Here is a 113,763-nt window from a genome sequence, read left to right as displayed (position 1 = left end):
ATCAGCCACAGGTGGTGGGTGGGTTCGAAGGTGAAGTGGTCTTGGCGCATGAACCGTGCGGTGAGCGCGTCGCCGCCGGTGAGGAGCTTCATCTTGGCCTCGTCGAAGCGCGCGTCCTGGTTGACCTCGGAGACGACGACGAGGCGGAGGCCCTGGAGGCGGGCGACTTCGGTCTCGTGCTGCTGCTGCCCGGCCATGAGGAATGTGTTCGGCGCGGTGGCCGCGTAGTCCCCGAGGAGCATGCGCAGGAGGTCGAGGAACACGGACTTGCCGTTGCCGCCGGGCCCGTTGAGGAACGGGAGGATGTGGAAGCGGGTGTCGCCGCTGGCGGAGTATCCGGCGAGGCGCTGCACGAAGGCGGCGATGTCGGAGTGTTCGCCGAAGGTGTCGGCGAGGAACTGTGCGAAGCGGGGTGTGGGCAGGGTTGCGTCGGGGGCGACGCTGGTGGTGCGGGTGTGCATGGCGGCCGGGTCTGGGGGGCTGATCTGCCCGGTGGTGAGGTCGACGGTGCCGGCGGGGGTGTTCAGGTGGAGGGGGTGCGCGTCGAGGGTTTCCATGAGGGCGACGGCGCGGGGGTCGGTCTGGGCCATGGTGACCATGGCGCTGATGCCGGATTGGGAGAGGCTGCGGGCGCGGTGTTTGGCTTCGCCTTCCCCGTTGGGCAGTGCGCGGGCGATGGTGCGGGCCATTTCGCGGACGAGGCCTGCGTCGTCCCACTCCCAGCGGTGTCCGTTCCAGTGGAGCCACTTGCCGCGCTGGGGGACGTAGCGGATTTCGGCTTCGTGTTCGTCGATGAGGCGGAGGGCGTTCCCGTCGTCGGTGCGGGTGTAGGTGCCCGGCCCGGTGTCGGCGGTGGGGTGGGGGTGGACGTTGAGGGCGGCTGTCCCGTCGGTGGGCGCGGCGGGGCTGCTCGGCACCGCGGTGAGGTGCCGGACGGGCTCGGGCGCGGGCTGGCCGAAGCCTTGGCGGCGCAGGGCGCTCGCGGCCGCGGAGTGGTTTCCCCCGTGGTTGAGAAGGGCGTAGGCACCGGCCTTGGTGTAGGGGACTTCGGGGGTGAATTCGGTGCTGGTGGTGAAGACGTAAAGGCGGTCGCGGTCCGCGGCTCGGCCGGTGGTGGCGGAGGGCTCGCGGCCGTCTTTCCCGGGGCGCTGCCAGTAGGAGGTCTGTCCGGAGACGAACATCAGCTTCCACCCGTGCGGGGTGAGGATGTCGGCCCATGAGGTCTTCGCGTCGAAGTCGTCCAGCGGGGTGATTCCGCCCTCGCCGATTTCGCCGCCACCCGAGGAGAAGAGGAACGCTGCGGCCTCGTCGAGGGGCTCGGCCATCACTTTCGAGGCGCCTGGAAAGTGATCGGGCGTCTCGTCCGAGGGGACGGCGTCGATCATGCGGCAGATCGCGTGGACTGACTGGTGTTCCTCCGCGGTGAGGACGGGCATGGTGTCGGGGCCGCCGGCGAGGAGTTCGTAGGGCTGGCCGGAGGGGTGGACGGGCCCGTGCGAGGGTGCGGTGACGACGAAGCCGCCTTCGCCGCGGGTTTCGATGAGGCCGCGGAGGATCTTCTTGTTCGGGTGCTTCTTCTTCAGCTCGATCTCGTCCGCGGTGTACTCGTCTTCGCGGGCGAGCCGGGAGGCAAGCTTCGTGTTTCCGGGGACGGGCATCCCGTGGACGCGGTAGTGGAAGTGGAGTCCGCCGGAGGGGCTGCGGTCGAGCCATCCGGTGGCGATGCGCTGCCAGAGTTCGCCGAGCCCGGATCCGAGGAAGATTTCGGCGAGTTGGTTGAGGACGCCTTCGTCCACGGCGCGGCCTTCGAGTTCGAGCATTTCGAGTCCGCCGGAGACGGCGCCGCAGATGATGCCGATCCCGGGGTGCCCGTTGGCGAACCAGGCGTGCAGCTGCTCTTCGCTGACCCGCTCGGACTGGAAGGTCTTCCATGAACCCCGCGGGTGTTTGCTTCCGTCCGCTCGGACGGCGACCACCGAGCAGCCGGCCGCGTGCAGCTGCAGCGCTGCGGCCAGGGTGTCGGGTGTGGTGTCGCTCAACGGGGGGCTCCTTGGTCGTGTGGTGCTGGCAAGGCCCGTTGCCTGGCGTTGCACCAGGGCCGTCGGCGTGGGCACCGAGACGGGCGGAAAGAGAGGAGAGGGGTCAGACCGGGGTGCCGTTGAGGATCGGCGTGTCGACGCCCTCACCGATGGCCGTCAGGACGTCGGCGAACGCGGCCTTGGCGCGCTCCTCGGGCTGCTCCAACTTGAATCCGAGGGCGAGTTGGCCACGGTCGATGCGGTACTTGAAGCGCGCGGTCATCGAGTAGGCGTCGGCGCCCTCGAACGGCGGTACAGCGATCTTGAATGTCTCGGGGATCTGCAGCTCGCCCTTCGCGCCGGCGGTGCCCTTGGTCTCCTCGACGTAGGAGAACTTCCGCTCGCCAGACTGGAGTCGGCTGCTCGACTGGAACTCGGCCTTCGTCGTCGCCTTGATGGACTGCGCGATCTCCAGCATGGTCGCGGCGTCGGGCTCGACGAGGTATGGCAGTTGGTCCTCGAGGAAGTTCGCGAAGGCGTCCTGGTCGACGAACTTGTCGTCGAGGGCGAGCCACTGCTGCCAGGCCTTGGTGCGGCGCAGGCCGAGAACGAGACGGTGGTCGCCGAAGTCAGGCTCGTCGGCGGAGTGGGCGTTGAGGACGGCGGTGACAGACAGGGCCTCGACGTCGCTGTAGACCTCGGTGGCGTCGCCCTTGTGCTTGGCGTAGTAGACGAGGAAGGACGCGGCGTCTCGGACGGTTGTGATGCCGGTCTTCCTCGCGAGGGCCCCGGTGTACTCGGGCCCGGTGAGGTCGAACTTTTTGACGTCGCCGTTGGCGGTGGCGACGAGGTAAATGCCGCCGGGCTCGACGTCTTGCGCCTTGAGTGCCTGCTGCGCAAGGGCGGCGACGGCCTGGACGCTGGTGTCGGTGTCGGTCACTTCTGGATGTCCTTGATCTCGTTGCGGGTGGTGGGCAGGTCGCGGACGTCAAACGCAGACGTCTGGCGCGGGTCATTGCGGGTGGCGTGACCGTGGCCATCGACGAAGTAGATGGAGGGCGGTGCGGTCGCCTTCGGGGCCTTGAGGACGCTGTCGATGGAGATCGCGACCGGTGCCCCGTCCATGCCCCCCTTGGGGGGTTCGACGGTCACGGTGAGGGTGAGCGTGCCCTTCTTGCCGTGCTCCTGTACGGCGGCGAGGAGCTGGTGGAACTCCTCGCTGGCCTGCTCGTGGGCTTCGCCGCGGGAGTGCTGGACGAAGAAGGCGGCGAACTCCGCGGGCTGGGCTTCAGTGCTCATGTGCAGTTCCTGTCTCGGTGGGTTGGCCCCGCCCGCGGCCACTGCCAGGGGGGAAGTAGCGAATGGCCGCGAGCGGGTGCTGGTGGGGTGGCGGCTAGAACGCGGGCACGTCACCCGGGTTGGCGGGCGCGGGAGCCATGGCCTGCTGGCCCGCGGCCTGCTGCTGTGCGAGGAGCGCCGCAGTGGCCGGGTTGGCCATGGCCGCCTGCAGCTGCTCCGGAGTGAGCCCGGGCACCGAGGCGGCCGGCGCCGGGGCGGGTACCGCGTACTGCTGCTGCGGGGCGGCCTGGGGCGCGGCCTGGGGCGCGGTACCCGGGTCCGGGGTGTGCAGCGCGTTCGTCGCCGCGGGCACGTACTGCGCGATGTACTGCTTCGGCGGGCTCATGCCCGCGCCCTTGGACTGCCCGTCGTGGGTGTACTTGACGGTGAGGGTGCCGCCGATTTCGAGGCCGCGTGCTCCGGACTGCGTGACCGCGTCGGCGATCACGTTCTTCATCTGGCCCTTGACGAAGATCCGGCGGCGCCCGTCGTCCTCCTCGATGGCGGGGTCGCGCTCCTCGGTCTGCACGGTGACGACGAGCTGGAGCATCGGGTTGCCGTCGCTCCAGAACTTGAGGGACTGGTCCTTGATGTCGCGCTGCTGCTCGACCTTCGGCTTCTCGGTGATTCGTCCGCTGACGGTGGTGCCCGCGGTGGGGAACTTCGCGGTCGGCGCGCCGCCACCGCCCATGAGGAAGGCGTCGGCGTCGGGGAAGGCCTGCGGCTGCTGCTGAGTTGTCATCTGCTTCTGCTCCTGCTGTGTGTTGAGTTACGCCGACTGCTTGTGAGTGGCGGGTCTGTGGGTGTGGTCAGGCGATGAGGGCTTGAAGGGAGGCCCCCGGGTTCGAGGACTGCACTCCGGGGCATCCCTGGGAGAGGTCGCTGCTGCCCGGCTTGAGGTAGGCGCAGAAGCGGCAGTTGGGCTTCTCGGGGATGGCGAACTGCTGCCAGCGCTCCGGGTGCGATTCCGGGTCGAGAGCCATGACCTGGTCGCGGATGCGGTCCAGACGAGCCAGCGCGTCCAGCGCGATCTGGCGGTTGTACGCCTCGCTCCACACGTGGACTTTGAGCTCGTGGTATCGGGCGATGAAGACGATGACGACGCGGTCGACGTGCTCGCCGGCGTTCTCCTGGCCGAGCCCGTACAGGTGGGCCTGGATGCGGTACTTCTCGCCGGGGCCCTGGCGCCGGTACTTGTCGTGCGAGCTGGCGCCGACGAGTTTCCAGTCGAGGTTGGCGCGGATCAGTCGGTCGTACAGGTCTGCACTCCCTGTGAGACGCGCGGTCTCGATGGGGCTGTCGCGGACCGTGACGCGGGTCTCGACCTTGTAGCGGGTGCCGCCGAGGGCCTCGTTGCGGGCTTCGAAGCGCTCGCCGATCCACAGGTGGAATCCGGTGCCGATGATCGCGGCGATCGGGTCGCGGGCGTCGTTGCTTTCGGGCCAGTCGAGGATCTTGTAGGCGAGTTGGCGTTCGCACGGTTCGCCGACCTCGGACGGGCCGATGGCTTTCTGCATGGTCCGTGCGCTGTTGGCGTCCGCGTCGATGATGAACTGGCCGATGCGTTCGGCGAGGGTTTGGCTGAACTCGTCGTTCCCGGTGGCGATCACGCGGGGTCTCCGTTCTGTTGTTCGTCGCGGATGGCCTGCCGGAACCTGTCGAGGCTGGCGTCCAGGTCTGAGCCCTCGTAGGCGGGCGCCTCGAACAGGAGCCGGAGTTCGCGGATCTCAGCGACCTCGTCTTCCGGGAGCTGGCCCGGTGCCAGTGATGTCCCGGGCGGCAGTTCGACCCACTCCGCGGCGTCCGAGTCCCAGACACGCTGTCCGGGCTGGCGTGCACCCCAGAGGAGCCGGTCGCGCTCGGACTCCGTGCGCCGAGCTCGCCGCACCTGCAGATAGGTAGCGGGGATACCAACGGCGATGACGAGGATGACGACGAGGACGAGTTCCGTGGTGGTGGTCATCAGACCTGCACCTCCGTCATGACGTGGCGCTCCCACAAACTGGCGAACACGTCGTCGCGGAACTTGTCCGGCGTGACCATGCCGAGGGGCTTGCCGCACTGGCACCAGCCGTAGAACTCGCAGTCGCCGTACTCGACGATCAGGGCGTGTCCGCCAGTGAGGAGGGTTGGGAACTCGGGGTCGCCCAATCCGGTGGGGGTGCGGGGTTCCTTGTCTGCCTGTTCGACGAGGTGGCGGGCTCCGGCGTCGTCGTAGCCGGCGGCGCGGAGGGCGGTGAGGATGTCGTCTCGTGCGGTCACTGGTTGTCCCCCGTGGTGGTGTCGGTGATGTCGGTCCAGCCGTCGGCGTACTCCGCAGGCGAGTAGTCGCCGGAGCTCCAGCCCGCCCCGTGGTAGCGGACCCAGCCGACGGCCGATGGTTCGCCCGTCACGGGGTGGGCGCCGACGGCGTCGCAGCGGAAGAGGAGGTGCAGGGGCGCGTACTCGTAGGTGCGCCCGGCCTCGAAGAACGTGGCGGGCAGCATCCGCAGGTTGTCTGGGCGGATCGCGCCGCGTTCGACCTTCGAGGCGAGCAGCCACACCGGCGTCTCCTCGCGGGCCTTCTTCACCAGCCAGGCGACGACGTCCGCCTTGGGCAGCAAGTCGGCCTCGGCAAGGACCTCAGCCCGGTGGGCGTCGCCGGGGCTCGGCCGCTCCACGGAGGCCAGCTCGTACGTCTCGGCGAGGACGTCCTCCGCGATCGGGTAAAACTCGCCAAGCACCCCGCACACCACGCGCTGGCCGGTCTTCACGAGCACCCACGTGGAGTGCAGTGCGTCGAAGACCTTGCCCGTGAACTCCGAGGTGAGGCCCTTGCCCGGGTCGACGGGGACGAACAGGCCACCGGTGAAGGCGGTCAGCTCGTCGAGGTTGTCGCCGGTCCACTCGATGGTGTCGACCTCGACGGGGAGCTTGCGGTAGCGGACGATGCTCATACCGCACCGCCCGGGGCCTGCTCGCCGCTGGTGATGTTGCGGATCGTGCGGATGTCCGCCTCGTGTGCCGACAGTTGCAGCGTCCAACGCCCGTCGACCTCAGCGTGGAACTTGATGCGGGCGCCCTCGGAGTCCGAGGCGAACTGGCCGTCGCCGATGGCCGCGACCCGCATGCGCAGGGTGTCGTGGGAGACCTGGTGGGCGATGACCTTCTCGATGTGTCCGGACTGCCAGGTGATCTCGTAGACCTGGTGCGGGACGTTCTCGTAGCGGCTCATGCGGCGGCACCGCCCTCACGCTGAGCCGGGATGACGATCTGAGGCCGCAGCACCGCAGCCCCCAGCCGGTCCGCCAGCGCAGCCAGCGCACGACCCCGGATCGGAATCTCGTGACCCACCCGCTCCGCGAGTTTCTCCACGAGGAGCTGCTCCGGCTCCCACCCGTCGTGGTCGCGGGCCATGGCCCGGTCCTCGACGATCTCCATGAGGAGGTCGAGGAGTTCGGGGTCGTCGGCGATCGTCTCGATCACGTAGACGAAGTAGTCCTCGAAGTCGAGGAGCAGGCCGTCGGGGATTCGGCGGGTGCCGATCCGCATGGGCTCGGTGATCGCGGGGCGACGGAACAGGCGGTGGATCGCGAGTCGGATGCGGTTCATCGGGTGGCTCCGTTCGGCCGGGTGGCGAGGAGGATGAGGAGAGCGGCCAGATCCCGGCCGGTTTCGCGGGCGAGGTACGCCGTATGCCGCACGACGTGCACGACGGGGGCCAGCTCGTGACGAGCGGAACCGACAGCCCGGTTGAGGTCGTGGCCCGCGTTCACGGCGGCCTGCCACAGCGGGGACTCGGAACGGGCCAGCTTCGGACGCGGGTCGAAGTCGGCGAGGTCCGCGTCGACGAACACGAAGTACGGGACCGACAGGCCGCCGTACACGGCCACCGCGAGGGACACCATCTCCGCCCACTCGGCGGGGCTATGGGCTTGGTAGCTCACTGGGCACCCGCCTCAGGCAGATCCCGGCCCACCCGGTACGCGTGATGCGTAACCGCGTAGTGCTCGCCCTCCACCGACTTCGGGATCAGCCCCGCCTCGCCAGCCAGCCGGTGGGCCGTCCGCCGCCACGCCGCGCGCTCCGACTCCAACTCCGCGACCCGGGCCCGCAAACGGTCCACCTCGGCCAGCAGCACCACATCGGTGGCCTCCGGGTCCTCCGCCCACTCCCGCGACAGAGTGCACCGCTGGCACATCTCACGCTTCGGGTACTGCGACGGCCCCCACACGTGCAGCGGCCGGTCGTCCTCCGACTCGAACTGAGCGGCCTCACAGTGGGTCCGCTCCCGCCGGATCAGCTCGATTCGGGGGTCAACGCTCAGGGGCTGCGGCGCCGTGCCCACCGGCACCGGCAACACACGCGCCGACCCGACAATCCCGTGCTCCGCCAACTCCGCCAACGTCGCCATCACGAACTCCGGGCACTTACACGAACCCTCGACCGCGTACAAGCCGCGACCGTCCGACGTCACCGCGCGCCGCTCCCAGCACACGCCATCCCTCGTGTTCACGACCAGCGGGTCGTGCGACACCGGGGCGCTCACAGCGACACCGCCACAGCAGCAGGCAGGACCACGGCCACCTCGACCGGAACGTCACGCCACACCGTCTTCAGCACGTGCCGGCGCACCCGCTGCCCACGCAACTCGAAGGTGTCCGCCGCCGCCCGCACGCTGCCGCCGAGGACCTCGGCGTACGCCGACAGCGACTCCATGCCGCCGTAGAGGCTCCCGTGCAAGTCCGGGATGATCGAGCCGATCGACCAACCGGCCTCAGGCAGGTCGGGGTGCTCCTGGAGGAGCTGCACCAGCGCGGTTGCCGCGCTGAGCTGGGTAGAGTTACTGGTCACGGGGACCTCTCTTTCGTTCTGGTGATGGGGTCGCCGAGTCGGGGGCTGCTCGGGCCTGGCAGTCGGAGCGGCCCTTCGGCGTGGATTTGGATCAGGCGGCGTCGGCCGCAGGCCGGACGTCAGGAGCCGGCCGGGGCGCCGGAATCTCGCCCGCGGGATTCGTCATGATTCGGCGGAGCTCTTCGACGAGTTCGTCGCTCGGCTCGGGGGCTGCTTTCACCCGGGCGTGGATCTCGGCGACGGTCTCGGGGCCGAGGATCGCGAGGCGTTCTTCGCGGGTCATGCGACCGCCTCGGCGGTCTGTTCTTCCTCGTCAGGCACCCGGTCCATGAGGGTGCGAATGTCGAGGTCGTACGCATCTGCGATCCGAAGCGCAGAGATCAAGTCAAGTTGCGACTCTTCACGGAAGATGCGGTACGCGCTACTGACGGCGATGCCGGTGGTCGTAGCGACGCTGTAGGGGGTTTTGTCGCCGTGCTGCGCGGCGATGGCGCGGAGCCGGGTGACGTTGAGTCGGTACACGTGTGTAGGCCTCCCTTCGCAGGTGGCGAGGCAAGTTTCCCTGTCGAGGGAAACTCTCCCACACGCATTCCCTCCCTAGCAAGGGAATGCCCTGTTGAGGGAAGGATGATTTTTCGTGCGAACATGCGTTCGAGTACGCATGTGGCCTGCGTTAATGCAGGTCAGTGGCCGAATGGCGACTTTCCCTGGAGAGGGAAGCAGTGACTATTCCCTCCCCAGGGAAGTAAAGTTTCAGGACATGACGGATGCCCCCACCACGCGGGAAGAGAAGTTCTTCGCGCTCGTCTACCCGGCCCTCGTAGAGCATGGGTACACGGCCTACCGCGGCCAGCAGCGCCTGGTCGCCGACACAGGCATGAACAAGAGCACGGCCTCGCGGCTCATCAACCGCGAGGGGATTCCCCATGTCCAGTTCTTCGCTTCGCTCGCAAACGTGCTCCGTCTCGACCTGCTTGACCTCCTTGAGGCAGCAGAAATTCTGCCCCCCGGCTACCGGCAGTCTCAACAGACACTGTCCGAAACTAAACAGTCACAGGTAGGGTCTGGATCTATCACTCCGGAGGAGGCGGCGGACCAACTGGGCTTTGAAGGCCTGGACCGGTTCATGTTCCTCGCCATGGTGGACAAGCTCAAGAATCCTCAGGCTGAAGACGAGGACGCCAACCCCGGAGGCACGGCAGCACAGATGTAAACCCCGGGGGTGTGCACATGAGGTCCACGGCCAACAGCAGGACGGCCACCGCACAAGCCACAGGCGTCCTGATCGCAGGAATCGCCTCGACCGCCTACAGCGCATACCACAACCACTTGGCAGGCTCCATCACAGGAGCCTGCCTCGTCATTTCAGCACTCACCTGGGTCTCCCTCATCCGCATAAAGCAGTGGGTCACCAACACCAGCAACGAGCGCCGAACCCTCGCCGAGGCCACCCGCGCCGCCGACGAGGAACGCAACCGCTACGTCGCCGCGCAGGCCGCGGCAGAGATCGAGCACAGCCGGCGCCAGCAGGACCTCGCCGCGGAGAGGGCCAGCATCGAGGCCCGCCTCACCGCCGAACGCGCAAAGATGCGCCGAGACTTCGAAGACGAGCGGGCACAGATCATGAGGGACGCCTTCCGTACCGGCGTCGAGATGGAACGTGCCGGCATGCTCAAGCCCGACGCGCCTCAGATCGGCAATCTCATTCAGTTCCCGAAGGACCTTCCGACCCAACAGCGGGAGCGTTCGCGGGAGCACGGAGTGGTCGGTCCCTGAAACCCGGCTCCCCCACAAACGACAGCGTGATCCGTCCCGGCTCCAGACGTTGAATCCCTGGCCTGGACGCCTTCCACAAGCGCACGGTCACCACCTTCCTGATGACCTCCCGCTTCTGTTCCATCGTCAAGCCCGCGACACCTGGCCGCCCCTCCCCCTCCGGCACCCCGTTCCACACCACGTCCGGGTCGGGCGCGCCGATGAGTGCCAGCAGCACAGGAGGAACCCCGGTCACTGTCCGGAGCGTCTTCCGCTCCGCCTCCAGCTTGGGCGACAGGCTCCGCTCCATAGACGCGAACGCTGACGAGGACAGCTTGAAGCGGCCCGTCTCCTCGTCGAACTCCTCGGACAACGCCTTCGCCTCGGCCAGCTGCTCCTCGTAGGCGTTGATGCGGCGCTGCGCAGCCGACACCTTCTCCTGGACGTTGTCCCCGCTGGGCACGAGAGCGGAAGTGGCCCGGCCCTTGTCCGTGAACCAGGCGATGACCGCCTCCTCGACGTAGGAGTCGATGACGTCCTCACGGATGACGGTGTCGCGCTTCTCCGAACAGTGCAGCGCCGACCGCCCCTTCGTGCTGCTTGGCCGCGCCTTCAGCAGAGCATGATCACCGCAGGGCCCGCAGAGCCCGATGAGCGACAGGAGATGCACAGGCGCCGACCCGCGCTGCGTACGCCGGCCCGAGTCGGTCAGCCGGGCCGTGACCCGGTTGAACATGGCACGGCCCTCCGGGGTCTCCAGGCCGCGGATCGGGGGCCAGGTCGCCTTTTTCCAGTTGCCTCGGTTCTTCCGCTCCCCCAGGTAGGCGCGGTTGAGGAGCATGAGCCGGACGTTCTGTGCCGTCCACGGGTAGCCGAACGGGCGGGCTGCATCCTCTTCGCTGTTGAGCCACTTGACCAGAGAGCCCACCGAGCGGCCCTGGTCGATGTGCACCAGCGCGCGGTAGACGTACTGCCCCGTCTTCGGGTGCTCGTACTGCCGGACGCACCGCAGCTGCCCGTTGACCGTCTCGTAGTCGCGGGTGTAGCCGAAGAGCAGCCGCCCGTGCGGGTCACCGGCATCCGCGGTGCGGGCGGCAGTGCGTAGGTTTCGGTCGCGGATGTCGTCAGCTTCAGCCTCCGCGTCGATGGCGTGCTGGGCAGTGGCCTTCCGGTCGTCGCTGCGGCTGAGGTCGTAGACGGTGCCCTTGTAGCAGAGCAGCACTCCGGAGCTCATGCAGGCGGCGCGGAGGCGTACGTAGGCTTCGAGGTCTCTGTAGTAGCGGGAGGCTTCGTAGGCGACGACGATGCGAATGACTCCTTGGGTGGGGGGTGTGTCTTCGATGGTTTCGAGGAGTTCCTCGAAGTCGTCGCGGGCCTGCTTGGCGTGACGGGAGGCGGACAGGCCGGTGTCTTTGAACTCCTCGGCGACGTGCCAGTTGTACTCGCGGCAGAGGGTGCGGCCCCATCCGAGCTGGTCTGCGACGCTGTCTCCGCGTTTGTTGGGGTCGCGGGAGGCCCGACCGTAGAGCAGTGCCTCGAACCGTGTGTTCGGGAAGACGAGGTGCAGGTACGAGGGGTCAAAGGCCATGGGTGGAGCCTACTCCTGGCCGGGTACCCTTAACTGCAATATCGGGGGAGGGAGACGTACTTCCGGCCACACGGCGTTCAGCGGGAGTCCCCGGTGAAAGAGTGGGGGCATGCTGATCGTCATCGGTGGCCTCCCCGCCACCGGCAAGACCACCCTTTCCCGGCTCCTGGCGTCCAGGACGAACGGCGTTCATCTGCGGGTCGACACCATCGAGCAGGCGATCGTCCGCTCCGGATTGGCGCGGCATCCCGTGGGCCCGGTGGGCTATGTCGTGGGGTACGCCCTCGCCGAGGAGCACCTGCGGCAGGGGCTCACCGTGATCGCCGAGTCGGTCAATCCGCTGGCCGTGACGCGCGACGCCTGGCGCGACGCCGCCGTACGGGCCGGTGCGCCCGTCCTGGAGGTGGAGGTCGTCTGCTCCGACCCGGACGAGCACCGGCGCCGCGCGCGTTCACGTTCGGTGGACATCCCCGACCTGCCGCTGCCCGACTGGGTGCAGATCGCCGGGCGGGACTACGAGCCGTGGAACCGGGATCGCCTGGTCGTCGACACCGCCGGTCAGGAGCCGGAGAACTCGCTGGCCCCGCTGATCGACGCGGTCCTCACAGCTCGCGCGTGAAGACGACGCGGTCGTGGCCGGGGCCGTCGTAGTCCTCCACCACTCGGTCGCAGAAGCCGAGGCTGCGGTGGAAGGCGATGGAGCCCTCGTTGGTGACCGAGGTGATCGCCTTGAGGCGGGCCGCTCCCTGACGGCGGGCGGTCTCGGTGAAGGCCTCGTAGAGGGTACGGCCGAGACCGGTGCCGCGGGTGTCGTCGCGGGTGGCGATCAGGTGGACATATCCGGTGCGGTCGGGGGTGACGAATCCCAGGAGGTAGCCACGGATGCCGTCCTCGGCTCTGGCGACCAGGCAAGTAACGGGCGTGGTCCTCCAACACCTGGTGGAGGACGGTACGGACCGACACCTCCAGCTCCGCCGCTAGGTGACGAGCCGTCATCTGCCTGCGGGACTGGAGGCGGAGCAGGAGGGACAGCAGCCGGTCCGCACGCATCGGGCGATCACCTCATCGGCGTATGCCTGACGGCCGTATACCTGACAAAGGATGTCAGCCATACGGTCGTAGCGTCACCTGTGAAGCCCCCGATCAGCAAGGAGACAGCACGTGATCACCGGATACGTCATCGGCGAGAGCCTTCGGCCCGGCGCGGCGTTCGGGCCGCGCGGACTGCGGTTGCGGAAGGTCAGCAGGGTCGAGATCGACGGGGCGAGTGACGCGCAGCCGCCGGTGTGGACGCTCGTCGAGTGGGAGACCGACAGCGAGGACGTCGGTGCGCTCGCGGACACGCTGGCCTCGGCGCTGGAGCCGGAGAACGGCTGGTACGCCGACTTCACGGCCGGGGACGAGCGCGTGGTCGTCTTCGCGGGCAAGGTGTTCCGCTATCGGCGCGGCGACGAGACGGGCCGCGCCGAAGCGGTGGCGTACGGGCGGTCGGTGGGGACGCCCGGGCATCAGCTGGACTGGGAGGAGTGACCTCGTTTCACGACGCCACCCGCTGCTCGTCCTGGACGTCGTCGGGGTGGGCGAGGCCCAGGTGGTGGCGGAGGGTCGGGCCCTCGTAGTCGGTGCGGAAGACGCCCTGTTCCTGGAGGAGCGGGACGACCTTGTCGGCGAAGGCGTCGAGGCCGGTCGGGGTGATGTGCGGGACGAGGATGAAGCCGTCGCTCGCGTCGGCCTGCACAAACTCGTTGATGGTGCGGGCGATCGTCTCCGGTGAGCCGATGAAGTTCTGCCGGTTGCCCGTGTGGATGACCAGGTCGCGGATCGACCAGTTGTTGGCGGCGGCCAGCTCGCGCCATTCACGGGCGGTGGCCAGCGGGTCCCGGTACATGCGGACCTGGGCGCGCCCCTTGGAGATGTGGTCGTCGCTGACGTCCGGGTCGATGTCGGGGAGCGGACCTTCGGGGTCGTAGGAGGACAGGTCCCGGTTCCAGACGAACTCCAGGTGCTTGAGGGCGGTGGCCCCGCTGACCTGCTGGCGTCGGACGATCCGCGCCAGCTCCTCGGCCTCGGCGTCGGTGTCCGCGAGCGCGAAGGAGGCGGCGGGCAGGATCAGCAACTGGTCATGCCTGCGGCCGTACCTGGCGAGGCGGTTCTTGACGTCGGTGTAGAAGGCCTGGCCCTCGGTGAGGGTGGCGTACCGGCTGAAGATGGCGTCGGCGGAGGAGGCGGCGAACTCGCGGCCCTCCTCGGAGTCGCCGGCCTGGAAGATCACCGGGCGGCCCTGCGGGGAGCGCGGGACGTTGAACTGGCCGTGGATGTCGAAGTGTTGACCGGTGTGCACGAAGGAGCCGGCCTTCGCGTCCCGCAGGAACACACCCGAGGCCTGGTCGGCGAGGATCTCGTCGCCGTGCCAGGAGTCGAAGAGCTCCTGGGTGGTGGCGAGGAACTCCTTGGCGCGTGAGTAGCGCTCCGCCTGCGGCAGGAAGCCGCCGCGGCGGAAGTTCTCACCGGTGAAGGCGTCCCAGGAGGTGACCACGTTCCAGGCGGAGCGGCCCCCGGAGAGGTGGTCGAGACTGGCGAACTGGCGGGCCACCTCGTACGGCTCGTTGAACGTGGAGTTGATGGTGCCGGTCAGGCCGAGGTGTTCGGTGACGGCGGCGAGCGCGGCGAGGATCGTGAAGGTGTCGGGGCGGCCGACGACGTCCAAGTCGTAAATCTTTCCGCCCTGTTCACGGAGCCTGAGTCCCTCGGCGAGGAACAGGAAGTCGAACTTGGCGCGTTCGGCGGTCCGCGCGAAGTGCGCGAAGGAGCTGAACTCGATATGGCTGCCGGCCTCGGGGGCGCTCCACACGGTGGTGTTGTTGACGCCCGGGAAATGCGCGGCCAGGTGGATCTGCTTCAGCGGCTTGCTGCTCATGTCGGTGCGGGTCCTTCCGGCTTCAGACGGCGGCGTAGCGGTTGGCGGGGCGGGCGAGACCCAGCAGGCCGCGCAGGGTGTCGGCCTCGTAGGCGGTGCGGAAGGCGCCCCGGCGCTGGAGTTCGGGGACCAGGCCGCGGGTGATCGCCGGGAGGTCGTGGCCGAGGACGGCGGGCCGCAGCCGGAAGCCGGTGATCCCGGCCACCTGGAACTCGCCCAGCAGATCGGCGAGTTGGGTCGGAGAGCCGGTGAAGACGCGGGCATCGCTCGTGTACGGCTCGCCCGCGAGCGCGTCGAGACGGTCCCGGCGGGCGGCGGCCGCCGCCGGGTCGTCGTCGAGGAAGACGACCAGGTCGCCGAAGACATGGAGGAGGGCGTCGGCCCGCCCGGCCGTCTCCTGCTCGGCGCGGATCTCGGCGACGATCGCGCGGGCCTGGTCGACGTCGTGCGGGGTGACGTAACCGACGTCCGCCTGACGGGCGATGAGCCGGTAGGGGACGGTCTGGTGGCCGAGTGCGGTGACGAGGGGCTGGCCTTGCGGCGGGCGCGGGGTGATGGAGGGGCCCTTGACGCTGAAGTGCTGTCCCTCGAAGTCGATGTAGTGCAGCTTGTCCCGGTCGATGAAGCGGCCGGTGGCGGCGTGGCGGATCTCGGCGTCGTCCTCCCAGCTGTCCCAGAGCCGGCGGACGGCCTCCACATGGTCGGCGGCCTCGTCGAACAGGTCGGTGACGAGTTCCTGGGCCTCGGGGCTGTCGTATGCCTCGATCGGGGAGATGGTGCGGCGGCCGAAGTGCGCGGCCTCGTTGGGGCGTGCGGTGATCTGGACGCGCAGGCCCGCCCGGCCGGTGCTGACGTAGTCGAGGGTCGCGATGGCCTTGGAGATGTGGAACGGCTCCGTGTGGGTGGCCACCACGGTCGGGACCAGGCCTATGTGCCGGGTGAGCGGGGCGATGCGCGAGGCGATGAGAACGGCGTCGAGCCGGCCGCGGACCTGGTCGGTGCGCTCGTCCGGGTCCAGGAAGTGGCTGGACTGCGGGCCGAGTCCGTCCTCGATGGTGACGAAGTCGAGCAGGCCGCGCTCCGCCTCGGCGACCAGGTCGGCCCAGTATCCGGCGGTGAACAGCTCACGGGGCCGGGCGGCCGGCTCGCGCCAGGAGGCGGGGTGCCAGCCGGTGCCGTCGAGGGCGACGGCAAGATGCAGCGAAGACGAAGGGGACACGGGTAAGTGCCTTCCTGGAGATCCGTACGAGAGGGCCGGCCCGCAAAGGCGCGGGACGCGGCGGCTGGGGCAGCAGACGGGTCAGGAACAACAGAGCGCGGTGGACACGCGCTGGAGATCGATGTGCGCCCGGGAGTGGAGGTGGGCGGAGCGGAGTGTGCGGATCACGCCCGTCACCTCCTCCTTCTGGGTGCGCGAGGGCACCCGGCAGATCTCGTCGTGAGTCACAACGCGGTGGCTTCGCGGGTTGTTCCTGGACTGCGGACCAGCAGGATGGGCGAGCGGCGGCGCAGGGTGAAGCCGATCGACTCGTAGAGCCGGATCGCCTGCGTGTTGTCCGATGCCGCGTGCAGGAACGGGGTGTCGCCGCGCTCCCGGATCCCGGCGGCGACCGCGCGGACCAGCCGGGTGGCCAGGCCCCGGCCCCGGTGGGCCGGGTCGGTGCAGACCGCGCTGATCTCGGTCCAGCCGGGCGGGCGCAGCCGCTCGCCGGCGAGGGCGATCAGGCGTCCCCGATCCCGGATGCCGAGGTAGGTGCCGAGGTCCATGGTCCGCTTGAGGAAGGGGCCCGGCCTGGTGCGGGCGACGAGGTCCAGGATCTCGGGCACGTCGTCGGGGCCGAGCCGTACCGTCTCAGGGGCGGGCTCGGCCCGTAGAGCGGTGTCGACGAGTTGGACGCCGACTCCCCCGCCGACGATCTCCCACCCGTCCGGGACGTGCTCGACGGGCTTGATCCGTACGGTGGTTCCGGGGCCGACGAGGGTGTGCAGGTCGTCCCAGGCCGCCGGATCGCCGGGATCGGCGAGGGCGGCGAAGGCGTAGACGTCCGCCGGGTAGCGGGCGGCACGGCCGACGCGTTCGGCGAGGTGGGCGTGGGGGCCGGTGAGGGCGGCCCATACGGCGTTGTCGAGGACGGAGATGTCGGGTGCGCTGGGTCTCAGGCAGGCTCCGCCTCCGCGGAGTTCGGTCTGCTGGGCCATGGAGGCGGAGTCCTTTCCCAAGTCAACGGATGTGCGTGCCAGGCTTTCTGATCAGTGATCAGGAGTTGTCGAGCGGCAGCCCGGGCGGGTTGACCTCCGACTTGGAGACGGCGTCGTTGGAGAGGTTCCACGCGGCGAGCCACTTGGCGTACTGGCCGTTGTCGATCAGGTGGTTGATCGCGTCGGCGAGGGGCTTCGCGAGGCCGCTGTCCTTCTTGGCGGTCGCGGCGATCAGGCCCTGGAGCGTCTCGCCGGCACCGGAGTACTGGCCCGCGATGCGGGTCGCGTTGGGTGTGCCCGCCGTCTGGGTGACGTGGTAGGAGGAGTTGGGGCTGGGGCCCAGGTAGGCGTCGATCTTGCCGCTGCCCAGGGCCAGGTAGATGCTGGGGCTGTCCTGGAAGTACTTGATGGTCAGCTTCTTGCCCTCCTTCTTCAGCTTGGCCTGCCACTCCAGCAGGATCCGCTCCTGGTTGGTGCCGGCGCCCACCGAGACGGTCTTGCCCGCCAGGGCCTCGTAGTCACCGTCGAAGGTCCACTTCGACGTCTTGAGCGTCTCGAAGGCGAGGTCGTCCTTGCGGTAGGAGGCGAACTCGTACTTCTGCTTGCGCTCCTCGGTGTCGGTGATGTTGGAGAAGCCGACGTTCACCTTGCCGCTGTCGATGCCGACGAAGAGGTTCTCCCAGGTGAAGCGCTTGACCTCGGGCTCGAGTCCGAGGACGGCGGCGACCAGGCGGGCCAGGTCGGTCTCGGAGCCGGTGAGGGTCTTCTGGTCGCTGCCCACGAAGCCCAGCGGCGGGGAACCGGAGGGCAGGGTGCCGGACCCGATGACGAGCTTGCCGCTCTTCTTGACGGCGTCGGGCAGTTCCGCGCTGATGGCCTTCACCTCGGCGACCTTGAGGGTGGTCTCCTTGGCGGCGCCGTTGGAGAGCCGGCCCACGGTGACGGTGCCGGCGCTGTCGGTCGTCCTGGTGGCGGCGTCGCTGTCACCACCGCAGGCGGCGAGCCCGCCGGCGAGGGCGGTGACGGTGGTCGCCGCGGTGAGGCCGCGTATCAGGCTGCGTCGGGAGAGGTGGGTGCGCATGACTGTCCTTGTCGATCGGGAGGGGCAAAAAAAGGGGCTCAGAGGACCTTGCTGAGGAAGTCCCGGGTCCGCTCGTGCCGCGGCCGGTCCAGGACCTCGGAGGGTGGGCCCTGCTCGACGACGCGTCCGCCGTCGAGGAAGACGACCCGGTCGGCGATCTCACGGGCGAAGCCGATCTCGTGGGTGACGATGACAAGCGTGGTGCCGCTGGTCGCCAAGTCCTTGATCACCGCGAGGACTTCGCCGACGAGTTCCGGGTCGAGAGCGGAGGTCGGCTCGTCGAAGAGGATGACGCCCGGACGCAGGGCGAGCGCGCGGGCGATGGCCACGCGCTGCTGCTGGCCGCCCGACAACTGCCGCGGATAGGCACCGGTCTTGTCGCCAAGTCCGACCCTGCCGAGGAGTTCACGGGCCAGCTCCTGGGCGGCCGCCTTGCCGAGCTTGCCGGTCGCCACCGGGGCGGCGGCCACGTTGTCGAGGACGGTCAGGTGCGGGAAGAGGTTGAAGTTCTGGAAGACGAACCCGATCCGGCCGCGCTGGGCCAGGATGGCGCGCTCGCTGAGCTCCTTCAGCCGGCCGCCCTGCCGGCGGACGCCGATCAGCTCGCCGTTGACGCTGACGTGGCCGATCTCCGGCTTCTCCAGGTGGTTGACGACCCTGAGCAGGGTGGACTTCCCGGACCCCGACGGGCCGAGGATGACGGTGACCTCGCCGGGGCGCACGGTCAGGTCGACGCCGTCCAGGACGCGATGGGGGCCGTACCACTTGTGCACGCCGTGCACCTCGACGGCTGCCGCGGTCATACGGCGGCCTCCCTGCGGATGCGGGCGCGCAGGTCGGTGAGACCGGCCCGAAGTTTCTGGAGCGGGGTCGGCGGCAGGGAGCGGGTGGCGCCCCGGGCGTAGTACCGCTCGACGTAGAACTGGACGACCGAGACGGCGCTGGTCAGGGTCAGGTACCAGACGGTGGCGACCAGCAGCAGGGGCACGATGTCGCCGGGGTAGGTGGCGCCCATGGACTGCACGGTGCCGAACAGGTCGAGCAGTGAGACGTAGAAGACCAGCGAGGTGCTCTTGACGAGGCCGATGAGCTGGTTGACGTAGTTCGGGGTGATGGAGCGCAGCGCCTGCGGAAAGACGATTCTGCGGAACTGGTAGCTCTTCGGGAGACCGAGGGCGGCGGCCGCCTCGTGCTGGCCCTGGTCGACGGAGAGGATGCCGCCGCGGACGACCTCGGCCGCGTAGGCGGCCTCGTTGAGGCTGAGGCCGATGACGGCGATGGCCATGTCGGTGGCGAGCCGTGACTCGTCGAAGCTGAAGAAGGCCGGCCCGAAGGGCACACCGACGCTCAACGTCTTGTACAGGGCCGAGAAGTTGTAGAGGAAGAGCAGGACGACGATCAGCGGTATGGAGCGCAGGGCCCAGACATAGGTCCAGCTCACCGCCCGGAGCACCGGGCTCTTCGAGAGCCTGGCCAGGGCGAGGAGGATCCCGCCCAGGAGCCCCAACACCGCACTGTAGGCGGTGACTTCGAGGGTGATGAGGAGCCCGTCGAGGACGGTCGGCCGCAGGAACCAGTAGCCGAAGCGGTCCCACTGGTAGAACGGGTTGGTCGCCAGACCGTGGACGAACTGGGCCGCAACGACCAGGACGACGGCGGTGGCGATCCAGCGGCCGGGCCGCCGAAGCGGCAGAACTCGCTGCGGGGCGGGTGGTACTGACGGTACGTCGGTTGGCGGCGGCGCCTCGGTGACGGAGACGGCGGCGCCTGGGGGTTCACTCATGAGGGGGCTCCGGCGGGAGTCGGGATACCCCTGGGACACGGCGGACACGGCGTACTACAGACGCGGGACGTGACGCACGGGAACCGGGGCGGGGCGGGCGACGGCACACCGCGAGCGCGGTGTTCGTCAGGAACGCGGGGGCTGCGGAGGCGGTACGTCAGCCTCGACAGCGGGCACGGCCCGGTGCGGTACACAGTGCGCTGCTCACGCGGAGCAGGTCGACGGCCCGGTCGGCGACGAGCGAGTCGCCGTACGGCCGAACGCAGCCCGGAGAACGGCGGGCGGCCGTCCTGGGAGCTGCGTACATGTCGGTCACCGTCGCTGTTCTCGGGGGTCTCGCGGGACCCTTGTGGACCTGTGGCTGCAACAGGCCCTGGTGGGACCCGTAGTTAAGGCAGTCGTCCGAACCGGTGTCAATGCCGGTCCATCAGATGGAACGCTCAGGACGTGCGGGCGGTGTGCGCGGCCCAGTCCAGAATCTGTACGGCGGCCCCGGCGGCCTCCAGACCGCGGCAGTGGGCGTGGTGCCGGCGGGCGATGCCGTCGAGGTCGAGGTGGGTGCCGAAGGCCGGGTGGGCGGTCAGGCGGCGGGCGTAGGCCCACAGGGTGGGGTGGTCGGCGATGCGCTGCACCGCGCCGGCGTCGAGGTGGTCGCGGTGCACGGTGTCGAGTTGCACCAGCGCGACCCACAACTCGACGTCGGCGGCGGTGAGGTGATCCCTGATCAGATACGAGCGTCCCACCAGCCAGCGCTCCAGTGAGCCCAGGGTGTCCAGCAGCCGTTCCAGGGCGGCGGCCCGGTCCACGTCGCCGCCGCCCGCCGAACCGGCCTGCTGCGCGGCCTCGGCGATGGCCCGGCCCATCCGCTCGGCGGCCTCGGTCTCCGACTCCGCTCCGCAGGGGTACAGCGCCGGACGGCCGCCGCCGAAGTGCCGGGCGAGGTCGCGGGTGATGTCGGCGGCGTGGGTGCTGACGATCCGTCCCGACCAGTCGTCGCTGAGCACCGGCGCGACGGCCGCGCCGGAGTACCGGTGCGCGCTGGCCTCGTACAGCGGGCGCAGCGCGGAATGCCCGCCGTCCGGACAGTCGGGGACCGGGTCCAGGAAGGTCACGGGACAGACGTCGTCGAGGCCGAGCAGACTGTGCGCGACGGCGATGCGCAGACCGTCCGCACAGGCGGCGGTCAGGTGGAGCCGGTAGCGGCGCGGCACGGCGTAGTGCCCGCTGCGCGCGTCCTGTCCGATGCGGCCCCGGAACGCGGGGACGGGGTGGGTGGCGGGGACATGGGCGAGCGATGTGACGGACATGGGTCTCCCCGGGGTGTCGGTGCGCAGACGTACGCGCGGCGGAAGCGTCGTCGGGCCGGAAGCGAGGGGCAGGACAGGAGGGGGCGGCCGTGGCCGGGCTCAGCCCAGGGGCCTGATCGCGCTGCAGACGCGCTGCAGGTCGATATGCCGGCGGGAGGTCAGAAGAGGCGAAGGCCGCGGTGTACGGCTCTCTCGGCCGACGGCCGGTTCCACGCGCCCCATGTTTCCCTACCTGTTCACTAGGATTCCCATCTGGAGTGTCGATCGCGTCCGGGCGCACGTCAAGGGGGCGTCCACGGGATGGGCAGGGCGGAGCGGGACACCGCCGCCCTGGTCAGTGCGACTCGCGGCTGACCTCCGAGCCGCTGGAACCGACGAGGAAGTCCAGGTCCGCGCCCTTGTCGGCCTGTTGGACGTGGTCCACGTACAGCCGCTCCCAGCCCCGCCTCGGGTTGGCGAAGCCCTCGACGGTGGCCGCGTTCGGGGTGCGGGCGGCGAGTTCGTCGGCGGGCACCTCCAGGTCGATGCGGCGGGCCTCGACGTCGAGGCTGATGACATCACCGGTCCGCACGAGGGCGAGCGGGCCGCCCGCCGCCGCCTCCGGTGCCACGTGCAGGACGACCGTGCCGTACGCGGTGCCGCTCATCCGGCCGTCGCAGACGCGGACCATGTCCCGCACGCCCTGCTCCAGCAGCTTGGTGGGCAGCGGCATGTTGGCGACCTCGGGCATGCCCGGATAGCCCTGCGGGCCGCAGCCGCGCAGGACCAGGACGGAGTCGGCGTCTACGTCCAGGTCCGGGTCGTCGACGCGGGCATGGAAGTCCTCGATGCTGTCGAAGACGACCGCCCGGCCCCGGTGGCGCAGCAGATGCGCCGAGGCGGCCGCGGGTTTGATCAGGGCCCCGTCGGGGGCGAGGCTGCCGCGCAGGACGGCGATGCCGCCCTCCTCGACGAGCGGGCGGGCCCGGGTCCTGATCACCTCGGCGTCCCAGATCGGGGCGTCGGCGAGGTGGTCCACCAGGGGCCTCCCCGTCACGGCGAGCGCGTCGGGGTCCAGGAGGTCGGCGACCTCGCGCAGCACGGCGAGCAGGCCGCCGGCCCGGTGGAAGTCCTCCATGAGGAAGCGTCCGGCGGGCTGCAGGTCCACCAGGACCGGCACCCGGGAGCCGATGCGGTCGAAGTCGTCCAGGGTCAGTTCGATGCCCAACCGGCCCGCGATGGCGAGGAGATGGACGACCGCGTTGGTGGAGCCGCCGATCGCGGCCAGCGCCACGATCGCGTTGTGGAAGGACCCCTTGGTCAGGAAGGTGCTCGGGCGGCGGTCGGCGGCCACCAGCTCCACCGCGAGCCGGCCGGTGCCGTGCGCGGCCTCCAGCAGCCTGCTGTCCGGCGCCGGGGTACCGGCCACCCCGGGGACGACCGTGCCCAGCGCCTCGGCGACCAGCGCCATGGTGGAGGCGGTCCCCATGGTGTTGCAGTGCCCGCGGCTGCGGATCATCGACGACTCGGAGCGGGTGAACTGCTCCTGGGACAGGGTCCCGGCGCGGACCTCCTCCGACAGCCGCCACACGTCCGTGCCGCAGCCCAGCGGGGTGCCGCGGAAGGTGCCGGTCAGCATGGGCCCGCCGGGCACGACCACGGCGGGCAGGTCCACGGAGGCGGCGGCCATCAGCAGCGAGGGGATCGTCTTGTCGCAGCCGCCCAGCAGGACCACGCCGTCCAGGGGGTTGGCGCGCAGCATCTCCTCCGTGGCCATCGCCGCCATGTTGCGCCAGAGCATCGCCGTGGGCCGCACGTTGGTCTCGCCCAGCGACACCACGGGCAGGTCGAGAGGGACGCCGCCCGCCTCGTGGACGCCGTCGCGCACGGACCTGGCCACCTCGTCCAGGTGGGCGTTGCACGGGGTGAGGTCGGAGGCGGTGTTGGCGATGGCGATCTGGGGCCGGCCGGTGAAGGCGTCGGCGGGGGCGCCCCGGCGCATCCAGGCCCGGTGGATGTAGGCGTTGCGGTCCTGTCCCGCGTACCACTGCGCGCTGCGAAGGTTCATCGCTGGGGCTCTTTCCGGTATTCGGTACGGCGGTCTACTATCCGGAACGCGATGCAGCATACGCAGCGACTCCCCACTTCGACAGCCCCCGTCACGGACCGCGCGGAGGGCGATCGTCTGGTGGGGTCGGACCGGGTGCTCGCCGTGCTCAAGGAGCTGGCCCGGCATCCGGACGGCGTGGCGCTCGACGAGCTCACCCGGACGATCGGCAGCCCCAAGCCGACCGTGCACCGGGCCCTGGCCGCCTTGCGCCGGGCCGGTCTGGCCGGTCAGGACCCGGGCGGGCGCTATCTGCTCGGCGACGAGTTCCTGCGGATGGCCTTCGCCCATCACGAGGCCCGCCCCGAACACGTGCGGGTGCGGCCGCTGTTGGAGGAGCTGGCCGCCCGGTTCGGCGAGACGGCCCACTACGCCGTCCTGGACGGCCGCGAGGTCGTCTACCGTGCCAAGGTCGACCCTCCCACCGGTGCCGTGCGGCTGACCTCCACGGTCGGCGGCCGCAACCCCGCCCACGCGACCGGCGTCGGAAAGGTGCTGCTCGCCCACGAGTTGGGCACCCTCGACGCCGTACGGCGATGGATCGGCGAGGTGCCCCCGGCCCGCCCGACGCCCCGAACCCTGTGCACGGCCGAGGAGTTGCACCGCGAGCTGCGGGCCACGCGCGAGCGGGGCTACGCCCTGGACGACCAGGAGAACGAGCCCGGCGTCAACTGCCTCGCCCTGCCCGTGTACGGGACGTCGCTCACGGCCCCGTCCGGGGCGGTGAGCGTCAGCGCCCTGGCGTACCGGACTCCCGTGCGAACGCTGGTCGAGGCCGTGGAGGAGATCCGTGACGCCCTCGGACCCCTGAAGGAGCCTCTCCGGTGAACGTCCCCTCGGCAGCGGGGCGGCGGATGCGCGCCTTCGTCCTGACCTCCCCCGGCGAGTTCGCGGTCCGGGAGGTGCCCGCGCCGGTCGCCGCTCCCGGTGAGGTCGTCGTCGACGTCGAGCGGGTCGGCGTGTGCGGCACCGATCTGGAGTTCTTCACCGGTGCCATGACCTATCTGCACCAGGGACACGCCGGCTATCCGATGCGGCTGGGCCACGAGTGGGCGGGCCGGGTGCGTGCGGTGGGTGCCGGGGTCGCACCCGGGTGGGTCGGGCGCCGGGTCATGGGTGACACGATGCTCGGCTGCGGGTCCTGCCGACGCTGCCGGCGCGGACTGCAGCATGTGTGCGAGAAGCGGGAGGAGGTGGGCATCCGGGGCGGCCGCGCGGGCGCCCTGGCCGAACAACTCGCCGTCCCGACAAGCTCGTTGCACGCGCTCCCCGACTCGGTGGACGCGGTGCTCGGCGCCCTCGTCGAGCCGGGCGGCAACGCCCTGCGGGCCGCGCGGGCCACCGGAGCGGGGCCCGGCGACCGGGTCCTGGTGCTGGGGCCGGGCACCATCGGCCTGCTGGTCGCGCTGTTCGTCCGGGCCGCCGGGGCGGAGGTCCACCTGATGGGCGCCACCGAGAACTCCCTCGCCTTCGCGCGCTCACTGGGCTTCCCGCACGCCTGGCGCGAGGACACGCTGCCTGACCTGCCGTTCGACGCGGTCGTCGACGCCACCAACGCGGTCCATCTGCCCGCGCTGGCCCAGGAACTGGTCGAACCTGGCGGGCGGCTCGTGTACATCGGGCTGGCCGGCGAGCCCAGCAGGATCGACACCCGCGCGCTCGTCCTCAAGGACGTGACGGCGGTCGGCGTCCTGTCGGCCTCCCCCGGGCTCGACGCCACCATCAAGGCGTACGCCGAGCAGGTCGTCGACCCGAGGCCGCTCGTGGCCGCGACCGTCGCGCTGGACGCGATCGGACCCGTACTCGCGGGGGAACGTCCGCCCGGGGCCGGTCCGGGGCCGAAGATCCACGTCGACCCCCGCCCGGTCTGAGACGCGGTGGTCAGACTCGGTCCGTCAGCGACACCGTGGACACGTTCGACGATCGGACATCCTCGACGCAACGAAGGGTTCAGCCCGGTGGACTTCAAGGTGCGGCCGACCGCCCAGGTCGACGGGACGGCGGCGATCGGCGCGGGGACGACGGTCTGGGATCTGGCCCAGATCCGCGAGGACGCCCGGCTGGGCAGCGGGTGCGTCGTCGGCCGGGGCGCCTACGTCGGCCCGGGAGTGCGGATCGGCGACAACGTGAAGCTCCAGAACTACGCGCTGGTCTACGAACCCGCCGTGCTCGGCGACGGGGTGTTCGTCGGCCCGGCCGCGGTCCTCACCAACGACTGCTTCCCCCGCTCGGTCGACCCGGAGGGCAGGCTCAAACGCGGCGGCGACTGGGAGGCCGTGGCGGTGGAGGTGGCCGAAGGGGCGTCCCTCGGCGCCCGTTCGGTGTGTGTGGCCCCGGTGCGGATCGGCCGCTGGGCACTGGTCGCGGCGGGCGCCGTGGTGACCGAGGACGTCCCGGACTTCGCGTTGGTGGCCGGTGTTCCCGCGCGGCGGATCGGCTGGGTCGGCCGGGTCGGCGTGCGGCTGGTCCGGCGGGACGGCGAGCCCGACGGCTGGGAGTGCCCGGAGTCGGGTGCGCTGTACGACGAGAGGGACGGTCACCTCGTCGAGCGCGCATGACGCCCAGTGGTGATGTTGCCGATGTCACGGACCGGCCACGGCTGCCCGCACCTTCCGATAACGTGTCGTCCGTGCTCACGGCGGACAAGAAAGGCATCGCAAATCGACCGAACACGGTGGGAGGGTGACCGGCCGGCCGACGACCGCGGTGCTGCCCTCGCCGCTGCGCGCGCGGCTCGGGCTGGTCGCGGTCCTCGCCGCGCTGGTGGTCGCCGGGCTCGCTGTCCTGTATGCCGGCCACAGCCGACCCGGTGCGGTGGACAGCTGGATCGTCCCGCCGACGGCGGACAGCGTACGGCCGCCGTTGCGGTACGCCGCTGAGACCCTGGACTTCCTCGGGGAACCCGCGGGATCGGCCATGGTGGTCCTAGCGGCCGTGACGGGCTGCCTGCTGCTGGGGCGTCCTCGCGCGGGCGTCCTCATGGTGGCCGGCGCCGGCCTCGCCGTGGGAACGGCGACGCTGCTCAAGCACCTGGTGGGACGCACCATCCACGGCCCCGACAACCTGTCCTACCCGAGCGGCCACACCGCCTTCTTCACGGCGCTCGCCTTCGCCGCGGCGCTGCTCGCGACCGACCGGCTCGGCCTCGGCGTCACGGCCGGCACGTCACTCGTGCTCGCCGCGGCGCTGGTCGCCGGCGCCACGATGGGATGGGCGCAGGTCGCCCTGGGCGCGCACTATCCGACCGACGTCCTCGGCGGCTGGTGCACCGCGCTGGCGGTGACACCGGCGACATCCTGGCTGGTCGACCGGATCGCCGACCGGTTGGCCGACGCCGGTCCGCGGGCGCGCCACTGACGTCTCCTCACGCCAGGCGACGGAACACGGGCTTCACCGGTCGTCCGCCCACCCAGGGCGTGGGGTCGGCGGCGTCCAGTGCCTTCCGGTACACCGCACAGGCCTGGGCCACCACGTCGACGGTGTGATCGATGTCGGCGTCGCTGAGCGCGCTGCTCACCACGAACGACGGGGCCAGCACCCCGCCCGCGAGGAGCCGGCGCAGGAACAGGGTGCGGTACTCCTGCGACGGCTGCCCGTTCTCGTCGAGGGTGGCGAAGACCAGGTTGCTGGCCCGGCCCCGGACGACGACGTGCTCGCCCACGCCCATGCCGGCCGCCGCGTCGCGGACACCGGCGGCCAGCCGCTCGCCGAGGGCGTGCAGCCGCGCGGTGACGCCCTCCTCGGTGTAGACGGTCTGCACGGCCATCGCGGCGGCCAGGGAATGCGTCTCGGCGCCGTGCGTGGTGGACAGCAGGAACACCCGTTCGCCGGAGTGGCGCAGCCCGCCCCGTTCCATCAGCTCGCGCCGCCCGGCCAGTGCGGAGACGGCGAATCCGTTGCCCAGCGCCTTGCCGAACGTGGAGAGGTCGGGGACCACGCCGTACAGCCCCTGGGCGCCCGCCTCGGACCAGCGGAAGCCGGTGATCATCTCGTCGAAGATCAGGACGCAGCCGTGCCGGTCGGCCAGTTCGCGCAGGCCGGCGAGATACCCGGGCGGCGGCTCGGTGTGGGTGGCGGGTTCGAGGATCAGACAGGCGACCTCGTCCTGGTACCGGGTGAGCAGCTCCTCCGTGGCGGCCAGATCCCCGTAGGGGAACGCCACGGTGAGCTCGTTGGTCGCCGACGGAATGCCGGCGGACATCGGTGTGGTGCCGATGAACCAGTCGTCGGTGGAGAAGAACGGATGGTCGGCGCAGAGGGCCACCCGCGGGCGCCCGGTGGCGGCGCGGGCGAGGCGTACCGCGGCGGTGGTGGCGTCGGAACCGTTCTTCGCGAACTTCACCATCTCGGCGGTCGGCACCGTGGCGAGGAATCGTTCCGCGGCTTCGGCCTCCACGATGGACGGCCGGACGAAGTTGCTGCCGCGGTCGATCTCCCGCCGCACCGCCTCCGTGACCCGTGGGTGGGCGTGTCCGAGGCTGACCGACCGCAGGCCGGAGCCGTACTCGATGTACCGGTTGCCGTCGACGTCCCACACGTGGGCTCCGCGGCCGTGGCTGATGACCGGGGCCAGGTCCTCGGGGTACTGGTCGTCACCCTTGGCGTAGGTGTGGGCGCCGCCGGGGATCAGGGCGTGCAGCCGTTCGTTGGCCGCACGCGACCGGGGCAGTTGGAATTCTTCGCTGTGCAAGCCGACTTCACCTTTCCGTGTGCTTGAGGACCTCGGCGAGGCTCGGTGCCTCCCGGTCCCGCTGGGACATCGATGTGACCGGCAGCGGCCAGGGAATGGCGAGTTCCGGGTCGTCGAAGGCGATCGTCACGTCCTCGGACGGATCGTGCTCACGGTCGATACGGTAAGAGGTATCTGCGATTTCGGTAAGAGCCTGGAAGCCGTGGGCGCATCCCGCCGGGATGTACACCGTCTTCTGCGTCTCGCCCGACAGCTCGAAGAAGGCCCGGTTCCGGTACGTCGGCGAGTCCGGCCGCAGGTCCACGACGACGTCGAAGATCTGCCCGTACGAGCACCGCACCAGCTTGGCCTCGCCGGCGCCGGAGCGCAGGTGCAGGCCGCGCAGCACGCCCCGGACCGAGCGGGACACGCTGTCCTGGACGAAGGCGTGCGGGTCGAGGCCCACCGAGCGGACCACGTCGACGTCGAAGGTGCGGCAGAAGAAGCCTCGTTCGTCGGAGTGCGGTGTCGGCTCGAACAGGTACGCGCCGGCGATCTCCGGGACTTCGGTCGCTTTCATCGGGCCTTCCGCGGGACGTGGGCGTGGGAGTTCGCCGGGAACAGGGTCGTGGTCAAGGCGGTGAACTGCTGGGCGAGTTGCTCTGCGGCGACCCGGTTTCGCTCGGCGAGAGTCCGCCGTACCTCCACCGCGTGCTTCTCCAGGTCCCGGAACTGTTGGAGCAGCCGGTCGGCGTCGACCTCGCGTGCCGGGTGGCAGTACGCGCCGAGGCCCATCCGGTGCATGAGCGCATCGCTCTTCGCCGCATAAGACAGGGCGAGCACGGGCGTTCCGGTCTTCAGCGCGCAGATCAGGTTGTGGTAGCGGACGGCCACCACGGTGTCGGCGGCCGCCATCTCGTTCATCAGGTCGGCCAGTGAGGCCGGTTCGGCCGCGGTGACCAGCGGTGAGTCCACGGCGTCGAGGATCGCGGCGACCACCGACAGATCGCACTGGTCGCCGGTGAGCAGCCGGACCGGTCTGCCCTCCTCGACCAGCGCGCGGACGAACGTGATCGTCCCGTCGAGGTAGCGCCGGTATATCTCCTCGGCCCGGGCGCGGTCGTCGTTGCCGCCGTGGAAGTCCATGACGCCGAGGCAGACGGGACCCGGTGTGCCGACGGGCGCGCCGGCCTGCGGCGCCGGCAGGGCGAACGCGAGGTCGGGGTAGATCTCGTCGCGCGAGGTGTCCACGCCCATCGCGCGCATCGCGTCGCGGGACTGCTCGTCCCGGTAGGACCGGTACGCGGCGAGCCGTGCCGACCAGCGCACCAGGGCCCGGGTCGGCCGGCTCCTGATCCCGGCGGCGCCGACGCTGACCAGCGCGACCCTGGTGCCCAGCAGCCGTCCGCTCGCGCAGAGCAGGAACAGCGAGTACGGGAAGCCCCACGGCCGCAGCGGCAGGGTGGCCTCAAGCACGCCCATGCCCGGCACGATCACCACGTCGTGCCGGCGTACCCAGGCGGCGGTGCGGTAGGCGTCGACGAGTTTGCCGAGTCCCTTCGACACGATCGCGCTCGCCCGGGACGCGGTCCGGTACTCCGCGCGGTTCCAGTGCATCCGTGTCGCGGGGATCCCGAACGTGGCCGTCACCGCCTCGGGGCCGCCGCACAGCGCGTCCACGCTCGCGTCCGGATGCTCGGCTCGGAGGTAGCCGAGGACGGCTTCCAGCGACCCGTCGTTGCCGAGGTTGCCGGAGCCGAGCAGGCCGAACACCCCGACGCGTACCGGGGTTTCGTCCGCCGATGTCATGCCCGCCTCTCCTCTCGGCCGGCGACGAGGTCGTCCACGGAGACGGTCAGCTTGGCCGGGTCGACCGGGGCGCGGTCCTCGACCCGCTCGCCGGCGCCGGGCCGGGCCCGGCTGGTCATCCAGGCGGCAAGATGGCGGTAGCACTCGCGCCGGTCGGCCGGGGACAGCGGGGCCCGGTGGATCGCCGAGACGAAGCCCCAGACGTACTCGGCGAGCAGCCGGGGCGTCGGGTGCAGCAGGCCGGCCCGGCGCGGGTCCAGGTTGACGCACCGGGACCGCTTGGACGGGTTCGCCCGCTCGGCACGGGTGGGGTGGTCGCGGCGGAAGTACAGGAGCTCCGGCACCTGGTGGAAGCGTCCGTGGAGGGCGATCTCGGCGACGTACGTGCGGTCCGCGTGGTGGTAGCTGTCCATCGGCTTCACCCGGCGCAGCGCGTCGGTCCGCATCACCCCGTAGAAGTCGTCGCCACCGGGCTCGAACAGCAGACTGCGGAAGCGGTCCGGTGCGTGCGGCGAGTCGGTGGCCAGCGTGTAGTCGTAGGGGACCTTCACCTGGCCGTCGCCGTCGATGACCGCCTGGTCGGTGTGGGCGAGGATCACGTCCGGCCGCTCGTCCAGGGCCTCGATGCAGCGCCGCAGCAGGTCGCGGCCGTAGAGGTCGTCGTGCGAGGCCCACTTGAACAATTCGCCGCGGGCCTCGTCGAGCACACGGTTGTGGTTCGGTGTGGCGCCGATGTTCCGGGGCAGCCGCAGATACCGGATGCGAGAGTCCTGCGCGAGGTACTTGCGGCAGATCTCCTCGGTCCCGTCGGTCGAGGCGTTGTCGGAGATGACCAGTTCGAAGTCCTCGTAGGTCTGGCCGAGCAGCGCGTCGAGCGACTCGGCCAGGTACTCCTCGCCGTTGTACACGGGCAGGCCGATGCTCAGCCTGGGTCGGTCGGTCATGAGGTCCTCACTTCGGGAACGGAGTCGTGGTGGCGTTCGCGCAGGGCGGACCGCAGCTGGAGCCACCACACGGCCGAGCCGCTGACGGTCGCGGCGGCGACGCCCCAGGCGGAGCCGACCGTGCCGGCCAGGGCCGCCCCACCGAGCCCGCCGCCGACATAGAAGGCGGAGGCGAACAGCTGGCAGCGCAGGCTGCGCCGGGCGGCGCCGAGAGCGCGCAGTCCGGCCGCCGCGCCGGTGCCGAGGCCCGCGCCCGCGACGCTGAAGGTGATCGGCAGGATGAGATGCGAGGAGGAGTGCCAGACGCTACCGAGCAGCAGGTCGCCGAGCCGGTTCGGCAGCAGCAGCAACGAGCCGCCCCACAGCAGGGCGGCGACGGCCTGTCCGCCGCCCAGCAGGAGACAGAACGTGCCCAGGCGGTGCGGGGACTGCCGCAGCACCCGTGCCGCCTCCGGGACGGTGACCAGCGACAGTCCCATCAGTACGGCGAGGAAGGGGCCCATCAACAGCTCCGCGCCCCGTACCGCCCCCACCGCGCCCAGACCGACGATCGCGCCGAGACCGTAGGCCCGCAGCTGACTCGCGCCGCTGAGGCTGACGTTCTCGACCAGGTACCGGTAGCCGAGGTCGCGCTGCTCACCCAGCCATCCGCGCGCCTTCGCCATCCGGGGCCGGATGCCGGACTGATAGCAGCCGTACGCGGCGGCCACCGCGGCGGACGCGCCCCAGGCCAGCACGAAGGCACCCACGGTGTCCACGTGGGCCGCCGCCACCATCGCCGGGACGAGCGCCACGCACCACACCACGTCGTTGACGAAGGCCTTGCGCCCGTTGCCCGCGGCGAAGAACGAGAACCGCCAGGCGTCCTGGAGCAGCAGCCCCGGCAGCATGACGCCCAAACAGAGGAACGCGGACCCCAACCGGCCGCCGAGACCCGCTCCGGCCACCAGGGACACCACACCCACGGCGCCACCGACCGTGAGTGCCGTACCCGTCGAACGGGCCACCGCCCCCCGCCAGGTCGCCTCCGGCACACCGCTGAAACGCACCACGAGCGGGTCGGTGGACAGGCCGCGCGAGACGTTCAGCACCACGCCGTAGGTGACCCAGGCCAGGCTGAACACGCCGAACGCGGTCACCCCCAGCGAGCGGGCCACGTAGATGCCCACCGCGAAGTTGGAGATGCTGGAGGCCGCCTGGTCGGCCAGTCCCCAGGACAGCCGGCCGAGGAGGGCCCGTTTGGCGGATCCGGCCCGTGGCGCCGCTGTCGGCGGATTCTCCCCCTCGACGGGCATCGACGTCATGTCTTGATCAGTCCTGCCTCGTGCAGTGCGCCGGCCGCGCCGGCGACGGTGTCGAAGGGCAGCCCGGACCGCTCGGCGACGTCCAGCAGATCGTGCTCTCCGTCGGAGATGTTGAGCACCCAGAGCATGGCCATCTGGGCCTGCTTGGTGTCGCTGCGGCCGCCGAGCGCGTCGTACAACCCCCGTCGGCCCAGCTGCGGTTCGCCGTAGGGGCTGAGGTTGAGGTACCGCCGGTTGCGGTCGAGGACGGCGAACGCCTCGCGGCAGACCGCGAGGGTGTCGGCCATCGCCTCCGGGGAGACGAAGTCCAGGTTGTCCGCCGAGGTGTGGTACTCGGGGTAGCCCGCGTACGGGGTCCGGGTGAGCGAGCCGACGCCGAGGTCGAAGCCGGGCGAGCAGTACTGCCGCTCGTCGTAGCCGTACGGAGTGAACTCGACGACGCCGTGCGGGCGTTCGGAATCGGTCAGCACATGCCGCATCACCCGGTCGATCTCCGCGTCGCCGCGCCTGCTCTGCTTGTACGTCAGTCGGCCCCGGTCGCCGGCGCAGGCCAGCACGACGCCGTGCTTGACCCGTTCCACCCGCTCCCTGTTGCGGGCCAGCCACGTGATCGCGCCGATGGTGCCGGGCGCGAAGATGAAGCGGTAGGTGTAGTACGGCGTCCGCTCCGCCAGCTCCCGCGCCAGGAACGTCGCCACCGCCACGCCGGCCATGTTGTCGTTGGCCAGCGAAGGGTGGCAGACGTGGCAGGAGACGATCACCTCGTCGGGGACCTGCCCGGGGACCACGTGCTCGGCGTAGGTGAGATGACCGTCGGCGAGCGTGGAGTCGATGCGCACCTCGTACTCGCCGTCCGGCATCGCGTCCAGGGTGTCCTGGGCCAGGCAGAACCCCCACTCCGGCTTGTAGTAGCTGGTGCGGTACGGCACCCAGGACGGGTGGTCCGGCAGCGTGTGCAGGTGTGCGCGCAGTTCGGCCAGCGGCATGGTCCGCGCCACCGGCACGCTGTAGCCGAGCACGTGCAGGCTGGACGCGGCGAAGTCGACGACCCGGTTGCCGGCGGGGTCGGCGATGTACGCGTCCCGGATGTTCCACTCCTGCGGCACCGTCCAGTCGAGCACCTGCGTCCCGGTCGGCACCTCGTGGACCTGAAGCGGAATGTACTCACCGACGATGTCCAGGGTGGCGCGCACCCCGTCGCCGGTGATGCTGCGGCACAACGGGTACAGCCGCTCCACCAGCGCGTGCATCTCGTCGCCGGCCGAGGTCGTCGGCTGTTCGCCGTCCGCGGTCATCCGCGCCACCGCAGGGTGTCGTCGACGGTGCCGGCGTCGGACGCCGCGCGCAGCACGGCCAGGCGGGTGAAGCGCTGGTCGAAGGCCTCCTTGGTCAGCCCGAACTTCTGGTAGGCGTCGGCGAGTTCGAGGGCGCCGCGCTTGACCGTCCACTCGATGTCGAAGCCGGGGATCGCGGCGCGGAACCGGGAGAAGTCCACGCGGTAGGACCGCGGGTCGGCCCCGTTCTCCCCGGTGATCCTCACCTTGGAGCCGGGCACCGCCTCGGCGACCTGCTCGGCGATCTCGGCGACCGTGACGTTGTTGATCTCGCTGCCGATGTTGAACGCCCGGTCGTGCACCGCTTCCCGCGGCGCGGTCAGCGCGGCGGTGAAGGCCCGCGCGATGTCGACGGCGTGCACCAGCGGGCGCCAGGGTGTGCCGTCGGACATCACCAGTACCTCGCCGGACAGCAGCGCGTGGCCCACCAGGTTGTTCAGCACGATGTCGGCGCGCAGCCGGGGCGAGAAACCGAAGGCCGTGGCGTTGCGCATGAACACCGGGGTGAAGTCGCCGTCGGCCAGCTCGTGCAGGTCGTCCTCGACCCGCACCTTGGACTCCGCGTACGGCGTCACCGGGCGCAGCGGGGCGTCCTCGCCCACCAGGTCCTCGCCGCCGGCGGCGCCGTACACCGAGCAGGTCGACGCGTACAGGAAGCGCCCCACTCCGGCGTCACGGGCCAGCCGGGCGAGGTGTACCGACGCGTGGTGGTTGATGTCGTAGGTGAGTTCCGGTGCCAGTGATCCCAGCGGGTCGTTGGAGAGCGCGGCCAGGTGGATGACGGCGTCGACCCCGGCCACGTGTTCGGCCGTGACGTCGCGCAGGTCCACCCGGTGCCCCGGCGGGTCCGCGGGTGTCTCGCCGAGGACGGAGTCGGCGAACAGGCCGGCGTCGAGGCCGACGACCTCGTGCCCGGCGGCGGCGAGGACCGGGGCCATGACGGTTCCCAGGTAGCCCTGGTGTCCGGTGAGCAGTACGCGCATGGGTTCAACCCCCCAGGTTGAGCGTGAGTTTGGTGACGGCGAACGCTTCGGCGTATCGCTCGTGGCATTCGATGCCGCGGATTCGCGCGAGGCCGAGGAAGGCCTCCCGGTCGTACCAGGGCCGGTGCCGCTGCGAGGCGTAGTGCTCCTGCAGCAGCCGCACCTTCTGTTCGGCGATCTCCGTCGACAGAGGCTGGTACGCCGCCATGCGGCCGAGGTCGCCGTCCCACTTGACGATCTCGTAGCCGAGCACGAGGTGGTCGCGGAAGGCGGTGGGTATCAGCTGCGCCAGGCCGCGGTGGTCCTGGTGGGCGTCGTCGGTGCGCGGGGCGAGGATCAGGTCCGGGTCGGTCTGCGCGCGCAGTTCCTCGACCGCGGCCTTGGCCTCGTCCCAGTGCACGGGCAGTCGGCCGTCCGGAAGCTTGTGCACGGTCAGCCGCAGGTCGGCGCCGGGGCAGAAGGCGGCGAGCGCGGCCTCCTCCTCCTGCTCCCGCTCGCCGCCACCGCCGGAGAGCACCAGTGCGTCGACGCGGATGCCCGGCCGCGCACGGCACAGCGTCAGCAGCGTGCCGCCTGCGCCGATGGCGATGTCGTCGCAGTGCGCGCCCACCGCGACGATCCGGTCCGGGCGCCCGGCCGCGAGCCGGATCACGCTCCCACCCCGGCGTTGTCGCGTTCCCACACGGCCCACGGGCGCTCGCCCCGGGCGTATGCCTCGTCGAGCGCGGCGCGCTCCTTCACGGTGTCGGTCGGCTTCCAGAAGCCGCGGTGCTGGTGGGCCACCAGGCGGCCCTGCTTCGCGAGCTGGCCGCAGCCGTCGGCCACCAGGTCACCGTTCTCCGGTATGTGGTCGAAGACCTCCTGGCGGAGCACGAAGTAGCCGCCGTTCTCCCACAGCGGCATGTCGCTCACCGCGGTGATACCCCCCACCAGGCCGTCCTCGCCCAACTCCACGCAGTGGAAGGAGGATTGGGGCGGCACCACCATCATCGACGCACCGGCGTCGCGCTGCGCGAACTTCTCGATCATCTCGGGCAGCGGGGCGTCGGTGAGCACGTCGGCGTAGTTGGCGAGGAACATCTCGTCGCCGTCCAGGTGGTGCCGGACCCGGCGCAGCCGCTCCCCGATCGGTGACTCGATGCCGGTCTGCGCGAACGTGATCGTCCAGTCGGCTATGTCGGTGGACAGCAGCTCGGTCTGTCCCTTGCGCAGCACGAAGTCGTTGGACGTCGTCTCCTCGTAGTTGAGGAAGAAGTCCTTGATGTGGTGGGCCCCGTACCCGAGGCACAGGATGAACTCCGTGTGCCCGAAGTGCGCGTAGTAGCGCATGACGTGCCAGATCAGCGGTCTGGGGCCGACCATCGCCATCGGCTTGGGCACGTCGTCGGAGGTTCCGTTGCGCATCCGCATGCCGTAACCGCCGCAGAACAGAACGACCTTCATGCTGTGACCTTTCGCGACGCGACCTCGACGATGCTCATTTCCGGGATGGGAAAGACCAGCCGGCCGCCCCAGTCGTGCACGAAGGACAGCTGCTCGACCAGCTCGGCCCGCAGGTTCCATGGGAGGACGAGCACGTAGTCCGGCTTGTCGGCGGCTATCTGTTCGGGCGCCAGGATCGGGATACGGGTGCCCGGCGTGAACCTGCCGTGCTTGTAGGGGTTGCGGTCGACCGTGTACGCGAGCAGGTCGGGCCGGATGCCGCAGTGGTTGAGCAGGGTGTTGCCCTTGCCCGGGGCGCCGTAGCCGACGACCGTCTCGCCGCGCTCGGCCGCCTCGATGAGGAACTTCAGGAGGTCCCGGCGCACCTTGGCCACCCGGGCGGAGAACTCGGCGTACCCGGACAGCTCCTGCAACCCGGCGGCCTTCTCCCGGGCCAGCACGTCGGCCACCTGCTGCGACGGCTCGCCGGCCACCTCGGCCGGCCGGGCCCACAGCCGGATGGAGCCGCCGTGCGTGGGCAGCAACTCGACGTCCACGAGCGTCAGTCCGCCGCTCGCGAGGGCCCGGATCGCGGAGGCGACCGTGTAGTACTGGAAGTGCTCGTGGTAGATCGTGTCGTACTGGTTCTCCTCGATCAGGGTCAGCAGGTGCTGCACCTCGATGGAGACCCAGCCGTCGTCGGCGACGAGGGCGCGCAGGCCCTGGGTGAAGCCGACCACGTCCGGGATGTGCGCGTACACGTTGTTGGCCACGACCAGGTTCGCCGGGCCGTGCTCGGCGCGGACGGCCGAGCCGGTGTCCGGGCTCAGGAACTCCGTGAGCGTGGGCACGCCCGCGTCGCGCGCCGCGGCGCCGACGTTCACCGAGGGCTCGATGCCGAGGCAGCGGATCCCCCGGTCCACCACGTGCTTCAGCAGGTACCCGTCGTTGCTCGCGACCTCGACCACGAAGGCGTCGGAGCCCTCGGCGCCGAGACCCACGCGCGCCACGGCGTCGGCGACGAACGTGCGCGCGTGCTCCACCCAGGAGGTCGAGAACGAGGAGAAGTACGCGTACTCCTTGAACGTCTCCTCCGGCGTGATCAGCGGTGGGATCTGCGCGAGCCAGCAGTCGGTGCAGACCCGCAGGTGCAGCGGGTACGCGGGCTCCGGCTGGTCGAGTTGGTCCGCGGCGAGAAAGCTCTCGCACGGTGGCGTCGCCCCGAGGTCGACGACGCTCGCCATCGCCTCCGAGCCGCACAGTCGGCATCGTGTCATCTGTTGTCCCCATCCCCCCTGCTCGCGCGGGTGTCCCCGCCGCGAGTCCGTGCTGACCGCCCCGCGATCACGGAGCGGTACTCGTCAACCAGACGGTCAAGGCCGACCGTCGGGCTGAAACCCTTTTCGTAACGGCGCCGGGCCGCCTCGCCCATCTCCCGGTTGCCGGCCGGCTCGCCCGCGATCCGGCGTATGCAGGACGAGAGCGAGGCGGACTCGCCCGGCTCGTGCAGCAGCCCGGTCACCCCGTCCTCGACGAGTTCGACGAAGGCGCCGTGCCCGGCCGCGACGACCGGTACCCCGGCCGCCATCGCCTCCACGACCACCAGGCCGAACGCCTCCAGCCACGTCGAGGGAGCCACCACGGCGACCGACCGCGCGATGGCCTTCTGGCACTCCGCCGTGTCGTACAGGCCGACGTACCGCACGTCGTCCCGGCCCGCCGCCCAGGCGGTGACCGCTGCCTCCAGTGGTCCCGTGCCGGCGATCACGAGCGGTACTCCCACACCGCCGCTCGCCGCGATCTCGTCCCACGCGGCCATGAGCAGCCGTACGCCCTTGGCCTCCGCGAGCCGGCCGAGATAGAGCACATGCTCGCCGGCGTCCGTTCGGCGCGCGTCCGGGTCGGGCACGAAGTTGTGCTTCACCGCCAGCCGTTCGGCCGGCATCCCGGCACCCACGAGGACGTCACGCTGCGCCGCGGAGATGCAGAAGAAGCGCTCCACGCCGGACCACCACCGCCGCCGGTTGGCCGACAGGCTGACCGCGAGCGGCACGGTCGCGAGGCGGGAGTCGCGGTAGCAGCCGTGCCGGACGGCGGGCAGTGGCGTCGACCCGACGCAGTCGGTGCACGGCCGGCCGTCCCGCTGCAGGGTGCCGGGCGGGCAGACCTGGGTGTAGTTGTGCAGCGTCGCCACGGCGGGCACGCCGGCGTCGGCGCAGGCGGCGAGCACCGCGGGCGACAGGAGCGGGAAGACGTTGTGCACGTGGACGATGTCCGGCCGCTCGGTGCGGAGCCGGGTGGCGAGTTCGGTGCGGACCGCCGGGTTCCACGGCACCCGCAGGGGCACCGCGACCTTGGCGAGGAGGGACATGGCGCCGATGTCGTCGCTGCGCCGCTCGAACGTCTCGACCCGGTGGCCGCCCTCGCGCAGCAGCTCCACCTCCTGGTCGACGACCTTGTTCTCGCCGCTCGGCTGCGCCGAGCCGTAACGGTTGTGCACCACGAGGATGTGCATGCTCACCTCACCTCCGATCTCTTGGCCCAGCGCGGGACGCGTTGTCGGGGGACGACGGGCGTCGCGAGGGGGCCGGCCGCGGCAGGTGCCGCCAACAGCGAGACGGCCAGGGCCAGATGCAGCAGATACGGCGAGGCGTCGCCGAGACCGGCCTCGGTGTACGACGCGATCGCGCAGTAGCTGATCAGGAAGATCGCGCAGGCCCGCTGCAGCGACGGTGGCCGCAGCAGCGCGACGCCGCCCAGCACGATGATGATCGCCGCGACGAGGGTGACGCCGATCAGGCCCTGCTCGTTGTAGACGGCCAGCCAGCTGTTGTCGATCGGCAGACCGCCGAACGACTTGTCGCCCAGACCCACGCCGAACCACTTCTCCCCGGTCGACCGGGGCGCGGCCAGCAGGGCGTCCCAGACCTTGGCGCGACCGGTGAGGCTGGAGAAGTTGTCCTTGCTCTGGCCGCGCAGGAACCACGCCTGCAGTGCGCCGGCGAATCCCACCGCGGCCACCGTGGCGCACACCACCGCCCAGGTGAAGAAGCGGCGGGCCGCGGCGCTGGTGAGCAGGAGCGAGCCGATCGCCAGCACCAGCCCGAGGAGCAGGCCGAGCGTAGCCGTCCGGGTATGGGTCAGGGCGAGCAGGACGAGGGACGGCACGATGACCACCGCCGCGCTGGTCCTGTCGGTCCGGCCACCCAGGAGGAGCAGCACGGTGAGCCCGATGATCACCGCGGCGTACTGGCCGATCTGCGGCGGGGTGAGCGGCCACAGCGCGCCGACCAGCCGCCCGCCGTAGAGCTCGGGCAGGGCCGCGCCCGGTGAGACGACCAGGCCGAGGGCCACCGATCCGAGCACCGCGTAGTACATCCGGATGTGGTGCCGTACGAACGTCAGGCTGCCGTCCCACCAGCGGCTGAGCAGCCACAGCGTGCCGACGAAGAGCGCCAGTCTGAAGCAGCGGAACAGCGCGCCGAACCCGGACTCCAGGTGAGCACTGGAGATCACGCTCGTCACCAGCAGCAGGGTCAGCAGGAACACGTACGCGCCGGCTCGGATGCGCAGCCGGGCATTGACCGCGAGTGCCAGCGTGAACGCGAGAACCAGCGCGCCCATGGTGACCATCTGGATGAGGGAGCGGGGCAACGGGACGATGGTCTTCGCCCCGGCGGAGCCGAGCGTGTTGAGGACCAGCAGCCCCCAGACCACCCCGACGATCTTCGGCGTGCGCTCTGCCTCCATCTCAACCACCGGCCCGGGCGACGAGGGTGCTGCCCGCGTCCTGCTGGTTCGGCATGCCCTGCCAGCGCTCGAACGCGAGCAAGCTGCTCGGGTCGTGGACGACGAACTGCCATGGTCCGACGTAGACGTTGTCGTGCCAGCGGTTGTGCTGCTTCTGCGTGATCGCGTCGGCCACCTTCTCGCCCTTGTACGGCGACCAGTCCGGATAGGTGCCGTAATTGGACAGCACCGCCATCCGGTCGCATTTCGTCGTGCACTTGAGGACGGACTTGTCCAGCACGAAGCGGTTGTCGTGGATGTCCACCCGCTGGGCCTTCCACCGGCAGTCCGCGTAGAGCGGCGCCTTGGCGATCGCCGGCTTCGCGCAGCTGCCGGCCTTCTTCACCAGCAACGTGCAGTCACCGGACGAGGTGTTGGCCGGGCTGTTGCAGAACCGGTCGGCGTTCTCCCAGAGGGTGATTCCGGACCAGTTGTTCTCCAGCAGGTTCCGATAGATCTCGATCTTGTCGGTGCGGGCCTTGATCCGAGGTTCCCCGCCCGACTCGGACAGGTAGAGGGTCGCGAACGGGAAACTGTCACCCTTGTCGGCCGCCTTGCGGCCCTCGACCCAGTTGTTCCGCCGAATCGTGTTGTTCCGGATGATCGCGTTGTAGCTGATCTCGTAGATCAGCGCGGCACCGTCGTTGGCCTCGATCACGTTGTTCTCGATAAGGAAGTCGTTGTTGTTGGTGTCCGCCCACAACCCGGTTCCCCGGTTGTCGTGCACCCAGTTCCCGCGTACGTCGGCGCCGTCGACGGCCCAGAACTTGATGCCGCCGGTGCAGCCGCAGCCCGGCTTGCGCCGCTCCCAGTCGCCGGTGTTGTTGCCCACGATCTCGTTGCCCTCGACCACCAGGCCGGTGATACGGCCGTTGCCCTTGTACGCGTTCATGCCGTACTGGCCGTTGTTCCGCAGGCAGCTGGCGCGGACCTGCTGGTGGGCACCGGCCATCAGCCCGGCACCGGAGTTGTCCTGGATCGTCGCGTCCTCGATGACCCACCCGTCGGCCGAGTCGTGGTTGACCACGCCCTCGTCCGACGGCGCCGCGAAGCGCTGCACGGTCAGGTAGCGCAGGGTGACGTCGGGAGCGCTGCCGCTGAACGCGTACTGGTTCTTCTTCCCGCCGTCGAGCACCGCGCCCGGTGCGCCGAGGTAGCGGTCCCCCTTCTTGGGAACGACCTGGGCGTAGCGGTCCGGGTCGAGCCTGTGCTTGCCCGGTCGGAGCCAGAACGTGGTGTTCGGGGGGTTGCTCTTGGTCTTGGCCGCCAGGTCACCGACCTTCGCGGGGTCGACCGTGACCGCACCCGCCGGTGCCTTGGCCGGCCCGGCCGCGGGGTTGGCGCACACCCGGGCCAGGGAATCGGACCGGGCCCCGGACGTGGTCGGCGCGGCGGTCGGTTTCGCGTCGGCTTCCGGCGTGCCGCTGTCACAGCCGGTCGCCGCCAGCAGGGCCAGCGTCAGCGGTACCGCCGCCAACGCCCAGGGCCGCCTCTTGATCCCCACGCGCCCCCCTAGCCGCGGAACCTGAGCACGGTGGTGAAACCCTCCGCGCCGTCGGTGGAGCCGGTGCCGATCAGGGTGGTGGCGGGTTCCTTGCGTCCGAATCCGGCGGAGTACCAGCCCAGCGGCGGCTCGCTCTCGCCGCGGTGCGCCTGCCAGGACAGGTGCGCGGGCAGGTCGAGTACGGCGGAGCGGTCCTCGCCGTCGCGGGTCCAGGTGAGCTGTGCCCGGTTCCCGACCAGGTCGGCGGTGATCGCCGGGCCGAGGTGGAACGCCAGGCGTGCCTCCCGGCGCGGACCGCGCACCTCGTCCACGATCCTCAACTCCCGCGTCTCGGCAGCCAGTTCCACCTGCCGTCGGTGCACATTCCCCTGGTAGCCGTCGTGTTCGGCGCTCCAGCGGGCCGTTTCCGCCGTCAGGACCCGGCTCTGCGCATGCCGGGTCCACAGGAACGGGCCGCCGGAGACGGACTGGTCACCGCCGTCCAGCTGGAGGGTGTTGTGGCCGAGGGTCGACCGGAAGTACTGCCGCCACTCGGGCTGCCCGTGGTAGCAGTACGTCCCCGGGTCGGCGAGCACGTCGACCCCGTCGTGCCGGACCTCCACGGACAGCGCGTCCGCGTGGGCGTGCGCGGCGATGGACAGGAAGCCGTGCGGACCACCGTCGCACCGGCACCAGATCTCCTCCGGACCGCGCAGGATCGTCATGCCCGCGTCGGCGAAGTGGGCCGGCCTGTGCGCCGGGCGGGACACGGCCGGTCCGGTTCCGTTTTTCGCGTACGGCTTGATGAGCGCGGCCAGCAGCGGGGTGCGCACATCGGTGGCGGTCACCTCGGGCCACCAGTCGAGCCGGCCGAACACGGCGTCCCCGGTGGCCAGCAGCGAGGCCCAGCGGTCGGTGCCCGCGCCGTCCACGATCAAACCGTGCCCGTCGTCCGCGTCCCCCTGACGCGGCGGCCGCAGCCGGTTGTCCACGACGGCCGCGAGCGCGTCGGTCATGCGCAGCAGCACCAGGCGGACGGTCGCGGGGACCGGCACCGCGGCGGCCTCCGCCTCGGCCAGCGCGGCCAGGCAGAGCTCCAGGACCAGACCGTGGTACTCGGTGGCCAGCTCGCGGTTGAGGCCGGAGCCGTAGGTGTTGCCGCGCAGTTGCCGGTCCAGCGAGCGCAGTGCGCCGGCTCGCCAGCTCGTCGAGGCGGGGAACCAGTCGAACGCGCAGGAAGCGGCGAACTGACCGGCGGTCTCGGCGATGACGTGGTTGTTCGCCGAGGAGCCCCGGCTGGGGAAGGCGGCGAGCCAGCGCTGGTGGTGCCAGATCTGGTTCCGCGCCACCGGGTTTTCCTCGAACAGGTCGGCCGCGCCCGGCCAGCCGTCGAGCAGTCGGCGGACCCACACCCAGGACAGCAGCCGGATGCCCAGCTCGATGCCGCTGAGCCAATGGACGCCGCGCAGCGGGGGGTTGGCCTCCCACCACGACCGCAGGTGCTCGGCCACGCGCTCGGCGTACCGCTCGTTCCCGGTGATCGCGTAGGCGGCCGCGAGCTGGGTGAGGTACTGGTGCCGGGACGGCTCCCAGATCTGCTTGATGTCCCCGACCGCGTCCTCGCTGCGGTACGGCACGTCGAAGGCGTAGCCGGAGGGAGCCCGGCGCCCGGTCTTGGGGTCGAACCACCAGTCCGGGGCGGCCAGGTCGTCGCGGACCACGCCGAAGAACTCGGCGTGCCCGTCCATGAGCAGGTCCGCCTCGGCGACGAGACGCTTCGCGGCGTCCGGGGGTACGGCGGCGATCGTGCCGGCGGGCAGCACCGCGGTGAACCGGGCGCCGGTCACGTTCGGGCAGTCGGGCGGCGTCGCCCGCCAGCGCCGTCTGCGCAGGGTGTCGCCCACCCGGCCCGCGACCTCCTGCGGCCCCATCCGGGACAGCCGCCGGAGGTACCAGCCCACGCTCATCGTCATCAGGGCCTCGCCAACGTCACCGGCACGCCACCGGCCAGGCCGGCCTGCACGGCGAGGGTGGCCGCCGTGGTGGCGACCAGCGACTCCAGCGGCACCGGCATCGGCCCGCCGGTGCGCACCGCCTTGATGAACGCGGCCAGTTCGGCGTTCTGGCCCTTGTCCCGGGCCTTGGGCAGCCGCGAACTGACCCACTTCTTACGGCCGTACACCGAGGCCCGTACGAAGTCGTCGAGCCGCAGCGCGCGGCCGTCCGCGACCAGGTCCAGCGTCTCCTTGGGGAAGCCGGACGGGCCGGTGGTGACGTAACCGATGGTGGCGGTGGAACCGTCCGGGTAGCGCAGCACGACCTGGAGGTCCTCGTTGCCGGACGAAGCGGTCGCGTACACCGAGACCGGGTCGGCGTCGAGCAGCCAGCTCGCCGTGTCGATGAAGTGTCCGCCCTCGCCCACGAACCGCGAGCCCTCGGAGCCCTGCTGGAGGTACCAGCTGCCGTGGTCGAGGCGTCCCGCGTTGACCAGGTAGCGCAGGTGCGCCGGACCGCTCCGGGCGCCGAAGTGGTTCCTGGCCTCCTGAAGCAGCGGCGCGAAGCGGCGGTTGAAGCCCACCTGGAGCCGGTCGTTGCCGGACTCCTGCACCGCCGCGAGCACGCCGGACAGCTCGTCCTCGGTGAGGGCCAGGGGCTTCTCCACGAACACGGTCTTGCCGGCCAGCAGTGCCTGGCGCGTCAGTTCGGCGTGCGAGCTGTGCCGGGTGACCACGAACACCGCGTCGATGGACTTGTCGCCGAGCACGGCGTCGAGGTCGGTGGTCGCCTCGGCGAAGCCGAACTTGCGCTGCGCGTTGGCGCCGGACAGCGACGTCGTGGTGACGACGGTCGACAGCTCGACGCCCTCGCGCCGGGCGAGGTGCGGCAGCAGCATCGACGTCGCGTAGTTGCCGGCGCCGATGAACGCCAGCTTCACCGGCGTTTTGGCGGCGCGGGCCGGAGCCGCCTTCACCTCCGCCGTGGGCACGGCGACCGCGGGAGCCTTCGCCTCCTCCGCTTCCCCCGCCTGTTCGGGGTACCGGAACAGCGCGGTGACGGCCTTCAGCTCGCCGTCCTTCAGACGCCGGTAGGTCTCGACGGCGTCGTCGAAGTCGGCGACGTGGGAGATCAGGGGTTCCACGTCGACCTTGCCGCGGGCGGCGAGGTCGAGGAAGCAGGCCAGGTTGCGGCGCTCGGTCCAGCGGACGTAGCCGATCGGGTAGTCACGGCCCTGAAGCTCGTACTCCGGGTCGTACCGGCCGGGGCCGTACGAGCGGGAGAACCGGACGTCGAGTTCCTTCTCGTAGTACGCGTTCCACGGCAGGTCCAGGCGGCACTTGCCGATGTCGACGACCCGTCCGCGGTCCCGGGCCAGCTTGGCGGCCAGCTCGACGGGCTGGTTGCTGCCGCCGCCGGCGGCCAGGTACACCTGGTCCACGCCGTGTCCGTCGGTGAGTTCGGCGACGGCGTTCTCCACGGCGGCGGAGGCGGGGTCGCCGCAGGCCGCGGCGCCCAGGCGCTCGGCCAGCTCGCAGCGCGCCGGGTCGGGGTCGGCGCCGACGACGCGGACTCCCGCGGCGGCCAGGAGCTGCACCACCAGCTGGCCGATCAGCCCGAGGCCGATGACCAGGGCCACTTCGCCGAGCTGCGGCTCGCCCTGGCGGACGCCCTGCATGGCGATCGACCCGACGGTGCCGAAGGCCGCGTGCTGCGGCGCGAGGCCGTCCGGCACCGGGACGTAGAGGTTCTTCGGCACCCAGTTGAGCTCGGCGTGCAACGCGTGCTCGTTGCCGGCGCAGGCCACCAGGTCGCCGACCTTCACGTCGTCGATCCCGGCGCCGACCTCCTCGACCACCCCGCACAACGAGTAGCCCAGCGGTGTGTAGGAGTCCAGCTTGCCCATCACCTTGCGGTACGTGGCGGGCACCCCGTTGGTGGCCACGCTCTGCATGACCTTGGCCACCTGGTCGGGGCGGGAGCGGGCCTTGCCCAGCATCGACATGCCGGCCTCGGACACCTTCATGAGCTCGGTCCCCGTGGAGATCAGCGAGAAGGCACTGCGGACCAGCACACCGCCCGGCTTGCACCCCGGCACCGGCACGTCGAGCACCGCCAGCTCGCCGCTCTTGTAGTTCTGTACGACCTGTTTCACCGAAGTCCCCTGATTCCTAAGCCGTTTGCCGAGTGCTCTGGCCGGACCCGGAGGTCGCGTCGCGGTACCAGTACTCGAGGGTCAGCACATGCCACAGATGCTTGGAGAAGTCCTGCTGCCCGGCGGCGTCCTCGGCGACCATCCGCGCCAGCGCGTCCCTGCGCAGGAACCCGGAACGCACGAGCTCGCCGTCGTTGACCACCTCGCGCACCAGCGGTGCCAGATCCCGGCTCATCCATGCCCGCAGCGGGGCGCTGAACAGGCCCTTGGGCCGGTAGACGATCTCCCGGGGCAGGATCGAGGTGGCCGCCTCCTTGAGGACGGCCTTGCCCTGCCGCCCGGCGATCTTGCGGTCGCCGGGCACCGCGAACGCCGCCTTGACCACCTCGACGTCCACGTACGGCACCCGCACCTCGGTAGACGCGGCCATGCTGGACCGGTCCGTGTAGGCGAGGTTGAGGCCCGGCAGGAACATCCGGGCGTCCGCCAGGCACATGCGGTTGACGAAGTCGTCGAGCTCGTTGTCCTCGTAGATGTCGGCATGCTCGGTCACCACGTCATCGACCGTCCCCGCCAGGTCCGGATCGATCAGGGCGAGCAGGTCGTCCTGGTCGTACATGGTGTAACTGCGCCGGAACGCGGTCTCCTCCGGCAGATCGGCGAAGGAGAGGAACCGCTTCGCGAAGCGAACCGACCTGAGCCCCCGGCGGGACGTGGCGACCGGCAGCCGGTCCACGGCCGCGGACAGCCCGCGCCGCAGGGGTCGCGGGACGCGCTGGTAGCGCAGTGCGAGCAGGTTGGCCAGGTGTTTGCGGTACCCGGCGAACAGCTCGTCGGCGCCCATCCCCGAGAGCATCACCTTGACGCCGGCCTCCCGGGCGGCCTGGCAGATCAGGTAGGTGTTGATCGCGGCGGGGTCGCCGATGGGCTCGTCCAGGTGGTACGTCATCTGCGGCAGCAGGTCGAGCACGTTCGGGGCGATCTCGATCTCGTGGAGGTCGACGCCGAACCGCTCGGCCACCTGCCGGGCGTAGCGCAGGTCGTCGGGCATCGCCTCGAACTTGGCGTCCTCCGCGCGGAATCCGATCGTGTAGGCGGAGATCCCGGGATGGTCGCGGGCCGCGAGCGCGGTCAGGTAGCTGGAGTCGAGCCCGCCGGACAGGAAGGTCGCCACGGGTACGTCGGAGAGCAGGTGCTGCCGGGTCGACTCCTCGATGATGGCCGCCAGGTCTGGCAGTTCGCCGCTCCGGGCCCGCTCCTGGCCCTCGGCGGCGACATCCTTCAGGTTCCAGAACCGGCCGCGCTCCACCCGGCCGTCGGGGCTGCACCGCAGCCAGCTGCCCGGCGGCAGCTTCTCCGCCTCGCGGAACGCGCACCGCGAGTCCGGTACCCAGTAGTAGAGCAGCGAGGCCACCAGTGCCGCGTGGTCCACCTCCAGCTTGCCGCCGGTCGCGCCGGCGAGCGCCTTGAGCTCGGAGGCGAACACCAGGCCCCCGCCGCGCTGGAGCAGGAACAGCGGCTTGATGCCCAACTGGTCGCGGACCAGGACCAGTTCGCCGGTGCGCTCGTCGAAGACGCCGAACGCGAACATCCCGCGCAGCCGGGGCAGACAGTCCGTGCCCCAGCGCCGCCAGGCCTCAAGGAGGACCTCGGTGTCGGAGGTACCGCGGAAGCCCACCCCGGCGGCCGCCAGCTCGGCACGCAGCTCGGGCGCGTTGTACAGCTCGCCGTTGTACGTCAGGACGAGGCCGTCCTTGGCCATCGGCTGGGCGCCGGTCTCGGACAGGTCGATGATGGACAGCCGGCGGTGCCCGAGGTGCACCTCGCCGTCACCGACGGGGTGGCTGTACCGGCCCGACCCGTCCGGGCCGCGGTGGGCGAGGGTGTCGGTGAGCCGGTCGGTCACGATCTTGCCGTCCGGCCATCGGTAAGTCCCTGCGATGCCACACATGTCCTACCGCACCTCCTGGTCGCTGTCCGGGACTCGTGCGGCCCACATCGGCTGTCGTTCCGTCTTCACCTGGCCTGTCCCGTTCTGCCGGGCCGTCCGCTCGCTGTGCCCCCGCAGCGCGACGTGCAGCCCGTCCCAGAGCGTGCCGTCGGTCCGGTCCCGCGGATCGGGGTCGATCAGCACCACACCGACCACCGCGATGCGCTGGTCCGCGAGTTGCCGCGCCACGGTGTGCAGCCATGCGGCGCTGCCGTGGCCGGCACGTACGACGAGAACAGTCTGGGTACCGAGGTACCGAAGGTCGGTCCACGCGGTGCCGGGTGCCACCGAGCCGACGCCGAGCAGGCGCCCTTGGTCCGGCAGGGTCGTGGCCTGCTGACCGCTGACCACGCTGGGATCCCCGGGCCTCGGGCGGCGGCCGGAGAGCTCCGAGCCCGGCAGACCGTCGACGACGGCCACGGGCCCGTCGGCCGCCAGTGCCCTGGCGACGTCCAGGGCGATCGCGCTCGTGCTGCGCGCACAGCCCAGTTCCAGCATCGACAGCTGTTCCGCGGAGCCGCGCGCCGTGCGGGCCAGGGACGCGGTGAGCCGTTCGCGTGCCAGCCGGGTCCGTCGGCGCTGCCACGGCCTGCCCGACCGGCGGGGCAGCTCCGAGATGACCGAGGCCCCCAGGTTCGCCGCGATGTCCCGGCGCAGCACGGGGCGGTCCGCGACCACCACACCGACCGCGGCCAGCGCGAGCCCGAGGAAGAGCCCGAGGACGAGCCCGATCACGGAGTCGGTGGCAGCGGCCTTGGGCAGGGAGTGCCGTACCGCGCTCGGGTCGTCCACGATCTGCGTGCCGGCGACTACCGCGGGCGTGCCGGTGCGGGCCTCGGCGGCGCGCTGATCGAAGTCGGAGATCCGCGAGTTGAGTTCGGCCCGGCGGGCGTAGAGCGACTCGATGCTCGCCGCCCCCGTCGTCTCGCCTGCCGTGGCGCGGTCGTTGATCTCCTGGTTGACCGTGGCGAGCTCGTCGCGCGTGCGGTCACGCTGGTCGAGCAGGGCCTTGGACTCGGCCTGAGCGGTTGCCTTCATCCGCTGCACGTGGTCCGCGACGAACGCGTCGGCCAGCGCCTTGGCCCTGGCCACCGCCTGCGCGTCGTCGTCGCCGGTCACCTCGATCTGCAGCAGGTTGTTGGTCAGGCCGGTGCCCCGGTAGTCCTTCATGAAGTCCTCAGGTTTTTCCGGGGACTTGAGGGACTTCAGGGCCGCGTCGGCGATACGCGTGGTCTGCAGCAGCGCGACGTCGGTGCGGATCAGCGTTCCGGTGTCGTTCGGCTGGTCCTCCGCGTGGGCGACCAGCACCTTGGTCGTCGCGCTCGGCGGCGGCGGCATCAGGACCGCCACTGCCGCGCCGGCCAGGAAGCCCAGGACCGCCATGGCGCACCACAGGCGGCGGCGCCTGCGCACCGCCACCACCAGCGCCTGAAGGTCCAGGAGCGGGGTGGCGGCCGACTCCGGTGAAGTCGTGTTGGTCGTCACGCCCGACCTCCCGTCGCGCGGCCGGGAACCGCGAACGTGAGAGTGGCGTCGTCCGGCGGGTCGGCGGCGGAACGCGCGGGGCCGGCCTGGACCGGGCCCGCGACGACGACGCCCACGACCTCGTGCCGGCCGTCCGCGCACGCCTCGGCGATGCCGGCGAGCTCCTCCGTGGTCCAGGTGTTCGCGCTGAGGACCACCACGGCACCGTTCTCCGTTCCTCGGTCCGGCACGATCGGCCGGTCCACCGACACCTCCACCACACGCAGCACGGGATCGTTCTTGGCCTCGGCCAGGAGCTGCCCAGCGGCCCGGCGGGCGATCTCGTCGCCGTCCGGTACGACGAGCAGCAGCCGTCGGGGAGCCGGCAGTTGCTCCTGGAGGCGGGCGCACACCCGCCGGTAACGGAGCCGTCTGCCGGCCTCGTCGCCGGACTTCTGCAGGGCCGGTACGTCCCATCGGGTGTCGGCGCCGAGGAGCCGGCGGATCCGGGCTCGCCGGCCGCCGCCTTCCGTCCCGTGCGCGGGCCATTCACCGGGCACGTCCACGGCGCCCAGCGGCGTCGAGCCCAGTGCCGCGGCGATCTCGGGTTCGGTGCGCAGCCTGCGGTTCATCCGCGCGGCGACGAGATGGCCGACGAGCGCGAGCAGGAAGAACACCAGCGCCCCGCCCACGATGAGCTGCGTCCTCGTCGGCGGCGCCTCACCAGTGGGCCTGGCGGCCTGCCCCATGACGACCATGCCTGACTTGTTGGTCGACGGGTCGGCCTCTTGCAGCTTCTTCATGGCCGCCTCCAGCGAGGTGCGCAGGTTCTCGAGCGCCGTGCGGGACTGGACGCTCTCCACGGTCTGGCCCGGATCGGCGGCCTTGGCCAGGTCGGAGATGCGCCGGTTGGTCTCCGCCACCTGCTTGCGCAGCGCCTCGGTCCGCGTGACCACTGAGGCGTCGGTGCCGCTGCCCGCGACCTCCGCGGCGAACTGCACGAACTGCTGGGCCACCCCGTCGGCGAGCTGCTGCGCGCGCTCCGGGGTGTCGGCCGTACCGGAGATCGTGATGATGTTCCCGTCACCGGCCTTGGCGCTCACGTGGTCCCGCAGCTCGGAGCGGCTGACGTCGGACCAGTGCAGAGCGTCGGCCGTACGGTCGACCACGGTCAGACTGGTGGCGATGTCGACCTGGGTGAGCAGCTCTCGCTCCTCCCACACCCCTGGCAGCAGTACCGGCGCCGACGCGCTGTATCGGGGCGGGAACACCAGCACCGAGGTGCCGTAACCGAACAGGGCGCCCACCACGGCGAGGACGGCCAGAAGCCGCCACCGCCGACGGAGTATCCGCCCGATCGTGACGAGGCGGATGGTGTCTTCGTTCAACTGCGCTGCCTCTTCTTCCTTGTGCGCACCGGACCGCTCGCCGACACCGCATCGCGGTCCCGGCACGCGGCGGCATAGGCGGCGAGCAGCGACGCCTGCGAGTTGCGCCAGGAAAGCTGCCCGCCGATTCGCTCCTGGCCGATCTTGCCCATCCGGGCCCGCTTGTCCGGATCGTCCAGCAGTTCCGTGATGAGCTCGGCGAACTGGGCCTCGTCGTTGGCCGGCGCGTAGACGGCGGCGTCACCGGCTGAGACGCGCGCCTCCTTCAGGTCGAAGGAGACGATCGGCCGGCCCATCGCCATGTACTCAAGGACCTTGTTCATGGTCGACACGTCGTTGAGCGGATTGCGCGGGTCGGGAGACAGGCACACGTCCGCGGTGGACAGGTAGCGCAGCAGGTCGGCGTCCGGGATGCGCCCGGTGAACTGCACCTGCTCGGTGAGCCCGAGCTGCCGGGACAGCTCCACCATCGCGTCGAAGGCGTCGCCGGAGCCGACGAACACCGCGTGCCAGTCGGTCCGCCCGAGCTCGTCGCGCAGCTTGGCGAGGGCGCGCAGGGCGTAGTCGACGCCGTCCTGCGGACCCATGACGCCCAGGTAGCACAGCAGGTGGGGCTTGCCGCGCTTCAACTCCGGCTCGGGCGGCACCGGTTGGAACCGCTCGATCTGGGGCGCGCTGCGCACCACGAAGACGTCCTCCGGCCGCTTGCCGCCACGGCTCACCGCGACGTCCCGGTAGCTCTCGTTCGTGGCGAGCACCACGTCCGCGGCCCGGTAGGTCCGCCGTTCCACGGCGCACACGGCGCGGTAGAGCAGGTCTTTGCCGCGGTCGAACCGGGAGAGGTACAGCTCGGGCACCAGGTCGTGCTGGTCGAAGACGAACCGTGCGCCGCGCCGCCGCAGCCAACGGGCCGACAGGAACAGCAGGTCGGGCGGGTTGCAGGCGTGCACCACGTGGACCGGGCCGACCTTGCGGGCCAGCCGGGCCGTGTGCCAGAGCGCCGATCCGTACTCCTTGAGGTAGCCGGCCGGTCCTCCGGTGGCGGCGCGCAACGGGTAGCGGTGGATGCGCACGCCGTCGATCACCACCTCCGGCTCCGTGTCCCGCTTCTCCCCCTGAGGACAGATGACGTGCACTTCCCAGCCCGCGTCGCGCAGCGTCGCGCACTCCTGCCACACCCGTCGGTCGAACGGCACCGACAGGTTCTCCACCAGGATCAGCGCGCGCCGGCCCGAGCCGTCGCCGCTGACTTCGTTACCAAGCAAGGCCCATGTATCCCGGTTCGGTCCGGCGCGTCTCGGCGTCGGGAAGGCGGATGAGGTCGACGATCACCGGGCCGCCGCCATGAGGCAGGGCCGCGAGGACGGCCGGGTCTTTGGTCCCGACCAAGCACACCTCGGCATGGTCGAGCACCTCCTCGACGGAGTCCGCGAGCAGCTGCGCGAGGTGCGGCAGCCGGGTCTCGATGTACTCGCGGTTCGCGCCGATCAGCCGGGACAGGCTCACGTTGGCGTCGTGGATCCGCAGGTCGTACCCCTTGCCGTGGAGGCGCTCCGCCAGCTCGACGAGCGGACTCTCCCGGAGGTCGTCGGTGCCGGGCTTGAAGGACAGCCCGAACAGGCCCACCCGGCGCTTGCCGGTGCGCTCCACCAGGTCCACCGCACGCTGCAGATGGTCGGAGTTGGAGGCCAGCACGTGGGAGAGGATGGGCACCGAGACGTCGGCCCGCTGCGCCGCGTGGACCAGGCTGCGCAGGTCCTTGGGCAGGCAGGAGCCGCCGAAGGCGAAGCCGGGCCGCAGGTAGGCGGGGCTGATGTTCAGCTTGCGGTCGGCCAGGAACACGTCCATCACCTGGTGCGAGTCCACCCCGAGCGCCTGGCACACCGCGCCCAGCTCGTTCGCGAAGCCGATCTTGAGGCCGTGGAACGCGTTGTCCGCGTACTTGATCGCCTCGGCCGTCGGTACCGGCACCCGGAACACCTCGCCGGGCAGGCCCTCGTACAGCGCCGCCACCACGTCGCCGCTGGCCGGGTCGAGCTCGCCGATGACCGTCTTGGGCGGGTCGAAGAAGTCCCGCACGCTGGTGCCCTCGCGCAGGAACTCCGGGTTGACCGCGACCCCGACGTCCACGCCGGCGGTGCCGCCGATGTTCTTCTCCAGGATCGGTACCAGGAGGTTCAGGCAGGTGCCCGGGAGCATGGTGCTGCGGAACACCACGGTGTGCCGCCCGCCCCGCTCGGCCAGGGCGGCGCCGATCTCCTCGGTGACCCGCTCCAAGTAGGTGGTGCACAGACTGCCGTTGGGCTCCGAGGGGGTGCCCACGCAGATCAGCGACACCTCGCTGTCCATGATCGCCTCACGGACGTCGGTGGTGGCGCGCAGCGCTCCCTTCCGCACGACCTCCGCGGTGAGTTCGCCGATCCGCTCCTCGACCACCGGGGCCTTGCCGTCGTTGACCAGGTCGACCTTCACCTGGTTGACGTCCACGCCGATGACCTCGTGCCCCATGCCGGCCAGGCACGCGGCCGACACGCAGCCCACGTAGCCGAGCCCGAACACGCTGATTCTCATGACCCGTTCCTCCCCCCAGGCAGGCCCTTGTGGCCTGCTGTCTGCCCGCCGTCCGGACGGCGCCCCCCGCACATCAGTAGGCCCCCTGGCCGTAGAGCACCGCGCGCAGCGTCTTCCACAAGATCACCGCGTCCAGGGCCAGCGACCAGTCCTCCACGTACCGCAGGTCGAGGCGGACGGCCTCCTCCCACGGCAGGTCACTGCGTCCGCTGATCTGCCACAGGCCGGTGAGGCCGGGCTTGACCAGCAGCCGCCGCCGGATGTCCGGGCCGTACGCGGCGGACTCCTCCGGCAGCGGAGGGCGCGGACCGACGAGCGACATCGATCCGGTGAGTACGTTGAACAGCTGCGGGAGTTCGTCGAGCGAGTACCGGCGCAGCACGGTGCCGACCCGGGTCACCCGCGGATCCCGGCGCATCTTGAACAGCAGCCCCGCGCCCTCGTTGCGGTCGGCCAGCTCGGCACGTGCCAGGTCGGCCCCTACGACCATGGTGCGGAACTTGAGGATGGTGAACTCCCGGCCGTCCTTGCCGACCCTGCGCTGGCGGTAGAACGCCCCGCCCCGGCTGTCCGTCACCACGAGCAGTGCGACGAAGAGCATCAGCGGCGCGAACAGGATCAGCAGGATCGCCGAGCCCAACCGGTCGGCGACCGCCTTGATCGCCCGGCGGCCCCCGGTGAACGTCGGCATGCTGACCCGCAGCAGCGGGATCCCGAGCACGGCGTCGACGTGCAGCCGCGGTCCGGCCACCTCCATCAGTACCGGGGCCACGACCATCTCGGCATCGCTGCCCTCGAGGTTCCAGGCCAGCCGCTGCAGCCGGTTCGGTGTCCAGTACGGGTCCGGTGTGATCGCGACGACCCGATAGCCGTCGTGCTCCACGTACTTGGCGACATCCGTCAGCTGGCCGAGGACCGGCACTCCGTCCAGTTCGTCTCCGTCTAGCCCGCGGCCTTCCGTCGTGCACACCCCGTCCACCCGCCATCCGAGATGCGGGAACTTGCGGGTGCGGCTGATCAGGTCGCGCACGGTGGCCGGGCTCCCGGCGGCGAGCACCGGTCTCAGACACTGCCCTTCCTTGCGCTGTTTGTGCAGCCCTAGGCGGAGCAGATACCGCGCGCTCATGGTGACGAGCGCGATCGCGGGGATCGCGACGAAGATCCAGAGTTTGATGTTGCGCGAGGTGAGGGCGATCCCGCCGAGCGCCAGCACGACGGTCGCCGCGAACAGCGAGCGCCCCAGCCGGCGGAATTCCTCGGCACCCTGGCCGAGCACGGCCGGAGCCCAGGCGCGGCTCACCGCGAACGCTCCCAGCACCAGCAGCTCGGTGCCGAATGCCAGTATTCCCCACTTCTCATGCCAGTTGGCCGCGTCCCGGGCCCCGAAGAACTCGCCGATCGCCGCCACCACGAAGGCGGTGGTCACGGTGTCGCTGGTGATCACGGTACGGCGGTACCGCTGCTCCCAGTCGTTCACCGACTGGCCGATCGCCCCGTCCGTCAGACGCTCGTGCGTCGACGGAAGGGGCCCGACTATTCCCCCCTCCCGCACAGAACCCCCCCGGTCCCCAGTGGTACGACGTGGTTGCCGGACATCGTTCCTCCCCCCGGGAGGCCCCCGCCTCCCGCCACGTTCCTCGCAGGACCCCCCGCCCTGCGCCGCGCGCTGTTCCTTTTGCGGGAGGCACTACCCCTCGCATATGACATGCCTAGGTCAACATTGTGTAAAGAACTGACCTAGGAAGCAGCAGACTTAGACGCTTCGCCAGACTTTCGAGCCGTTCAGGAACCCGCTGAAACCTCGGATGCCCCCTGCACCCGAAGCCCCCCTCGGGTTCCAAGAACCCATCACCCCCGAGCCTGGCGCCGAGACGTTTCTGCTCGATATCCGCAGCACCAGACCCATAGATCACTATTTGTCGCCCCGTGTCCCACCATGGGCAGCAAGGTCAATCTAGACCATCGAGACCCGTCTGCAAGGGGGCATGTGTGGAATATGTGCTTACGATTTGGAGATGGGGGTAGGTGAGACAGCTTCACCGTAGGTGTTTCGGCCATGAGGCGGGCCTCCTGCGCCAACGGGAGTCTCCGTGACAGGACGGCGTCCCACGGGGTGACCGCCGGTCCGGGCGGCACCCCGCGCAGGACGCCCCCGTTCAGTGCAACTCGGCCTCCACCGGGTCGTCTTCGAGGAATCCCCCCGACTGGTGGTGCCACAGCTTGGCGTACGGCCCGTCCAGCGCGAGCAGTTCCTGATGGCTGCCCTGCTCCACGATCCGCCCGCGGTCGAGGACGACGAGCTGGTCCATGCCCGCGACCGTGCTCAGCCGGTGCGCCACCACGAGCGCCGTCCGTCCCTCCATGAGCCGCCACAGCGCCTCCTGGACCAGGATCTCGCTCTCCGAGTCCAGCGCACTGGTCGCCTCGTCGAGCAGCAGGATCGGCGCGTCGCGCAGGATCGCCCGGGCGAGGGCCACGCGCTGGCGCTGTCCGCCGGACAGCTTGACGCCGCGCTCGCCCACGAGGGTGTCGAAGCCCTCCGGCAGCGCGTCGGCGAACTCCGTGACGTGGGCCGCCTCGGCCGCGCGGCGGATCTCGGCCTCGGTGGCGTCCGGCCGGGCGAAGGCGATGTTGTCCCGCAGCGTGCGGTGGAACATCGCCGGGTCCTGCGGGACGTAGGCCATCAGACTGCGCAGGTCGGTCTGGCGCAGCCGGCTGATGTCCTGTCCTCCGATCAGGATCCGGCCGCCGTCGATGTCCTGCATCCGCAGCAGCAGCCGGGTGAGGGTGGTCTTGCCGCCGCCGGACCGGCCGACGAGCCCCACCTTCGTCCCGCCGGGCACGACCAGGTCGAGCCCCTCGAAGAGCCGCTCGGCGCCCGCGTGGGCGAAGTTCACCCGCTCGAAGCGGACTTCGGCGGCTCCGGGCAGCAGCGGCTCGGGCGACGGCGGGTCGAGCACGGTCGGCGGGGTCAGCAGCAGTTCGGTGAACTGAGCGGCCTCCGTCATCGAGCTCTCCAGGCGACGGTAGATCTGGTTGAACTCGAACATGATCCGGGTCGCGTTGGAGTAGTAGGTGAAGGCGACCACGACCGCCTCGACGCCGTGCTCGCCTCCGCCGAGGGCGACCGCGAGCAGCAGCCCCAGGGCGTTGGTCAGCACGGACATCGGCGCGACGAAGGTGTCGATGCGCAGATTGCCGTAGTCCCAGGACCTGAGCATGAGCCGGCGTGAGACCGCGACGCGGGAGCGGTGCTCGGCGGCTTCGCGGGCCTCGGCGCCGAACGCCCGGACGGTGTCCATGTTCATCAGGCTGTCGGCGACGTGCCCGGACACCCGCGCGACCGCCGCCTCGCGCTCGGCGACCAGGGCCTGGCGGCGCCGGATGAGGGGCGCCGCGCACAGCGCCGTCACGACGATCATCGTCAGCAGCCCTACGACGAGCAGGGGTTCGTAGTGCCACAGCACCACCGAGCCGAACAGCAGCGGCACGACGTTGCCCACGACCTGGAACGCCAGCGTGTCGACGAACGGCTCGAAACGGGTGGCGAAGCTCAGGACGCGCTTGGTCAGTGACCCGGCGAAGTTGTCGTGGAAGAACGTGGCGTCCTTGGCGAACAGTTCGTCCATCCCGATCACGTACAGGTGCTCGATGCCGAGGGCGTCGAGACGGTTCATACAGTGCAGGGCGACCCGCCACAGCGCTTCCGCGAGCAGCAGGACACCGGCGAAACCCAGGACGTACGGCAGTGCCGACCCGGCGGTCAGTTCGGCGCCGTCGGCGATGTCGCCGGCGAGCCTGGCGACGATGAGCGGGGCGATGTAGTTGAGACCGATGCCGCCCAGCGCGAACAGCAGCATGGCGGGAGCCGTCAGCCGGCGAAGCCGGGCCAACTCCCGTCCGTAGTAACGAAGTGCGAGGAGCACCGCGCCTCGGCGCGGTGTGATTTTTTCCAGCTCAGGCGTCTGCATCCTAACCCTGTGTGTATGGGGAGTAGCGGTCCGAGTTCGGCAGTGTCCCGCGGCGGCCACCTCGCGGTCCATGCGTTTTTCGGCAGGTCACACCCATCGAGAAACGTCAAATCTCAAGTGACGCAAGGGGATTGACGTAGAAAGCGCTTGCCACCTACGGTCCCCCGAATGGGTATGCAGCGAAGATTCGGGTGGGCCTCGCTCGCCGCGGCGACCACCATGGCACTGGCGGCGGGTGTGACCGCGGCACCCGCCGCCCACTCCGCGGACGATCCCGCGCAGATCGTGGTCGACGGGAGTGACGTACGCGCCGACAACGTGAACGGCCTGACCTACAAGGGCCTCGGTCTGCTCAGCTGCAACAGCACGAGCAATCTGCTGATGGACTACAAGGCGGAGCACCCCGACCGTTACTGGCAGCTCGTCAGGGTCCTGTTCGGCGGGCGGAACCCGCTGATCAACCACGTCAAGATCGAGATGGGTTCGGACACCAACACGTCGACCGGTTCCGACCCCGCGACCATGCGCACCGCGGACGAACTCGCCGACGCGTCCCGCTCCCCCGGCTTCCAACTGGCCGCCGACGCCAAGACGGTGAATCCGCGGCTCAAGGTCTCGATCCTGCGCTGGGTCATGCCCCAGTGGGTCCAGACCGAGTGGAACAAGGGCACCGGCACCGACGAGATGTACAAGTGGTATAAGGAGACGATCCTCGACGCGTACCAGAAGTACGGGTACATGGTCGACTACGTCGATCCGGACACCAACGAGACCACGAAACCCGACCTCTCCTTCGTCAAGTGGTACAAGAACGCGCTGGCGAACGACACCGAATTCACCGACTCCCGCTACGGCCTGACGTCTCGTCAGCAACGGGCGGCCGCGAAGGCGTACCGCGCCATCAAGATCGTCGCCTCGGACGAGAACACCACGAAGAACATCGGTCCGGCGCTGCTCACGGACACCGAACTCTTCGGCGCGGTCAACGCGGTGGGCTACCACTACACCACCGAGGACCGGCTCGACGGCACCCCCGACAGCGCCACCTACCGTCCGTACTCGAAGCTGGCGACCGGTGACAACGCCCTTGGCCAGGACAAGGAGGTCTGGTACAGCGAGGGCGTCGGCTCGTTCGGCTGGACGGACTACCGCGTCAACAACACCGAGGGTCCGGGCGGCGCGAGCACCGGGATCGGCGGTGTGCAGAGCGCGCTCGACATCGCCAACCGCTCCGTGAAGAGCTACGCCAACTCCAAGCGGACGCACTACATCTTCCAGCCGGCGATCGGGGCCTTCTACGAGGGCGCCCAGTACAGCCACAAGGAGCTGGTCAGCGCCCGCGACCCGTGGTCCGGGAGCATCCACTACGACGCCGCCGTGTACGTGATGCAGCACTTCACCCAGTTCGCGAGGACCGGCTGGGAGAACGACACCAACACGGCCGGCATCTGGCGCACCGTGCCGGAGGCGAGCCACAGCGGGGTGAGCGGCACCGAGAACGTCGACGGCTCGAACGGCGCGCCCAGCTACCTGACACTCGCCGACCCGCGGAAGAAGGACTTCTCCACGATCGCCGTCAACGACAGCGACCGCACGAAGACGTACCGGATCAAGGCCGAGCACCTGGACCTGGGCGACGATCCCACCATGGAGGTCTGGGAGACCCGCGCGGCGGACCCCGGCCAGGCCTACGACGCGAACTTCAAGCACCTCGCCGCCGAACTCCGCCCCGACGGCGACGGCTTCTACACCTACACGGTCAAGCCGCGCTCGATCGTCACGTTCACCACGCTCGACCGCAGCCACGACAAGGCGACCACCCAGCGCCTGCCCCGGGCCGGGGCCCGTACGGTGCTCGACACCGACGCGACCGGCAAGAGGCACAACACCCGCGACTCCGTCCTGTACGCCGATGACTTCGGGTACGAGGAGGAGGGCCGGGTCCAGGTCGGCACCGACAACGGGGCCCGCAAGGTGTCCCGGTCGTACCTAGAGTCCCGGGGCAACCAGCCCCGTTACCTGGTCGACCAGACCGGCGCGTGGGAGGTCGGCAAGGACGCCGACGGCGGCTACGCGCTGTACCAGTACCTGGACCAGTCCATGAAGGACACCGGCGCCTGGAACCGGAACACCCCCAACACCACGGTCGGCGACTTCCGTTGGGAGAACTACCGGGCCTCGGTCGACGTCTCCTTCCCCGACCCGCAGGGCGGCCTCGCCACCCTGGGCGTACGCCAGCAGAAGGGCATGGCGGCGACCGACGCGGCGTACAGCGTCGGGATCGGCCCGGACGGGAACTGGACCTTCTACCGGTACGGCACGGCGCTGCGGACCGGAACGGTCACCGCGTCCGCCGGCTACCGTCTCGCCGTCGAGACCAAGGGCGCGACCGTGACCGCGTACGTCGACGGACAGGCCGTCGCCGGCTACCAGGACCCGGCGCCCGTGAGCGAGGGGCGCGTCAAGCTCGGCACCGACTTCCACCGGACCGCGTTCGACAACCTGAGGGTCGAGAAGGTCGCCGGATACAGCCCGTACGCCACCACGCTGACCGACAACATGGACAGTTCGGTCGCCTACGACGGCACCTGGAGCCGGAACGCCTCCCTCGGCGACGCGATGAACTGGTACCGGTCGACGTCGACCAGCACCACCGCCGGCGCGACCGTGACCGTGCCGTTCCGCGGCACGGGCATCGACGTCATCGGCGGCAACGACGCGAGTGCCGTCCTCGATGTCCTGGTGGACGGCCGGCTCGTCGCCCGGAACGCGCGGACCACCGCCACCGACAAGCGCCAGGCGACGTACTCACTGCGCGGCCTGCCCGACGGCAGGCACACGGTGACGTTCACGCTGAAGTCCGGGAAGCTCGTCCTCGACGCCTTCACCGCGATCTCGGGCGACGTGGACGGGCCGGTCGACACCACCCCGGTCCGGGCCGCTCTGGACGCGGTGGGCTCCCCGGACCGGACCGACTACACGGCCGACTCCTGGGCCCTCTTCGCCACCGCCCGCACGGCTGCCAGGGCCGCGGTGTCCGGGCAGCGGGGCCTCGACGCCCTCGGGGTCGAACAGCTCGCGAACAGGCTGGGCGACGCCCATGACGGGCTGGTGCGCAAGGAGGTCTGACCGCTGCGAGCGGCTCCCGTACGGCATCGGGCCGGGTGCGGTGCACCCGGCCCGGTCCGTCGGCCGGAACCGTCGAGCACAACGGTCAGAACGAAGCGAAGGAGTCGTCGCGCCGGACCACGCACAGGGCCCAGATGACGAATCCGGAGAACGCGATCATCACGACCGACCACACCGGGTAGTACGGCAGGTCGAGGAAGTTCTCGATGATGATGAGTCCGGCGATGGCCACCCCGGTCACCCGCGCCCAGGTCGCCGCGCGGAAGAGCCCGAGGCTCACCAGCACGCCGATCACTCCCAGGGCGAGGTGGATCCAGCCCCAGCTGGTCAGGTCGAACTGGAAGACGTAGTTGCGCGTCGTGACGAAGACGTCGTCCTCGGCGATGGCCATGATGCCCCGGAAGATGTCGAGCACTCCGGCGAGCATCAGCATGACGGCCGCGAAGACCATCGTCCCGGAGGCCCAGCCCTGCTTGGCCGTGGACCGGTGTGCGGTGTGTGTGGCGGTCATCCTTACCCCTCGTTTCGATCGGTCGGCGTGCTCAGCGCCGGGAGGTGGCGGTGACGTCGGCGGATGTCCCCGACCCGTGGCCGCTCAGGACCAGCTCCTTCGCCCGGGCGAACTCCGCGTCCGTGATGTCGCCCTTGGCCCGGATCTCCGAGAGCTTGGCGAGTTCGTCGGCGCTGCTGCCGCCGCCCTTGGCGGTCTCACGGATGTACGAGTCGAAGGCCTGCTGCTGTGACCGCGCCTGGGCGACCTCACGACGGCCCATGTGCTTGCCGCGGGCGATGACGTAGACGAAGACGCCCAGGAAGGGCAGGACGATCGTGAACACCAGCCAGCCGGCCTTGGCCCAGCCGCTCATGGCGTCGTCCCGGAAGATGTCGACGACGACCCGGAAGAGCAGGACGAACCACATGATCCACAGGAAGAACCACAGCATGGACCAGAAGACGCTCAGCAGCGGATAGTCGTACGCGAGGTACGTGGACGCACTCATGTCAGTCTCCTCCGTCCGGGGCCTTCGCCCGGCCGCCTGTCTGCCGTCCTCAGCGTGCCCACGGCAAGAAGCGGGCGCTTCACCCGGCGCGGGTGAGCGGGCACCCCGGCCGGGTCGGTTGTCGGAGCACGGCCCAGCAGAACGCGGGCTGTGCGGTGCCGGGTTCCGTCTCAGACGTCCGCCGGTGCCTCCTGGCGGTCCGTGAGGCCCGACCTGCGCAGCGCGGCCCGCCAGGCGAGGGCGAGCACGAGCTCGAACAGGCCGAGCAGGACGAGCCACAGGCCGAGCAGCCGGGTCAGCGCACGGGCCGACTCGGCCGGCAGGGCCAGCACCACGATCCCGGCGACGATGCCGATCACCGCCACGCCCACCACGAAGGCACGGTGCGGCAGGTCCTCGGTGGCGATCGCCGTGTAGAGGGTGAGGATCCCGGACACCAGCCAGACCACTCCGACGATCAGGGAGAGCGCGGCGATGGTCTGGAGCGGATTGCGCAGACACAGCACCCCGGCAAGGACGTAGAGCACGGCGATGAGCAGACCGGGGAGCCGTTCGCCGGACGTGCCCCGGGCGAAGACGGCGACGAACCGGAACGCTCCGGTCACGAGCAGGTACAGGCCGATGAGGACGGCGAGGACCTGCAGGGTCTCGTCCGGCCAGACCAGCACGAGGACGCCCGGCACGAGCGTGGCGATCGCGGACCCGAGGATCCAGGTCCAGGAACGGCCGAGCCGCCCCAGTACGTCCGCGCCGCCGGCCATGCGATCGGAGGCGCCGCCGTAGGGGTCGCGCTCCGGTGCGGTGGGCGGTGCCGATCCACGCGGCACGGTCATGGTTCCTCCTCGCCCCGTCGGATGGGTCGTCCCAGCACCGCCCGGGCGGTACGGAGGCCCTCACGCGGCCCAGCGTCCCGCGCACGGTCCACGGCCGGGTCACCCGTCACGGGTGATCCGCGCCACGGGCCGTGCCAGTGGGCCGGGAACCGAGGTGGGCGCCGGTCGTGATGCCGGTCCTCGTCATCGCTGCCGCCCGGCGAACAGGCGGCGGTCGGCACCGGCGTCCGTGCCCGTGCACCTCTTTCGGGCATCGCCCGGCCGGAGGCCATGGACCCGGGCCTGCTCGGGCTGTTGGCCCGGCTGTTCGGTTCCTCGTCGGCCGGGGCCCACGCCCGCTCCGGCGATCCCATGGCCATCGCCGCCTGCCTGGGCGCCGGTGAGCCTCGGGGCGGGCCACGCCCGCTCAGTCGTCGGGCATCCGCCGCATCTCCACCACGCGCAGGCCCAGCGACTGGCAACGGGCCAGCAGACCGAACAGCTGCGCCTCGTCGACGACGGAGCCGAACAGGACGGTCTGCCCGGACATGACCACGTGTTCCAGCTCGGGAAAGGCTTCGGTCAGGATGTCCGACATGTGTCCGTCGATGCGGATCTCGTAACGCATGGGCTGTACTCCCGCGGGCTGCCGGGAAGGCTGTCTGTGCCCTGTTCTGCGATGGTCCCCTCGGAGCCTGCCCGGCGGCCTCACCCTGCGAAGGTGATCCGCCCTCCGTCGGCTCCGCCGGCCCGGTCAGTGCTTCAGGAACACCTTGAAGGAGATGATCAGCAGGCCGAGCAGAAGGTTGACCGAGGCGGTGACGGCGACCAGCCGCCAGGTGGCGTGAGCACGACGGGCCGCGGCCACGGACCACGCCACCTGCCCGGCCACCGCGACGGAGAGCGCCAGCCACAGGGCGCCCTGCACGTCCAGGCCCAGCAGCGGGCTGACGGCCACCGCCACGGCCGGCGGTACGGCGGCCTTGACGATCGGCCACTCCTCACGGCACGCGTGGAAGACGACGTGACGGTCGAGCGGCTGCTGTGCCAGCCGCGCGCCGAACAGCTGGGCGTGCACATGGGCGATCCAGAACGCCACCCCGGTGAGCAGCAACAACACCACCAGTTCCAGGCGCGGGAACGAGCCCAGGGCGCCGGCGCCGATCACCACGGAGGCCGCGAGCATGGATCCGTAGACGCCGCCGGTGTAGTCGGCGCGGGCCCGGCGCTCGCTGTCGGTCCCGCGAACCGTCGGGTGGTCGGTCGTGGACATCGGTGCTCCCTGTGGATCAGCTCGCCGGCCCGGCCGACGGGGCCGGTGCCGCGGTCTTCCCCCGGGCTCCGGTACGGCTCTTCCCGCCGCCCGGGAGGTTCGGTGTGACGAGGAAACTGGCCAGCGTGACGCCGCCGGTGGCGAGGATCGCGGCCTTGAGACCGTCGAGCTGCGCGGAGGCGTAGGAGTCCGCGATGGCGTCGACCTCGGAGGGCGGCAGGCCGGCGTCCGCCGCCGCGGAGCGCACCTGGTCGGTGGTGACGAAGGAGATGCCGGACTCGAGGGCCACACCGGTCTGCGTGCGGGCCTCCTCGGAGAGCCGTGGATCGTCCTCGACCTGGGCGGTGAAGGCATGCGCCAGCGCACCGAGGAGGATCGACCCGATCAGTGCCGTGCCCAGCGCGGAGCCCAGGTTCTGCGCCGTGAACTGAAGACCGCCGACCTCGCTGCGCTCCTCCTCGCCGACGCTGGACTGGACGACGTTGCCCAGCTGCGAGGCGAGCAGGCCGGTGCCCACGCCCACCAGGGCCATGGCTCCGGCGAACTGCGCGTCGTCGATGACGGGGTCGATGGTGGCGAGCAGCCACACGACGGCGACCGCCAGGGTGGCGAGGGCCAGCCGGACGATCCTGCGCGGTCCGACGGCCCGTCCCAGCGAGGAGGCGAGCAGGGAGGCCACGAGCATGGTGATGGACACCGGCAGCAGACGAAGTCCCGTCTCGAACGCGTCGAAGCCCTGCACGACCTGCAGGTACAGCGGGATCACGAAGAACAGGCCCAGCAGGATGAGGTTCTGGCCCAGCAGGGTCATCAGACCGGAGCGCAGAGCCGGGCGTTCCAGCAGGGGCAGGTGCACGAGAGGGTCGGCACCCCGGGCGTCGCGCCGCCGCTCCCAGCGGACGAAGAGGGCGAGGACCGCCACTCCGGCACCGACGACGAAGAGAGTCGGGGAGAACCCCAGGACGGTGAAGGGCGGGTTGCGGGGCGAGACCCAGCCCCAGGTGCTGCTCTGCAGCACACCGAGCACACCCAGTCCCAGCCCGGCGGCCGACAGCACGGCACCGACTCCGTCGAGACGGGGATGTGGCCCGGTGGGGCGGGACTCGGTGATCACCCGTCGGCAGCACAGCACGGCCACGACGACCACGACCTCCCCCGCGAAGACCAGCCGCCATGTGAGATAGGTGGTCACCCAGCCGCCGAGAAGCGGCCCGACCGCGATCCCCGCGCCGGCGAGGCCGCCGATGACACCGTAGGCGACGGCCCGGTCCGGCCCGCGATACGACTCCGCGACCAGGGCGGCCATGGCGGGCAGCACCATGGCGGCGCCGAGCCCCTCGATGACGGACCAGCCGAGGGCGAGGACCCACACGGTGGGGGCCAGCGCGGTCAGGGCCGAACCCGTGCCGTACACCATCAGTCCGAGGAAGAAGAGGCGGCGCCGACCCAGGATGTCGCCGAGCCTGCCGCCGATGACCATGAACGCGGCCATGACCAGCGCGTACAGGGTGATGACGGCCTGGATGGTGGTGACCTCGGTGTCGAAGTCCTCGACCAGCTGGCTGATCGACACGTTCATGACCGAGGTGTCCAGGACCATCAGGAACTGAGCCGTCCCCAGGACGATCAGTGCGCGCCATCGCCTCATGGTGACCACCTCGCCAAGTCGGTTCGCGGCGGCAGTGGAGGCGGCCGCTCCTCCATGTCAGCGCAGCGGGGCGGCCGGCGCCTCACCCGCCGCGGGCGACCTGGAGTGTCCTCACAGGAGCCGCATGTCCCGTGCGCGGTGCACCGCCTCGCTGCGGCGGTTCACGGCCAGCTTCCGGTACAGGCTCTTGAGGTGGGTCTTCACCGTGTTCACCGAGAGGTACAGGTCCACGGCGATTTCCTCCGTCGACATCATCTGCGCCAGCCGTTGCAGGACGTCGCGCTCGCGCTCGCTCAGCTCCTGCACGACGATCGGCGCGGGGCGCGGGCCGGCCGCGCCCGGTCCGTTGCCGGATACGGGGCCGGGCACGAGCCATTCGGCGGCCAGTGACCGCAGGGGCGCCGTGGCCAGCAGCGGCCTGATCCAGCGCCCGGCGTCGAGGAAGGGGCGGCGCAGCCGTTCGCGCCGGGCGAGCAGAAGGGCCTGCGCGACGAACCTGCGGGCTGTCTCGGTGTCACCCGCCACCTGTGCGGCCTGAGCTCTCACCAGCGCCGCCCGCACGGTCACCGCGGGCCCCGGCCGGCTCTCGGCGGGCACGCTGTCGAGAAGGTCGATCGCGGCGCGCGTCCTGCCCGCGGCGAGCTGGATGCGCGCGGCTTCCACCGTCCAGGTCGGCTGGTCGTCCGGCAGGTGCCGGAGCACTTCGGCGGCCGTCTCGGACCGCCCCTCGGCCAGATGGACGGCGGAGGTGACCAGCCGCTCCAGGCTGTCCGCCCAGGGTGAGGCGACGGCGGTGTTCAGGGCCGGGGTCACCGACTCCATGGCCGCTCGCGCGTTGCCCCGTGCCAGGTGGAGCCGGGACGTGGCGATCGCCCGCCCGGCGGCCTTCACCGGGTCCTGGGTGTCGAGGTCGAGCTCGTCGGCCTCGTCGAGGAGGGCCTGGGCCCGGCCCAGTTCGTGGCGGTCGACCGCCACGGCGGCCAGCACCAGCCGTTCGATGCCGGAGCCGGCGGGCTGCGGAAGGCTGAACCGCTCCGTCTCGGTCATCGCCGCGAGGGCCTGGTGCTCGGCCCTGCCGGGCCAGCCGTCCAGGTAGTCGATCAACGCCAGGTGGCCCATCGACTCCTCTCGGGGCAGCACCGTCAGGATCCCGCCGGGACAGTCGGCCGCCTCGGACAGCGCGGCCCTCGCGTCCTCGTAGCGTCCGGCCCACAGACGAGTGGAGCCCAGATGGGTCAGCAGCAGGGCGGACAGTTCGGGGTGTTTGTCCAGGAGGTGCGGGGGGACATCCTGCCGTACCTCGTCGGCGGTCTCGGCGGCCTGTTCGGCCCGTGCGGGAGAACCGGTCAGCCGGGCGGCCACCGCCTCCAGGAAGGCCCAGCTCAGCTGGGCGGCCGCCGGATCTTCCGTTTCGGCCGACAGCCATGCCTCGACGTGGTGCAGGTGGGCCACACCCCGGTCGAGCTCGCTGTGGGCGAGATCGCGAGCCGCCCGGACGAGCTCGGTCGCGGGGCCCGTGGCCTCGGGCCCCATCCGGGAGAACAGCTCGTTCAGGTCGTCGGAGCGCAGACCGGTGAAGAACTGTCCGATCGCGAGGTCGTCGACGACAGCGGCGGCGGTGAAGCCCCAGTCGTCGGCGGCGGCTCCGTGGGCGAGTGCCTCCGGAAGGGCGCCGCGGCGCCGCATCCACTGGGCCGCCGACCGGTGCAGATCGGGTTCGAGACCGGGGTGGCGCACCCGGAGATGGGTCTGGAGTATCTCGCCGAACAACGGATGCAGGCGGTACCACCCCTGTCCCAGCTGTTCGACGAAGGCGTTGTCGCGGTGCAGCTCGGCCAGGATGAGTGCGGCATCGGTCCGGTGGGTCAGCCGGTTCACCAGGTCGGGACAGAAGCGGTCCAGGACGCTGACGCGCAGCAGCAGGTCCTGCGTCGCCGGCGGCTGGCGTCTGAGCACCTCCGCCAGCAGGAAGTCGGCGACCGTGCTGTGGTCTGCCTCGAACTCCTTGAGGTACCTCTCCGGGTCCGGGCTCTCCTGCGCGGCCAGGGCGCACAGCCGCAGCCCGGCGGCCCAGCCGCGGGTGCGCTCCACGAGGGAGCGCACCGCGTCGGCGGGCAGGCTGAGTCCGTGCAGTTCCAGGAGCGCCGCGGCCTCCTCGGGGTTCAGGGCGAGCTCGGCGTCACGGATCTCCGTCAGGGTTCCGGCGGCTCGGTAGCGGTGCAGGGAGAGCATCGGTTCGTTGCGGGTGACGAGGATCAGACGCAGCCCGGATCCGGCGTGCTGCAGCACGAACTCCAGCTGCTCCGCCACCTCGGACGCGCTCACCCGGTCGAACTCGTCGAGCACGACGATCGGGGCCGGGTCGCGTCCGACCAGGTCCTCGGCGATCTCCGACAGCACCTTGCGGCTCACCCGGTTCGGGTCCGCCGGGCAGTGGACCCGGTCGGACAGCGGAGTGCCACAGGCGCTGAGAGCCTGGAGGAAGTACGCCCAGAACGTGCCGGGGCGCTGTTTCTCCGCCTCGACGGTGAGCCAGGCGACAGGCCGGTCGAGGTTCGCGGTCCAGTCGGCGACCAACAGGGTCTTCCCCGCGCCGGCCGAACCGTTCACCATGGTCAGCGGCGTCCGGAGGCCCTCTGCCAGGTGCTGGGTCAGGCGTCGGCGGGGCAGGAACGTGGCGGGCCTGGACGGCACCGCGAATCGTGTACGCAAGAACGGGTCCCCGAGCGGATCCACCCGGCCTGCGGCCGGATGCGCGGTGTTCCTGTCACCTGTGACCACGGCGCTCACCACCATGTCTCGGCAGGTCATGGGCAGCGCTCCCACGCACTCAGTTTTCCACGCTTCCCGAACATTCACCCGTCGCAGGGCAGCCCGGGTGAGCTCGGGCCCACGCGAAAAAGGGCCTCGCGGGCTGTTGCCCGCGAAGCCCTTCGTACCGTCGGGACGACAGGATTTGAACCTGCGACCCCTTGACCCCCAGTCAAGTGCGCTACCAAGCTGCGCCACGTCCCGGCCGCGATCGCCACGGGTGTTCCGTGTGATCGCGCAGCTAAACCCTACCCCACGCACGCGGCCGGACCGACTGGCGGGACATCAGCCCCGGGTGGCCGCGGTCTCGCGGACCTCCGTGGTGTCCGTGACGACCCGGCGCACGGTCCGCCGTACCGGAACCAGCAGGGCGGCCAGCGCCGCCGCCAGGCACAGCACGGCCAGCAGCGAGAAGCCGTGCGTGTAGCCGGACTCGTGGGGCAGCCCGGAGGGCTGGAGGTGACCGGTGACCAGGACGCTGGTGACCGCCGCGCCGATGGAGCCGCCGATGGTGCGGATGTTGGCGTTCATGCCGGTCGCGGCGCCGGTCTGGTCGGCCGGGACGCTGCCCACGATCAGGTTGGCCATGGAGGCGAAGGCGAGCCCGATGCCCAGGCCGAACAGGCCCGCGACGACGGCGATCTGCCACTGCTCGTCGTGCCACAGGGCGAGGAACCCGCAGGCCACCGCGCCCAGCGCGGCACCGGTCACCAGCAGGGACTTGGCGCCGACGACCGGCTCCAGCCGGCCGCTGAGCACCCCGGAGAGGAACATCGCCACCAGCATCGGCAGCATGAGCAGCCCGGCCGCGGTGACGCTCGCGCCGAAGCCGTACCCGGCGGACGACGGCGTCTGCACGAAGCCCGGCAGGAAGGACCAGATCGAGTACATCCCGGCGCCGAAGAGCAGCGCGGCGGTGTTGGTGGTCCAGACGGCGGGCAGGCGCATCACCTTCAGGTCGATCAGCGGGGTGCGGGAGCGGGCCTCGGAGTACAGCCACAGCGCGAACAGCGCGACGGCCGCGGCGAACAGGCCGAGCACCCGGGCCGAGCCCCAGCCCCACTTGCCGGCCTGGCTGAGCGGCAGCAGCAGCGCGACCAGCCACGCGGACAGCAGGACCGCGCCCGGCCAGTTGACGTTCCCCTGCGCCCTGTTGGGCGACTCGGGCACATACCGTACGGCGATCAGCGTCGCGGCGATCACGATGGCGACCGGGATCCAGAACAGCCAGCGGTAGTCGAGCGCGGACACGATGGGGCCCGCGGCGACGATGCCGACGCCACCTCCGGCGGCGATCACGGCGGACAGGTTGCTGATGGAGCCGCTCACCTCGGACGCGGCGAACTCGTCCCGGATGATGCCGAAGGAGAGCGGGAACAGGGCACCGCCGACGCCCTGCACGACCCGGGCGACGATCAGCACACCGATGCTCGGCGCGAGCGCGGCCAGGAGACAGCCGACGGCCACGGTCACGAGGACGGCGACGAGTGTGCGCTTCTTGCCGATCAGGTCGCCGACCCGGCCGAGGATCGGCGTGAAGACCGAGGCGGACAGCAGATACGCGGTCATCACCCAGGTCACGGTGGACTGCGAGGTGTGCAGCGCGTGCTGGACGGTCGGCAGGGCCGGCGCGATCAGCGACTGCAGCATGGAGAACACGCCCGCACCGGCCGCGAGGACGGCGAAGGTGAGGCGGGTGGACTTGCGGGGCATGAAGAGCCTCTCCGAACGAACGGGGTGCGGCCGGGGCCTCTTGGGAAGCGGTCGCGGAAAGGAGGATGGGGCACCTCGACTGGTAAAGTGGAGGTACGCCTCCACTCTAGCGGAGGCAACCCTCCGCTTCAACCCGTACCGGAGGTGCACCTCCGTTTCAGCCCCGGGAGGCAGCCGTGACCGCCCCGTCGTTCCCCATCAGCGAGATCGTCGCGTCCCGCAGACCGCACCGGAAGGACGCCGCCCGCAACTACGACGCCCTGCTGGCCGCGGCCCGCGAGGCGTTCGCGGAGCACGGCGCGGAGGCGTCCCTGGAGGACATCGCACGGCGCGCGGGCGTGGGCATCGGCACCCTGTACCGGAACTTCCCCACCCGCCGCCATCTCTTCGAGAGCGTCTACGCGGACGAGGTGAACACCCTCGTACGCGTCGCCCAGGAGGTCGCGGAGCAGGAGCCCTGGGAGGCGCTGACAGCCTGGCTCGACCGGTTCGCCGGCTACATGGTGACCAAGCGGGCGGTCCGCGAGGCGCTCAACGACGAGTCGGAGATCTTCACGGCCTGCCGGGACTCGATGTACGCGGCGGGCGGGCCGTTGTTCGCGCGGGCGCAGGAGGCGGGCCAGGTGCGGCGGGACATGGACTTCGTGGATCTGCTGCGGATGGTCTCGGGGATCACCGCGACGGCCTTCGACGACGACGCCCAGCGCGACCGGGTGTTGTCGATCGCGCTGGACGGGGTGCGGGTGTCGCACTGAGCGGAGGGCGCCCGGGCCGACGCCACCGCAGACAAGCCTGGCGGGTCAGTGCGCCGCGACCAGCTCCCGCTCGCTGCCGCTGGGCGTCCGCTTCGCGGTGCGCAGGGCGGCGATGCCGATGAAGACCATGGACGACAGGCCGGCGACGGCGAAGGCGGTGAAGCCCCGGTCGCCGTTGCCCGACGCGAGCAGCCGGCCGCCGAGCCACGGGCCGAAGACGGCGCCGAAGCGGCCCATGCCGGAGGTCCAGCCGACGGCGGTGGCGCGGTTGTCCGCGGCGGAGCGGATCGAGACCGTGGCGTAGATCATCGTCTGGGCGCTGTTGAGGAAGACGCCGGTGAAGGAAGACGACGATCATCGTGACGGTCATCGGCATGTGGACGCCGAGCAGGAAGACGCCCGCGGCGGTGAGCCCGAACCAGAGCGCCGAGACGCGCGGGGCGCCGAAGCGGTCGGCGGCCCGGCCCGCGACCAGCATGCCCACGATGCCGCCGAGGTTGAAGACGACCACGAAGGACAGCGCGGAGCCCAGTTCGTAGCCCTCGGCGCGCATCAGGGTCGGCAGCCAGGTGGCGACGCCGTACACGAGGAGCAGGCCGCCGAAGGAGGCCGCCCAGTAGAGCAGGGTCTGGATCCACTCGTTCCCGCGGAAGAGGGCCGCCAGGCTGGTCCAGCGGTCCCCGGCGCCGCCGGTCCTCGCGGCGGGCACCTCGACGTCGTAGCGCTCGGCCAGGGCCCTGGCCTCCTCACCGCGGCCCTTGGCGACCAGGAAGCTCGGCGACTCGGGCAGCAGCTTCGCCAGCACCGGGGCGAAGAGCAGCGGGAGGACGCAGACCCAGAACGCGGCACGCCAGCCGACCGGGTCGATGAGCCACTTGGCCACATAGGCGGAGAGGATGCCGCCCGCGTGGTGGGCGGTCATCAGCAGGCCGATGACGAGGGCGCCGCGGCCGCGCGGGGCGTAGTCGGAGACCATGCTGATCGCGGTCGCCAGCAGTCCGCCGAGGCCGACGCCCGCCAGGGTCCGGCCGAGGCCGAAGACGGCCACGCTCTCCGACACCGCGCACAGGCCGGAGGCCAGGGAGAAGAGGGTCACACAGGCGACCATCAGCCGCTTGCGGCCGATCCGGTCGGCGATCGTGCCGGCGACGAGGGCGCCGACCAGCATGCCGAAGTGGCGTAGCTGCCGAGGTCACCGGCCTGGCCCGCGGTGAGACCGAAGGTCCTGGTCTCCAGCAGGTGGGGCAGCACCGAGCCGTAGATGAACATGTCGAGCCCGTCGAAGAGCACGGCCAGCCAGCACAGGCCGACGACCAGGAGGGCCAGTCTGCTGCCGCGGGCGGACAGAGCCGACCCTGGAGTGTCAACGCTTTTGTCAACAATCTCATCGACAATTCAGGGACGGCTCGGAACAGCGCGGCTCAGGCCACCGGCGGCGTCCCGTGCGTATGGAACGACTCAATGGTCTTCAGACCCCAGGCCTGCCCCTTCCTCCGCTCCTCCTCGGTCCAGGTGACGAGCGGCCAGTCGGGCGCGAGCACCAGCCGGGTGAGCGGGTTGCACAGCTCGATGCGGTTGCCGCCGGGCTCGTAGACGTACAGGAAGAACGTCTGCTGGATGGCGTGCTTGTGCGGGCCGGTCTCGATGAACACGCCCGTGTCGATGGCGAGATCGGCCGCGCGCAGGACATCCTCGCGGGTGTCGGTCGCGAAGGCGATGTGATGCAGCCGCCCCTCGCTGCCGGTCCAGTCCGAGGTGTAGACGACGTCGTACGACTTGTTCGTGTACGTCAGCCAGCGCGCCGCGATCTTCCCGCTGTCCAGCCGGATCTGCTCGGTGGGCCGGGCGCCGAGCACGTTCTGCTGGAACTCGGCATTGGCGAGCACGTCGGCCGCGAGGAAGTTGATGTGGTCCAACCGCCGTACGCCGACTCCCCTGTTGGGCTTGGCCTGCGGCTGGTTCTTCAGGGCGGGTTTCAGATCGTCGGGGGCCCGGTAGTGCTCGCTCTCCCAGTAGAGGGCGTGCTCGTGCCGGTCCGGGTCGGTGGTGACGTAGAGCTTGCCGAGACCGGGTTCGTCCTCGACCCAGGTGCCGGTGCCGCCGGACTCCTCAACTGCCTTGATACGGCGGTGAAGGGCCTCCTCGCTGGAGGTGCGCAGGGCGAGCCGGCCGAGACCGGGCTGTTCGCGGGCGGTGAGGACGAGGCTGTGGTGCTCGTAGTCGTCGTAGGTCCGCAGATAAACCGTGTCGCCGTCCTGGCCGTTGACCGTCAGGCCGAGGAAGTCGGTGAAGAAGGCGACGCTGGCGTCCAGGTCCGGGGTGAAGAGCTGGGTGTGGCCGATGTGGGCGATGTCGCCGAGCGGTGGAGTCATCGGTGACCTCCTGTGGGTCGGTGGGCGGCCCGGGGGAAGACGGTGCCGTCGAAGATCTTGCGGGCCGTGCGGACCACGGCGGTACGGCGGGCGGAGGGCAGGCCGTCGGGTGTGGTGGCCAGGCTGCTTTCGATGTCCAGGAATCCCGTGGGGTGTTCTATGCGGACGCGCTCGCTCCCGGGATCGATCATCGCGAGCTCGGCGCCCACGCTGCCGTCGATCCGCAGGCCCGCGGCCACACTCGCGGCACCGAGGACCCCGATGGAGGTGTGGCAGCGCACGGGGATGAAGGTGCGGGTGCTGACCGCGCCGCCGTCGCGCGGCGGGGCGAGCAGCGTGAGCTTGGGCACGGTGGCGTCGGACACGTCACCGAGGCCCATCAGGCGACCTGCCGCCAGGCGGATGGTGCGCAGGCGATCCGTCAGGGCGACGTCCTCCTCCAGGTCCCGGGGCAGCTCGTAGCCGGTGACCTGGAGGGAGGTCGCCGGGATGAGGACGGTCGGCATGCCGTTGTCCACGCAGGTCACCTCGACGCCGTCGATGACGTCGACGGCGCTGCCGGTGGGGAGCAGCTTCCCGGCGCCCGGCGGGAACTCGATCGCCACCGGCGCCGCCGTCCCGGGCACGCCCGAGATCTGCGCGTCCCCCGTGTAGTCCACGCGGCCCCCGGGGGTCGGGAAGGTCGCCGTGGCGCGGTCGCCGGAGTTGACCATGCGGATCCGGACGGAGGTCCGCCGCTCCCCCGCCGGGACGAGTCCGCGCTCGACGGCGAACGGGCCGACGCCGGCGAGGATGTTCCCGCAGTTCTGACGGGCGCTCACCTCGGGTCTGTCGACGACGACTTGGAGGAACAGGTAGTCGACGTCGGCCTCGGGGTGGGCGGACGGTGAGATCACGGCGACTTTGCTGGTGAGCGGGTGCGCGCCGCCCAGGCCGTCGATCTGCCGCTCGTCCGGGCTGCCCATGATGCGCAGCAACAGGTCGTCGCGCAGGGCGGGTTCGGCGGGCAGGTCGCCGGCGAGGAAGTAGGCGCCCTTGGAAGTGCCGCCCCGCATCAGCATGCAGGGCACCTCCTCGGGCAGCGGGGTCACGACCGCTGCCCCGTGTACTCCTCGTAGGACCTGTACTCGACGCCGAGGTTCTTCAGCGTCTCGCGCAACCCGTAGCGGTCCAGGCCCAGTTGGCCGTCGAGGAAGGCGGCCCGGGTGGCGGCCTCCTTGGCCTCGCGGGCCTCGGACCGCTGCACCGTCCCGGCCACGCGCTCACGCGGGACGACCACGACACCGTCGTCGTCGGCCAGGATCACGTCGCCCGGGTTGATCACCTGGCCGTCGATGGCGAGCGGCACGTTGACCGAGCCGCCGGTGGCCTTGACGGTGCCCTGCGAGGAGACCGCGCGGGACCAGGCCGCGAAGCCCATGTCACGCAGCTCCTGGGTGTCGCGGATACCGGTGTTGGTGACGACCCCGCGCACCCCGCGCCGCTTCAGAGCGGTCGCGAACAGCTCGCCGAACAGGCCGTCCGTGCACGGGGATGTGGTGGTGACGACCAGGACGTCGCCCTCGCCGCACTGCTCGACGGCCGCGTGGATCATGAGGTTGTCGCCGGGCCAGCTCAGCACGGTGACCGCGGTGCCCGCGACTCGTACGCCCTGCTGGACGGGGCGAATTCGCGGCCCCAGCAGGCCCGTTCGGCCCATCGCCTCACTTACGGTGGCCACGCCGTACCGCGCGAGCGCGTCGACGTCCTTCAGGTCCGCCTTCGGCGGGTTGGTGACGATCACGCCGCTCATGCCAGCTCCTTCGCGATCTGCGGAAAGGGGCGCATGTACGCCTCGGCCATGGTCTTGTGGGCCAGCCCCAGGTTCGGCCCCGCGTTGCGCTTGAACTGGACGCCCCGGCGTACGGCGAGGTCGGTGTAGTAGTCCCATAGATGCTGCTGGGCGCCGAGGCACTCCATGGCCTTGCGCTTGGTCTCCCAGACCTCGGTGATGTCGAGGAGGACCTCGGGCCTGAAGCCGCTCATCTCGGGCTGGTGGGGCTCGAAGTAGAAGACCGGCGGGGCGCCGATGATCTCGCCCTCGCCCGGGTAGCCGACGGCCTGCGCGAGGATCCGGGCCTCCAGCGCCATGCGGTTCGCGGCCGGGTGGTCGCCGTTGTACGGGTCCTCGACCGGGTGGGTGAGCACGACGTCGGGCTGGACGGCCCGGTAGACCACGACGAGCTGGTCGGTCAACTCGGCGGTGGCGACCAGCGGGTAGTCGCCGGCGTCGAAGAAACGGACCTCGGCGCCGAGAGTGGCGGCGGCGCGCTCGGCCTCGTCACGGCGTATCGCCTTGATCTCGTCGAGCTGCCTGCCCTCGCGCCAGGCCTTCGCGGACTCCGCGCGCTCGCCGAAGGTCAGACAGGCGACACTGACCTTCTCGCCCCGGGAGGCGGCCAGGGCGATGGCGCCGCCCGCCCGCCACACGAAGTCCCCGGCATGCGCGGTGATCACCAGTGTCGAACGTGGAGTGGCGGGCGCGCCGGACTGCGTCATTGCTGAAATCTCCTTGCAGTGGACAGGTTCGCGCCCGCCTCACGCGGCTCAGTCGCGCAACGCCTCGATCACACCGGCGAGGTGGGCGCGGACGGCCTTCTCGGCCGCCTGCGGGTCCCTGGACCTGATCGTCTCGATCATCGCCAGATGCTCGTTCAGGGAGTGCTGCGGGCGGCCCGGCCTCAGCGCCAACTGGAAGCGGTGCCGCACCAGTTGGGCGTTGAGCCGCTCCAGTAGATCCACGGCGGTCCGCTGGCCGGAGAACTCCCGCACCTTGGTGTGCAGTTCCTGGTTGAGCTCGGAGTAGGTCACCGGCTCACCGTCGGCCACGGCCTTGGTCATCGCCGTGCCCAGCTCGGTCAGCTCGGCGAGCTGCTCGTCGCTGGCCAGGGTCGCCGCCTTGGCCGCGCACAGCCCTTCGAGGACCATGCGGCACTCGGTGATGGCGACCGCCTCCTCGACGGTCACCACCCGCACCCGGGAACCCCGGTTGCGGATCCTCTCGACGAGGCCCTGGCCCTCCAGATCGATGAGTGCGGCCCGGATGCTGGCCCGTGTCACACCGAACTGCTCGGCGAGCTCGTTCTCCACCAGCCGCTGCGCCGGTGCCATCTCGCCGTGCAGGATCGCCTGCCGCAGCTGCGCGAAGGCGTGCTGCTTGGCCTGCTCCCCGGTGCTCGGACGGGCTTCCTTCGGCATCGTTGCCCTCCCTGAGTGAGTGCCTGTCGAACCTAAATCTAGCCAAACAAGATTGTCAACAATTTTGTCCGCGCTGGGTCGCGTTCAGGTGCGCGGCGCGTCGTCGGCGCCGGAGGGCGAGCGTGTGCCGGGCGGACGCCGACCAGGCGAACCCGATGCGCCGACGGCAGGCGACACCGCAGGTGCCGGTCGACGGCGGTCGGCGCCAAGGCGCGAGCCGGGGCCCAGGCACCGGCCCGAGCGGCCGTCACCCCCCACAAGGGCCGCTCGGCGTCACGGGTGGCTATCCCCGCTCGGCGCGACGGCAAGGCTCCTCCACAGCCGGACCCCCGCCCCACCGCCGTCCCACACGCCCTACTTGATCACCGCGTTCGCCACCACGACCACCACGCCCAGCATCGCGTCCCCCGCCCCGATGCCGATCGCGGCCGCCCACGAGCGGTGGGACCAGCGGGCCGTGACCAGGCCGAGGGTGAACAGGAGGGTGAGGTTGAGGGCGAAGGCCGGGTACTCGACGCCCTTCGCGGGCCACCAGCCCCAGCCGGCGCCCACCAGGACGAAGGCCGTGGGCAGGACGGCCGCGACCAGGGGCCACTCGTCGGCCAGCGTGCGCAGGGCGTCCCAGCGGCGGTGCGGGGCGCGCTCGGCGATGTAGTGGGCGTAGCCGTGCGCGAGGGCGGAGGCGAGGGCGGTGACCAGGAGCCACGCGGCGTCGTAGCGGCGGCTGTCCCGGGAGGTGTGCCCGTACTGGGTGAGAGCGGCGACCATGGAGCAGGCCAGGACCGAGCCGTAGACGCCGCCGAACAGGACGGCCTCGCGGGTGTCGTGCTGGTGCGGCCGGGCCGCGGCAGCCTCGGAGTCGGCCATGCCCTCCACCATCACCCGGGCCGCGAGGTGCCGCCAGTTCACGACGGAGTGTCCTCCCGCCTGCGCCGGCACCGCACACACTGTCGGCGGACGGGGCGGGAACGATCTCGCTAGGGTCGCCTCATGGACCACAGCTTCGTACTGCACATCCCCGACGCCGAACTCGAATCCGAGCCCCTCGCCCGGGAGCAGATCGTCTCCGGGACGCCCGAGGTGACCGGGAAGGTGGTCTGGGAGTCGCAGGACGGACGTCAGCTCCGGGGCGTCTGGCAGATCACGCCGGGCGTCGTCACCGACACGGAGGCCGACGAACTGTTCGTCGTCATCAGCGGCTCGGCGACCATCGAGGTCGAGGGCGGCCCGACGTTGACCGTGGGGCCCGGCGACATGGCCGTACTGCGCGAGGGCGACCGTACGACGTGGACGGTGCACGAGACGCTGCGCAAGGCGTACGCGATCAACCTCTGACCGCCGTCACTTCCCCTCCGGCGGGCCCGCCGTCGTCCCCCGGACCTCAAGGACCGGCGTCGCGAGATCCGTGCGCCCCGCTCCCCCGCGCCCCTCGAACCGGTCGAGCAGACAGCGGGCCGCGCGGCGGCCGACCTCGTGGCTGGCGTTGTCGACGGTGGTGAGCCAGACGTGGCGCAGCCGGGCGATGCTCGTGTTGTCGTAGCCGACGACGGACAGGTCGCGCGGGACGGTCAGACCCAGTTCCTCGGCGGCCGACACCGCGCCGATCGCGGCGATGTCGTTGAAGGCGAAGACGGCCGTCGGCCGGTCGGGGCGGCTCAGCAACCGGACCGTCGTACGGTAGCCGCCCTCCTCGGTCATGTCGCTCGGCTCGACGACCGCCTCCTCGGCGAGGCCGTGCGCCCGCATCGTCGCCTCGAAGCTGCCCCGGCGCAGCTCACCGACCGCCCCGTACCCCGCGATGTGCGCGATGCGGCGGTGACCGAGGCCGATCAGGTGCTCGGTGACCAGGCGGGCGCCGCGCTCGTCGTCGTTGGCGACCACGTCCACCCCCGGCAGCCCGGGTTCGCGGGCCCCGGCCACGACCACCGGGAGGCGTTCGGCCACCGCCCCGAGCGCGGCGGGGTCGGGCAGCGTGCCGACCACGACCAGGCCGTCCACCCCGAGGTCCAGGAAGGGGCCCGCCGGGTCCTGCCCGGTACGCCGGTTGAGGCGCGCGTCGGCCAGGAGCATGCGCAGGCCGTTGTCGTGGAGCAGGGAGTTGAGGCCGTCGAGCAGGTCGACGAACCACGGGTTGCGCAGGTCGTTCAGGAGGACGCCGACCGTGCGGGTGCGCTGCTCGCTGAGGCTGCGGGCGGCGGCGTTCGGGCGGTAGCCGAGTTCCCGCACGGCCCGCAGCACGGCCTCCCGCTTCTCGGGACGCACCTGGTCGGAGCCCCGCAGCACGAGGGAGACCAGCGACTTCGAGACACCGGCCCGGTCGGCCACATCGCGGATCGTCGGCGCTCTCATGAGTATGGACCGTTCCATGTCGCGCCGCGGGTTGTCAAAGGGTTGACAGCGGGCGAAGACGGCACCCAAGGTGACCTGGACAGATTATGGACCGGTCCAAAGAGGGGCTGTCATGGTGGACACGCTCGGCGTCGCCGTCGTCGGATTCGGCTGGATGGGGCGGGTGCACACCCAGGCGTACGCCCGTGTCCCGCACCACTACCCGCGGCTCCCCCTGCGTCCGGAGCTCGTGACGGTCGCGGAAGACGTGCCGGGGCGGGCCGAGGAGGCCGCCGCGCAGTTCGGGTTCGCCTCGTCGACCCGCGACTGGCGCGAGGTCGCCGCCGATCCCCGCGTCCAGGCGGTCAGCATCACCGCGCCCAACTTCCTGCACCGTGAGATCGGCGTGGCCATGGCCGAGGCCGGCAAGCACCTCTGGATCGAGAAGCCGGTCGGTCTCACCGCCGAGGACGCCCGGGCGGTGGCCGACGCGGCGGCCGGGGCGGGGGTGCAGAGCGCGGTCGGTTTCAACTACCGCAACGCCCCCGCCGTCGAGGCCGCCCGAGAGCTGATCGCCGCCGGGGAGATCGGCGCGGTCACCCATGTCCGCGTCCGGCTCTTCAGCGACTACGCGGCCCACCCGCAGGGCGCCCTGACGTGGCGCTTCGAACGCGAACGCGGCGGCAGCGGAGTGCTCGGCGACCTCGCCTCGCACGGCGCCGACCTGGCCCGCTTCCTCCTCGGTGACATCGCTTCCCTCACGGCCGACACCGCGGTCTTCGTGCCGGAGCGGGCCCGCCCCACCGGCGCCACCGCCGGGCACACCCTCGCCACCGGGGAGCTCGGGCCGGTCGAGAACGAGGACTACGTCAACTGCCTGCTGCGTTTCGCCTCCGGTGCCCGGGGTGTCCTGGAGGCCTGCCGGGTCTCGGTCGGCGAACAGAACAACTACGGCTTCGAGGTGCACGGCACGAAGGGCGCGGTGTTCTGGGACTTCCGCCGCATGGGCGAGCTGGGCATCAGCCGCGGCACCCGCTACCAGGACCAGCCGGTCAGCACGGTGCATGTCGGCCCGGGCGACGGCGAGTTCGGCGCCTTCCAGCCGGGTGCGGCCAACGCCATGGGCTACGACGACTTGAAGGTCGTGGAGGCGTACCGCTTCCTGCGTTCGGTCGCCGAGGGCAGGCCGTACGGGGCCACGCTGCAGGACGCCGTGCACAGCGCGGCCGTACTGGACGCGATGGCGCGGTCCGCGCAGAGCGGTTCCTGGGTGGAGCTGTAGGCGTCCCGGTCCTGTTCAGTACGGCATGTTGTAGGGCGTGACGACCTGGATCGCCGAAGGTGTCGTCGCTCCCGCCGGCGGCAACGCCCCGTGCGCCCGCATCACGATGTGGCACGCCTCCCGCATGTCCTGCCGCAGATCGTGGTGCAGTACGGCCGACAGGCGGTGTTCCCGCAGCAGCCGGTCGTTGTCGTGGTCGAGGTCGTGGGCCACGAAGACCGCGCATTCCCGGCCCAGGTCCTCGAAGGCCCTGAGCGTGGCGATGTTGCCGCCGCCGATCGAGTAGACCGCGCGGATCTCCGGGTCCCGCTCCAGCGCGGCCCTGACGAGGTCGTACTGCGTGGCGTCCAGGCCCTGGCCCTCGGCGATCTCCACCAGCGCCCGCTCGGGGTGCCGGGCGCGCATGGCGCTGCGGAACCCCATCTCGCGCTCCTCCTCGTTGCGGAAGAAGCCGCTGCTGAGGCTGGTGAGGACGTTGCCGGGGCGGTCGCCGAGCCACTGGCCCATGAGGTAGGCGGCGGTCGCTCCCGCGGCCCGGTTGTCGATGCCGACGTAGGCGAGACGTGCCGTGGAGGGCAGGTCGGTGACCAGGGTGACCACGGGGATGCCCGCCTCCGCGAGCCGGCCGACGGCCGCCGTGACCTCGGGGACGTCCGGGGCCTTCAGGATCACTCCCTGGGAGCCGCGCCGGGCTATCCGGTCGAGGGTCTTCGTCAGTTCCGCCACCGGGCCGGTCTCCCGGAAGTGGAAGCGGGAGCGCAGGACGGCGGGGTGCAGCGCGGGCAGCTCGGCCTCCAGGGCGGCGCGGACGGCCGTCGAGAAGCGTTCCGGCGTCTGCATCACTATGTCGATCATGAAGGTGCGGCCGACGAGCCGGACCTGGGTGCGCTGCCGGTCCAGGTCGGTGATGGCCTGACGGACCTCCCGGGCGGTGTTCTCCCGGACCCCTCCCCTGCCGTTCAGGACCCGGTCGACGGTGGCCTCGCTCAGTCCCGCCTGACGTGCGATTTCCCGGATCGGATAGGGGTGGCCCACGCGCCTGCTCCTTGAGGGGTTTTTGATGGCTGCCTGCTGGTTGTTCGACGCCTTTGTCATGACAAGAATGACAGCGCTGAGTCGCCCCTGTCACCGAGAGGACGCCGATGTCCTTCACCGCCGTACACCGCCGCGCCTGGCTGTCCGAGCAGGACTGCGACCTCGGCTCGTTCCGCGCTCTGGTCGAGCGGACGGCCGACCCCGCCGACTATCCTCACGCCTCGGCCGTGGAGCGGAACGTCCTGCTGTACGACACCGGGCGCGTCCTCGGCGCCAAGGACCGCCGGGAGGTGCAGGAGGAGCTGGTGCGGGCCCTGGCCGACGGCCCCGGGGTCGTGGTCTTCCAGGGGGCGTTTCCCGATCCCGCGGTCGTCGACCGGTTCACCGAGGTCTTCGACTCGCTGATCCGCGAGCAGTACGCGGCGGGCACGACCGCGGGCGACCACTTCGCGAAGCCCGGCGCCAACGAGCGGGTGTGGAACGCGCTGGAGAAGGCCGCCCTCTACGACCCGGCGGCGTTCGCCGACTACTACGCCAACCCCGTGATCGCCCTGGCGTCCGAGGCCTGGCTCGGCCCCGGCTACCAGGTCACCTCGCAGGTCAACGTGGTCAACCCGGGCGGGCTCGCGCAGACCGCGCACCGCGACTACCACCTCGGCTTCCTCTCCGACGAGGCCGCCGCGGCGTATCCGGCGCACGTCCACCGGCTCTCCCCCGTGCTCACTCTCCAGGGCGCGGTCGCGCACTGCGACATGCCCGTGGAGTCGGGCCCGACGCTGTACCTGCCGTTCTCGCAGCTGTTCGAGCCCGGGTATCTGGCGTGGCGGCGGCCGGAGTTCCAGGCGTACTTCAAGGAGCACCACGTCCAGCTGCCGCTCGCGAAGGGCGACGCCGTCTTCTTCAACCCGGCGCTGTTCCACGCGGCCGGGACCAACCGCACCACCGAGGTGCGGCGCATGGGCAACCTGCTCCAGGTGTCCTCGGCCTTCGGACGTGCCATGGAGACCGTGGACCGGGAGGCGGTGTCGAACGCCGTCTACCCCGCGCTGCTGCGGCGGAAGGCGGAGGGCGCCGACGCGGAGTGGCTGGACAACGTGATCGCCGCGAGCGCCGAGGGCTACCCCTTCCCCACCAACCTCGACAGCGACCCCCCGGTCGACGGACTCGCCCCGCCCTCCCAGGCGGACCTCGTACGCCGGGCGCTCGCCGAGGGCTGGACCCCGCGGACGCTCCGGGACGAACTACGGGCGGGCGCCGACCGGCGCACCAGCTGAATCACGACTGCTGAAAGGTACCGGCACGTTCATGGGACTTCTCGACGACAAGGTCGTCCTCGTCAACGGCGGCAGCCAGGGGGTCGGTGCCGCCATCGCCCGGGCCGCCGTGCGTGAGGGGGCGGTCGTGGCCGTCACCGGCCGCCGCCCCGAGCCCGGTGAGGCGCTGGTGGCGGAACTGGAGGCGGCCGGCGGCAAGGCGCTGTTCGTCCGCGCCGACCTCGCCGACGCCGAGCAGGCCAAGGCCTCCGTCACCCGGGTCGTGGAGGCGTACGGCCGGGTCGACTGTCTGGTGAACTCCGCCGGGCTCACCTCCCGGGGCACCCTCCTCGACACCACGCCGGAACTGTTCGACCAGCACATCGCGATCAACCTGAAGGCGCCGTTCTTCGCCATGCAGGCGGCGGTGGCGGACATGGTCGGGCGAGGGGCGCCCGGCACGGTCGTCAACATCATCACGTCTTCGGCGCACGGCGGGCAGCCGTTCCTGGCGCCCTATGTGGCCGCGAAGGCCGGCCTGATCGGTCTCACCCGCAACGCGGCGCACGCGCACCGCTGGGACCGGGTGCGGATCAACGGCCTGAACATCGGCTGGACGGCGACCGAGGGCGAGGACGCCACCCAGAAGACCTTCCACGGCGCCGGCGACGACTGGCGTGAGGAGGCCGCGGCCAGGCTGCCGATGGGCAAGCTCGGCCAGCCCGACGAGATCGCCGACTTCGTGGTCCTCCTGCTGTCCGACCGGTCGGGCGTGGTGACCGGATCGGTGATCGACTGGGACCAGAACGTCCTCGGCGGCCTCGACTAGCACCCCCGCACCAACCCTCAAGGAGCTGCACCCCCATGCGTATCGGAATCCTCGGCCTCGGCCGCATCGGCGCCTTCCACGCCGAGACCCTCTCCGGACTCGACGCGGTCGAGTCGCTCGTGCTCACCGACCCGTTCGCCGAGGCCGCCAAGTCCGCCGCGGACCGGTTCGGCGGCGAGGTCGTCGACTCGCCCGAGGCCCTGCTGGCCGCCGGTGTGGACGGCATCGTCATCGCGGCCGCGACGGACGCCCACCCCGGGCTGATCCTGGCCGGTGTCGAGGCCGGCATCCCCGTCTTCTGCGAGAAGCCCGTCGCCAAGCACATGAGCGAGGGCGTCCGCGTCCTCAACGCCGTCCAGGGCAGCGACGTACCGATCCAGATCGGCTACAACCGCCGCTTCGACACCGGTTTCGTCAACGCGCGGGCCGCTGTCCAGGCCGGTGAGCTGGGCAAGCTGCACACCGTGCGCTCGACCACCCTGGACCCGGCCCCGCCGCCGGCCGCGTACGTCGCCGCCTCGGGGGGCATCTTCCGGGACTGCTCGGTGCACGACTTCGACATCATCCGCTGGGTGACCGGCCGCGAGGTCGTCGAGGTGTACGCCGTCGGCGGCAACCGGGGCGCCGAGTACATCAAGGAGGCGGGCGACGCCGACACCACCGGCGCGATCCTCACCCTCGACGACGGCACGATCGCGGTGGTCTCCAACTCCCGTCACAACGCCCGGGGTTACGACGTCCGCATGGAGATCCACGGCTTCACGGACTCCATCGCGGTGGGCTTGGAGGACAAGCTCCCGCTGCGTTCGGTCGAGCCCGGGGTGACCTTCCCGGCGGGCACCCCGCACGACTTCTTCATGGACCGCTTCACCGCGGCCTACCGCGCCGAACTCACCGCGTTCACCGAGGTCGTGGCCGGCACCCGGCCCTCGCCGTGCACCGTCGCGGACGCCCTGGAAGCGGGCTGGATCGCCGAGGCGTGCACGCTGTCCCTGCACGAGCGCCGCCCGGTGACGATCTCCGAGGTCCGCTCCGCCTGAGCCCGCCGCCGTGTCCCGGGCCCCGTGCCCGGGACACGGCGGGGTGAACGCTCCGCCCGCGACGCCCGTTTACGGTCACGTGATCTCTCCGTACGACCATGAGAGCCTGCCACGTCCGACCGACCCAGGAGTCACGAGCATGCAGGAGTTACCCGACACCGCAGGCCCCCGAACCGTGGCCGTCGTGGGCGCGGGACCCAGCGGCCTGGTCTCCGCCGGCGAACTGGAGCGCGCCGGGCACCGGGTGACCGTGCTGGAGGAGCAGGCCACGGTGGCCGGGAAGTGCCAGAGCGTGCACGTCGACGGGCACGCCTTCGATCTCGGCGGCCACATCTGCACCAACAGGTACGAACGGGTCGCTCAGTTGCTGACCGAACTGGACGTGGCGACGGAGCGCACCAGCCGTTACCGCGTCCTCGACGCCGGGGGACGCGCCGTCCGCCAGTCGATGGCGTTCCTGCGCGACGGCTCCCTCCAGCGCTACCGGGCCCTGCGGGAGCGGGAGTTCCCCCGCATCGGCGAACCCGGGCTCGCCCACTCGGCGCGGGCGCTCGCCGCCCCCGTCGCCGACTGGCTCGCCGAGCACGGGCTCCGGTCCATGGCCGAGTCCTTCGGCACCGGATACACGGCGGCCGGGTACGGCCACCTCGACGACGACATCCCGGCGCTGTACTTCGTCAAGTACGCGGAGATGACCGGGCTGTTGGACCCCGGACCCGAACTCCTCGGCCACCCGGGCGACTTCACCGTCGTGGGCGGGTTCGCCACGCTGTGGCGCCGGGTCGCGGAGGAGCTGAAAGACGTGCGGTGCGGGGTGCGTGTGACATCGGTGGAGCGCCGCGAGGACGGGGTGCGGGTGCACACCGACTCGGGCCCGGTCGAGGCGGACGACGTGGTGCTCGCGGTCGCGCCGGACCGGGTCCTGCCGGTCCTGGACGCCACCGACGAGGAGCACGACCTGGCCGCGCGGATCCGCGGCAACGCCTACCACACCACCCTCGCCGCGGCGTCCGGCCTCCCCGAGGACGCCTTCTACTTCCTCGCCGCCCACACCGGGAGCCGCGACACGGCCGGCCACTGCGTCTCGTACCACCACCGCTACCCGGACAGCGAGGTGCGGACCTTCTACTCCTACGGCCGCCCCGACGACGTCACCGCGCTGCTGCGCGAGGACGTCGCGGCCCTCGGCGGACGGCTGGAGGAGGTGCATCTGCGGCGCGAGTGGGCGTTCATGCCGCACTTCGGCAGCGCCGACCTCGCGGCCGGGGCGCTGGACCGGCTCGACGCGCTGCAGGGCCGGCACCGCACTTACCACGTCGGCGGGCTGCCCGCCTTCGAACTCGTCGAGTGCACGGTGGCGCACGCCCAGGACCTCGTGCGCCACCACTTCCCTCCCGTGCGGGGGACACTGACCCGGCAGGGCCACGGCCCAGCCACGACCGAGGAGGAACGGCAGACATGAACGAACCGCTGCGCATCGGAGTCCTGGGAGCCGCGCGGATCAGCGGGGCCTCGCTGTTCGGCCCCGCTCGGGCGACCGGCCACCGGGTCGTGGCGGTGGCCGCGCGCGACCGGGCCCGCGCCGAGGCCTATGCGGCCGAGCACGGTGTGGAGCGAGTGGCGGGGTCGTACGCCGAACTGATCGCCGACCCCGAGGTCGAGGTCGTCTACAACCCGCTCGCCAACGGGCTGCACGGGCCGTGGAACCTCGCGGCGCTCGCCGCCGGCAAGCACGTGCTGAGCGAGAAGCCGTCGGCGAGCAACGCCGAGGAGGCCGCGGAGGTGCGGGATGCAGCCGCGAAGGCCGGGACGGTCTTCATGGAGGCCTTCCACTACCTGTTCCACCCGGTCACCCGGCGTCTGCACGAGGTTCTGGCGAGCGGGGAGATCGGGGAGCTGCGGCACGTGGAGACCATGGTCGCGATCCCGGCTCCGGCGGACTCCGATCCGCGCTGGTCGCTGCCGCTGGCCGGCGGGGCGGTGATGGACCTCGGCTGCTACAGCCTGCACGCACTGCGCGTGCTGGCCCCCTGGGCGGGCGGCGCGCCGCGGCTGGTCTCCGCGCGGGGCGGGGAGCGGGCGGGAGCTCCGGGCGTCGACGAGTGGCTGGACGCGGACCTGGCCTTCCCGGGCGGTGCGACCGGGTCGGCGCGCTGCCACATGGCGTACGACCGGCTGGAGATGAGCTGCCGGATCATCGGTTCGCACGGGGAGGCCTGCGCGCCGAACTTCGTGCTGCCGCACACGGACGACCGTGTCGTGGTGCGCACGGCGGCCGGCGAGCGCACCGAGCGGCTCGGCACCCGCTCGTCGTACACCTACCAGCTGGAGGCCTTCGCGGACCGGGTGCGCGGGGGCGCCCCGCTGCCGCTGGACCCGGACGACGCGGTGGCGACGATGACACTGATCGACACCGCGTACCGGGCGGCCGGATTCGAGCCGAGGCCGCGGTACGTCATGTCCTGAGACCGGTCGAAGGGGCCGGGCCTTGGCGCGGGGTGGAGTCCGGCCGCGGCCTCGTGATACCGGGTGATCCGACAGCAGCTCAGGAAGACCGGAGAGCCGCCCGACCGCCGGGACTGTCCGACCGGTCCGCAGCGGTGGGCCCACGCGTCCGGCGGCCCTTCGGCAACGCTGATCCGGTGGCCGGGCCGTCTCCTGCGGTCGGCACCGGGCCGGAGTCCCGCCGCAGCCTCCGGGTGGGCCGGCAGCGACGTCCGGAGGCCACCTGTCCCTGGGCGTCCGTCCGACCGGCCCGGACCTTGGCCCCGAGCGGACGTCCCGCCGCGCCTCCGTGCGGACCCGCAACACCTCCGGAGGACCACCCCAACCCCCAGCTCCACTCAGCCGGTCCGCCCTAGCCCCCGGCCCGGTCCGCCGTGAAGTCGGGGTCCAGTTCCCCGAGTTCGCGGCGGATGTCCGACTCCCTGTCCTGTTCGCCGAGTTCTCCGAGGACGTCGGCGAGGCAGGTCAACGCCGCGGGCAGGGCGCTCGCGCCGAGTGGCTTGCGGGCCTCGGCCACCGCCTCCACGGCGCAGGCGCGGGCCTCGACCGGGGCGCCGGTGGCGCTGTGGCAGCGGGCGAGGTCCACCAGGAGCCGTACCCGCAGGGGCAGGACGATCTCGGGGACGGCCCACGCGACGGGGCCGCGCAGCGCCTCCCTGGCCTCGGGGCCCACGCCCAGCGCGTCCTTGTAACGCCCCGACGCCCGCAGCCCGCCGACCAGTTCGGCCAGTACGCGCGGCCGCACCAGCTCGACGTGGGACAGCTCCCTGAGCGACATGGCGGCGAGCAGCGCCGCGCACTCCTCGTACACGGCCACGGACTCCTCGGTCCGGCCGACCGCGGCGAGCAGCATCCCGTAGGTGCGCAGCGCGCCGGGCAGACTGCCGAGCGCCCGCTCCCGGCGTTCGGGGCCGGACAGCCCGCGGTACGCCTCCACGCACGCGCGTGCCACGGACACGGCCTCCTCGGTACGGTCGGCTCCCGCGAGGGCCTGTGCCCGCACATCGCCGGCGAACGCGGTCAGCGCCGGGGACGCCTGCGCCCCGGGAACGGCGACCGCGTCGGCCACGCCCGCGCACGCCTCCTCGTACCGGCCGGACAGCAGCAACGCGTGGGCGCGCAGCGCCAGGGCGCGGCCGAGCCCGTCCGCGTCGTCCGTCGCGCGGTAGACCGCGACCGCCTCGTCGGCCCAGGCCAGCCGTCGCGCGGGCGAAGGCGACCGCAGGCCCGCCCAGGAGGGCGTGAGGCAGTACGACAGTGCCGCCCCGAGCAGCGGTCCGCCCCTCTCCGGCGCCAGCCGGGCCGCCGCGCGCGGCAACGGCAGCAGTATCCGTGCGAGTCCCATGACCACCCCCTCGCCGCCCCGCCGAGGACAGCCGCGCCATGGTCGCACAGGGGGTCACGCCGATACCGCGATTCACCGAGTACGTAGCGAGCACGGGGGAACTTCGCCGAACTCGCCCCGTACAGCACGGAATCAGCCGTACAGCGCGGGTCGCTCCGCGAGTTCCACCGGCACCCGGCCGCCCTCGTCCAGCGACCGTACGCCCGCCTCGCACACCGCGGCCGCCGCGTAGCCGTCCCACACGCTGGGGCCGGTGACCTCGCCGCGGCGGGTGGCGTCGACCCAGGCCTGCACCTCGCGGTCGTAGGCGTCGGCGAAGCGTTCGACGAAGTCCTGGGCGATGGTGCCGCCCCAACGTCCCGCCATGTTGGTGACCATGGCGTGGCCGTCGCCGATGCGGGCGGTGCCGCGTTCGCAGACCACCTCGGCCCGGACCTGGTAGCCGAAGCCGCAGTTGACGAAGATCTCCACGTCGGACAGGGCGCCGCCGTCGGTCTCGAAGACGACGAACTGGGGGTCCTGGAGGTCGTCGGGGGCGTTCGCCGACGGGGTCGGGCGCCACACCGTGACCGCCGTGATCTCGTGTCCGAGCAGCCAGCGGGTCACGTCGGTCTCGTGGGCCACGGAGTCGCTGATCAGCATGGAGCTGGTGAAGAAGGGCGGGCTCGCGGCGTTGCGGTGCCGGTTGTGCAGCATGAGCGGCCGCCCCAACTGGCCCGTCCCCAGCAGGGACTTGAGCTTCATGTACTCGGCGTCGTAGCGCCGCATGAAGCCCACCTGGGCACGCCGGTGGCCCAGTTTCTGCTCGGCCTCCACGACCCGCAGCGCGGAGGCCGCGTCGGGGGTGAGCGGCTTCTCGCACAGCACGGGCAGGTCGTGCTCGAAGGCCTGCAGGAGCGCCGCCTCGTGGGCGGGGCCGGGTGAGGCGATCAGGACGGCGTCCACGTCGGCCGCCGCCATCGCGGAGGCGGGATCGGTGTAGGCGGTGCAACCCTCGACGCGGACCGCGATCCGCTTGGCGCGTTCCGCGTCGAGGTCCACGACGGCGCTCACCCGGGCACCGCTGACGACCTCGTGGATACGGCGGACATGGTCGGCGCCCATCTTGCCGGTGCCGATGACGGCGACGCCCAGCGTGGCTCGCTCGGTCATGGTGATCCCTTCAGGCTCCGCAGGACCTCAGGAACTTGCGGGTGCGCACCGCGATCGGCAGCGGCTTGTCCGGCTCGCACGGGTACATGTCCTGCTCGACGATGGCGAACAGCTCCACGCCGAGTTTCTGCGCGGCCACCAGCACCGGCTCCAACTCGGGTACACCGGACGGCGGTTCGCACATCACTCCGCGCCGGACGGCCGGCCCGAACGACACCCCGTCCGCCACGACGTCCGCGAGGACCTCCGGGTCGACCTGCTTGAGGTGCAGATAGCCGATGCGCTCGCCGTACGTCTCGATGAGCTTGACGCTGTCCCCGCCGCAGTAGGCGTAGTGCCCCGTGTCCAGGCAGAGGTTGACGAGCTCGGAGTCCGTCGAGTCCAGGAAGTGCTCGACGTGGTCCTCGGTGTCGAGGTGGGTGTCGGCGTGCGGGTGGACGACGATGTCGAGCCCGTACACCTCCTTCACCTCGTGGCCGAGCCGTTCCATGCCCTTGGTGAGGTGGGCCCACTGCTCGTGGGTCAGCTCGGGCGGCTCCAGGATCTCGGCGGTCTTGTCGTCCCGCCAGAAGGACGGGATGACGACGAGGTGCCGCGCGCCCGTCGCCCGGGTGAGCGCGGCGACCTGGCTGACGCGCTCCCAGGTCTCCTCCCACACCGAGGGACCGCGGTGCAGCCCGGTGAAGACCGTCCCCGCCGAGACCTTGAGGTCGCGCCGCGCGATCTCGTCGGTCAGGCGGGCCGGATCGGTCGGGAGATAGCCGTACGGCCCCAGCTCGATCCAGGAGTAGCCCGCCTCGGCGACCTCGTCCAGGAACCGTTCCCACGGCACCTGGGCCGGGTCGTCGGGGAACCAGACGCCCCAGGAGTCCGGGGCCGAACCGACGCGGATACGGTCGAGTGAGGCCGCCATCTCAGGACGTCCCCTCTCCGGTGGTGGCCGCGGTCAGGTCCCCCTCTTCGGGGAGGGCCTCGGTGTCGACACCGCGGACCTGACTCAACTCGTGCTTCAGGGCCGCGAGTTCGGCGCCGCCGGCCATGTGGTTGGTGAGCTCTTCCAGGGTGATCCGGTCGCGGGGGGCGGACAGTTCCATGGTGCCCAGGCGCAGCACGCTGAAGTGGTCGCCGACCATGTAGGCGTGGTGGGGGTTGTGGGTGATGAAGATGACGCCCAGACCGCGGTCGCGGGCGGCGGCCACGTACTTGAGCACCACGCCGGACTGCTTCACCCCCAGGGCCGCGGTGGGCTCGTCCAGGATCAGGACGCGGGCGCCGAAGTAGACGGCGCGGGCGATGGCCACGCACTGGCGCTGGCCGCCGGAGAGAGTGCCGATGGGCTGTTCGAGGTCGTCCAGGACGATGCCCATCTCGCGCAGCTCGTGGTCGGCGGTCTTCTTCATCCTCTCGATGTCGAGGCGACGGATCGGCCAGGGGCCCTTGGTCATCTCGGAGCCGAGGAAGAAGTTGCGCCACACCGGCATCAGCGGGACGACCGCGAGGTCCTGGTAGACGGTCGCGATGCCCTTGTCGAGGGCTTCACGCGGGGTGCTGAAGCGCACCGGGGTGTCGTCGACGAGGAAGTCGCCCTCGGTGTGCCGGTGCAGGCCGGAGATGATTTTGATGAGGGTGGACTTGCCGGCGCCGTTGTCGCCGAGCACACAGCTGACCTGGCCGGGACGGACCTTCAGGTCCACGCCGTGCAGGGCGCGGATGTTGCCGTAGGACTTGCCGGCGCCGCGCAGCTCCACGATCACCCCGTCCTCGCCGCCGGCGGCGGTGTCGGGGGTGTCGGCGATGATCGCGCCGTGCGGGCCGGTCTCTTCAGTGGTCATAGTGCGTTTACCTCCGGGTCGCGGTGCGGCTGACCCACAGATTGATCATGACGGCGCCCAGCAGCATCACGCCGAGGAAGGCCTTGAACCAGTCCGGGTTCCAGCCGGCGTAGACGATGCCCTGCTGGACCATGCCGAACATGAACGCCCCGAACACCGGCCCGATCGCCGAGCCCGCGCCGCCGGTCAGCAGACAGCCACCGATCACCGCGGCCGAGATGTAGATCAACTCCTGGCCGACGCCCTCGCCGGACTGCACGGTGTTGAAGGAGAACAGGTTGTGCATGCCGACGAACCAGGCGGCGAAGCCGACCAGCATGAACAGGCTGATCTTGGTGAACTTCACCGGGACACCCACGGCCCGGGCGGATTCCTTGTTGCCGCCCACCGCGAAGATCCAGTTGCCGTACTTGGTGCGCAGCAGCACCCAGGTCGCCAGCGCGGCGAAGACGAGCCAGTAGATGATGGTGATCTTGATCTGGACGCCGGCCACTTCGAAGGAGCTCGCGAAGACCTTCTTGGCCTGGTCGAAGCCGTCCATGTTCGAGATGTCGTCGGTGGCGACGTTCCCGGTGACCAGCTTGGTCACCGCCAGGTTCACACCCTGGAGGATCAGGAACGTGCCCAGGGTGATCAGGAAGCTGGGCAGACCGGTCTTGACGACCAGCCAGCCGTTGAGGAACCCGATCGCCAGCGACACCAGCAGCGCCACGAAGACGCCCACCCACACGTTCAGCGTGAGCTGGAAGGCGAACATGCTCGCGGTCAGCGCCGAGGTGATCACCGCGACGCCGGCCGACAGGTCGAACTCGCCGCCGATCATCAGCAGGGCGACCGGCAGCGCCATGATCCCGATCGTCGACGACTGGTAGAGGATGTTCGCCATCGCGCTGCCCTCGCGCACCGGCGGAGCAGCGATCAGGAAGAACACCCACACCGCCACCGCGCCCAGGAACACACCCACCTCGGGGCGCGCCAACAGCCGCAGGGCGAGCGGTCGTTCCGCGGTCCGGCCGTCCTTGGTGTTGCTGGGGCCGGGGGCCGGCGGTGTGGTCACCGCCGGCTCGGCGTGCTGGGTCATACCCATCACCTGGTGCCCTTCGCGGCGAACGCGGCCACCGCGTCGACGTTGGACTTGTCGACGAAGGCCGGGCCGGTCAGCACCGGCTGCTCGCCACCGCCCATGTAGTTGCCGTTGTTCTTGTAGAGCCACAGCGAGTCGATGGCGAGGTAGCCCTGGAGGTAGGGCTGCTGGTCGACGGCGAACTCGATGGTGCCCTTGCTGATGGCGCCCGTCAGGTCCTTGTTGAGGTCGAACGTGGCGATCTTGGCCTTGCTGCCCGCGTCGGACGCCGACTGCACCGCGGTCAGCGCGAAGGGCGCGCCGAGGGTGACGACGTAGTCGATGGACTTGTCCTGGGAGAGCTTGGCGGTGATCGTCGACTTCACGGACGGCATGTCGGTGCCGTTGACGTTCAGCGTCTGGAGCTTGCCGGTGAAGGTCTTCTTCACGCCGTCGCAGCGCTGGGTGAGGCCGATGTTGCCCTGCTCCTGGATGACACAGACGGCGCTCTTGGCGCCGGCCTCGTTCAGCCGCTTGCCGAGTGCCTCGCCGGCCACGGACTCGTCCTGGCCGAAGAACTCCATCAGGCCGAGCTTCTGCCAGTCGCTGACACCGGAGTTGAGGCCGACGACGGGTATGCCGGCCTTCTTCGCCTTGGCCACGACGTCCTTGAGGGCGTCGGGCTTGGCGAGGGTGATCGCGATGCCGTCGACCTTCTGGTCGATGGCGTTCTGGACCAGGTTGGCCTGGTTGGCCGCGCTCGGGTCGGCCGAGTAGACCAGCTTGACGTTGTCCTTGGCGGCGGCGGCCTGGGCGCCCTTGCGGACGATGTCCCAGAAGGTGTCTCCGGGCGACTGGTGGGTGACCAGGGCGATGGTCATCCGGGGGGTGGTGGCCTTGCCCGCGGAGGCGCCGTCCGCGCTCTCCTCGGACTTCTTGCCGCCCGAGCTGCTGGAGCAGCCGGCGAGCGTCAGGGCCGCGGCCGCAGCCAGGGCCACGGCGGGAGCGAATCTCCGCGAACGGGAGAGAGAAGAGCGGTCCATCTTTCCTTGCACCTCACTGTGCGACGGGGAGAACGTCGGGAAAGGGGGCGGGATCTGTGAAAACGCGCCAACTTGCGTTGGGACGGGATCCAACTCCCCTGGCGCGCCCGCTGTCAATACTTTGTTAAGACATCATTTCACGAACAGGTCCGAATGTAAGTACAAACTATTGACAGCGTCGCCCTTCGAGTCCTACACCTGGGATGCAACGGGCCCGGAGGGCCTCGCATCCCCAGTCCGGACCGAGGAGCGTCGCGCATGGTCGAGCCAGTGCAGCAGTTCGACGTGATCAGTATGGGCCGTATCGGAGTTGATCTCCACCCGCACCGACCAGGGGTGCCGCGGGCCCGGGGCGGGTCCTCCGGGAGGTTCCTCGGGGGCTCAGCCGCGGACGTCGCGGTCGCCGCCGCCCGGCTCGGCCGCTCCACCGCGGTCATCAGCCGCACCGGAGCCGATGCCTTCGGCGCGTATCTCCACCAGACCCTCACGGAGTGCGGCGTCGACAACCGCTGGGTGACCCGGGTGGCGGACTCCTCGACACCGGTCTCCGGGGCCCCCGACCTGGAGATACACACGGACGAGCTCGACTACTTCGCCATCCGCGCGGCCCGGATCCTCTGGATCACCGGCACCGGTCTGAGCGCCGAGCCGAGCCGCTCGGCCACGCTCGCCGCGCTCAAGTGCCGCGACAGGTCGGGCACCACGGTCTTCGACCTCGACTGGCGGCCCGCGCTGTGGAACGACACGGCCTGGGCGGACCCCGAGGAGGCCCGGCCGTACTACGCCGAGGCCCTGCGGCACGCGACCGTCGCGGTCGGCGACCTCGACGAGTGCGAGGTCGCCACCGGGGTCCGCGGACCGCACGAGTGCGCCGAGGCCCTGCTGGCGGCGGGCGTGGAACTCGCCGTGGTGAAGCAGGGCCCCAAGGGCGTTCTCGCCGTGCACCGGGACGGCACCACGGCCGCGGTCCCGCCGGTCCCGGTCGAGGTGGTCGACGGCCTCGGCGCGGGCGACGCGTTCGGCGGCGCGCTGTGCCACGGGCTGCTGTCGGGCTGGGAACCGGAACGGACCGTCCGGTACGCGGGCGCGGCCGGCGCGCATGCCGCCGCCCGCCTCGCCGGCTCCGCCGCGATGCCGACACCGGCGGAGGTCGACGGTCTCGTGAACGGCGTCGCGCCGTGACCGGCGGCCCGTGCCCCCGGCCGCTCCACGGCTCCTGACCGGACCAGCCCGTCCCCCGCTCCCCGCCTCCCCGTCTCCCCCCACCTCCCCTCTACACCGCACCGGAGAAGTCCTGATGAGCGCCACCACCCGCCTGACCGTCGCCCAAGCCCTGGTGCGGTTCCTGTCCGTCCAGTACACGGAACGGGACGGCGTACGGCACCGGCTGATCGCCGGGACCTGGGGCATCTTCGGCCACGGCAACGTGGCGGGTATCGGGCAGGCCCTCCTGGAGGCGGGCGAGGACGCGATGCCCTTCCACCAGGGCCGCAACGAGCAGGCGATGGTCCACGCGGCCGTCGGCCACGCCCGCCAGCTCAACCGCCTGTCGGCCCAGGCGGTCACCACGTCGATCGGCCCTGGCGCCACGAACCTGGTCACCGGCGCGGCCCTGGCGACGATCAACCGCCTCCCGGTCCTGCTCCTGCCCGGCGACTACTTCGCCACCCGAGCCGCCGACCCGCTCCTTCAGCAGCTGGAGCACCCCACCGAGGCGGACGTGTCGGTGAACGACACCCTGCGCCCGGTCTCCCGCTGGTTCGACCGCGTCCACCGCCCCGAGGCCCTCGTCCCGTCGGCCCTGCAGGCCATGCGCGTCCTGTCGGACCCGGCCGAGACCGGCGCGGTCACCCTCGCCCTCCCCCAGGACGTGCAGGCGGAGGCGTACGACTGGCCGCAGGAGTTCTTCGCCGAGCGGGTGTGGCGGGTACGGCGGCCCGTGCCGGACCCGGTGGAGCTGGCGGAGGCGGTCAGGGCGATCCGTTCCTCCCGGAGGCCCCTCGTCGTGGCGGGCGGCGGAGTCCACCACAGCGAGGCCGAGGAGGCGCTGAGGACGCTGGTGGACGCCACCGGCATCCCGGTCGCCTCCACCCAGGCGGGCAAGGGCTCCCTGCGCCACGACCACCCCGCCGACGTGGGCGGCGTCGGCCACACCGGCACGGCGGTCGCCGACGAGCTCGCGCGCACCGCGGACCTGGTCATCGGCGTGGGCACGCGCTACTCGGACTTCACCACCGCCTCCGGCACCCTCTTCCAGAACCCGGACGTGCGCTTCCTCAACCTCAACATCACCGCCTTCGACGCCCACAAGCTGGCCGCGCGGACGCTCGTGTGCGATGCCCGGGCGGGTCTGGAGGCGCTGACGTCGGCGCTTGAGGGCCACCGCGTGGACCCGGCGTACGAGGCCGCGTACGGCACCGGCAAGGCGCGCTGGGACCAGGTGGTGGCCCAGGCGTACCGCGCCGCCGACGAGAACGCCGTGCCGACCCAGACCCAGCTGCTCGGCGCGCTGGACGCGGTCGTGGGCGACGAGGACGTGGTGATCAACGCGGCGGGCTCGCTCCCCGGCGACCTGCACAAGCTGTGGCGGGCCCGCAGTCCCCGCCAGTACCACCTGGAGTACGGCTACTCCTGCATGGGCTACGAGATCCCGGCGGCGATCGGGGTCCAGCAGGCGACCCCGGACACCCCGGTGTGGGCGCTGGTCGGCGACGGCACGTATCTGATGATGCCGACGGAACTGGTCACCGCGGTCCAGGAGGGCCTGCCGATCAACCTGGTCCTCATCCAGAACCACGGCTACGCCTCCATCGGGAGCCTGTCGGAGTCGGTGGGCGGCGAGCGCTTCGGCACGGCCTACCGCTACCGGGCCGCCGACGGCACCTTCAGCGGGGCCCCGCTCCCGGTCGACCTGGCCGCCAACGCGGCGAGCCTCGGCATGGACGTCCTGCGCGCCAAGACCGTGCGCGAGCTGCGGGAGGCCCTGGCCACGGCCCGCGCCTCGGACCGTCCCACGTGTGTCTACGTCGAGACGGACACCGCGACCGCGACCGCTCCCCCGGCTCAGGCCTGGTGGGACGTGCCGGTGGCGGAGACGGCCTCGCGGGAGGCGGCGGTGGCGGCGAGGACGGAGTACGACCGTCAGGCGGCCGCCCGACGCACCCACCTGTGACGGCCCGCCCCCGACCCTTTGAGGGAGGTACCCCCATGGCGAAGCCCGGCGACACGCCACGTGCCGCGACCACCCCCGCGCTGGACGCCCTGGACTTCGCCCTGGACCGGGGCAGTCCGGTGCCGCTGTACTACCAGCTCGCCCAGCAGCTGGAGGCGGCCATCGAGCACGGCGCGCTCGCCCCGGGAAACCTCCTGGGCAACGAGATCGACCTGTCGATCCGCCTCGGCCTGTCCCGCCCGACCGTCCGCCAGGCCATCCAGACCCTGGTGGAGAAGGGCCTGCTGGTCCGCCGGCGCGGGGTGGGCACGCAGGTGGTGCACAGCCAGGTCAAGCGCCCCCTGGAACTCAGCAGCCTCTACGACGACCTGGAGGCGGCCGGACAGGGTCCGGCCACGCGGGTCGTGCGCAACGAGACCGTACCGGCCCCCGCCGACGTGGCGGCCGCGCTGTCCCTCCCGGAGGGCAGCCCGGTCACGGTGCTGGAACGCCTGCGCCTGACCCACGGCCAGCCGGTGGCCCTCCTGTGCAACCACCTGCCCACCGACCTCCTCGACCTGGACAGCGACCGACTGGAGTCCACCGGCCTCTACCGCCTGCTGCGCACCGCCGGCGTCACCCTGCACAGCGCCCGCCAGACCATCGGCGCCCGCTCCGCCACCGCCGAGGAGGCCGACCGCCTCGACGAAGAGGAAGGCGCGGCGGTCCTGACCATGCAGCGCACGGCCTACGACGACACCGGCCGCCCGGTGGAGTACGGCAGCCACATCTACCGGGCGTCGCGGTACGCGTTCGACTTCCGGCTGCTGGTCAGGCCGTGAGGCGGAAGGCCTTGACGAAGGCACCCGATCGGGCGCAGAGTCGTACCTATACGTCGTAAACGTACGACGTTCACAGTCTCGCGCCGGAGCTCCCGTCATGGCACGCAGAGAACCTGTTCCGTCGACCGTCCTCGTCACCGGCGGGGCGGGCTTTCTGGGCAGCCACGCCTGTGTGGAGTTCCTCGACCACGGCTACGAGGTCGTCGTGGTGGACAACTACTGCAACAGCAATCCCCAGGCCCTGACCCGGGTGGAGCGCATCGCGGGACGCTTCGTGGGGGCGGTCTACGAGCTGGACATCCGGGACCGGCGGGCGTTGTCGGCGGTGTTCGACCGGCACGCGGTGGACGCGGTGGTGCATTTCGCGGCACTGAAGTCGCTCAGCGGTTCGACTCGGAGGCCCGTCGAGTACTACGACATCAACGTCGGGGGGACCACCGCCCTGTTGCACACCATGCACGAGCACGGGGTGCACCGGCTGGTGTTCTCGTCCACCTGCTCGATCTACGGCAGGCCGACCACGGTCCCGGTCGACGAGTCCGCCCCGGCCCGCCCCACCACCCCGTACTCGGCGTCCAAGTGGCTCTCCGAGCAGATCCTGGCCGATGTGTGCCGCCGTCGCCCCGAGTACACGGTGGCCTGTCTGCGCCACTTCAACCCCGCGGGAGCCCACCCCAGCGGACTGCTCGGCGAGGCCCCGCGGGGCGCGCCCGAGAACCTCATGCCGAACCTGACGCAGGCGGCCGTGGGCGGTCAGGAGCGGCTCCAGATCTTCGGAGACGACTACCCGACCCCCGACGGCACGGCGATCCGCGACTACATCCACGTCCTGGACAGCGTCGAGGCACACCGTCTCGCCCTCGACCACCTGTCCGACGGGCCCGGTATGCGGGTCTACAACGTCGGCCTGGGAGAGGGCCGTTCCGTACTCGACCTGATCAGAGCGTTCGAGCAGGTGTCGGGCAGGACGGTGCCGTACGAGATCGGTCCCCGGCGCCCCGGGGACGTCGCGGAGGTGGTGGCGGACTCGAGTGCGGTGACCCGGGAGTGGGGGTGGCGGCCCGCCCGTGATCTCGCGGACATCTGCCGCGACGCGTGGCGCTTCCAGCTGCTCAGCCCGTACGGCTACGCGGAGTCCGAGCGCCGCCCCAGGCCGACGGACGGGTGAGAACCGGTCGACGACAGGGCGTACGCCGTCTCGACGAGGGCGATGTGACTGAACGCCTGCGGTGCGTTGCCCAGTTGGCGGCCCGCGTCCGGGTCCCACTGCTCGGACAGCAGTCCCACGTCGTTCCGGACGGCGAGGACCCTGTGGAACATCTCCCGTGCCTGCTCGACCTCGCCGGACGCGGCGAGGGCGTCGGCATACCAGAGGGAACACGCCAGGTCGGCCCCCTGAAGACCGCCCCGGATCTCCTGCTCGTCGGGGGTGTACCGCCGCACGAAACCGCCGTCCAGGAGCCCCCGCACGGCCCGTACGGTCTCGCGCACCCGTTCGTCCCGGGCCGGCAGGAAGCCGAGTCTGGGGATCAGCAGGGCGGAGGCGTCCAGCTCCGGTGAACCGTAGGCCTTGACGAACGACCGCCGCACAGGGTCCCAGCCCTTCCGGCACACCTGCCGGTGCACCTGTGTCCGCATGGCCCGCCACCGCTGCGACGAACCACTACGGCCGAGCAACTCGCCCATGCGCAGGGCACGGTCGGCCGCCACCCAGGCCATGACCTTGGAGTGCACGAACTGCCGCCGCGGTCCGCGCACCTGCCACAGGCCCTGGTCCGGTTCACGCCAGTGGTCGAGCACGAAGTCCATCATCGCGTCGACCAGGCTCCACACATGGTCCGGCAGGGGGACCCCGACGCGCAGGGACAGGGAGAAGGCGTCCAGGACTTCGCCGTAGACGTCCAACTGGAACTGGTCCACGGCCGAGTTGCCGAACCGGACCGGCCGCGATCCCGCGTAGCCCGCCAGCCATGGCGCCTCGGTCTCCGGGAGCAGCCGCTGCCCGGCCACGCCGTAGACGGTCTGGATCTCGGCGGGGTCGCCCGCCACGGCCCGCGCCAGCCACTCCAGCCAGGCCGTGGCTTCGTCCCGGTAGCCGCTGCGCAGCAGACAGGAGAGTGTCAGAGCCGAGTCGCGCAGCCAGCAGTAGCGGTGGTCCCAGTTGTGCTCCCCGCCGATGGATCCGGGCAACGACGTGGTCGGCGCGGCGACGATGCCGCCCGTCGGGGCATAGGTGAGCGCCTTCAACGTGATCAGGGAGCGCACCACGGCGTCCCGGTAGGGCCCCTCGTAGCGGCACTTGGCGGTCCAGCGGCGCCACAGGTCGACGGTCTCCTTCAGCAGCGCCTCCGCCGGTACGCCCAACGGCGCGGGGGGCTCGGGGAGATGGGAGGGCGACCACACGAGCATCAGGGCCACCCGGTCACCCGCCGCGACCGTGAAGTCGCACTCCATCGGGTCCGTCCGGCCGGGTGCCCCGACCGGCCCGTCGGCGTGCACCCACACCGCGTCCGGCCCGGCGACCGCCACCGTGAAGCCCTGGACCGCGCGGATCCACGGCAGGACCCGTCCCTGATGGAACCGGAGTCTCAGCGTGCTGCGCAGCCGGGTCGTCCCCGACAGTCCGTCGATGATCCGCACGAGGCACGGCCACCGGGTGCGCGGCGGCATGAAGTCCACCACCCGCACCGTGCCGCCTCCGTCGCTCCACTCCGACTCCAGCACCAGGGTGTCCGCCCGGTAGCTCCGCCGCCGCAGCCGGGCACGCGTGCCGACCGGAGCGATCCGCCAGGACCCGTTGCCCTCGGTGCCCAGCAGCGCGGCGAAGCAGGCGGGAGAGTCGAAGCGGGGCAGACACAACCAGTCGACAGAGCCGTCCCTGCCCACCATGGCAGCGGTCTCCAGGTCACCGATGAGGGCGTAGTCCTCGATGGGGGCGCTCAAGGCCGGGGGCGGTTTCTGTCCGTCCTCCATCCGATTCCGCATCACCCATCACCACGAAACCAACATACGTTTACGATGTATACGTACATCATCACCGCCAAGGCCGCAAAGGTCAACCGGGACCGCGGGCGTCAGTCGACCGCTCCCGTCTCGACCGCGTGCCAGCGCGCTCGTAGCTTCGCCCGGTCCAGAACCAGGACGGACTGCCCGCCGATCGTCTCCGACCGCAGGACAGGAGCGGTCGCGAAGTGGACGTCCGAGGCATCCAGGTCCCGCAGCCCGAACACCAGGTCGCGCAGATCGGAGTTGGACATCCTGTCGTCCACGCTCAGCGTGCGGGTGACCGCGTCGAGCGTCCTGGCGGTGCCGAGGGGATCGGTGAGGTCGACCCGGTCCCGTATCCTCCCGATCAGGCCGCGCAGGAACTGCTGCTGACGCGTGATCCGGTCCAGGTCGCCCCGTGGCAGTCCGTAGCGCTGCCCGACGTACGCGAGGGCGTCGGCGCCCCGCAGCACGTGGGGGCCGGCCGTCCAACGGCGGTGCCGGGCGGCGTCGTAGGAGTCCTCGTGAACGGTGACGGTCACGCCGCCGACCGCGTCGGTGAGGGCCTTGAAGCCGTTCCAGTCGATGACGCCGAAATGGTCGACGCGGGTTCCGGCGAAGCGCTCCACCGTGCGGATCATCAGAGGCGGACCGCCCCACGAGAACGCGGCATTGATCTTCGCGGAGCCGTGGCCGGGGACCGGCACCCAGCTGTCCCTCGGGATCGACAGCACATGGACGCCGTGCCCCTCGCCACCGAGATGCACCAGCATCAGCGCGTCACTGCGCTGCGCACCGTACGTCCAGAGCCTCGCGGTCGCGTCGCTGCCGGTGGTGTGCCGCTCGGAACGACTGTCGAGACCCGCGAGCAGAAAGGTCCGACCGCCGTCGTGAGCGGCGGGCCGGGGCGGGCGCGGCCCGGCGGGGAAGGCGTCGGGGATACGGGCCACCTGATCGCCGTAGTGGTCGGTCCCCCACCGGAGGGCACCGGCGCCGAGACCGAACAGAGCGAGCGCCGCGACCATGCCCAGCACCACCAGGACACGGAGGCGGTGACGACGGGGACTCCGGGGAAGGGGGCCCCACCGCGGCCACGGCTGTCGCGCGGACATGAGCACTGTACTCCCGTCCATGCCTCTCGCTATGTACGCTTACGATGTATACGTACACTCTCTGCCCCCCGGTGCGGCGCGTCAACCTCGGGCCCGACGCTCTGCGGGTCCCCCGCTGGCACACAGGGCGGGTATGGGCAAGCATTGATCGTGTACGCGCGCTCGGGGACCAGTTCCGAGGTGTTCAAAGGTGAACCAGCTACTGCGGAGTTGCTGCGTTCCGGCCGCTTCGGTGCGGGTACGGGCGCCGATCGCTTCTGCGCCGGCACTCATGTGCCCCGGCGGCAGGCGGTGGTCACGGCGCCGAAGCGCAGCCACCCGCCCCGCCGGCCGGCCCCCTGGTCCCGGCGGGCAGCAGCACACCGCCCGGACCGCGCTGGTGCTCGGCGGCGCCGAGATCATCGGCAAGCTGTCCATGCTGATCCTCACCGTGGGGGCCGCCCGGATGCTCGGCGTGGCCGACTTCGGCGCGTTCTCCTACGCGTTGGCGATCGGCACGCTCATCGCCGTGGTGCCGCAGTGGGGGTACGACGTGACGGTGATCCAGCGGGCCAGCGCCGAACCGGGGCGGCTGCGCCAGCTGCTCGCCGAACTGCTGGCCATGCGCACCCTGCTCGTCGTCCTGGCCCTGGCGGTGGTGGGCGCACTGTCCGGACTCACGTCGCTCTCCGGGAGCGGGGGCAGCACCGTAGGACTGCTGATCATCGCCGCCGTACTGATCGACACGTACACGGAGGCCTACCGAGCCGCGACCGCCGCACTGCAACGCCAGATCATGATGGCCGTCGTCCATCTGGTGCAGCGGCTGCTGACGGCGGGGGCGGCTCTCCTCGCCCTGGCCACCCACACCGGACTCACCGGACTGGCGGTGGCCTTCTTCGCCGGAACCGCCGTCGGACCGCTGACGGCGGCAGTGCTGATGCGGTGTCACGGACACGCTCCCGATTGGCGGTCCGTGTCCTCGGCCGGACTGGTGGAACTGAACCGGGGCACCTGGGTGATCGGCGTCGCCTCGCTCGTGCTGATGGTGCTCTTCCGGATCGACACGGTGATGATCGCCTGGTTCGCCGGGGACCACGAGGTCGGGATCTACGCCGCCGTCTACCGGCTCCTGGAGACCACCCTGTTCGTCAGCTTCGTCACCGCTCGCACCATCTTCCCCCTGATGGCGAGCGCGCCCGAGCCCACGCGCGTCCGGCGCTACAGCGAACAGGGCCTCAGCATGATGGCCGCCGTGTTCCTGCCCTACATGGTCCTTCTGTGGTGCCGCGGACACGGCATCCTGGACATCCTCTACGGCCCGGAATTCGCCGACCAGGGAACCGCCATGCTGGCCTGGCTCGCTCCCGCCCCGTTCCTCTACGGCGTCTCCTACCTCGCCTCGTACGCCATCGTCGCGGCCGGCCCGACGCCGCGCGCCCTCGCCGGCGCCCTGATCGCCCTGGCGGTGAACATGAGCCTGAACCTGGCTCTCATCCCGCGCTACGGAGGGATCGCGGCCGCGTGCACCACCTCGCTCTCCTACGCGGTCTACGCCGCCGCCCTGATCCTGCTGGGCCGGCCCCGAGCGGGACTGCCCAGGCTGCCGCGGGCCATGCTGCCCTCGGTCGCCGCGTCCGCCGTCGCCTGCGGGCCCCTGCTGGCACCCTGGCCGTTCGTGCCGGCCGTGCTCACCGCGGTGGTCCTGTACGTGCCGTGCTGGCTGCTCGCCACCCGCCGCGTCGACCCGCAGCAGGTGCAGGTCCTCGACAGAATGCTCCGGCGCGGGAGGGTCGTATGAACCGTCCGCTGCACGTCACCGTCGTGGCACCCTACGGGGTCGTCGGCGGCGCCGAACTCTGGCTGCTGTCCCTGCTGGACGTCACCGACCGGCTCGACGTGGACGTCGTCATGCTGGCCGACGGCCCGCTGCGGGAGGAGTTCACGCGGCGCGGCATCCCGTGCGTACTGCGCCCCACCGGCCGCTCCGTCCCGGCCCTGGCCGCCACCGCCGCCTGGCTGCTGCGCCGGTTGCGGGCGCGAACGCCCGATGTGGTCCTCGCCAACGGCGTCAAAGCCGCGACGGTGGCCGCCCCAGCCGCCGCGCTGTGCGGGGTGCCGTGTGTCTGGGCCAAGCACGACCACTCCTACGACGGCCTGCTGACCAGCCTTTTGGCACCGGCGACGGCCGCCTGCATAGGGACCGAGCCCGGGCTGATCGCCGCCTCCCACCACCGGCGCGCCTCGCTCGTTCCGGTGCCCGCGCCGAGCGGAGCAGCCCTGCCCCGTACGGCCGCCCGCGACGCACTGGCCCGGCACGGGATACGTCTCGAGGACGGTGAGCGGCTGCTGCTCACCATCAGCAGGCTGGTCTCCTACAAGGGCGTGGACGACGCGGTCACGGCTCTGGCGCGGCCCGGCGGTGAGCGGTGGCGGCTGGCCGTGGTCGGCCCCGAGGACCCGAGCGACCCTGGTGAGCGACGACGGCTCACCACCCTGGCCGAGGCACTCGGGGTGGCCGAGCGGGTGGACTTCGCCGGCTGGATCCAGGACGCCTGGCGGATCATTCCGGCGGCCGACTGCGTCGCCGTGCTCACCAAGCCGGACGGGACCGGGCCGGGACAGGAGGCGTTCGGCGGAACGGCCATCGAGGCCATGCTGAACGGTGTTCCGGTGATCACCACGGGCCCCGGTTCGGTGGCCGACCGGGTGGCCGGTCCCGCGGAGCCGCCCGGCGGCATCGTCGTGCCGCCCGCGGACCCCGGCATGGTGGCCGACGCGCTGGGCCGGCTGGCGGACTCGGACACCCGGATCTCCATGGGCCGGGCCGGTCTGCGCCGGACCGTCGCCAACCCCGGTCCGCAGGAGTGCGCGGAACTGCTCGCGCAGACGCTGTGCCGGGCGGCACGACTGCCCGGCGCCGGGCTGGTGGGCACGGCACCCGTGTCGGTGGTAGTCACCGTGCTCGACCAGGGCGGAGCGATCGAGCCGTTCATGTCGCTCCTGAGCCGGCTCACCGTCGCCGGTGACGAGATCGTCGTGGTGGACCGTGGCTCCGCCGACGACACCGTGCGCCGCGTCGCTGCCTGGGCGGGCCGGGACGCCCGCGTGCGGTTGGCGGTGCGGCCCGGAGCCAGTCCTGGGGCCGCGCGCAACGCGGGGGTCCGGGAAGCCGCCAACGCCTTGATCGTCTGTGCCGACGCCGAGTGCGCTCCCGGACCGCGGTGGCTGGCGCGGGTGCGGGCGGCGGCCAAGGAACCGGCGGCCGCTCTGCTGGCCGGAGTGTGCCGGGTGACGGGCGAGGGAGCGCTCCACGCGGCCGTGGCCTCGCTGTATCCGCTGCCGGACGAGGTCCGCCGCCGTCCGGGGCCGTGGACCGGGATCCACCGTCTCCTCTTCGGTCCGCGCCTGGGGACGGGCGCCCCGCCCGAAGGGTCGCTCGCCTTCACCCGCGAGATGTGGCAGGCCGTGGGCGGCTTTTCGGAACGCCGTGCGCCGGACACGGACCTGTTGTTCCAGCGAGCGGTGGCAGCGGCCGGGCCGTGGGCGGTCCTGAGGGGACCGGCGGACGCCGACCGGCAGGAGCGGTCGTCGCTGCCGGACGCGGTCCGGAAGGCTTTCCGGCGCGGTGCGGACATCGGACTCCTGGCCGGCGACAGGCAGTTGGCCGTGGCCGTGGTGCGCACGGCCGTGCTCGGGGGTGTGCTGGGCGCGGCACTGAGGCACGGGCACCTGCGGCACGTGGCGGCGGGGACGTTCGGGGCCTGGCTCTCGCTGCCGCTCCACAGGGCGGCGCGCCGCGGCGACCTGGCCGCGCTGCCCGTCGTTCCGCTCGTGGCGGGCACCCTGGCCGCCGCCCGGGCCGCGGGGGGCATCGTCGGGCTGGCGTGCCGTCTGCGGACGGCTCCCCGGCAGGGGACCTCAGATCCGGACCCGGCCCGATGATCCGGGCGATGGGGCTCGACCGCCGTGCCGCGCCGGCCCTCGGCGCCGCCGTCCTGGTCGCGGCGACGGCTGCCTGGGTGGGCGCTCGCAGTACGACCCTGGGCCTCGGCGTCCTCGTGGTGGTGCCCGTGATGGCCGTGCTCACGGCGGCCGGACTGCGGCGACCGGTCCTCGCTGTCGCTGCCTTCGCCCTGCTGCTTCCAGCAGGGAGCATCGGGCTGCCGCTCGCCACGAACGTCGCGCAGATCCTGGCGGTCTGGACCTCCGCGGTCGTGCTCGTGGCTCGCATCGGGGGCCGAGGACGGCGGATCGGCAGATCCGCGGTGCTCGCGGCTTCGACGCTGCTGGTGGTGTCCGCTTTCCTGTCGACGCTCACCAGCGTCGACCTGCGCAACTCACTGCTGCAGACCACGAACTACGCTGCTGGACTGGCTCTCGCCGCGTCCGTCGTCGTGGCGACGGTGCACCGGCGTGACCTACTCGTGCTGGCCATGGCGGTGGTCCTGGGCGGAGCGGTCCTGTCCGGCAGCGTCCTCGTCGACGTCCCGGACCTCCAAGCCCGTTTCGGCTCGACGCTCGTCAGCAACCGGCCCACGGGAATCTTCGCGCAGCCCAACGAACTCGGCCTCTGCACCGCGATGATGCTGTGCTTCGGCCTGGCCATGGCCGTGGTCATGCTGCGCCGCAAACGAGCGGCACTGTGCGCGGTGTGCGGAGTCGCATCGGCGCTGGCGCTGATGGCTCTGCTGCTCAGTCTCTCTCGTGGGGGCTGGATCGGTGCCCTCGCCGGCCTGGCCGTCCTGGTGGCCCTGTTGCCCGGGGCACGCGGACCGTTGCTGATGTCCTTCCTGGTCACGGGCGCGGTCGTGATGGCCCTTCTGCTGGCCGAGTCGGCCACGTCGAACTCCTCGGTGATCGCCGAACGGTTCAGCACGATCTTCACCGGCGAGCGCAGCCCGTTCGACGAGCGGCCGGCGGCCTGGGCCGGGGCTTTTCAGCAGATGGCCCACAGCCCGTTCCTCGGCAGCGGGCCCGCCGCTTTTCCGGCGGCGGCCGCGCACGGCCTCGCCCAGTTCACCGATGTAAGGCAGGTCGTGCACGCCCACATCCTGTATCTCACCGTGGGTGCGGAGCAGGGGGTCCTGGGGATCGCCGCCCTCGCCGTCGCGATCGGCGTCGGAGCGAGGGAGGCCCTGCGCAATCGCCGTGCGGCGGCGACCCTCGCGAACGGCTCCCGGGCGGCCGCCCGCTGGGCTGCTCTCCCGGCGGAGGCCGGCGTCTCCGCCGCGGCGGCCGCGGCGCTGACCGCCGTCATCGCCGAGGGAGCCGTCGACTATCCGCTGCGCAATCCCGTACTGGGGGCGATGACGTGGCTGTTCATCGGTCTGCTCGCGGCATGCGCCCGTACTCGCTCGGCGACGACCGACAGTGACAATGCGAAGGTGGCCGAAATGAAGAGGCTGACAGAGTCGTTGGCAGCCGGCTTCCCGGCGCGGTCCGAGAAGGACGGCCCCGCCGGGAAGCGTCCGCGATCCGTTCCTCCCATGGGGCGAGCGATCCTGGCCGGGCTGCTGGCCGGGGTTGTCGTGCTCGGCGTGGGCCTGATCGTGATCACGGCACAGCCGACTCGCTACGCGGCGACGAGCACCGTTTCGTTCGCACCACGCTCCCAGCCCAATATCAGTGCCGACATCGTCCGGCTGGCCGCGACCAAGTACGCCGTGGTCGCCGGTGCCACGACCACGCTGGATCAGGCGGCCCGCCGCAGCTCCATCGCCATCTCGGACCTGCGGGGCAATCTCTCGGTGGCCGTGCAGCAGGAGACGGCCAACGTGAACGTCACGGTGACGAGTGCGCACGCGGACCAGTCCGCCCGTGCGGCCAACTCGATCGCCGCCGCGGTCGCCAGGGCCAGCGACAACGACAAACTGATCTCGGGGGAGGTGACGGCTCCGGCCGATCCGGCCGCGGCGGAGCACAAGCCCTCGCGAACACTGCTGTTGACCGTCGCGGTCGTCGCGGCCCTCCTGGTCGGGGTGTGGGTGGGCATCGTCGTCCGGTATTCGAGCCGAAGAGCGGCCAGGGAGAAAACTGATGGGTTCTGAACGAGTCCTCATGTACCACGCCGTCGGCACCCGCTCGGCGGCTCATGACCCGCACAACCTCTTCGTGCCGCCCGAGAGCCTGCGCGGACAGCTGCGCGCGCTGCTCGACCGTGGCTGGACCCCGCTGACCCTCGACGCCTATCTCCGCGGCGATTCGCCGAGCCGGAGCGTGCTGCTGACCTTCGACGACGGCTACCAGGCCTTCCTCGACGAGGGCCTGCCCGTGCTGCGGGAACTGGACGTGCCCGCCACCGTCTTCGTGCTCAGCGGTCTGCTCGGTGGGCGGTCCGGCTGGATGCCCGAGATGCCCGACGAGCCACTCGTGGACGCCGACGGCGTACGGCGGTTGGTCGCGGCGGGGCTGGACGTCGAATGCCACGGATGGGACCACAGCCATCTGGCGGGTACCGATCCCGAGACGCTGACCCGCAACGTCACCGACGCCGCGCGGGCGCTGGCCGAGCTCACGGGCCGTACGCCTCGCGCCTACGCGTACCCGTACGGGGACCATGACGCCGCGGCGCGCAGGGCCGTGGCCGAGGCCGGCTTCGAGGTGGCCTTCAGTGTGCACGAGGGAGTCGGACGGTTCGCCGTCCCCCGGGTGGACATCACGTCCATCGACACCGATCTGACGTTCCGCATGAAGACCTGGCGGGCCTATCCCGCCCTGCGGCGGCTATCAGGTCATGCCCCTGCCCTGCGCTCAGGCCTGCACTCCATGATCGGCCGTGCGCCCCGGCGGTGACCCCGACGGTCAGCGGCCCGCGCTCCACTCCCGGTCAGCCGCCTCGTAGACGGCGTACAAGCGCTCCACGACACGCTGCACGCCGTGCTGTTCGCGGATGTGTGCCCGCGCCTGCTTCCCCAGCGCCCGGCAGCCCTCGCGGTCGGCCAGCAGCGTGGCGACCGCGTCGGTCAGCGCCCGGGTGTCCCCGGGCGGCACCAGGCCGGTCCGCATGTGCCCCGGCGGCAGGGACTCCCGGGCTCCCGGGACGTCGCTCACGATCACGGGGCAGGAACAGGCCATGGCTTCCAGTGGAGCCAGGGCCATGCCCTCCCAGCGGGAGGGCAGCACGACGAGATCGGCCGCGAGGTACCAGTCACGGGGGTCGGCCACATCGCCGGCGAAGACGACCGCGGCGGGCGCCCGCTCCTGAAGCGACGCACGGTCGGGCCCGTCACCAACCAGGGCCAGCCGTGCTCGCGGAACCCGTCGTCCGACGCCCGGCCAGGCGGTCAGCAGCAGGTCCTGGCCCTTCTGCCGATGCAGCCGGCCCACGCACACCGCCAGCGGGGCCGACGGTTCGACGCCCAGCCTGGCCCGTGCCGCACTCCGCTCGGCGTCTCCGGCCGCCACGAAGTGCGCGAGGTCCACGCCGTTGGGCACCACCGAGTACCGGGCCCGGACTCCCGCGGCCTCACCGTCCGTGCGCTCCGCCTCGCTGACGCACACCAGCCGGTGTGCCCACCGGGACGCCGCCCGCTCCCAGCGCACCGAGGCCCAGTACAGCGGGCGACCGGGCTCGGCGGCGAAGAACGACCACGCGTGCGGCTGGAAGACGGTGGGGAGACGGCCGCGCAGCGCGAGTCGGCCGGCCAGCCCCGCCTTGGAGCTGTGCAGGTGCACCAGGTCCGGACGGACGGCGGCGACGATCCGCCGCACACCGATCACCTCGGCCGCGGTGGCGGGCCCCGGCGCACTCACGGCCCGCCACTGCATCACCTCGGCTCCCGCCCGGGCGGCCGAAGCCGCCAGCCGGCTGCCCGGAGCACAGGCGACGACCACGCGGTCCCCGCTGCCCCGCTGTCCGCCGACGAGGTCGGTGACCACAGTGGCGACGCCACCCTCGCTGGACTGCGCGAGGTGGAGGACGGTCCGGCCGCGCATGTCACGACCTCCTTGGCACAGGTCATGGGTTTACTTAGTACACGTACACCGTCCTCCGCGCGACCACCGGCGGTCAAGACCCCGAGACCAACGTCTTGACCAGCACCTCTCCGGGCGCAAATATGTATATTTACAACGTACACGTACAGAGCCCGGTCTTCGGCTCCAAGGGGTGCATCCAGATGACGACGCTCAGCACGGCCCGAAAGGACGCGCCCCCGCGATCGCGGCGAGGCACCCCCGACACGCCACGCCGGACCGGCGGATGCCATGTCCCGGTGTTCCCGTTCCTGGCGATGGACGCGCTCGCCGCGCTCACGGCAGGCGTCACTGTCCTGGCGTCCTTCGACCGATGGCTGCTGCCCGCCGTCCTTCCGGCCGCCTGGCTCCTCTCCCTCGCTCTGCAACGGGCCTACGAACAGCACTGTCTGCGGGCCGGGACGGACGAGTTCCACCGCGTGCTCAGCGCGGCGGGACTGATCGCCGTGGCGGCGAGCGTGGTCTGGTGGTTCACGCCCGGAAGCGAAGTACTGCACGACACACTGCTCGCCCTGCCCATCGCCGTGCTGGTCGCTCTACTGCTGCGCGGAGTGCGGCGGTCGCGGATCCGAAGGGGGTGGCGCCTCGGCCGGCGTCTTGAACGTGCGGTGGTGGTCGGTCCCGCCCGTTCCGTCGCGGGGCTGACGGCCGCCCTTCGGCGCGGCACGGTCTGCGAGCTCGACGTCGTCGACGTGCGCCTGACCGACGGGGGAACCGGTGCGGACGCCCCGTCGTCCGGCTGTGTCGACGACACCCTCGAAGCGGTGCGGCGAAGCGGCTGCGATGCGGTGGTCGTCGTCCCAGGGGCCGATCTGGACCCCGGCCAGCTGCGCAGACTGTCCTGGGAGCTCCAGGCCGAGCACGTCGAACTCCTGCTGGCACCGGTGCTGGCGGAGGTGGCGGCCCCCCGGCTCGCCGTGACCCCGGTCGCCGGGCTCCCGCTGATGGAGCTGCACGGCCCCACGCTCTCCCGCCTCCCCCGCGTCCCCAAGGAACTGACGGACCGGCTGCTCGCCGCGGTCGGACTCGTCCTCCTGTCCCCCCTCATGCTGGTCGTCGCCCTGGCCGTACGGCTCGACAGCCCGGGCCCGGTGCTGTTCCGGCATGCCCGGGTCGGGCTGCACGGCCGGGAGTTCACCCTGCTGAAGTTCCGCACGATGTGCCGGGACGCCGAGCAGCGCCGGGCCGGCCTCACCGAACTCAACCAGTACGGCGACGGCGCGTTCTTCAAGATCACCCACGATCCCAGGATCACCCGGGTCGGAGCGCTGCTGCGTCATTGGTCGCTGGACGAACTCCCCCAGCTGCTGAACGTGGTGGGGGGCCAGATGTCGCTCGTCGGCCCGCGCCCACTGCCGCCCGGCGAGGTCGGCGCACTGCCAGAGGAGGTCCGGCGCCACCGGATGCTGGTGAAGCCTGGACTGAGCGGACTGTGGCAGGTGAGCGGCCGCTCCGACCTCCCCCTGGAGGAGCGGATACGGCTCGACATGAGCTATGTGGAGAACTGGTCGACCACGCTCGACCTGCACATCCTGGCGCGTACGCCCGGCGCTGTGGTGCGCGGGACCGGCGCCTACTGACGAACGGACCGAGGCCGCCATGGACCACGACGTACCCGCCCTGCTCGTCAAAGTGGGCCGCTCACCGCAGAACCACGGCTGTCTCGGAGCGCTGCGGAGTCTGGGCAGGGCAGGTGTGCCGGTGTACGCCATGGTCGAGGACCGGTTCACCCCCTGCGCCGTCTCCCGCCATCTCGCCGGCGGGTTCGTCGCGCCCACGACGGGCCTGGAGGACCCCCGCGCACTCGCCTCGACGCTGATCCGTATCGGCCGCGCGATCGGACGCAGGTCGGTCGCCGTACCGACCGACGACGAGTCCGCCGTCCTCCTGGCCGAACACGCCGAACGCCTCGCGGAATGGTTCCTGTTGCCTCCCGTGCCTCCCGGTCTGCCCCGCAGACTGGCAAGCAAGGAGGGGCTCCGCCGCGTCTGCGTCGAGCACGGGGTGCCGACACCCCGTGCGCACGCGCCCACCGACCGGGCACAACTCGTCTTCTTCGCACGGGAGTTGGGCTACCCGGTGGTACTGAAGAACCTGGAGGCGTACACCAGGGTGCGCTCTCCCGTGGTGGGCCACACCACCGTCGCCCACGACGAGGGCGAACTCCTCACCCTCGTGGGGTCGCGCGACAGGCCTTCGGTGCTGATGCAGGAGTACATCCCGCCCTCCCACGCGGAGGACTGGATCACCCACCTCTACTGCGGGGCCCATGGCGCACCAGCCGCCGTGTTCACCGGCTACAAGGTCCGCTCCTGGCCGGTGCGCAGTGGAGCGACGACCCGGGCCTGGGCGTGGGCCAATCCTGGTCTCGCCCGGCTGGCCGCGGACCTGTGCCGTCGGATCGGATACAGCGGCGTGGCCGATCTCGACTGGCGCTACGACAGGCGGGACGACCGGTACAAACTGGTCGACTTCAATCCGCGCGTCGGAGCGCAGTTCCGGCTCTTCGAGGACGGACACGGCGTCGACGTGGTGCGGGCGCTGTACCTGGACCTGACGGGGCAGCGGATCTCCCCCGCCCGACAGGCGTACGGCCGGATGTTCGTCGTGGGTCAACTGGACGTGCTGTCGGCAGCCGTCGGTGCCTGGCAGGAGCGCCGACTCCCGTCGGCGGTGCTGCCCCGGAGCGGAACCGAGCGCGCCTGGCTGAGCTGGGACGACCCCTGGCCGGCGGTCGCCGAGGCCGCCCGCTTCGGCGGCATGGTCGCCCGGCGCGTCACCAGGCCGCTGCGCATCGGGCGAACGCCCGCGTGACGTGACCGCTCATCCCCGCCCGGCCAACCGGTCCCCCACCGCGGCACTGATGCGCCGGGCTCCGAACCCCGCCCCGGAGACGAACCGCAGCAACGGGCCGAACGTCGGGGCGGCGGCCAGCCCGGTGAAGAACAGACCGGGCACCGAAGCCTCCAAGTCCGCCGAGAGGCGCGGAGCACCGGCGGTCGTGACCAGCTCCCGGCGCAGCTCAGGGCTCAGCAACTCAAGCCGGTCGAGGTCGACGCGGTAACCCGTGCCCGCGATCACATGGTCGGCCCGCAAGGTCCACGGACGGCCGTGCGCGTCCTCCAGTTCGAGCTCCGCACCCCCGCCCGCGGCTGGGGCCGCCGCGCGGATGCGGCAGCCGCGCCGCACCGGGAAACATCCCTCGACCCGTTCCCGCAGCCACCAGGCGCCGTAGGGGCCGAGGACGGTCCGCAGGAAATGGGCCCGGACGGGGTCGGGAAGGTGCCGGTAGAGGGCCGGCCCCCTGCTGCACGCGACGAGGGGCCAGCCGTCGCCCAGAAGGGAGTTCGGATACTTCAGCCGTTCCCCCAGCGAGCGCTGCGACGGCCGGTCCAGGCGCGGGGGCGACCCGAAGACCACGGAGGAGGTACGTGCGACGACCATGGGCCGCGCGCCCGCCTCGTACAGCAGAGCGGCGCCCTCCAGCGCCGACTGCCCCGCGCCGACCACGGCCACTTCCTGCCCCTCGAACGGCGACAGGTCACTGTGGTCGGCCGTATGGGAGACGAGCCCGTCCGCCATGAGGGGGGCCAGCACCTCCGGCACGTGGGCGAACTCGACGATCCCGGTGGCCACCACCACGACACGACTGCCGAATTCCTCGCCGGAATCCAGCGTGACGCGAAATCCGCCACCGGAATCCTTTTCGACACGGCGCACCGCCACCCGTTCGAGCTCGGGAACACAGTGCTGCTGAAACCAGACGCCGTACCGGATGAATTCGTCGATGGGCACCGGCTCCCGCTCCCCCCTCGGGGCCCGCCCCTCCGAGAGGGAGAAGTCCGCGAGTCCCCAACCCGGCTCCGGCGCGGAAATCGAGGACGAGAAGGGCGAGGACTTGAGATACATGCCCTGCGGCATATGGCGACGCCAGCCGTCCATGGGCTCGCCGAACACCCGGAAGTGGATCTTGCGGAACTTCAAGTGAGCAGCCACGGCCAAGCCGTACGGCCCGGAGCCGACGACCGTGACGGGCTCTTGCTGTCCTGGGCTCACGATCTGCTCCCCGACAGGTGAATCAGACGAGTGCCGGAACCCCCTCGAACCTCACCGGCATTCTCTCAATCATACCAATTATCAAGAAATGTGGAGGATCTGGAGCGGCCACTCAAGCGCAATGTGAGGCTACGCTTGCTCTGCTGGTTTACCGCGTAAACCCCGGCGGACCCGAAAGGCATGGCATGGCCAAGGACAAGCAGTCGACACCCGGCAGGCGGGCTGCTGATCACGGACGCTACGGTCGGCTGAGCCGCGAGCGGGTGCTGGCCAGCGCCCTGGAGCTGGTGGACCGGGAAGGCCTCTCGGCATTGAGCATGCGCCGCCTGGGTGCCGAGCTCGGCGTGGAGGCGATGGCGCTCTACCGGTACGCGGAGGGCAAGGACGCCTTGCTGGACGGACTGGTCGAGGCGCTGTACCTGGAGTTGGAGGAACGGCTGGCGGCCGAGGCCGAGGCGTCCGCCTGGCGGGCCGAACTGCGGCGGGTCGCGAAGGCGACCTACGAGGTCTGCCTCACGCACCCCCGGGTGGTCCCGTTGCTCACCACCCGCATGCTGGCGGTCCCGCTGGCCCGTCGCCCGCTCGCGGTCCTGAAGGACCACGAGCGGGTGCTGGCCCTGCTCCGGGACGCCGGGTTCGACGACGACGTCGCGGCGGTTGTCTTCCGGGCCTTCAACTCGTGGCTGATCGGCTATGTCTCGGAGGAACTGCGGCCGATGGTGGACAACCCCGAGGAATCGGACCCGGCGTTCCGCCTCGGCCTGCACCGCATGCCGCCCCAGGAACTGCCCAGGCTCAGGGAGTTCGCTCCCGCGCTCAGCGAGCCCAGGGGGCCGGAAGGGCTGGCCGTGGGACTCGATGCGCTGATCGACCGGTTCACCGAGACTCGGTAGTGAACCCCTCAGCCCGCCAGCCGCGCCCGCTGCTCCGTCGTGAGCTCCAGATCCACCGCCGCCAGGTTCTCCTCCAGCTGAGCCACGGACGACACCCCGGCGAGCGGAACAATCGGAAGGCCCGAGCCGAGCTGCCAGGCCAGGACCACCTGGTTGACCGTCGCGCCCGTCTCCTTCGCCACCTCGGTCAGGACCTTCAGGCGGGACGGCGTGCCCGGGTGGGCGAAGTCCGCGGGGAGGCGGTCCGGGTGGGTGTAGGCGCCCTTGAGGAGCGGTGAGTACGCGACCAGGGTGAGGGCGGGCTCCGCGCGCAGGTAGCTCAGCAGGTCCGGGCCCGCGTGGCCGAGGCTGCCGTCGGGGAAGAGGGAGTCCGGGACGTCGGTGCGGGGACGCAGATGGCTGTGGGCGTACTGGAGGACCTCGTAGCCGGGCAGACCGGCCGCAGCGGCCAGGGCTCGGGCCCGCTCCACCCGCCACACCGCGTGGTTGCTCACGCCCAGCAGGCCCACCGTGCCCTCGGCGACCAGTTCGGCGAACCCCTCCACCGTCTCCTGGAGCGGGACCCTGTGGTCCTCTATGTGCGCGTAGAGGAGATCCAGCTTTGCCACACCCAGGCGCTCCCGGCTGCGTTCCGCGGACTCGCGGATCACTTTCGCCGACAGGCCCTCCGCGTTGTCGACGTAGCTCGTGCCGGGGGCCAGCGGACGGGCACCGAGCTTGGTGGCGATGACGATCTCGTCGCCGATGCCGCGGCTGCGCCGCCAGCGGCCGAGCAGTTCCTCGCTCTGGCCGCCCTGGCCGCCGTCCTCCCAGAAGGCGTAGTTGTCGGACGTGTCGATGAAGTTGCCGCCGGCCTCGACATAGCGGTCGAGGACGGCGAAGGAGGTCTCCTCGTCGGTCCGTGAGCCGAACAGCATCGCGCCGAGCGCGAGGACGCTGACCTCTCTGCGGGTCGCCGGGTCGGTGCCGATGGTGCGGTACTTCATGATGTTTTCCTCCCGTGTGTACCCGTCTTCGGGGCACACACGGGAGTCTTCATCTTGAAGCGCACTTCAAGTCAAGGGCGTGCGCGCTTACTTGGCGAACGGGCCTTCCAGCGCCGCCCATTGGAGCAGCATGATGGTCTTGGCGTCG

At 71.1% G+C, this 113,763-nt stretch carries 103 protein-coding genes, 1 tRNA gene and 2 pseudogenes (2 of these 106 running past the window's edge); 28 read left to right on the top strand and 78 right to left on the bottom strand.

All coding sequences use genetic code 11. From position 1 onward, the window contains the following. The 15 genes from H293_RS0104940 to H293_RS0104870 all read right to left on the bottom strand — a co-directional run. Window positions 1–2,039: the 5' portion of a phage/plasmid primase, P4 family gene (locus H293_RS0104940; RefSeq protein WP_020116771.1), read on the bottom strand. The gene continues 499 nt to the left of window position 1, outside the view; the window shows 2,039 of its 2,538 coding nt (coding positions 1–2,039); it begins with the start codon at window positions 2,037–2,039; its stop codon lies off the left edge, out of view. A gap of 103 nt (window positions 2,040–2,142) precedes the next feature. Next, on the bottom strand, window positions 2,143–2,958 hold the full coding sequence (locus H293_RS0104935; protein ID WP_020116770.1) for a DUF2303 family protein: 816 nt from the start codon (window positions 2,956–2,958) through the stop codon (window positions 2,143–2,145). Then, the gene (locus H293_RS0104930; protein WP_020116769.1) at window positions 2,955–3,317 is read right to left on the bottom strand and encodes a hypothetical protein; all 363 of its coding nucleotides are present in this window, start codon (window positions 3,315–3,317) and stop codon (window positions 2,955–2,957) included. Before H293_RS0104930 ends, H293_RS0104935 begins: the two co-directional genes overlap by 4 nt. A gap of 94 nt (window positions 3,318–3,411) precedes the next feature. Beyond that, window positions 3,412–4,098, bottom strand: coding sequence for a hypothetical protein (locus H293_RS49055; RefSeq protein WP_020116768.1), 687 nt, complete (start codon window positions 4,096–4,098; stop codon window positions 3,412–3,414). Window positions 4,099–4,165: 67 nt separating this feature from the next. Further along, on the bottom strand, window positions 4,166–4,966 hold the full coding sequence (locus H293_RS0104920) for a PD-(D/E)XK nuclease family protein (protein ID WP_020116767.1): 801 nt from the start codon (window positions 4,964–4,966) through the stop codon (window positions 4,166–4,168). Further along, entirely contained in the window at window positions 4,963–5,319 is a 357-nt protein-coding gene (locus H293_RS0104915; RefSeq protein ID WP_020116766.1) for a hypothetical protein, read from the bottom strand. The genes H293_RS0104920 and H293_RS0104915 overlap by 4 nt, the downstream gene beginning before the upstream one ends. After that, the gene (locus tag H293_RS49050) at window positions 5,319–5,618 is read right to left on the bottom strand and encodes a hypothetical protein (protein WP_020116765.1); all 300 of its coding nucleotides are present in this window, start codon (window positions 5,616–5,618) and stop codon (window positions 5,319–5,321) included. Before H293_RS49050 ends, H293_RS0104915 begins: the two co-directional genes overlap by 1 nt. After that, the gene (locus H293_RS0104905) at window positions 5,615–6,292 is read right to left on the bottom strand and encodes a hypothetical protein (RefSeq protein WP_020116764.1); all 678 of its coding nucleotides are present in this window, start codon (window positions 6,290–6,292) and stop codon (window positions 5,615–5,617) included. Before H293_RS0104905 ends, H293_RS49050 begins: the two co-directional genes overlap by 4 nt. Next, entirely contained in the window at window positions 6,289–6,570 is a 282-nt protein-coding gene (locus H293_RS0104900; protein WP_020116763.1) for a hypothetical protein, read from the bottom strand. The genes H293_RS0104905 and H293_RS0104900 overlap by 4 nt, the downstream gene beginning before the upstream one ends. Further along, window positions 6,567–6,947 (bottom strand): hypothetical protein, encoded by a 381-nt coding sequence (locus tag H293_RS0104895; RefSeq protein WP_020116762.1) that lies wholly within the window; start codon window positions 6,945–6,947, stop codon window positions 6,567–6,569. Before H293_RS0104895 ends, H293_RS0104900 begins: the two co-directional genes overlap by 4 nt. Then, entirely contained in the window at window positions 6,944–7,282 is a 339-nt protein-coding gene (locus tag H293_RS0104890) for a hypothetical protein (RefSeq protein ID WP_158694393.1), read from the bottom strand. Before H293_RS0104890 ends, H293_RS0104895 begins: the two co-directional genes overlap by 4 nt. Next, window positions 7,279–7,749, bottom strand: coding sequence for a hypothetical protein (locus H293_RS57085; RefSeq protein ID WP_158694392.1), 471 nt, complete (start codon window positions 7,747–7,749; stop codon window positions 7,279–7,281). The genes H293_RS0104890 and H293_RS57085 overlap by 4 nt, the downstream gene beginning before the upstream one ends. Before the next feature lie 131 nt (window positions 7,750–7,880). Then, on the bottom strand, window positions 7,881–8,189 hold the full coding sequence (locus H293_RS0104880; protein ID WP_020116759.1) for a hypothetical protein: 309 nt from the start codon (window positions 8,187–8,189) through the stop codon (window positions 7,881–7,883). Between the two features lie 91 nt (window positions 8,190–8,280). Next, entirely contained in the window at window positions 8,281–8,472 is a 192-nt protein-coding gene (locus H293_RS0104875) for a hypothetical protein (protein WP_020116758.1), read from the bottom strand. Next, window positions 8,469–8,711 (bottom strand): helix-turn-helix domain-containing protein, encoded by a 243-nt coding sequence (locus H293_RS0104870; RefSeq protein ID WP_020116757.1) that lies wholly within the window; start codon window positions 8,709–8,711, stop codon window positions 8,469–8,471. Before H293_RS0104870 ends, H293_RS0104875 begins: the two co-directional genes overlap by 4 nt. 238 nt (window positions 8,712–8,949) lie before the next feature. Between H293_RS0104870 and H293_RS0104865 the strand changes: the two genes are divergently transcribed. Both H293_RS0104865 and H293_RS0104860 read left to right on the top strand, forming a co-directional pair. Beyond that, a complete protein-coding gene (locus H293_RS0104865) occupies window positions 8,950–9,402 on the top strand; it encodes a hypothetical protein (protein ID WP_158694391.1) in 453 nt (150 codons plus the stop codon). Between the two features lie 17 nt (window positions 9,403–9,419). Beyond that, entirely contained in the window at window positions 9,420–9,965 is a 546-nt protein-coding gene (locus H293_RS0104860) for a hypothetical protein (RefSeq protein WP_158694390.1), read from the top strand. On the opposite strand, the gene H293_RS0104855 is transcribed toward H293_RS0104860, so the two are convergent. Next, window positions 9,892–11,532 (bottom strand): recombinase family protein, encoded by a 1,641-nt coding sequence (locus H293_RS0104855; RefSeq protein WP_020116754.1) that lies wholly within the window; start codon window positions 11,530–11,532, stop codon window positions 9,892–9,894. The genes H293_RS0104860 and H293_RS0104855 overlap by 74 nt on opposite strands. 109 nt (window positions 11,533–11,641) lie before the next feature. Between H293_RS0104855 and H293_RS0104850 the strand changes: the two genes are divergently transcribed. Continuing rightward, window positions 11,642–12,151: a P-loop nucleotide/nucleoside kinase family protein gene (locus tag H293_RS0104850; RefSeq protein ID WP_020116753.1), complete on the top strand. Its 510-nt coding sequence runs from the start codon at window positions 11,642–11,644 to the stop codon at window positions 12,149–12,151. On the opposite strand, the pseudogene H293_RS54490 reads toward H293_RS0104850, so the two are convergent. Further along, a pseudogene (locus H293_RS54490) lies at window positions 12,135–12,446 on the bottom strand (GNAT family N-acetyltransferase); the annotation flags it as partial. The gene H293_RS0104850 and the pseudogene H293_RS54490 overlap by 17 nt on opposite strands. A 247-nt stretch (window positions 12,447–12,693) precedes the next feature. Here H293_RS54490 and H293_RS0104840 point away from each other — a divergent pair. Beyond that, complete coding sequence (locus H293_RS0104840; RefSeq protein ID WP_020116751.1) at window positions 12,694–13,062, top strand: hypothetical protein; 369 nt, start codon at window positions 12,694–12,696, stop codon at window positions 13,060–13,062. A 7-nt stretch (window positions 13,063–13,069) separates the two neighbouring features. On the opposite strand, the gene H293_RS0104835 is transcribed toward H293_RS0104840, so the two are convergent. The 9 genes from H293_RS0104835 to H293_RS0104795 all read right to left on the bottom strand — a co-directional run bounded on the left by H293_RS0104835 (window position 13,070) and on the right by H293_RS0104795 (window position 22,866). Beyond that, a complete protein-coding gene (locus tag H293_RS0104835) occupies window positions 13,070–14,449 on the bottom strand; it encodes an NtaA/DmoA family FMN-dependent monooxygenase (protein ID WP_020116750.1) in 1,380 nt (459 codons plus the stop codon). A gap of 22 nt (window positions 14,450–14,471) precedes the next feature. After that, on the bottom strand, window positions 14,472–15,668 hold the full coding sequence (locus H293_RS0104830) for an LLM class flavin-dependent oxidoreductase (protein WP_020116749.1): 1,197 nt from the start codon (window positions 15,666–15,668) through the stop codon (window positions 14,472–14,474). A gap of 224 nt (window positions 15,669–15,892) precedes the next feature. Then, a complete protein-coding gene (locus tag H293_RS0104820; protein WP_020116747.1) occupies window positions 15,893–16,648 on the bottom strand; it encodes a GNAT family N-acetyltransferase in 756 nt (251 codons plus the stop codon). 58 nt (window positions 16,649–16,706) lie between these two features. After that, window positions 16,707–17,729, bottom strand: a complete 1,023-nt coding sequence (locus tag H293_RS0104815) for a transporter substrate-binding domain-containing protein (protein ID WP_020116746.1) — start codon at window positions 17,727–17,729, stop codon at window positions 16,707–16,709. A 38-nt stretch (window positions 17,730–17,767) separates the two neighbouring features. Further along, window positions 17,768–18,532 carry an amino acid ABC transporter ATP-binding protein gene (locus H293_RS0104810; protein ID WP_020116745.1) on the bottom strand — a complete coding sequence of 255 codons (765 nt, stop codon included), beginning with the start codon at window positions 18,530–18,532 and terminating at the stop codon, window positions 17,768–17,770. Beyond that, window positions 18,529–19,512: an amino acid ABC transporter permease gene (locus H293_RS0104805; protein ID WP_020116744.1), complete on the bottom strand. Its 984-nt coding sequence runs from the start codon at window positions 19,510–19,512 to the stop codon at window positions 18,529–18,531. Before H293_RS0104805 ends, H293_RS0104810 begins: the two co-directional genes overlap by 4 nt. 440 nt (window positions 19,513–19,952) lie before the next feature. Beyond that, the gene (locus tag H293_RS0104800) at window positions 19,953–20,819 is read right to left on the bottom strand and encodes a glutathione S-transferase C-terminal domain-containing protein (protein ID WP_020116742.1); all 867 of its coding nucleotides are present in this window, start codon (window positions 20,817–20,819) and stop codon (window positions 19,953–19,955) included. A gap of 99 nt (window positions 20,820–20,918) precedes the next feature. Then, window positions 20,919–21,041 (bottom strand): putative leader peptide, encoded by a 123-nt coding sequence (locus tag H293_RS61325; protein WP_310591868.1) that lies wholly within the window; start codon window positions 21,039–21,041, stop codon window positions 20,919–20,921. A gap of 112 nt (window positions 21,042–21,153) precedes the next feature. Continuing rightward, window positions 21,154–22,866 (bottom strand): IlvD/Edd family dehydratase, encoded by a 1,713-nt coding sequence (locus tag H293_RS0104795; protein WP_020116741.1) that lies wholly within the window; start codon window positions 22,864–22,866, stop codon window positions 21,154–21,156. Between the two features lie 51 nt (window positions 22,867–22,917). On the opposite strand from H293_RS0104795, the gene H293_RS0104790 reads away from it, so the two are divergent. From H293_RS0104790 to H293_RS0104775, 4 genes are all read left to right on the top strand, one after another. Continuing rightward, window positions 22,918–23,733, top strand: coding sequence for an IclR family transcriptional regulator (locus tag H293_RS0104790; protein WP_028807561.1), 816 nt, complete (start codon window positions 22,918–22,920; stop codon window positions 23,731–23,733). Between the two features lie 26 nt (window positions 23,734–23,759). After that, the gene (locus H293_RS0104785; RefSeq protein ID WP_028807560.1) at window positions 23,760–24,776 is read left to right on the top strand and encodes a zinc-dependent alcohol dehydrogenase; all 1,017 of its coding nucleotides are present in this window, start codon (window positions 23,760–23,762) and stop codon (window positions 24,774–24,776) included. Window positions 24,777–24,863: 87 nt separating this feature from the next. Continuing rightward, a complete protein-coding gene (locus tag H293_RS0104780; RefSeq protein ID WP_020116738.1) occupies window positions 24,864–25,463 on the top strand; it encodes an acyltransferase in 600 nt (199 codons plus the stop codon). A gap of 124 nt (window positions 25,464–25,587) precedes the next feature. After that, window positions 25,588–26,262: a phosphatase PAP2 family protein gene (locus tag H293_RS0104775; RefSeq protein ID WP_020116737.1), complete on the top strand. Its 675-nt coding sequence runs from the start codon at window positions 25,588–25,590 to the stop codon at window positions 26,260–26,262. A gap of 7 nt (window positions 26,263–26,269) precedes the next feature. Here the strand turns inward: H293_RS0104775 and H293_RS0104770 are convergent, their stop codons facing one another. From H293_RS0104770 to H293_RS0104665, 22 genes are all read right to left on the bottom strand, one after another. Beyond that, window positions 26,270–27,595 (bottom strand): glutamate-1-semialdehyde 2,1-aminomutase, encoded by a 1,326-nt coding sequence (locus H293_RS0104770; protein ID WP_020116736.1) that lies wholly within the window; start codon window positions 27,593–27,595, stop codon window positions 26,270–26,272. A 7-nt stretch (window positions 27,596–27,602) separates the two neighbouring features. After that, on the bottom strand, window positions 27,603–28,154 hold the full coding sequence (gene rfbC, locus H293_RS0104765) for a dTDP-4-dehydrorhamnose 3,5-epimerase (protein ID WP_020116735.1): 552 nt from the start codon (window positions 28,152–28,154) through the stop codon (window positions 27,603–27,605). Continuing rightward, the gene (locus H293_RS0104760; RefSeq protein ID WP_020116734.1) at window positions 28,151–29,383 is read right to left on the bottom strand and encodes a polysaccharide pyruvyl transferase family protein; all 1,233 of its coding nucleotides are present in this window, start codon (window positions 29,381–29,383) and stop codon (window positions 28,151–28,153) included. Before H293_RS0104760 ends, rfbC begins: the two co-directional genes overlap by 4 nt. Further along, complete coding sequence (locus H293_RS0104755; RefSeq protein WP_020116733.1) at window positions 29,380–30,327, bottom strand: glycosyltransferase family 2 protein; 948 nt, start codon at window positions 30,325–30,327, stop codon at window positions 29,380–29,382. Before H293_RS0104755 ends, H293_RS0104760 begins: the two co-directional genes overlap by 4 nt. Further along, window positions 30,324–31,631, bottom strand: coding sequence for an MATE family efflux transporter (locus tag H293_RS0104750; RefSeq protein ID WP_020116732.1), 1,308 nt, complete (start codon window positions 31,629–31,631; stop codon window positions 30,324–30,326). The genes H293_RS0104755 and H293_RS0104750 overlap by 4 nt, the downstream gene beginning before the upstream one ends. Beyond that, a complete protein-coding gene (locus H293_RS0104745) occupies window positions 31,628–32,926 on the bottom strand; it encodes a DUF4910 domain-containing protein (protein WP_033415260.1) in 1,299 nt (432 codons plus the stop codon). Before H293_RS0104745 ends, H293_RS0104750 begins: the two co-directional genes overlap by 4 nt. Beyond that, window positions 32,923–33,948, bottom strand: a complete 1,026-nt coding sequence (locus H293_RS0104740) for an NAD-dependent epimerase/dehydratase family protein (protein ID WP_020116730.1) — start codon at window positions 33,946–33,948, stop codon at window positions 32,923–32,925. Before H293_RS0104740 ends, H293_RS0104745 begins: the two co-directional genes overlap by 4 nt. A gap of 4 nt (window positions 33,949–33,952) precedes the next feature. Beyond that, on the bottom strand, window positions 33,953–34,600 hold the full coding sequence (locus H293_RS0104735) for a PIG-L deacetylase family protein (protein ID WP_020116729.1): 648 nt from the start codon (window positions 34,598–34,600) through the stop codon (window positions 33,953–33,955). Next, the gene (locus H293_RS0104730; RefSeq protein WP_020116728.1) at window positions 34,597–35,391 is read right to left on the bottom strand and encodes a sugar phosphate nucleotidyltransferase; all 795 of its coding nucleotides are present in this window, start codon (window positions 35,389–35,391) and stop codon (window positions 34,597–34,599) included. Before H293_RS0104730 ends, H293_RS0104735 begins: the two co-directional genes overlap by 4 nt. Beyond that, window positions 35,388–36,647 carry a class I SAM-dependent methyltransferase gene (locus tag H293_RS0104725; RefSeq protein ID WP_028807558.1) on the bottom strand — a complete coding sequence of 420 codons (1,260 nt, stop codon included), beginning with the start codon at window positions 36,645–36,647 and terminating at the stop codon, window positions 35,388–35,390. Before H293_RS0104725 ends, H293_RS0104730 begins: the two co-directional genes overlap by 4 nt. Next, complete coding sequence (locus H293_RS0104720; protein ID WP_028807557.1) at window positions 36,644–37,885, bottom strand: glycosyltransferase; 1,242 nt, start codon at window positions 37,883–37,885, stop codon at window positions 36,644–36,646. The genes H293_RS0104725 and H293_RS0104720 overlap by 4 nt, the downstream gene beginning before the upstream one ends. Window positions 37,886–37,887: 2 nt before the next feature. Beyond that, entirely contained in the window at window positions 37,888–39,120 is a 1,233-nt protein-coding gene (locus tag H293_RS0104715; RefSeq protein WP_020116725.1) for a membrane protein, read from the bottom strand. Between the two features lies 1 nt (window position 39,121). Then, window positions 39,122–40,663: a right-handed parallel beta-helix repeat-containing protein gene (locus H293_RS0104710; RefSeq protein WP_028807556.1), complete on the bottom strand. Its 1,542-nt coding sequence runs from the start codon at window positions 40,661–40,663 to the stop codon at window positions 39,122–39,124. A gap of 8 nt (window positions 40,664–40,671) precedes the next feature. Further along, on the bottom strand, window positions 40,672–42,615 hold the full coding sequence (locus tag H293_RS0104705) for an alginate lyase family protein (RefSeq protein WP_020116723.1): 1,944 nt from the start codon (window positions 42,613–42,615) through the stop codon (window positions 40,672–40,674). Next, on the bottom strand, window positions 42,615–44,792 hold the full coding sequence (locus H293_RS0104700; protein WP_020116722.1) for a bi-domain-containing oxidoreductase: 2,178 nt from the start codon (window positions 44,790–44,792) through the stop codon (window positions 42,615–42,617). The genes H293_RS0104705 and H293_RS0104700 overlap by 1 nt, the downstream gene beginning before the upstream one ends. A 16-nt stretch (window positions 44,793–44,808) precedes the next feature. Continuing rightward, window positions 44,809–46,743 carry an asparagine synthase (glutamine-hydrolyzing) gene (gene asnB / locus H293_RS0104695; RefSeq protein WP_020116721.1) on the bottom strand — a complete coding sequence of 645 codons (1,935 nt, stop codon included), beginning with the start codon at window positions 46,741–46,743 and terminating at the stop codon, window positions 44,809–44,811. 3 nt (window positions 46,744–46,746) lie between these two features. Continuing rightward, entirely contained in the window at window positions 46,747–48,267 is a 1,521-nt protein-coding gene (locus H293_RS0104690) for a Wzz/FepE/Etk N-terminal domain-containing protein (protein ID WP_020116720.1), read from the bottom strand. Continuing rightward, a complete protein-coding gene (locus tag H293_RS0104685; protein ID WP_020116719.1) occupies window positions 48,264–49,634 on the bottom strand; it encodes a Wzz/FepE/Etk N-terminal domain-containing protein in 1,371 nt (456 codons plus the stop codon). The genes H293_RS0104690 and H293_RS0104685 overlap by 4 nt, the downstream gene beginning before the upstream one ends. Beyond that, entirely contained in the window at window positions 49,631–50,899 is a 1,269-nt protein-coding gene (locus tag H293_RS0104680; protein WP_020116718.1) for a glycosyltransferase family 4 protein, read from the bottom strand. The genes H293_RS0104685 and H293_RS0104680 overlap by 4 nt, the downstream gene beginning before the upstream one ends. Beyond that, window positions 50,889–52,205, bottom strand: a complete 1,317-nt coding sequence (locus H293_RS0104675) for a nucleotide sugar dehydrogenase (RefSeq protein WP_020116717.1) — start codon at window positions 52,203–52,205, stop codon at window positions 50,889–50,891. The genes H293_RS0104680 and H293_RS0104675 overlap by 11 nt, the downstream gene beginning before the upstream one ends. A gap of 73 nt (window positions 52,206–52,278) precedes the next feature. Further along, window positions 52,279–53,757, bottom strand: a complete 1,479-nt coding sequence (locus H293_RS0104670) for a sugar transferase (protein WP_106968254.1) — start codon at window positions 53,755–53,757, stop codon at window positions 52,279–52,281. Between the two features lie 604 nt (window positions 53,758–54,361). Continuing rightward, on the bottom strand, window positions 54,362–56,176 hold the full coding sequence (locus tag H293_RS0104665; RefSeq protein WP_078612519.1) for an ABC transporter ATP-binding protein: 1,815 nt from the start codon (window positions 56,174–56,176) through the stop codon (window positions 54,362–54,364). Between the two features lie 168 nt (window positions 56,177–56,344). Here H293_RS0104665 and H293_RS0104660 point away from each other — a divergent pair, with 168 nt between their 5' ends. Beyond that, complete coding sequence (locus H293_RS0104660; RefSeq protein WP_259294432.1) at window positions 56,345–59,305, top strand: GH59 galactosidase; 2,961 nt, start codon at window positions 56,345–56,347, stop codon at window positions 59,303–59,305. A gap of 85 nt (window positions 59,306–59,390) precedes the next feature. Here the strand turns inward: H293_RS0104660 and H293_RS0104655 are convergent, their stop codons facing one another. From H293_RS0104655 to H293_RS0104615, 9 genes are all read right to left on the bottom strand, one after another. After that, the gene (locus H293_RS0104655) at window positions 59,391–59,816 is read right to left on the bottom strand and encodes a DUF7144 family membrane protein (protein ID WP_020116713.1); all 426 of its coding nucleotides are present in this window, start codon (window positions 59,814–59,816) and stop codon (window positions 59,391–59,393) included. Window positions 59,817–59,847: 31 nt separating this feature from the next. Then, complete coding sequence (locus H293_RS0104650; protein ID WP_020116712.1) at window positions 59,848–60,306, bottom strand: SHOCT domain-containing protein; 459 nt, start codon at window positions 60,304–60,306, stop codon at window positions 59,848–59,850. Between the two features lie 170 nt (window positions 60,307–60,476). After that, complete coding sequence (locus tag H293_RS0104645; protein WP_020116711.1) at window positions 60,477–61,139, bottom strand: DUF308 domain-containing protein; 663 nt, start codon at window positions 61,137–61,139, stop codon at window positions 60,477–60,479. A gap of 406 nt (window positions 61,140–61,545) precedes the next feature. Further along, window positions 61,546–61,746, bottom strand: a complete 201-nt coding sequence (locus tag H293_RS0104640; RefSeq protein WP_020116710.1) for a hypothetical protein — start codon at window positions 61,744–61,746, stop codon at window positions 61,546–61,548. Window positions 61,747–61,872: 126 nt separating this feature from the next. After that, window positions 61,873–62,391: a hypothetical protein gene (locus H293_RS0104635; protein WP_020116709.1), complete on the bottom strand. Its 519-nt coding sequence runs from the start codon at window positions 62,389–62,391 to the stop codon at window positions 61,873–61,875. 16 nt (window positions 62,392–62,407) lie between these two features. Continuing rightward, complete coding sequence (locus H293_RS0104630) at window positions 62,408–64,039, bottom strand: MFS transporter (protein ID WP_020116708.1); 1,632 nt, start codon at window positions 64,037–64,039, stop codon at window positions 62,408–62,410. A 111-nt stretch (window positions 64,040–64,150) separates the two neighbouring features. Continuing rightward, entirely contained in the window at window positions 64,151–66,850 is a 2,700-nt protein-coding gene (locus H293_RS0104625) for a winged helix-turn-helix domain-containing protein (RefSeq protein ID WP_106968253.1), read from the bottom strand. A gap of 130 nt (window positions 66,851–66,980) precedes the next feature. Continuing rightward, window positions 66,981–67,054 (bottom strand) — tRNA-Pro (locus H293_RS0104620). A gap of 81 nt (window positions 67,055–67,135) precedes the next feature. Further along, complete coding sequence (locus tag H293_RS0104615) at window positions 67,136–68,563, bottom strand: MFS transporter (RefSeq protein ID WP_020116706.1); 1,428 nt, start codon at window positions 68,561–68,563, stop codon at window positions 67,136–67,138. Between the two features lie 176 nt (window positions 68,564–68,739). On the opposite strand from H293_RS0104615, the gene H293_RS0104610 reads away from it, so the two are divergent. Continuing rightward, on the top strand, window positions 68,740–69,318 hold the full coding sequence (locus H293_RS0104610; RefSeq protein WP_020116705.1) for a TetR/AcrR family transcriptional regulator: 579 nt from the start codon (window positions 68,740–68,742) through the stop codon (window positions 69,316–69,318). Window positions 69,319–69,363: 45 nt separating this feature from the next. On the opposite strand, the pseudogene H293_RS52540 reads toward H293_RS0104610, so the two are convergent. The 7 genes and pseudogenes from H293_RS52540 to H293_RS0104570 form a co-directional block, all read right to left on the bottom strand. Further along, window positions 69,364–70,665 (bottom strand): annotated as a pseudogene (locus H293_RS52540) (MFS transporter). 74 nt (window positions 70,666–70,739) lie between these two features. Next, complete coding sequence (locus tag H293_RS0104595) at window positions 70,740–71,690, bottom strand: catechol 2,3-dioxygenase (RefSeq protein ID WP_020116703.1); 951 nt, start codon at window positions 71,688–71,690, stop codon at window positions 70,740–70,742. After that, window positions 71,687–72,751: a 4-oxalomesaconate tautomerase gene (locus H293_RS0104590; RefSeq protein ID WP_033415259.1), complete on the bottom strand. Its 1,065-nt coding sequence runs from the start codon at window positions 72,749–72,751 to the stop codon at window positions 71,687–71,689. Before H293_RS0104590 ends, H293_RS0104595 begins: the two co-directional genes overlap by 4 nt. A gap of 26 nt (window positions 72,752–72,777) precedes the next feature. After that, window positions 72,778–73,482 carry a 4-carboxy-4-hydroxy-2-oxoadipate aldolase/oxaloacetate decarboxylase gene (locus H293_RS0104585; protein WP_020116701.1) on the bottom strand — a complete coding sequence of 235 codons (705 nt, stop codon included), beginning with the start codon at window positions 73,480–73,482 and terminating at the stop codon, window positions 72,778–72,780. Further along, window positions 73,479–74,228, bottom strand: a complete 750-nt coding sequence (locus H293_RS0104580; RefSeq protein WP_020116700.1) for a PIG-L deacetylase family protein — start codon at window positions 74,226–74,228, stop codon at window positions 73,479–73,481. The genes H293_RS0104585 and H293_RS0104580 overlap by 4 nt, the downstream gene beginning before the upstream one ends. Before the next feature lie 48 nt (window positions 74,229–74,276). Then, a complete protein-coding gene (locus tag H293_RS0104575; RefSeq protein ID WP_020116699.1) occupies window positions 74,277–74,927 on the bottom strand; it encodes a GntR family transcriptional regulator in 651 nt (216 codons plus the stop codon). Window positions 74,928–75,281: 354 nt separating this feature from the next. Next, a complete protein-coding gene (locus tag H293_RS0104570; RefSeq protein WP_028807550.1) occupies window positions 75,282–75,794 on the bottom strand; it encodes a hypothetical protein in 513 nt (170 codons plus the stop codon). A 123-nt stretch (window positions 75,795–75,917) separates the two neighbouring features. Between H293_RS0104570 and H293_RS0104565 the strand changes: the two genes are divergently transcribed. Then, on the top strand, window positions 75,918–76,262 hold the full coding sequence (locus H293_RS0104565) for a cupin domain-containing protein (protein WP_020116697.1): 345 nt from the start codon (window positions 75,918–75,920) through the stop codon (window positions 76,260–76,262). Window positions 76,263–76,268: 6 nt separating this feature from the next. On the opposite strand, the gene H293_RS0104560 is transcribed toward H293_RS0104565, so the two are convergent. Beyond that, complete coding sequence (locus tag H293_RS0104560; RefSeq protein WP_020116696.1) at window positions 76,269–77,276, bottom strand: LacI family DNA-binding transcriptional regulator; 1,008 nt, start codon at window positions 77,274–77,276, stop codon at window positions 76,269–76,271. A gap of 112 nt (window positions 77,277–77,388) precedes the next feature. Here H293_RS0104560 and H293_RS0104555 point away from each other — a divergent pair, with 112 nt between their 5' ends. Then, window positions 77,389–78,537 carry a Gfo/Idh/MocA family protein gene (locus tag H293_RS0104555; protein ID WP_020116695.1) on the top strand — a complete coding sequence of 383 codons (1,149 nt, stop codon included), beginning with the start codon at window positions 77,389–77,391 and terminating at the stop codon, window positions 78,535–78,537. Window positions 78,538–78,552: 15 nt separating this feature from the next. Here the strand turns inward: H293_RS0104555 and H293_RS0104550 are convergent, their stop codons facing one another. Continuing rightward, the gene (locus tag H293_RS0104550; RefSeq protein WP_020116694.1) at window positions 78,553–79,572 is read right to left on the bottom strand and encodes a LacI family DNA-binding transcriptional regulator; all 1,020 of its coding nucleotides are present in this window, start codon (window positions 79,570–79,572) and stop codon (window positions 78,553–78,555) included. Between the two features lie 107 nt (window positions 79,573–79,679). On the opposite strand from H293_RS0104550, the gene H293_RS0104545 reads away from it, so the two are divergent. From H293_RS0104545 to H293_RS0104525, 5 genes are all read left to right on the top strand, one after another. Beyond that, on the top strand, window positions 79,680–80,846 hold the full coding sequence (locus H293_RS0104545) for a phytanoyl-CoA dioxygenase family protein (RefSeq protein ID WP_020116693.1): 1,167 nt from the start codon (window positions 79,680–79,682) through the stop codon (window positions 80,844–80,846). Between the two features lie 31 nt (window positions 80,847–80,877). Further along, complete coding sequence (locus tag H293_RS0104540) at window positions 80,878–81,654, top strand: SDR family oxidoreductase (RefSeq protein ID WP_020116692.1); 777 nt, start codon at window positions 80,878–80,880, stop codon at window positions 81,652–81,654. 35 nt (window positions 81,655–81,689) lie between these two features. Next, window positions 81,690–82,694 (top strand): Gfo/Idh/MocA family protein, encoded by a 1,005-nt coding sequence (locus H293_RS0104535; RefSeq protein ID WP_020116691.1) that lies wholly within the window; start codon window positions 81,690–81,692, stop codon window positions 82,692–82,694. A gap of 139 nt (window positions 82,695–82,833) precedes the next feature. Next, on the top strand, window positions 82,834–84,156 hold the full coding sequence (locus tag H293_RS0104530; protein WP_033415235.1) for a protoporphyrinogen/coproporphyrinogen oxidase: 1,323 nt from the start codon (window positions 82,834–82,836) through the stop codon (window positions 84,154–84,156). After that, window positions 84,153–85,160: a Gfo/Idh/MocA family protein gene (locus H293_RS0104525; protein WP_020116689.1), complete on the top strand. Its 1,008-nt coding sequence runs from the start codon at window positions 84,153–84,155 to the stop codon at window positions 85,158–85,160. Before H293_RS0104530 ends, H293_RS0104525 begins: the two co-directional genes overlap by 4 nt. A 391-nt stretch (window positions 85,161–85,551) precedes the next feature. Here H293_RS0104525 and H293_RS0104520 read toward each other — a convergent pair whose 3' ends face one another. The 6 genes from H293_RS0104520 to H293_RS0104495 all read right to left on the bottom strand — a co-directional run bounded on the left by H293_RS0104520 (window position 85,552) and on the right by H293_RS0104495 (window position 91,634). Next, entirely contained in the window at window positions 85,552–86,544 is a 993-nt protein-coding gene (locus H293_RS0104520; RefSeq protein WP_020116688.1) for a hypothetical protein, read from the bottom strand. Between the two features lie 132 nt (window positions 86,545–86,676). Then, window positions 86,677–87,696, bottom strand: coding sequence for a Gfo/Idh/MocA family protein (locus H293_RS0104515; protein WP_020116687.1), 1,020 nt, complete (start codon window positions 87,694–87,696; stop codon window positions 86,677–86,679). Between the two features lie 10 nt (window positions 87,697–87,706). Then, complete coding sequence (locus tag H293_RS0104510; protein WP_020116686.1) at window positions 87,707–88,609, bottom strand: sugar phosphate isomerase/epimerase family protein; 903 nt, start codon at window positions 88,607–88,609, stop codon at window positions 87,707–87,709. 1 nt (window position 88,610) lies between these two features. Then, window positions 88,611–89,528, bottom strand: coding sequence for an ATP-binding cassette domain-containing protein (locus tag H293_RS0104505; RefSeq protein ID WP_020116685.1), 918 nt, complete (start codon window positions 89,526–89,528; stop codon window positions 88,611–88,613). 7 nt (window positions 89,529–89,535) lie between these two features. Further along, window positions 89,536–90,615 carry an ABC transporter permease gene (locus tag H293_RS0104500; protein ID WP_028807549.1) on the bottom strand — a complete coding sequence of 360 codons (1,080 nt, stop codon included), beginning with the start codon at window positions 90,613–90,615 and terminating at the stop codon, window positions 89,536–89,538. After that, window positions 90,615–91,634 carry a sugar ABC transporter substrate-binding protein gene (locus H293_RS0104495; protein WP_028807548.1) on the bottom strand — a complete coding sequence of 340 codons (1,020 nt, stop codon included), beginning with the start codon at window positions 91,632–91,634 and terminating at the stop codon, window positions 90,615–90,617. Before H293_RS0104495 ends, H293_RS0104500 begins: the two co-directional genes overlap by 1 nt. A gap of 258 nt (window positions 91,635–91,892) precedes the next feature. Between H293_RS0104495 and H293_RS0104490 the strand changes: the two genes are divergently transcribed. The 4 genes from H293_RS0104490 (at window position 91,893) to galE (ending at window position 96,795) form a co-directional block, all read left to right on the top strand. Next, entirely contained in the window at window positions 91,893–92,816 is a 924-nt protein-coding gene (locus H293_RS0104490) for a PfkB family carbohydrate kinase (RefSeq protein ID WP_020116682.1), read from the top strand. Between the two features lie 115 nt (window positions 92,817–92,931). After that, window positions 92,932–94,806 (top strand): 3D-(3,5/4)-trihydroxycyclohexane-1,2-dione acylhydrolase (decyclizing), encoded by a 1,875-nt coding sequence (iolD, locus tag H293_RS0104485; protein WP_020116681.1) that lies wholly within the window; start codon window positions 92,932–92,934, stop codon window positions 94,804–94,806. 35 nt (window positions 94,807–94,841) lie between these two features. Then, window positions 94,842–95,627 carry a GntR family transcriptional regulator gene (locus tag H293_RS0104480; RefSeq protein ID WP_020116680.1) on the top strand — a complete coding sequence of 262 codons (786 nt, stop codon included), beginning with the start codon at window positions 94,842–94,844 and terminating at the stop codon, window positions 95,625–95,627. A gap of 97 nt (window positions 95,628–95,724) precedes the next feature. Continuing rightward, window positions 95,725–96,795 carry a UDP-glucose 4-epimerase GalE gene (gene galE, locus H293_RS0104475; RefSeq protein ID WP_020116679.1) on the top strand — a complete coding sequence of 357 codons (1,071 nt, stop codon included), beginning with the start codon at window positions 95,725–95,727 and terminating at the stop codon, window positions 96,793–96,795. Here galE and H293_RS0104470 read toward each other — a convergent pair. Both H293_RS0104470 and H293_RS49035 read right to left on the bottom strand, forming a co-directional pair. Further along, the gene (locus H293_RS0104470; protein ID WP_033415258.1) at window positions 96,753–98,570 is read right to left on the bottom strand and encodes a glycoside hydrolase family 15 protein; all 1,818 of its coding nucleotides are present in this window, start codon (window positions 98,568–98,570) and stop codon (window positions 96,753–96,755) included. The genes galE and H293_RS0104470 overlap by 43 nt on opposite strands. A 131-nt stretch (window positions 98,571–98,701) precedes the next feature. Next, complete coding sequence (locus H293_RS49035) at window positions 98,702–99,637, bottom strand: LCP family protein (protein ID WP_063746909.1); 936 nt, start codon at window positions 99,635–99,637, stop codon at window positions 98,702–98,704. A gap of 466 nt (window positions 99,638–100,103) precedes the next feature. Here H293_RS49035 and H293_RS0104460 point away from each other — a divergent pair, with 466 nt between their 5' ends. Genes H293_RS0104460 through H293_RS49030 form a run of 4 tightly spaced genes read left to right on the top strand, consistent with a single transcriptional unit; the run spans window position 100,104 to window position 106,498 of the window. Further along, entirely contained in the window at window positions 100,104–101,504 is a 1,401-nt protein-coding gene (locus H293_RS0104460) for an oligosaccharide flippase family protein (RefSeq protein WP_020116676.1), read from the top strand. Then, the gene (locus H293_RS0104455; RefSeq protein ID WP_020116675.1) at window positions 101,501–103,648 is read left to right on the top strand and encodes a glycosyltransferase; all 2,148 of its coding nucleotides are present in this window, start codon (window positions 101,501–101,503) and stop codon (window positions 103,646–103,648) included. The genes H293_RS0104460 and H293_RS0104455 overlap by 4 nt, the downstream gene beginning before the upstream one ends. 8 nt (window positions 103,649–103,656) lie before the next feature. Then, on the top strand, window positions 103,657–105,753 hold the full coding sequence (locus H293_RS0104450; protein ID WP_028807546.1) for an O-antigen ligase family protein: 2,097 nt from the start codon (window positions 103,657–103,659) through the stop codon (window positions 105,751–105,753). Then, a complete protein-coding gene (locus H293_RS49030; protein WP_078612516.1) occupies window positions 105,743–106,498 on the top strand; it encodes a polysaccharide deacetylase family protein in 756 nt (251 codons plus the stop codon). Before H293_RS0104450 ends, H293_RS49030 begins: the two co-directional genes overlap by 11 nt. A 9-nt stretch (window positions 106,499–106,507) precedes the next feature. Here H293_RS49030 and H293_RS0104440 read toward each other — a convergent pair whose 3' ends face one another. Beyond that, on the bottom strand, window positions 106,508–107,641 hold the full coding sequence (locus H293_RS0104440; protein ID WP_020116672.1) for a glycosyltransferase: 1,134 nt from the start codon (window positions 107,639–107,641) through the stop codon (window positions 106,508–106,510). 278 nt (window positions 107,642–107,919) lie between these two features. Between H293_RS0104440 and H293_RS0104435 the strand changes: the two genes are divergently transcribed. After that, window positions 107,920–109,260, top strand: a complete 1,341-nt coding sequence (locus H293_RS0104435) for a sugar transferase (RefSeq protein WP_020116671.1) — start codon at window positions 107,920–107,922, stop codon at window positions 109,258–109,260. A 19-nt stretch (window positions 109,261–109,279) separates the two neighbouring features. Then, window positions 109,280–110,494, top strand: a complete 1,215-nt coding sequence (locus H293_RS0104430; protein ID WP_020116670.1) for a carboxylate--amine ligase — start codon at window positions 109,280–109,282, stop codon at window positions 110,492–110,494. 9 nt (window positions 110,495–110,503) lie between these two features. Here H293_RS0104430 and H293_RS0104425 read toward each other — a convergent pair whose 3' ends face one another. Continuing rightward, window positions 110,504–111,736 (bottom strand): NAD(P)-binding domain-containing protein, encoded by a 1,233-nt coding sequence (locus H293_RS0104425; protein ID WP_020116669.1) that lies wholly within the window; start codon window positions 111,734–111,736, stop codon window positions 110,504–110,506. A 185-nt stretch (window positions 111,737–111,921) separates the two neighbouring features. On the opposite strand from H293_RS0104425, the gene H293_RS0104420 reads away from it, so the two are divergent. Beyond that, the gene (locus H293_RS0104420) at window positions 111,922–112,629 is read left to right on the top strand and encodes a TetR/AcrR family transcriptional regulator (RefSeq protein ID WP_020116668.1); all 708 of its coding nucleotides are present in this window, start codon (window positions 111,922–111,924) and stop codon (window positions 112,627–112,629) included. Between the two features lie 8 nt (window positions 112,630–112,637). Here the strand turns inward: H293_RS0104420 and H293_RS0104415 are convergent, their stop codons facing one another. Both H293_RS0104415 and H293_RS0104410 read right to left on the bottom strand, forming a co-directional pair. Next, window positions 112,638–113,615 (bottom strand): aldo/keto reductase, encoded by a 978-nt coding sequence (locus H293_RS0104415; protein WP_020116667.1) that lies wholly within the window; start codon window positions 113,613–113,615, stop codon window positions 112,638–112,640. Between the two features lie 87 nt (window positions 113,616–113,702). After that, on the bottom strand, window positions 113,703–113,763 hold the 3' end of the coding sequence (locus H293_RS0104410; protein WP_020116666.1) for an NUDIX domain-containing protein. The gene runs 602 nt beyond the window's last position; only the last 61 of its 663 coding nucleotides appear in the window; its start codon lies off the right edge, out of view; it ends in the stop codon at window positions 113,703–113,705.

Origin of the sequence: Streptomyces canus 299MFChir4.1 (assembly GCF_000383615.1) — a bacterium.
Lineage (GTDB): Bacteria > Actinomycetota > Actinomycetes > Streptomycetales > Streptomycetaceae > Streptomyces > Streptomyces canus_C.
Note: the sequence above shows the minus strand (reverse complement) of the source record. Positions and strands in the feature narration are given on the sequence as shown.

Excerpts from the sequence above, each read along its gene's own strand:
- H293_RS0104930 (WP_020116769.1), bottom strand. The coding sequence starts at position 3,317 with ATGAGCACTGAAGCCCAGCCCGCGGAGTTCGCCGCCTTCTTCGTCCAG.
- H293_RS49055 (WP_020116768.1), bottom strand. The coding sequence starts at position 4,098 with ATGACAACTCAGCAGCAGCCGCAGGCCTTCCCCGACGCCGACGCCTTC.
- H293_RS0104915 (WP_020116766.1), bottom strand. The coding sequence starts at position 5,319 with ATGACCACCACCACGGAACTCGTCCTCGTCGTCATCCTCGTCATCGCC.
- H293_RS0104905 (WP_020116764.1), bottom strand. The coding sequence starts at position 6,292 with ATGAGCATCGTCCGCTACCGCAAGCTCCCCGTCGAGGTCGACACCATC.
- H293_RS0104900 (WP_020116763.1), bottom strand. The coding sequence starts at position 6,570 with ATGAGCCGCTACGAGAACGTCCCGCACCAGGTCTACGAGATCACCTGG.
- H293_RS0104895 (WP_020116762.1), bottom strand. The coding sequence starts at position 6,947 with ATGAACCGCATCCGACTCGCGATCCACCGCCTGTTCCGTCGCCCCGCG.
- H293_RS57085 (WP_158694392.1), bottom strand. The coding sequence starts at position 7,749 with ATGGCGACGTTGGCGGAGTTGGCGGAGCACGGGATTGTCGGGTCGGCG.
- H293_RS0104875 (WP_020116758.1), bottom strand. The coding sequence starts at position 8,472 with ATGACCCGCGAAGAACGCCTCGCGATCCTCGGCCCCGAGACCGTCGCC.
- H293_RS0104865 (WP_158694391.1), top strand. The coding sequence starts at position 8,950 with ATGACGGATGCCCCCACCACGCGGGAAGAGAAGTTCTTCGCGCTCGTC.
- H293_RS0104860 (WP_158694390.1), top strand. The coding sequence starts at position 9,420 with ATGAGGTCCACGGCCAACAGCAGGACGGCCACCGCACAAGCCACAGGC.
- H293_RS0104855 (WP_020116754.1), bottom strand. The coding sequence starts at position 11,532 with ATGGCCTTTGACCCCTCGTACCTGCACCTCGTCTTCCCGAACACACGG.
- H293_RS0104850 (WP_020116753.1), top strand. The coding sequence starts at position 11,642 with ATGCTGATCGTCATCGGTGGCCTCCCCGCCACCGGCAAGACCACCCTT.
- H293_RS0104835 (WP_020116750.1), bottom strand. The coding sequence starts at position 14,449 with ATGAGCAGCAAGCCGCTGAAGCAGATCCACCTGGCCGCGCATTTCCCG.
- H293_RS0104820 (WP_020116747.1), bottom strand. The coding sequence starts at position 16,648 with ATGGCCCAGCAGACCGAACTCCGCGGAGGCGGAGCCTGCCTGAGACCC.
- H293_RS0104815 (WP_020116746.1), bottom strand. The coding sequence starts at position 17,729 with ATGCGCACCCACCTCTCCCGACGCAGCCTGATACGCGGCCTCACCGCG.
- H293_RS0104810 (WP_020116745.1), bottom strand. The coding sequence starts at position 18,532 with ATGACCGCGGCAGCCGTCGAGGTGCACGGCGTGCACAAGTGGTACGGC.
- H293_RS0104805 (WP_020116744.1), bottom strand. The coding sequence starts at position 19,512 with ATGAGTGAACCCCCAGGCGCCGCCGTCTCCGTCACCGAGGCGCCGCCG.
- H293_RS0104800 (WP_020116742.1), bottom strand. The coding sequence starts at position 20,819 with ATGTCCGTCACATCGCTCGCCCATGTCCCCGCCACCCACCCCGTCCCC.
- H293_RS61325 (WP_310591868.1), bottom strand. The coding sequence starts at position 21,041 with ATGGGGCGCGTGGAACCGGCCGTCGGCCGAGAGAGCCGTACACCGCGG.
- H293_RS0104795 (WP_020116741.1), bottom strand. The coding sequence starts at position 22,866 with ATGAACCTTCGCAGCGCGCAGTGGTACGCGGGACAGGACCGCAACGCC.
- H293_RS0104790 (WP_028807561.1), top strand. The coding sequence starts at position 22,918 with ATGCAGCATACGCAGCGACTCCCCACTTCGACAGCCCCCGTCACGGAC.
- H293_RS0104785 (WP_028807560.1), top strand. The coding sequence starts at position 23,760 with ATGCGCGCCTTCGTCCTGACCTCCCCCGGCGAGTTCGCGGTCCGGGAG.
- rfbC (WP_020116735.1), bottom strand. The coding sequence starts at position 28,154 with ATGAAAGCGACCGAAGTCCCGGAGATCGCCGGCGCGTACCTGTTCGAG.
- H293_RS0104760 (WP_020116734.1), bottom strand. The coding sequence starts at position 29,383 with ATGACATCGGCGGACGAAACCCCGGTACGCGTCGGGGTGTTCGGCCTG.
- H293_RS0104755 (WP_020116733.1), bottom strand. The coding sequence starts at position 30,327 with ATGACCGACCGACCCAGGCTGAGCATCGGCCTGCCCGTGTACAACGGC.
- H293_RS0104750 (WP_020116732.1), bottom strand. The coding sequence starts at position 31,631 with ATGACGTCGATGCCCGTCGAGGGGGAGAATCCGCCGACAGCGGCGCCA.
- H293_RS0104745 (WP_033415260.1), bottom strand. The coding sequence starts at position 32,926 with ATGACCGCGGACGGCGAACAGCCGACGACCTCGGCCGGCGACGAGATG.
- H293_RS0104740 (WP_020116730.1), bottom strand. The coding sequence starts at position 33,948 with ATGCGCGTACTGCTCACCGGACACCAGGGCTACCTGGGAACCGTCATG.
- H293_RS0104730 (WP_020116728.1), bottom strand. The coding sequence starts at position 35,391 with ATGAAGGTCGTTCTGTTCTGCGGCGGTTACGGCATGCGGATGCGCAAC.
- H293_RS0104725 (WP_028807558.1), bottom strand. The coding sequence starts at position 36,647 with ATGACACGATGCCGACTGTGCGGCTCGGAGGCGATGGCGAGCGTCGTC.
- H293_RS0104720 (WP_028807557.1), bottom strand. The coding sequence starts at position 37,885 with ATGCACATCCTCGTGGTGCACAACCGTTACGGCTCGGCGCAGCCGAGC.
- H293_RS0104715 (WP_020116725.1), bottom strand. The coding sequence starts at position 39,120 with ATGGAGGCAGAGCGCACGCCGAAGATCGTCGGGGTGGTCTGGGGGCTG.
- H293_RS0104705 (WP_020116723.1), bottom strand. The coding sequence starts at position 42,615 with ATGACGATGAGCGTGGGCTGGTACCTCCGGCGGCTGTCCCGGATGGGG.
- asnB (WP_020116721.1), bottom strand. The coding sequence starts at position 46,743 with ATGTGTGGCATCGCAGGGACTTACCGATGGCCGGACGGCAAGATCGTG.
- H293_RS0104675 (WP_020116717.1), bottom strand. The coding sequence starts at position 52,205 with ATGAGAATCAGCGTGTTCGGGCTCGGCTACGTGGGCTGCGTGTCGGCC.
- H293_RS0104665 (WP_078612519.1), bottom strand. The coding sequence starts at position 56,176 with ATGCAGACGCCTGAGCTGGAAAAAATCACACCGCGCCGAGGCGCGGTG.
- H293_RS0104660 (WP_259294432.1), top strand. The coding sequence starts at position 56,345 with ATGGGTATGCAGCGAAGATTCGGGTGGGCCTCGCTCGCCGCGGCGACC.
- H293_RS0104655 (WP_020116713.1), bottom strand. The coding sequence starts at position 59,816 with ATGACCGCCACACACACCGCACACCGGTCCACGGCCAAGCAGGGCTGG.
- H293_RS0104650 (WP_020116712.1), bottom strand. The coding sequence starts at position 60,306 with ATGAGTGCGTCCACGTACCTCGCGTACGACTATCCGCTGCTGAGCGTC.
- H293_RS0104645 (WP_020116711.1), bottom strand. The coding sequence starts at position 61,139 with ATGACCGTGCCGCGTGGATCGGCACCGCCCACCGCACCGGAGCGCGAC.
- H293_RS0104640 (WP_020116710.1), bottom strand. The coding sequence starts at position 61,746 with ATGCGTTACGAGATCCGCATCGACGGACACATGTCGGACATCCTGACC.
- H293_RS0104635 (WP_020116709.1), bottom strand. The coding sequence starts at position 62,391 with ATGTCCACGACCGACCACCCGACGGTTCGCGGGACCGACAGCGAGCGC.
- H293_RS0104630 (WP_020116708.1), bottom strand. The coding sequence starts at position 64,039 with ATGAGGCGATGGCGCGCACTGATCGTCCTGGGGACGGCTCAGTTCCTG.
- H293_RS0104625 (WP_106968253.1), bottom strand. The coding sequence starts at position 66,850 with ATGACCTGCCGAGACATGGTGGTGAGCGCCGTGGTCACAGGTGACAGG.
- H293_RS0104615 (WP_020116706.1), bottom strand. The coding sequence starts at position 68,563 with ATGCCCCGCAAGTCCACCCGCCTCACCTTCGCCGTCCTCGCGGCCGGT.
- H293_RS0104595 (WP_020116703.1), bottom strand. The coding sequence starts at position 71,690 with ATGACTCCACCGCTCGGCGACATCGCCCACATCGGCCACACCCAGCTC.
- H293_RS0104590 (WP_033415259.1), bottom strand. The coding sequence starts at position 72,751 with ATGCTGATGCGGGGCGGCACTTCCAAGGGCGCCTACTTCCTCGCCGGC.
- H293_RS0104585 (WP_020116701.1), bottom strand. The coding sequence starts at position 73,482 with ATGAGCGGCGTGATCGTCACCAACCCGCCGAAGGCGGACCTGAAGGAC.
- H293_RS0104580 (WP_020116700.1), bottom strand. The coding sequence starts at position 74,228 with ATGACGCAGTCCGGCGCGCCCGCCACTCCACGTTCGACACTGGTGATC.
- H293_RS0104575 (WP_020116699.1), bottom strand. The coding sequence starts at position 74,927 with ATGCCGAAGGAAGCCCGTCCGAGCACCGGGGAGCAGGCCAAGCAGCAC.
- H293_RS0104570 (WP_028807550.1), bottom strand. The coding sequence starts at position 75,794 with ATGGCCGACTCCGAGGCTGCCGCGGCCCGGCCGCACCAGCACGACACC.
- H293_RS0104565 (WP_020116697.1), top strand. The coding sequence starts at position 75,918 with ATGGACCACAGCTTCGTACTGCACATCCCCGACGCCGAACTCGAATCC.
- H293_RS0104560 (WP_020116696.1), bottom strand. The coding sequence starts at position 77,276 with ATGAGAGCGCCGACGATCCGCGATGTGGCCGACCGGGCCGGTGTCTCG.
- H293_RS0104555 (WP_020116695.1), top strand. The coding sequence starts at position 77,389 with ATGGTGGACACGCTCGGCGTCGCCGTCGTCGGATTCGGCTGGATGGGG.
- H293_RS0104545 (WP_020116693.1), top strand. The coding sequence starts at position 79,680 with ATGTCCTTCACCGCCGTACACCGCCGCGCCTGGCTGTCCGAGCAGGAC.
- H293_RS0104540 (WP_020116692.1), top strand. The coding sequence starts at position 80,878 with ATGGGACTTCTCGACGACAAGGTCGTCCTCGTCAACGGCGGCAGCCAG.
- H293_RS0104535 (WP_020116691.1), top strand. The coding sequence starts at position 81,690 with ATGCGTATCGGAATCCTCGGCCTCGGCCGCATCGGCGCCTTCCACGCC.
- H293_RS0104530 (WP_033415235.1), top strand. The coding sequence starts at position 82,834 with ATGCAGGAGTTACCCGACACCGCAGGCCCCCGAACCGTGGCCGTCGTG.
- H293_RS0104525 (WP_020116689.1), top strand. The coding sequence starts at position 84,153 with ATGAACGAACCGCTGCGCATCGGAGTCCTGGGAGCCGCGCGGATCAGC.
- H293_RS0104520 (WP_020116688.1), bottom strand. The coding sequence starts at position 86,544 with ATGGGACTCGCACGGATACTGCTGCCGTTGCCGCGCGCGGCGGCCCGG.
- H293_RS0104515 (WP_020116687.1), bottom strand. The coding sequence starts at position 87,696 with ATGACCGAGCGAGCCACGCTGGGCGTCGCCGTCATCGGCACCGGCAAG.
- H293_RS0104510 (WP_020116686.1), bottom strand. The coding sequence starts at position 88,609 with ATGGCGGCCTCACTCGACCGTATCCGCGTCGGTTCGGCCCCGGACTCC.
- H293_RS0104505 (WP_020116685.1), bottom strand. The coding sequence starts at position 89,528 with ATGACCACTGAAGAGACCGGCCCGCACGGCGCGATCATCGCCGACACC.
- H293_RS0104500 (WP_028807549.1), bottom strand. The coding sequence starts at position 90,615 with ATGGGTATGACCCAGCACGCCGAGCCGGCGGTGACCACACCGCCGGCC.
- H293_RS0104495 (WP_028807548.1), bottom strand. The coding sequence starts at position 91,634 with ATGGACCGCTCTTCTCTCTCCCGTTCGCGGAGATTCGCTCCCGCCGTG.
- H293_RS0104490 (WP_020116682.1), top strand. The coding sequence starts at position 91,893 with ATGGTCGAGCCAGTGCAGCAGTTCGACGTGATCAGTATGGGCCGTATC.
- iolD (WP_020116681.1), top strand. The coding sequence starts at position 92,932 with ATGAGCGCCACCACCCGCCTGACCGTCGCCCAAGCCCTGGTGCGGTTC.
- H293_RS0104480 (WP_020116680.1), top strand. The coding sequence starts at position 94,842 with ATGGCGAAGCCCGGCGACACGCCACGTGCCGCGACCACCCCCGCGCTG.
- galE (WP_020116679.1), top strand. The coding sequence starts at position 95,725 with ATGGCACGCAGAGAACCTGTTCCGTCGACCGTCCTCGTCACCGGCGGG.
- H293_RS49035 (WP_063746909.1), bottom strand. The coding sequence starts at position 99,637 with ATGGTCGCGGCGCTCGCTCTGTTCGGTCTCGGCGCCGGTGCCCTCCGG.
- H293_RS0104455 (WP_020116675.1), top strand. The coding sequence starts at position 101,501 with ATGAACCGTCCGCTGCACGTCACCGTCGTGGCACCCTACGGGGTCGTC.
- H293_RS0104450 (WP_028807546.1), top strand. The coding sequence starts at position 103,657 with ATGGGGCTCGACCGCCGTGCCGCGCCGGCCCTCGGCGCCGCCGTCCTG.
- H293_RS49030 (WP_078612516.1), top strand. The coding sequence starts at position 105,743 with ATGGGTTCTGAACGAGTCCTCATGTACCACGCCGTCGGCACCCGCTCG.
- H293_RS0104440 (WP_020116672.1), bottom strand. The coding sequence starts at position 107,641 with ATGCGCGGCCGGACCGTCCTCCACCTCGCGCAGTCCAGCGAGGGTGGC.
- H293_RS0104430 (WP_020116670.1), top strand. The coding sequence starts at position 109,280 with ATGGACCACGACGTACCCGCCCTGCTCGTCAAAGTGGGCCGCTCACCG.
- H293_RS0104420 (WP_020116668.1), top strand. The coding sequence starts at position 111,922 with ATGGCCAAGGACAAGCAGTCGACACCCGGCAGGCGGGCTGCTGATCAC.
- H293_RS0104415 (WP_020116667.1), bottom strand. The coding sequence starts at position 113,615 with ATGAAGTACCGCACCATCGGCACCGACCCGGCGACCCGCAGAGAGGTC.